This window comes from Lentzea sp. NPDC092896 (genome assembly GCF_044754905.1).
Taxonomy (GTDB): Bacteria; Actinomycetota; Actinomycetes; order Mycobacteriales; family Pseudonocardiaceae; genus Lentzea.
Genome location: NZ_JBIVPX010000001.1, coordinates 616,418 through 731,760, shown reverse-complemented (window position 1 = coordinate 731,760; position 115,343 = coordinate 616,418). Strand labels below are relative to the sequence as shown.

Here is a 115,343-nt window from a genome sequence, read left to right as displayed (position 1 = left end):
GCCCTGACCAGTTCCAGGACGGGCTCGATCCGTTCCGCGGCAGGCAGTTCACGCAGCTCGCGACGCAACTCCGCGGCGGCCGACTCGCTGTCGCGGCGCGCGGCCGCCAACTCGTCCAGCACCTCGCGGGCACCCGGCAACTCGGCCAGCACGGGCGAGGGACGCAGGCTCAGCAGCGCGCCGAGCAACTGCGGGTGATGGATGTCCGCGATCACCACGGTGGGCGCGGCCTCCGCCGCCACGCCTCGCATCGCCGCGACCGCGAGCTCCGGGTCCAAAGTGGACGCACCGACCGACTTGATCGACCGTGCGACGCGTTCGTCGCCCGCCATGCCGTCGCCGGTCCAGGCGCCCCAGGCGATCGACGTCGCGGGCAGGCCCAGCTCACGGCGGTGCGTGGCGATGGCGTCGAGAACGGCGTTGGCGGCGGCGTAGTTGGCCTGGCCGGGGTTGCCGATCGCGCCCGCGACCGACGAGAACAGGATGAACGCGTCCAGCTCCCGTTCGCGGGTCAGTTCGTCGAGCAGGAACGCCGAGGTGACCTTCGCATGGAACACGTCGGTGAACCGCTCCGGCGTGAGCCCGTCGAGCACGCCGTCGTCCAGCACACCGGCCGCGTGCACGACTGCTTTGACGTCGTCCGTCAGCACCGCGGCCAGCTCCGCGCGGTTGGCGACGTCGCACTTCACGACCTCAACGCCCAACTCGGCCACGATCTCCGTCGCGCCCGGCGCGTCCAGGCCTCGGCGGCTCAGCAGCACGACCTTCTCCGCGCCGCGTGCCACCAGGTCCCGCGCGACGTGCTTGCCGAGTGCGCCCGTGCCGCCGGTGATCACGACGGTCCCGCGCGGCTGCCACTCGCCCGATGCCCGCGGTGCCACCAGAATCCGCCGGCCGAACACACCCGACGCCCGCACCGCGACCTGGTCCTCGTCGCCGCTCAGCACCGCCGCGACCCGCTGCGCCGCCCGTTCGTCCAGTTCGGCGGGCAGGTCGATCAGGCCGCCCCAGCGGTTCGGGTGCTCCAGCGCGGCGACCCGGCCGAGCCCCCACGCACCGGCCTGCCAGGGGTCGGTGACGGCGTCCGCGCGGCTGGTCGACACCGCACCGCGCGTCACCACCCACAGCGGTGCCATGAGTCCGGCGTCGCCGAGCGCCTGGATCAGCGCGGTCGTGCTGAGGATCGGTTCGTGTGCCACCAACGCCACGACACCGGTGAACGGGACCTGCGCGAACTCGGCCAGTCGCCCGGCCATCTGCTCCCGGTCCTGCTCGGCCGCCAGCACCGTCACGTCTCCGAGCGCGCTCAGGAGGAGTTCGTCGGCTTCACCGACCACGAGCCACTTGCCCGGCTTCGTGGTGAGACCGGCGATCGGTTGCCAGCTCTCCCTGTGCAGCCAAGAGTCCACAGTGGACTGCGCCTGCCGCTTGCCCCGCCACGCCGACAACGCCGGCAGCACCCCGGCGAGCGTCTCGCCGTCGAGGTTGAGCGTGGCGGCCAGCGAGGCGACGTCCTCCTGCTCGACGGCCGTCCAGAACGCCGCGTCGGCCGGATCCGCAGCCATCGCCGCGGTCGCCGCCTCTGGCCAGAACCGCTCGTGCTGGAACGGGTACGTGGGCAGGCCGATCGCGCGCCCGCCCTCGTAGAAGCCGGACCAGTCGACGTCGGTGCCGCTGACGTGCAGCCGCGCGAGTGCCGTCACGAACGCCTTGTGCTCGCCACGGTCCTTGCGCAGCACCGGAATCGCTCCGTCGACGAGCGCGGCCAGCACCCCGTCCGGGCCGATCTCCAGGAACGCGCTCGCACCCCGTTCCCTGAGCTTGCCGACGTTCTCGGCGAAGCGGACCGTGTCGCGGACGTGGCCGACCCAGTGCTCGGGGTCACTGACGTCGCCAGTGGACGCGATCGGGATGCCCGGCTGGTGGAACGTGAGTCCCTCGATCGCCCGCCGGAACTCGTCGAGCATCGGCTCCATCAACGGCGAGTGGAACGCGTGACTGACCTTCAGCTGCTTGCTCTTACGGCCCTCGAACCTGCCGACGACCGCGCGGGCCTCGTCCTCGACTCCCGCGATGACCAGCGAGTCGGACGCGTTGATCGCCGCGATGGACACACCCGAGGTCAGATGCGGCGCCACTTCGGCCTCGGTCGCCTGCAGCGCGACCATCACGCCGCCCTGCGGCAGCGCCTGCATGAGCCGCGCGCGTGCCCGGACGAGCTTCGCCGCGTCCTCCAGGCTGAACACCCCGGCGACGTGCGCGGCCGCGATCTCGCCGATCGAGTGCCCGGCGAGCAGCCGCGGGACGACCCCGAACGACTCCACCAGCCGGTACAGCGCCACCTCGACCGCGAACAGCGCGGGCTGCGTGCTGCCTGTCTGGTTCAGCGCCTCGGCGTCGTCTCCCCACATGACGTCGCGAACGCCCTCGAGGTGCTCCAGCACCGCGTCCAGCGCCTCGGCGAACACGGGGAACGCCTCGTACAGCTCACGGCCCATGCCGAGCCGCTGCGCACCCTGCCCGGAGAACACCATGGCGAGCGTCTTCCCCGCCGCCTCACCGCCGGCCAGCACCTCGCCGTCCAGCAGCACGGCCCGATGCTCGAACAACGCGCGCGTGGCCGCCAACGAGTACCCGACGTCGACCGGCGCCGCCTCGACCGCGCGGATCCGCTCGACCTGAGCCGCCAACGCCGCCGCCGACTTCGCCGACACCGCGAGCGGCACTCCGCCAGCCAGCTGAATCGATCCCGGTTGGCTGGCCCCCAGGGGGCCGCGAGCCCCCATCTCAATCATCTCAGGCAGGTCTGACAGTTCCGGCGCGCTCGGCGCTTCCAAGATCACGTGCGCGTTCGTGCCGGAGAGACCGAACGACGACACGCCTGCGCGGGCCGGGCGGTCCACAGCGGGCCACGGGGTGTTCGTCGTGAGCAGCGAGACGGCGCCCGCGGACCAGTCGACGTGCGAGGACGGCTCGGTGACGTGCAGGGTTCGCGGCAGCAGGCCGTGCTGGAAGGCCAGCACCATCTTGATCACGCCGGCGACACCCGCGGCGGCCTGGGTGTGACCCAGGTTCGACTTGATCGCACCCAGGTGGAGCGGTGCTCCAGCGCGGTCGCGGCCGTAGGTGGCGAGCAGTGCCTGGGCTTCGATCGGGTCGCCCAGGCGCGTGCCGGTGCCGTGGGCCTCGACGGCGTCGACGTCCGAAGTGGACAGACCGGCGTTGGCGAGGGCCTGGCGGATCACGCGTTGCTGGGCGGGGCCGTTCGGTGCGGTCAAACCGTTTGAGGCGCCGTCCTGGTTGACCGCGGAGCCGCGGACCACGGACAGCACGGTGTGGCCGTGACGCAGCGCGTCCGACCGGCGTTCGACGACCAGCACGCCGACGCCTTCGGCCCAGCCGGTGCCGTCGGCGTTGTCGGAGAAGGCCCGGCAGCGCGCGTCCGCCGCGAGACCGCCCTGGGCGTTGAAACCGGCGAAGTTCATCGGCGTGGACATCACCGTCACGCCGCCGACGAGCGCCAGCGACGACTCGCCCGAGCGCAGCGACTGCGCGGCCAGGTGCAGTGCCACCAAAGAAGAAGAGCAGGCGGTGTCGATCGTGAGCGCGGGTCCCTCGAAGCCGAACGTGTAGGACAGGCGACCGGAGATCACCGCGGCGGCGAGGCCGGTCGACGCGTGGCCCTCTATGTCGCCACGCGCCCGCAGCACGAGGTTCGTGTAGTCCTGACCGTTCGTGCCGACGAACACGCCGGTCTTCGAGCCGCGCAACGTCGCCGCGTTGATGCCCGCGCGTTCGACGGCCTCCCAGGAAACCTCGAGAAGCTGACGTTGCTGCGGGTCCATCGCGAGTGCTTCGCGAGGTGAGATGCCGAAGAACGCCGGATCGAACTCCGTTGCGCCGTAGAGGAAACCGCCCTCGACGGTGCCGCCGGCGGCCAGCGCGTCCTGTTCCCAGCCGCGGTCGGCCGGGAAGCTCGCGATCGCGTCGGTGCCGTCGGCCAGCAGGCGCCACAGGTCCTCGGGAGTCGAGACGCCACCGGGAAACCGGCAGGCCATGCCGACGATCACGATCGGGTCGTCCGCGTCGGCGATCGCCTGCGCGGTGATGTCGAGGTCCACGCCCTCGCCGGTCAGTTCGGCGAGCAGGTGCTCGGCCAGCACGAGCGGCGTCGGGTAGTCGAAGATCAACGTCGCGGGCAACGTCAGGCCGGTGGCCGTGGCGAGTGCGTTGCGCAGTTCGATCGCGGTCAGCGAGTCGAACCCGAGCGCGCGGAACTCCTTCTCCGTTCCCACCGCGTCAGCGTTGGCGTAGCCGATGACCTTCGCTGCCTCCGCCCGCACGACATCGACGACGGCCCGCACGCGGTCAGGACCAGCCAGTTTCGCGAGCAGTCCGCCGGCCACGATCTCGCGCGCGGCCATGCGCCGGCCTGTTCGCACCAGGCCGCGCATGATCGCGGGAACGTCACCCTGCGCAGCACCACCGGTGGCCAGTGGCACGAGCAGGGACTCGCCGGAGGCGACGGCCGCGTCGAAGAGCGCAAGCCCCTGCTCCACCGACAGCATCGGCATCCGGCGCAGGTCGCCTTCGTCCAAAGTGGACGTCATGCCGGTGTCCCAGGCGCCCCAGGCCAGCGACAGCGCGGGGAGGCCGAGGCCGTGCCGGTGAGCGGCGAGGGCGTCGAGGAACGCGTTGGCGGCGGCGTAGTTGCCCTGGCCGGCCGCGCCCATCACGCCGGACACCGACGAGTACAGGACGAGCCGCGCGTCGCCGGCGAGTTCGTGGAGGTGCCAGGCGGCGTCGACCTTCGGCCGCAGCACAGCGGAAAGCCGTTCGGGCGTCAGCGAACCGATCACGCCGTCGTCCAGCACACCCGCCGTGTGGATGACGGCGGTGAACCGCTCGCGCAGCAGATCCGCGACGGCGGCGCGTTCCGTGACGTCGCAGGCCTTCACCTCGATCTCGGCGCCCAACGCCGTGAGTTCGTCGCGCAGGTCGGCGGCGCCGGGGGCGTCCAGACCGCGGCGGCTGACCAGCAGCAACCGGCGCTGACCACGCGACACGAGGTGGCGGGCGAGGACGGCGCCGAGCCCGCCCGTGCCGCCGGTGATGAGCACCTTGCCGCCGGAATCCCAGTCGCCCGCAACGATGTCGGTGGCGCGTGCCAGCCGGCCCGCGAACACCTCCCCCGCGCGGACGACGACCTGGGTCTCCCCCGCGTCGATCAGTCCGCCGAGGCCGGGCAACAGCGCTTCGGACTCGGGCGCGTCGTCGAGGTCCACGAGCAGAAAGCGGCCGGGGTCCTCGGTCTGCGCGGACCGCACCAGGCCCCAGATGGTCGCGGCCGCGACGTCGTCCCCGGTCACGGCTCCGCGTGTGATGAAGACCAGTTTTCCGGTGGCCTGCTGGAGTGCGTCGAGCGCGGCCGCGGCCAGGGCGTGCGCGGACTCCGGCGTCTGCTCACCGGCGAAGTGCACGACGGTGACGTCGGCGGGGGTGTAGGTGACGGGCACCCAGTCGAGGCGGAACAGCGAGTCGACGCCGGTTCGGGTGGCCAGGTCGCCCAGCGGCCCGAAGCTCACGGCGTCCGCGGACAGCACCGGGTCTCCGGCCACGTCGACGGCGGCCAGTGTCACGCCACCGTCCCCAACGGACAGCTTTACCCGAACGACCTCCGCGCCGTTCGCATGCAGCGACACACCCTGCCAGTTCGCGGGAACGCCCTCGAAACCGAGGAACGCGGCGGCGTGCGTGGCGGCGTCGAGCAGTGCGGGGTGGGCACCGAAACCCTTTGCGTCAACAGGCAAAGCGACCTCGGCGAACACCTCCTGCCCGCGCCTCCAGGCCGCACGTAGCCCCTGGAACGCCTCCCCGTAAGGGGTTTCGTCGTAGAAGCCGTCGAGATCGACGACCGTCGCACCTGTCGGCGGCCACTCGCCCTCCCCGGCCGGCGCGGGAACCCCCTGCCCCAGCAGGCCGTTCGCGTGCTCTACCCAGTCCGCGTCGGCGCGTCGCGTGTGGAATCGGAACGCGCCGTCTCGTCCGACCTGGAACTGCACCTGAACGGCGCCGCTGTCGGGCAACACGAGCGGTGCGACCTGTGTGAGCTGCTCGACGCGCTCGTGACCCGCGAGGTCGGCGGCGCGGAAAGCCAGTTCCAGCACGCCCGCGGTCGGGAACACGACGTGGTCGGCGAGCCAGCCCGTCCTGCTGAGCGTGCCGGTGAGGATCAGTTCGCCGGAGCCCGCGACGGTCATCGCGGTGCCGAGCAGCGGGTGGTCCGCCGGGGACAGGCCGAGTCCGGTGGCGTCGCCCGCGCTCACCGACACCGACGGCCAGTAGCGGTCGTGCTGGAACGCGTAGGTGGGGACGTCGACGCGTTTGCCGTTGGGGTAGAACGGTTTCCAGTCGACTGCGACGCCCGCGACGTGCAGCCGGGCGAGTGCGGTGATAAACGCGGTGCGCTCGTCGCGGTCCTTGCGCTGGGTGGGAATCGCGTCGGCGAGCGCGGACAGCACGCCGTCCGGGCCTACTTCGAGCAGCGTCCTGTCGCCCAGGCCGGTCACAGCGTCGTGGAAGCGGACGGCGTCGCGAACGTGGCGGACCCAGTACTCGGGACTGGCGACGTCACCGGTCACCGGGATCGCCGGGCTGCGGAACGTGATGCCGCCGATGGCTTCGCGGAAGGCGTTGAGCATCGGGTCCATCAACGGCGAGTGGAACGCGTGGCTGACGGCGAGCTGTTTGCTCTTGCGGCCTTCGAACCGCGCGACGATCGCCAGGACTTCGCTCTCGACGCCCGCGATGACCAGGGAATCCGGTCCGTTGATCGCCGCGATGGAGGCGCCGGGGGTGAGGGTGATCTCGTCCTCGGTGGCCTGGAGCGCGATCATGACGCCGCCGGCCGGCAGCGCCTGCATGAGGCTCGCACGCGCCCGGACGAGCTTGGCGGCGTCTTCGAGGCTGAACACGCCCGCGACGTGCGCGGCGGCGATCTCGCCGATCGAGTGGCCGGTGACATGCGCGGCGGTGACACCGAACGACTCCAGCAGCCGGTAGAGGGCGACCTCGAACGCGAACAGCGCGGGCTGCGTGTTGCCCGTCTGGTTCAGCGCCTCCTCGTCGCCCCACATGACGTCGCGCAGCCCTGGGTCGAGGTGCCGCAGCACCTCGTCGAACGCCTCGCGGAAGACCGCGAACTCGGCGTACAGCTGCTTGCCCATGCCGACGCGCTGCGCACCTTGCCCCGAGAACAGCATCGCCAGTTCGGTCCGCCGCGCCAGGCCGTGCGCGATTTCGGTTCCGTCCAGCAGCACTGCCCTGTGCTCGAACAACGCGCGCGTGGTCGCCAACGAGAACCCGACGTCCACCGGGTCGGCGGCGAGCGCACGCACCCGTTCGATCTGCGCCGCGAGCGAAGCCTCCGACTTCGCCGACACGAGCCACGGCACCGCACTCGTCGGGCTCTTCGGAATCGATTCGGACTGGCCGGCCCCCAGGGGGTCGCGAGCCCCCATCTCAATCATCTCAGGCAGGTCTGACAGTTCTGGCGAGCTCGGCGCTTCCAAGATCACGTGCGCGTTCGTGCCCGAGACGCCGAACGACGACACGGCGGCGCGAGGGGCACGACCGGTGGAAGGCCAGGCCACGGCCGAGGTGGCGAGCTCGACGGAGCCGGTGGTCCAGTCGACGTGCGTGGACGGGCGGGAGACGTGCAGCGTGGCGGGCACGACGCCGTGCCGCATCGCCTGCACCATCTTGATGATTCCCGCGACACCGGCGGCGGCCTGGGTGTGGCCGATGTTCGACTTCACCGACCCCAGCAGCAGCGGTGAAGGACGATCGGACCCGTAAGCCGCGAGCAGGCTGCGGGCCTCGATCGGGTCGCCGAGCGGCGTGCCGGTGCCGTGCGCTTCCACGACGTCCACATCGGACGGACCTAGACCGGCGCGGTCGAGCGCGGCGCGGATGACGCGTTGCTGGGCGCGGCCGTTCGGGGCGGTGAAGCCGTTGGAGGCGCCGTCGGAGTTGACGGCCGAGCCGCGCACCACGGCCAAAACCGGGTAGCCCGAAGCCTGCGCGTCCGACAGACGGGCCAGGGCCAGTACGCCAACGCCCTCGGACCAGCCCGTGCCGTCCGCGTCGTCGGAGAAGGCCTTGCATCGGCCGTTGGACGCGAGTCCGCCCTGACGCGAGAACTCCACCAACGAACCCGGCGTGCACATGACGTTGACGCCGCCCGCGAGAGCCAGTGAGCACTCCCCCGCGCGCAATGCGTGCACGGCCAGATGCAGTGCGACCAAAGAAGAGGAACACGCCGTGTCGACGGTCAAAGTCGGGCCTTCGAGGCCCAGGGCGTAGGAGATGCGACCGGACTCGGCGGACGCCGCGATACCCGTGCCGACGTCGCCGGTCGCGTCGTCGAGGCCGCGGATCAGCAGGTGCTCGTAGTCCTGGCCGTTGGTACCGACGAAAACACCGGTACGGGAGCCGCGCAAGGAAGAAGGGTCGATGCCGGAGCGTTCGAGCGCTTCCCAGGACGTCTCCAGCAACAGGCGCTGCTGGGGGTCCATCGTCACGGCCTCGCGCGGGGAGATGCCGAAGAACGCCGGGTCGAAGTCCGCGATGCCGTGCAGGAAGCCACCCTGCACCGACACGCTGTGGCCGCGTTCGTCGACACCGCCTCCGAGCAGCGCGTCGACGTCCCAGCCGCGGTCGGCCGGGAAGCCGGTGATCGCGTCACGGCCGGACGACACCAGCTCCCACAGGTCCTCCGGCGAGCTGATGCCGCCGGGAAAGCGGCAGGCCATCCCGATGATCGCGATCGGTTCGGTGGCGGCGGCGACGAGCTGCCGGTTCTGCTTGCGCAGCCGCTCCGCCTCCTTCATCGCGGCGCGGAGGGCCTCGACCACCTTCTCGCTGGAGGTACTCATTCATCAGCTCCGTCAGTCCAGCCGGACACGGTCATCCCGCCAGCAATTGGAGCAGCGGAAGCGGTAGCGAATTCCTCAGAAAAACCGGCGGCCGGTCACCCCTGGAGAAGTGACCGGCCGCCGGGAGTCCCGGATCAGTCGGTGTGGCCGTCCAGCGCGGCCTGAATGAGGTCGTCGACGCTCATCTCGTCGATGTCCTCGTCCGTCTGAGCCGTTCCCTTGCCGATGAGCTGCATCAACGGCTCCAGCACGCCGATCTCGCGCAACTGGGTGAGCGGCACCCGTGCCAGCAGGCTGCGGATCTCCGACTCCTCCGTGTCGACCGCGGCTGCGTCCGGGATCAGCTCGGTCAGCACGTGCGTCGCGAGTTCCTCCGGTGACGGGTGGTCGAACACCAGCGTGGACGCCAGGGCCAGGCCCGTGGCGGCGTTGAGCTGGTTGCGCAGCTCCACCACCGCGAGAGAGTCGAACCCGAGGTCGCGGAACGGCCGATCGGGGCGCACGGCATCGACGTCGGCCTGTCCGAGCACCTCCGCCGCACGCGTCCGCACCAGTTCCAGCACCTCGTCGAACCGCTTCGTCGCGGGCAGCGCCAGCAGCTTCTCCCGGAACGCGCCCTCCGCGACCGGGGCCTCGACGGCGGTTTCGGTGGCCAGCTCGCGCAGCAGCGGGTTCGGCCTGAACCCACCGGAGAACCTGCCCTTGTCGACCGCCGCCACGACCGCCGTGGCCAGACCCTCGCCGACGAGCTGCCGCAAAGCGACACACGCCAGTACCGGGTCCATCGAGGCGATACCGGCCCGTTTGGCGTTGGCCAGCGCGTCCTCGGTGTCGGCCATGCCGCCGCCACCCCACGCACCCCACGCGATCGACGTCGCCGCGAGTCCCTGGCCCCGCCGGCGATCCGCCAGCGCGTCGAGCATCGCGTTGGCCGCCGCGTAGTTCGACTGGCCGGGGCTGCCGACCGACGACGACGCGGAGGAGAACAGCACGAAAGCGTCGAGGTTCTCGGTGAGCTCGTCCAGCAGCAGTGCCGAGGTGACCTTGCTGCGGAACACCGCCTCGAACCGTTCCGGCGTCATCTTGTCCAGCACGCCGTCGTCGATGATGCCGGCGGTGTGCACGACGCCCGTCAACGGATGCGGGAGCGCGGAAAGCACCGCCTGCAAAGACTTCCGGTCGGCCACGTCACACGCGGCGATCGTGACGTCGACGCCCAGGCCGACGAGTTCCGAGCGCAACTCGTCCGCCCCAGGCGCGTTCACCCCGCTGCGGCTGACCAGAACCAGGTGCTCGGCGCCGTTCCGCGCGAGCATCCGGGCGACGTGGCCGCCGAGCGCACCGGTACCGCCGGTGATCAGGACCGTGCCGCGCGGCTGCCACTCCTGTGCCGGCACAGGTGCCGGTGCGGCGACCAGCCGCCGGCCGAACAACCCGTTGGCCCGCACCGCGACCTGGTCCTCTCCGTCGAGTCCGGAAAGGACGGACGTGAGCCCGTTCGCGACCCTGTCGTCGACGACGGAGGGCAGGTCGATCAGGCCGCCCCAGCGTTCGGGGTGTTCCAGCGTGACGACCCGGCCGAGGCCGTGGATCGCGGCCTGCGTCAGGTCTTCGAGAGCCGTTCCGTTGACGGCGGCTCCGTCGCGGGTCGCGCACCACAGCGGTGCGTTGATGCCCGCGTCGCCGAGTGCCTGGATCAACGCGGCGGTCAGCAGCACCCCGGCGGGCGCGCTGCCCTCACCGGCGTCCGCGCGTCCGAGCAACGACAGCACTCCGGTGAACGTCGTGCCGAGCGAGCGCAGTTCGTCCGCGATGGCCTCGCGATCCGGGGCCGTGACGTCGATTCGCACGACACTCACGCCGAGCGAGTCGATGACCGCGTCGCTCCAGTCGTCCTGGCCTGCTGTCACCGCGAGCCACGTGCCGGTCAGCTCACCGGACCTGGTGGTGTCCAACGGCTTCCAGGTGATCCGGTGCCGCCAGCTGTCGACGAGCGCGTGGTCCGTGCGCTGCTTGCGCCAGTCGAGCAACGCGGGCAGGACCTGCGACAACGCGTCGGTGTCGACGCTCAGGACGTTCTGCAGCGACCCGAAGTCCTCGCCCTCGACCGCGGCCCAAAACGCCGTGTCGTCGCTGGCGGGCGCGGCGGGCTTCGCGGAACTGGCCATGGTCGACGGCCAGAACCGCTGGTGCTGGAACGCGTAGGTCGGCAGCGTGATCTTCTCGCCGGCCCCGAAGAACCCGGCCCAGTCGACCTTCACGCCGCGGGTGTGCAGGCGGGCGAGCGCGCCGACGATCGACTGCTCCTCGCCGCGGTCCTTGCGCAGCAGCGGAATCCCCTCGACCAGACCGGCCAACGTGGCGTCCGGGCCGAGCTCGACGAACGTGGTGACGCCGCGTTCGCGAAGGGTTTGGACGTTGTCCGCGAACCGCACCGCTTCCCGCACGTGCCGCACCCAGTACTCGGGGTCGGTCACATCGCCCTCCGCCACCACGGGGATCCGCGGCTGCTGGAACGTCAGCGACTCCACAGTGGACCGGAACTCGTCCAGCATCGGGTCCATCAGCGGCGAGTGGAAGGCGTGCGAGACACGCAAACGCTTGGCCTTCCAGCGTTCCGCGATCGCGACGACGGTGTCTTCCGGTCCGGCGATCACGACCGACTCGGGGCCGTTGACCGCCGCGATCACCACGCCGTCGGTGAGGTGCGGCAGCACGACGTCCTCACTGGCCTGCACCGCGACCATCGCGCCACCCTCGGGCAGCGCCTGCATCAACGCCGACCGCACGGTCACGAGCTTCGCCGCGTCCTCGAGGCTGAGCACCCCGGCGGCGTGCGCGGCCGCGATCTCGCCGATCGAGTGGCCCGCCAGGAAGTCCGGCTTGAGACCCCACGACTCGGCGAGGCGGAACAGCGCGACCTCGATGGCGAACAACGCGGGCTGCGTGGTGCCGGTGAGGTTGAGCGCGTCCTGGTCCTCGCCCCAGACGACGTCCTTCAGACCGGGGTCGAGATGGCTCAGGACCTCGTCGAACACGGCCGCGAACACCGGGAACCTGGCGTGCAGGTCCCGGCCCATGCCGAGGCGCTGCGAACCCTGCCCGGAGAACAGGAACGCGACTTTGCCGGAGCGCGCCACCTCGTCGCGGACGACCAGGGGGTTGCGGACGTCGGACGCCAGCGCGGCCAGCGCGCCGGTCAGGTCCTCGCGGCTGCTCGCCAGCACGACCGCGCGCTGATCGAACGAGGCGCGCGTGGTGGCCGCCGAGCGGGCGATGTCGAGCAGGCCGGCGTCGACGTCGAGCAGGCGCGCGGCCTGGTCGCGCAGGGCCGACGGCGTCCGTCCGGACACCAGCACCGGCAGCACGTCGAAGTTATCCACAGATCGCCCAGCGGCCCCTTGACCAGCACTTTCATCCGGTACGCTGGAAATTGGGGGGATCCCCGACGCTCCCGGCGCTTCCAAGATCACGTGTGCGTTGGTGCCGCTCGCCCCGAAGGATGACACGGCGGCGCGCCGTGCGCGGTCAACGGTGGGCCACGCCGTGCGTTCCTGCAGCAGCCGCACCGCGCCGGCGGTCCAGTCGACGTGTGAGGACGGCGTCTCGGCGTGCAGGGTGCGAGGCAGTTCGCCCGCCCGCATCGCCATCACCATCTTGATCACGCCCGCCACACCGGACGCCGCCTGGGTGTGGCCGATGTTCGACTTGACCGCGCCCAGCAGCAGCGGCGCCTGCCGGTCCTGCCCGTAGACTCCGATCAGCGCCTGCGCCTCGATCGGGTCGCCGAGCTTCGTGCCGGTGCCGTGCGCCTCGACGGCGTCCACATCGGACGGACGCAGCCCGGACGCCGCCAGCGCCTGCCGGATGACCCGTTGCTGGGCCGGTCCGGACGGGGCGGTCAGGCCGTTCGACGCGCCGTCGGAGTTGATCGCCGAGCCGCGCACGACCGCGAGCACCTCGTGGCCGTTGCGCTGAGCGTCCGACAGCCGCTCCAGCACCAGCATGCCGACACCTTCGGCCCAGCCCGTGCCGTCGGCGTCGTCGGAGAACGCCTTGCAGCGGCCGTCCTCCGACAGCGCGCCCTGAGCGCTGAACTCGATGAACCCGACCGGCGTCGACATCACGCACACACCGCCGGCCAGCGCCATCTCGCACTCACCGGTGCGCAGCGCCTGGGCCGCGAGGTGCAGCGAGACCAGCGACGACGAGCACGCGGTGTCGACCGAGACCGTCGGTCCCTGCAGGCCGAACGTGTAGGCGAGGCGGCCGGACAGCAGCGACGCGGACTGCGCGGTCTGCCACTCCAGGCCGGTCTCCTCTGCCGACGGCCGGTACTCGCCGCTGCCACCACCGACGAACACACCGGTGACGCTGCCGCGGATCGTGGCCGGGTCGACGCCCGCCCGTTCCAGTGCCTCCCAGGCGGTCTCGAGCACGATGCGCTGCTGCGGGTCCATGACCATCGCCTCACGCGGCGAGATCGAGAAGAAGTCCGGGTCGAAGTTCGGCACGTCGTAGAGGAAACCGCCGCTGCGGGTGACGCTCAGTCCACTGTAGAGGGTGGGGAGGTCCCAGCCGCGGTCGGCGGGGAACTCCCCGATCGCGTCGCCGCCGTCGAGCAGCAGCGTCCACAGGTCTTCCGGCGACCTCACGTCACCGGGGTAGCGGCAGGCCATGCCGACGATGGCGATCGGGTCGTCGGTCACGGTCCTGGTGACGAACTCGATCTCGTCCGCGCCGCCGAGGAGTTCGGTGAGCAGGTGCTCGGCGAGCTCGTTCGGCGTCGGGTGGTCGAACACCAGCGCGGCGCTGAGCTGCAGGCCGGACTCGGTCTGGATCTGGTTGCGCAGGTCGACGGCGGTGAGCGAGTCGAAACCGAGGTCGCGGAACGGCACGTCCGGTTCGATCGCGTCGGTTCCGTTGTGGCCGAGGACCAGCGCCGCCTTCTCGCGGACGAGGGTCAGCAGCGTGCCGTGCCGTTCGTACTCGGGCAGCCGTTCGATCACCTGCTTGAGAACCGGCTCGACGACCGCCTTCTCCTGCGCGAACCCGCTGAACAGCTTGTTGGGCTGCTGGAACGTGATCCAGTCGACGTTCGCGACGACGACGTTCGTCCGTCCACTCGCGACGGCGCTGTGCAGTGCCGCGATGGCGTTCGGGGCCTCGAGGACCGGGATGCCGCTCATCCGCAGGTGCGCGGTCATGCTCTGGTCGGTCGTGCCCTCCCACGGCGAGTACGCGATGGAGGTCGCCTTGAGGCCACGGGCTTTCCGCTGTCGCGCGAAGTCCTCGACGATCGCGCTGTGGGCGGCCTGCTGGGCCTGGCCGCGGAAACCCCAGGTCCCGGCGACGGAACCGAAGACCACGAACGCTTCCAGGTCACGGTCACCCAGCTGCTCGTCGAGCTGCTTCAGTGAGTCTGCGCCGCCGAGGTGGATCACCGCGGTGACGTCGTCGGTCAGGGTGTCGGTGGTGTTGTCCAACGCCCTGAGCTGCTCGCCCATCGGACCTTCCGCGCCGACGAGCAGGATCTTGCCGGCCGGAGTCCACGGGGTGGTGGCCTCGATGCGGCGCAGTCGTGGCACGAACGCGCCTTCGGCGTGGAAGGCGGCTTCCTGCTCCTGCAACGGAATCCCCCACGTGTCGGTCTCGACGCGGATCAGGCCGCCCCAGCGTTCCGGCTGTTCCAGCGCGGCGACGCGGCCTTCGCCCCAGACAGCGGGTTCGTCGCTGACACACCACAGCGGGGCCGTGATGTTGTTCTCGGCCAGGGTGTTCAGGATCTCGAACGGGCTGGTGCCGCCCGTCGCGATCACGCCGGCGTAGTCGCCGGGCACGAGGTCCGTGACGGTGTCGCCCGCGAATCCCGTGGTGTCACCGATGGCGAGCCAGGTGCCGTCGGTCGTGGTCCTGACCTGGTGCTGCTCCCACACGACCTCGTACAGCCAGTCGTCGGTGACGGACTTCGGCGTCGTGGTGGGCCAGAAGCGTTCGCGCTGGAACGCGTAGGTGGGCAGCGGGACGCGTTTCGCGTTGGTGCCCGCGAAGTACTGCGACCAGTCGACTTCGGCGCCACGGACGTGCAGCGTGCCGAGGGCGAGTGCGAACGCGCTGAGCTCGTCGCGGTCCTTGCGTTGCGTGGCAACGGCTCCGTCGACCATCGCGGCGAGCACGCCGTCCGGGCCGATCTCGACGAACGTGTCGACTGCCTTCAGGCTCTGGACGTTGTCGTGGAAGCGGACCGTGTCGCGGACGTGGTTCACCCAGTAGTCGACGGTCGTGACGTCGCCGGTGGCGGCCATCGGGATGCGCGGCGGGGTGAACGTGATGCCTGTGATCGCCGCGCGGAAGTCGTCCAGCACCGGGTCCATCAGCGGCGAGTGGAACGCGTGACTGACGGTGAGCTGCTTGGTCTTCTCGAACTTCTTGGCGATCTTCTGGACCTGGGCCCTGTCGCCGGCGATGACGATGCTGTTCGGGCCGTTGACCGCGGCGATCGACACCTTCTTCGACTTGCCGAGTTGCTTGCGGACCTCGGCTTCGGTGGCGAGGATCGAGACCATCGCGCCGCCGGCCGGGAGCGCCTGCATGAGCGCGGCGCGGGCGGTGACGAGCTTCGCGGCGTCTTCGAGGGTCAGCACGCCGGCGATGTGCGCTGCCGCGATCTCGCCGATGGAGTGGCCGGCGACGTGGTCGGGCAGAACGCCGAGGCTCTGCACGAGCCGGGCGAGTGCGACCTCGATCGCGAACAGCGCGGGCTGCGTGGTGCCGGTCTGGTCGAGCTGCTCCTCGTCCTCGCCCCAGATGACGTTCCTGAGGTTGGGGTCGAGGTGTGCGAGCACCTCGTCGAGGGCCTGCCGGAACGTGTCGAACCGCGCGTAGAGCTCACGCCCCATGCCGAGGCGCTGCGAGCCCTGGCCGGTGAACAGGAACGCCGTCGTGCCCGCCTTGCGCGCCACACCGCTCGTGACTTCGACACCGTCGATCAGCAACGCACGGTGCGCGAACTGCGCACGCGTCGTCGCCGCCGAGAACGCCAGGTCGAGCTCATCGGCCTCGACCCCGCGGAGCAGGCCGATCTGCGCGCGCAGCGCAGCGGAGGACTTCGCCGAAACAACGACGGGGGCCCCCTTGGGGGGACGCGAAGTCCCCACTCCAATCGTCGCACGGGAGGTCGGCGACTCCGGGGCCGCAAGATCGACAACTGCCGAGTTGTCCACAGGCGCCGAGTTGTCCACAGAAGCGGGACTCGGGGTTGCGCCTTCGAGGATCACGTGCGCGTTCGTCCCGGACAGGCCGAACGCCGAGATGCCGGCGCGGCGCGGGCGGCCGGCGGCAGGCCAGGCCGTGTTCTCCGTGAGCAGCGAGACCGGGCCGGACGTCCAGTCGACGTGTGAGGTCGGCGCGTCGACGTGGAGCGTCCGGGGCAGCACGCCGTGGCGCATCGCCTCGACCATCTTGATGACGCCCGCGACGCCCGCCGCCGCCTGCGAGTGGCCGATGTTCGACTTCACCGAGCCCAGGTAGAGCGGCTCGGAGCGGTCGGCGAACGTCGCGAGGAGCGCCTGCGCCTCGATCGGGTCGCCCAGCGTCGTGCCGGTGCCGTGCGCTTCCACGGCGTCGATGTCGCTCACGGACAGACCGGCGTCCGCGAGAGCGCGACGGATGACGCGCTGCTGCGAGGGGCCGTTCGGGGCGGTGAGGCCGTTGGAGGCGCCGTCGGAGTTGACGGCCGAGCCGCGCACGATGGCCAGTACCTCGTGACCAGCGGCGATGGCGTCGGACAGGCGTTCCAGCACGAGGATGCCCGCGCCCTCGGACCACGCCGTGCCGTCGGCGCCGTCGGCGAAGGCCTTGCAGCGGCCGTCCGGGGCGAGTCCGCCCTGGGTGGTGAACTCGACGAACGAGTCGGGGCTCGACATGACGCTGACACCGCCGGCGAGCGCGAGAGAGCACTCACCGGAGCGGAGCGCGCGCATCGCCCAGTGCATGGCGACCAACGACGACGAGCAGGCCGTGTCGATGGTGACGGCCGGTCCTTCGAGTCCGAGGACGTAGGACAGGCGGCCGGACATCACCGACGCCGTGTTGCCGGTGGCGAGGTAACCCTGGATGTCCGGGTCGAGCGAGCGGCGCAGGACGTTCTCGTAGTCCTGGCCGTTGGTGCCGACGAACACGCCGGTCGCGCTGCCCTTCAACGACAGCGGGTCGATGCCGGTCCGTTCCAGCGCTTCCCAGGCGGTTTCCAGCACCAGACGTTGCTGCGGGTCCATCGCGAGCGCCTCCCGCGGCGAGATGCCGAAGAAGTGCGCGTCGAAGTCCGCGACCCCGTTCAGGAAACCGGCTTCCAGCGACGCCGACGCACCGGCTCCCAGCGCGGCCAGGTCCCAGCCGCGATCGGACGGGAACGAGCTGATGCCGTCGCCGCCGGAGGAAACCAGGTCCCAGAACGCTTCCGGGGACGTCACGCCGCCGGGGAAGCGGCAGCCGATGCCGACGATCGCGATCGGGTCGTCGTCGACCCGCCGCGTGATCACCTCGGCGGGAACGTCGCCGACCTCGCCCAGCAGGAAGTCCGCCAGGTCGTAGGGAGTTGGATAGTCGTAGAGCAGTGACGCGGGCAACGTCAGCTCGGTCGCGACCTGGAGGCGGTTGCGGAGTTCCAGCGTCGTCAGGGAATCGAAGCCGAGGTCGAGGAACGCGCGGTCCGGGTCGACGTCGGAAGCGTTGCCGTGGCCCAGAACCGCGGCGATCTGGCCGCGCACCAGGTCCAGCACGGTGCGGTTGCGTTCGGCCTTCGACAGGCCCGCCAACGCCTTGCGGAACTGCGGCTGCTCGTTCTCGACGACCTTTTCCGTGGTGTGGAAGCGTTTGACCTCGGGCAGGTCGCCGACCAGCGGTGCCGGACGCAGACCGGCGAGCGCGGGCAGGAACCGTTCCCAGTCGATCTCGGCGACCAGCACGGACGCGTCGCCGTGTTCGATGGCCTGCTGGAGTGCCTGCAACGCGAGTGCGGGCTCCATCGGCGTGAATCCGCCGCGCTTCAGACGTTCCGCGACGCCGCCCGCGACCGCCATGCCGGCTCCGCCCCACGGTCCCCACGCCACCGAGGTGGCCGGAAGTCCTTGCAGGCGGCGGTGTTCGGCGAAGGTGTCGAGGAAGGCGTTGGCCGCGGCGTAGTTGCCCTGGCCCGCGCCGCCGATGACGCCCGCGGTCGACGCGAAGAGCACGAACGCGTCGAGGTTCTCGGTGAGCTCGTGCAGGTTGCGGGTCGCGTGGACCTTGGCGCGCAACAGGTTCGTGAACGACGTGGCGTCCATCGACTCGACGAGGCCGTCCTCGACGACTCCCGCCGCGTGGAAGACCGACGTGACCGGGTGCTCGGCGAGGAGTGCCGCCAGTGCGTCGCGGTCGGCGACGTCGCAGGCCTTGACGATCACGCGCGGGTCGTCGAAGTCCGCGGTTCCGGTGCGGCTGACGAGGACGACCTGTTCGGCGTCGTGGTCGAGCAGCCACTGCGCGACCTGCTTGCCGATCGCGCCCGTACCGCCGGTGACGAGCACGCGGCCCGGCCGGTAGTCGCGGTGCAGCGCGCTCGGGGTGCTGTGGATGAGGCGGCGGCCGTAGACGCCGGACGGCCGCACGGCGACCTGGTCCTCGCCCGTGCCGGCCAGCACGCCGGGGATGCGGCGCGCGGTGTTCCAGTCGAGCTGTGCGGGCAGGTCGATCAGGCCGCCCCAGCGCGTCGGGTGCTCCAGCGCGATGACGCGGCCAAGGCCCCAGACCGTCGCGCTGTCGGGGTTCGCGATCTGCTCGCCGCCGCCGACCGACACCGCGCCGCGCGTCGCCACCCACAGCGGGGCGTCCTGTCCGGCGTCGCCGAGTGCTTGCACGACAACGGAGGTGCGGACCAGCGCGTCCTCGGCTTCGGCGTTGATCGCGAGCAGCGACAGCACGCCGGCGTAGTCGCCGCGGGCCTGTTCGGCGAGTTCTGTTCGCGTGGTGACGTTGACTGTGACGGTCTCGACGCCCAGTGCCTCGATCAGCTCGGACGCGTCGTGGTCGGTGAGGACCAGCCACGGACCGGTGAGGGTCGTGGACGTCGTGATCGGCTTCCAGGTGACCGCGTAGCGCCACGAGTCCACAGTGGACCTCTGTTTGCGCGAACGCCACTGCGCCAGCGCGGTGAAGTCCTCGCGTTCGACGGCGGCCCAGAAGTCGTCGTCGACGAAGTCTCCGTCGGTGGCTTGTGTCGCGGTGACGGGCTCCGGCCAGAAACGCTGGTGCTGGAACGGATACGTCGGCAGCTCGACCTCGGCTGTGGCGCCCGCGAAGTACGCGGACCAGTCGACGGTGGTGCCGCGCACGTGCAGGCCCGCGAGTGCGGTCAGCAGCGTGGCGACCTCGTCGCGGTCGCGGCGCAGAGCGGGAACCAGCACCGCCTCTTCGGTGAGCGACTCCTGCGCCATGCCGGTCAGCACGCCGTCCGGGCCGAGTTCCAGGAACGCCCGCACGCCCTTGGTTTCGAGCTGCGTGACGACGTCGGCGAACCGGACGGCGTCGCGGACGTGCCGGACCCAATGGTCGGATTGTTGAACAATCCCACCAGTCAACAACGGGATCGTCGGATTGTTGAACGAAAGCCCGTCGACGACGGCGCGGAACCCGTCGAGCATCGGCTCCATCAGCGGCGAGTGGAACGCGTGGCTGACCTTGAGCCGCTTGGTCTTCTCGAACCGGCCCGCGATCGCCTCGGCTTCGGCCTCGTCGCCGGCGATCACGATGCTGGTCGGCCCGTTGACGGCGGCGATCGAGACGCGCTCGGTGAGCAGCGGCGTGATGTCGCTTTCCGCCGCCTGGACGGCGATCATCGCGCCACCGGTCGGCAACGCCTGCATGAGACGGGCACGGGCGGAGATCAGCGCGCACGCGTCGTCCAGGCTGAGGACACCCGCGACGTGCGCGGCGGCGATCTCGCCGATGGAGTGGCCGGCCAGGTAGTCCGGCGTGACACCCCACGACTCGACGAGCCGGTAGAGGGCGACCTCGACCGCGAAGATCGCGGGCTGGGCGTAGCCGGTCTGGTCGAGCTCGGCCTCGTCCTCGCCCCACATGACGTCGCGCAGCGGCCGGTCGAGGTCCGCGTCGAGGTAGGCGCAGACGGCGTCGAGAGCGTCGGCGAACACCGGGTAGCGCTCGTACAGCTCACGGCCCATGCCGAGACGCTGCGAGCCCTGGCCGGTGAACAGGAACGCGGTGCGGCCGCGCGTGGCCTGCCCGCGCACGACCGCGCTGGACGGCTGGTCGTCGCGCAACGCCGTGAGGCCGCGCACCAGTTCGTCGCGGTCGCTCGCGATGACGACGGCGCGCCGTTCGAACGTGGACCGCTTGGTGGCGAGCGAGGCGGCCAGATCTCCGAGGCCCGCGCCCACGTCGATGAGGCGGCCGGCGACCTGCTTGAGCGCCTCGTCCGCGCGCGCCGACAGCAGGACGGGCACTGCTCCGTTCGGCGGAATCGATTCCGATTGGCCGGCCCCCTGGGGGGAACTACCCCCCATCCCAATCATCTCAGGCAGGTCTGACAATTCCTGCTGACCAGCCTGGGCTGGGGCTTCTTCGAGCACCACGTGGGCGTTCGTGCCGGAAAGGCCGAACGACGAGACGCCGGCGCGCTTCGGGTGGCCGGTCTGCGGCCACGACTCCTCGGTGGCGAGGAGCTTGATGGAGCCCGAGGACCAGTCGACCTTCGTCGAGGGCTGGTCGACGTGGAGGGTTCGGGGCAGCACGCCTGCCCGCAGCGCGAGCACCATCTTGATGATGGACGCGACGCCCGAGGCCATCTGGGTGTGGCCGATGTTCGACTTCATGGAGCCGAGCAGCAGTGGTTGCGCGCGGTTCTGGCCGTAGGTGGCGAGCAGGGCCTGGGCCTCGATCGGGTCGCCCAGTGCGGTGCCGGTGCCGTGGCCGTCGACGGCGTCCACTTCGGACGGTTCGAGGCGCGCGTTGGCCAGGGCCTGGCGGATGACTCGTTGCTGTGACGGGCCGTTCGGGGCGGTGAGGCCGTTGGAGGCGCCGTCCTGGTTGACCGCGGAGCCACGCACGACCGCGAGGATGCGGTGGCCGTTGCGGACCGCGTCGGACACGCGTTCCAGCAGCACCAGGCCCACGCCCTCGGCGAGGGTCATGCCGTCGGCGGCGTCGGAGTAGGCCTTGCAACGACCGTCGCGGGCGAGCGCGCGCTGCCTGGAGAAGCCGACGAACGCGCCGGGGGTCGCCATGACCGAGACTCCGCCTGCCAGCGCCAGAGACGATTCGCCGTCGCGCAGTGACTGGCAGGCCAGGTGCAGCGCGACCAGAGACGACGAGCAGGCCGTGTCGAGGGTGACGGCCGGGCCTTCGAGGCCGAACAGGTAGGAGACGCGGCCCGACAGCACGCTGGAGAGCGTGCCGGTGATCATGTGGCCCTCGTCGCCGGGCTGGTCGGAGCCGCCCGCCGAGTAGTCCTGGTAGGAGGCGCCGATGAACGCGCCGGTCAGGGTTCCCTTGAGCGACTGCGGGTCGATGCCGGCTCGTTCGATGGACTCCCAGGCGGTTTCGAGCAGGAGGCGTTGCTGCGGATCCATCGACAGGGCCTCGCGCGGGCTGATGCCGAAGAAGCCGGGGTCGAAGTTCGCGACGTCGTGCAGGAAGCCGCCCTGCACCGAGTAGGCGCCGCCGGGGGCGTCCGGGTCGGGGTTGTAGAGGGCGTCGCCGTCCCAGCCCCGGTCGGCGGGGAAGCCGGAGATCGCGTCGACGCCGTTCATCACGACGTTCCACAGGTCTTCCGGTGTGGCAACGCCTCCGGGGTAGCGGCAGGCCATGCCGATGATCGCGATCGGCTCGTCGGACGCGGCGGAGGCGATCACCGGGGCGGTCGACGGGGTGTCGGCGCCGAGGAGTTCGCCGAGCAGGAACTCGGTCAGCGCGAGAGGGCTCGGGTGGTCGAACACCATCGTCGTCGGCAGGGTCAGACCCGTTGCGGCGGCCAGCTTGTTGCGCAGGTCGACGGCGGTGATCGAGTCGAAGCCGACCTCGCGGAACGCCCGGTGCTCGGTCAGCGCGTCGGTCGAGGTCATGCCCAGCACGGACGCGGCTTCGGCACGGACGAGTTCCAGCAGCTGCTGCTCGCGTTCGGCGGGCGGCAGGGTCCTGAGCTTGGCCGCGAGGTCGCTGTCGGAGTTGGTGGCCTGCTCGGCGGCGACGGCGAGCGCACGAACCTCCGGCAGCTCCTCGAAGAGCGTGCTCGGGCGCATCGCCGTGAAGACCGGGTGGTAGCGGTCCCACGCGATGTTCGCGATGGCGATCTCGGTCTCGTCGTCCTCGATCGCGCGCTGCAGGCCGGCGAGTGCCAGGCGTGCCTTCATGAACTCCAGGCCGCTGCGGCGGATCTGGTCGGTGTCGACGCGGCCGAGGCCGATGTCGTCGGACCAGATGCCCCACGAGACCGAGGTGCAGCGCAGGCCGCGCGCACGACGGTTGGCGGCCAACGAGTTCAGGTAGGCGTTACCAGCCACATAGGACGCGTGGTTGCCCGAGCCCCACATGCCGGAGATGGACGAGAACAGCACGAACGCGTCGAGGTCCTCGGTCAGCAGCGCGTCCAGGTGGGCGGCGCCGTCGACCTTGGCGGCGAGGATCTCGCTCAGACCCTCCACAGTGGACCCATCGATCGAGTGCAGGCCGATCACCGCGGCGGTGTGGACGACCGAGCGGATCTCGCGGCCTTCCGCGCGCAGGTCGTTCAGCATGCGTTCGACGTCGTCGCGCTTCGCGATGTCGCAGGAGACGACCGTGGTGGGGGTGCCGAGTTCTTCCAGTTCCGCGACGAGTTCGCGGGCGCCGGGAGCATCGAGGCCGCGGCGGCTGGTCAGCACCAGGTGCTCGGCGCCCTTGTGCGCGAAGAACCTCGCGACGTGCGGGCCGAGCGTTCCGGTGCCGCCGGTGATGATCGTGGTGCCGCGCGGGGTCCAGTCGCTCTCGGCCGGCCTCGACGGGGCGCGGACGACGCGGCGGGCGAGCGTGCCGGACGCGCGGATCGCGAGCTGGTCCTCGTCGCCGGCGTTGACCAGTGCCGAGACGAACCGTTGCGCCGCGCGCTGGTCGAGCTGTTCCGGCAGGTCGAGGGAGCCGCCCCAGCGTTGCGGGTGCTCCAGTGCGGCGGTCCAGCCGATGCCGATCGCCTGCACCTGCGCCGGGTGGTCGACGGTGTCCGCGCGGCCGGTGGAGAGGGCGTTGCGGGAGATGTTCCAGACCGGCGCGTTGACGCCGGCGTCGCCGAGGGCGTTGATCAGGTGGACGGTCAGCAGCAGACCTGTTGGCAGGCCGAGGGTTCCGGGGCGTTCGTCGGTGGGCAGCAACGAGACGACGCGGTCCGTCTCGCTCTCGCCGAGCTTGGCCGCGATCGAGGCGCGGTCGTCGTCGGCGCCCAGGACGATGCGCTGCACGTCGCCGAGCGCGGTGACCACGTCGGTGTCGTCGATGGCGTCGGTGGTGATGACGGTCGTGGTGCCGGTGAGCTTGCCGTTGTCGAGTCCGCGCAACGGCTTCCACGTCGTGCGGTAACGCCACGAGTCCGTTGTGGACTGGTCTCGGCTGCTCTGGCGCCAGGTGTTCAGGGCGGGCAGGACGGCGGCGAGCGTGGCCTCGTCGAGGTGCAGGCTCTGGGTGAGGGTGGCGAGGTCGGACTGTTCGACGGCCTGCCAGAACGCGTTGTCCGCCGGGTCCGAGTCGGGTGCCGCGACGGGGTGCTGCGGCGGGCCGATCCAGAAGCGTTCGTGCTGGAACGGGTAGGTGGGCAGGTCGACGCGGGTGCCTTCGAGGTGCCACTTGACCGGGTAGCCGCGGACCCAGACCTCGGCCAGTGACTGCAGGACGCGGTGCAGGCCGCCGATGTCGCGGCGCAGCGTGCCGGTGACGACGCCGCGCTTGCCTTCGAGCGCGTCCTGGACGCCCGGCGTGAGGACCGGGTGCGAGCTGACCTCCACGAACACCTGGTGTCCGGTGCCGATCAGCTGCTCGACGGCCTCGTGGAGGTGCACGGTCTGGCGGAGGTTCGTGAACCAGTACTCGGCGTCGGTGTTCGCGTCGTTCCACTCGCCGGTGACCGTGGAGAGGAACTTCGTGTGCGGGGTGAGCGGGGTGATGGTGGCGAGGTCGTTGACGACGTCCTCGCGGATGTACTCGACCTGGGCCGAGTGCGAGGCGTAGTCGACCTCGATGCGGCGGACCCGCACGCCCTGCTCGACCAGCTTGCCGCACAACGCGTCCAGCGCCTCCAGGTCGCCAGAGACGGCGACGCTGTGCGGTCCGTTGGTGGCGGCGAGGCTGAGGCGGTCGCCCCATTCCTCGAGGTGGGGCTGGACTTCTGCCGCGGAAAGGCCGATGGACACGATGCTGCCGCGGCCCGACATGACGCGGCCGATGGCCTGGCTGCGCAGGGCGACGACCTTGGCGGCGTCTTCGAGGCTGAGGGCGCCGCTGACCGCCGCGGCGGCGATCTCGCCCTGGGAGTGGCCGATGACGGCGTCCGGGGTGACGCCGTGGTGCTGCCAGACCTCGGCGAGCGACACCATCATCGCCCAGCTCGCGGGCTGGACGACGTCGACGCGGTCGAGGCTGCCCGCGTTGCGGATGACGTCGAGGAGGTTCCAGTCGACGTGCGGCTGCAGCGCCGCGGCGCACTCGGCCATGCGGGCGGCGAAGATCGGCGACTCGTCGAGGAGTTGCGCGCCCATGCCGACCCACTGCGAGCCCTGGCCGGGGAAGATGAACGCGACCTTGCGCTCCAGGTCGGCGATGCCCCTGGTGTCGGCGCCGTCGATCAGGACGGCGCGGTGGTCGAAGTGGGGGCGGCGGCTGAGGCTGTAGGCGATGTCGGACGGGTCGGCTTCGATCGCGCGGATGCCTTCGAGCTGGGCGCGGAGAGCGGAGTCGGACTTGGCCGACACGAGCCACGGTGCCGCTCCGGTCAGCCGGGGCGCTGCTCCGTTTGGCGGAATCGATTCCGATTGGCCGGCCCCCTGGGGGGAACTACCCCCCATCCCAATCATCTCAGGCAGGTCTGACAATTCTGGCGCCGTCGCCACCTGCTCCAAGATCACGTGGGCGTTCGTGCCGCTGATGCCGAACGACGAGACGGCGCAACGGCGGGCGCGTCCGGTCTCAGGCCATGCCGTGGTGTCCTGCAGCAGCGAGATGGTGCCCGGGCTCCAGTCGACGTGCGAGGACGGCTCGGCGGCGTGCAGCGTGCGGGGCAGGACGCCGTGCTGCAGCGCCATGACCATCTTGATGACGGACGCGACGCCCGCCGCGGACTGGGTGTGGCCGATGTTCGACTTCACCGAGCCCAGCAGCAGCGGGCGGTCGGCGTCGCGGTCGCGGCCGTAGGTGTTGAACAGCGCCTGGGCCTCGATCGGGTCGCCCAGGGACGTGCCGGTGCCGTGCGCGTCCAGGGCGTCGATGTCGGCTGTGGTCACGCCGGAGTTGGCGAGGGCCTGCAGGATGACGCGCTGCTGCGACGGGCCGTTCGGGGCGGACAGGCCGTTCGAGGCGCCGTCCTGGTTCACGGCCGAACCGCGGATCACGGCCAGGACGCGGTGCCCGGCGGCGAGGGCGTCGGACTGGCGCATCAGCAGGAGCATGCCGATGCCCTCGGACAGGGTCATGCCGTCCGCGGTGTCGGAGAACGACTTGCAGCGGCCGTCCTTCGCCAGGGCGCGCTGGCGGGAGAACGCGATCAGCGGCTTCGGGTTCGGCATGATCGTCGCGCCACCGGCGACGGCGAACGCCGACTCGCCCGTGCGGAGTGACTGGCACGCCAGATGCATTGCCACCAAAGAGGAAGAACAGGCGGTGTCGACGGTGACGGCCGGGCCTTCGAAGCCGAACACGTAGGCGACGCGGCCCGACAGCACCGACGGCGAACTGCCGGTGACCTGGTAGCCCTCAGAGCCGCCGTCACCGCCGCCGTACTCGATGTACGAGGAGCCGATGAACGCGCCGACCTTCTTGCCGCGCAACGCCGCCGGGTCGATGCCCGCGCGTTCGACGGCCTCCCAGGTGGTCTCGAGCAGGAGACGCTGCTGCGGGTCCATGCCGGTGGCCTCGCGGGGCGAGATGCCGAAGAACGCCGGGTCGAAGTCACCCGCGTCCGGCAGGTAGCCGCCGGCGGTGGTGTAGGTGGTGCCGGGGCGGTCCGGGTCAGGGTCGTACAGCTGCGCCATGTCGAAGCCGCGGTCCGCCGGGAACTCCGTGATCGCGTCGGTGCCGGCGAGCACCATCTCCCAGAACGCCTCGGGGGTGTTCGCGTCGCCGGGGAAGCGGCAGCTCATGCCGACGATCGCGATCGGCTCGTCCGAGTCGACGTTCGCCGTGTAGGTCAGCGCCTCCTCCGCCGAGCCGAGCAGTTCGGCCAACAGGTGCTCGGCGAGCACGACCGGGGTCGGGTAGTCGAAGACGAGGGTCGCGGGCAACGGCAGACCGGTGGCGTCGGACAGCTTCTTGCGCAGCTCGACGGCGGTCAGCGAGTCGAACCCGATGTCGCGGAACGCCCGGTTCTCCCCCACCTCTTCGACCGAGCTGTGGCCGAGGGTCGCGGCGGCCTCGGCGCGCACGAGTTCGACGAGCTTGCGCTTCTGGTCCTCTTCGGACAGTGAACGGAGGTTCTTCGCGAACTCCGAGTCGTCGCGCTTGACCTCCTCCACGACCGCGAGCGCCTTGACCTCGGGCAGGTCGGAGAGCAGCGGCGCCGGGCGGACCGAGGTGAACAGCGGGAAGTAGGTGTCCCAGTTGATGTCCACGACGGTCACGCAGGTGTCGTCGTGCATGACGGCGCGGTTCAGTTCCACGACGGCCTGGTCGGGCTTGAGGAACGTGAGGCCGCGGCGCGCCAGGTTGTCGGACATGGCCTCGTGCGTGGCCATGCCGACCTCGGCCCACGGGCCCCACGCGATCGACGTCGCGCGCAGACCACGGGCGCGGCGGGCTTCGGCGAGCGCGTCGCAGTAGGCGTTCGCGGCACCGTATGCGGCTTGGCCGCCACTGCCCCACACGCCGGCGATCGAGCCGAACAGCACGAAGAAGTCGACCTCGCCGACCAGCGCGTCGATGTTCGCGGCGCCGATAACCTTGGCGGACAACACGTTCGCGAAGTCCGGCAGTTCGGTCAGTTCGAGCGGGGCGTGCTGCGCGGCGCCGGCGGTGTGCACGACACCGGACAGGTCCGCGATGTCGTTGACGACGGCGGCCAGCGCGTCGCGGTCGGCGACGTCACAGGCCACAATGGACACGCGTGGACCGAGCTCCTCCAGCGCTGCCTTGAGTTCGGCGGCGCCGGGGGCGTCCATGCCACGGCGGGACGTGAGCACGAGGTTCTGAACGCCGCGCTCCGCCAGCCACTTCGCGGTCGTGGCGCCCAGGCCACCGGTGCCGCCGGTGATCAGCACGGTGCCGTGCGCGGTGTAGTCGGACGGCAGTGCGTCGACGGGGCGATGTGCGAGCCGGCGTCCCAGGACACCGGACGAGCGGACGGCCAGCTGGTCCTCGCCGTCGAGTCCGGCGACGCAGGACACGAAGCGGCGCAACGCGTTCTCGTCGGGTGCCGCGGGCATGTCGATCAGACCGGCCCAGCGCTGCGGGAGTTCGAGGGCGGCGGCGCGGCCGAAGCCCCAGACCGCGGCCTGCGCGGCGGACCGCACCTCGTCGGAGGTCTCGGCGGCGACCGCGCCGGACGTGACCGTCCAGACCGGCGTCCCGACGGACTTGACCAGCAGGATCGACTGCTCCAGGCCGGTCGTGAGGACGTCCGACGGCGACTCGTCCAGCGCCACCAGCGACACGATCAGATCGCACTCGGGCACGTCGTCGATCGAAGTGACGACCGTGACCTCGGCGCCGTGCGCGGCGAGGACCGCGCGGTACGGCTCGGCGTCGACAGCCGGGGTCGTCAGGACGGCGATGTGACCGGACAGGACCGGTGTGCCCGTGACGCGGACCGGCGCCCACAGCACGCGGTAGCGCCACGAGTCGAGCAGCGACTTCTCCTGGTTGCCCGCGCGCCACGACGACAGCGCCGGGATCAGGGAGTCCAGCGACGCGCTCTGTTCCTCACCGAGCCGGAGCAGCGCGGCGAGTTCGCGGGCGTCACCGCGTTCGATGGCCGCCCACAGCTTCGCGTCGGCCGGATCGGCGTCCGTGTCCGTCACGGCCGGAGCGGTGGAACCCAGCGGCCAGTAGTACTCGTGCTGGAACGCGTAGGTCGGCAGCGACACCCGTTGCGCCGGGCCGAAGAAGGTCTTCCAGTCCACGGACACGCCCGACGCGTACAGGCGTCCCAGGGCCAACGCGACCGACGCCTCTTCCGAACGGTCCTTGCGCAGCACCGGGATCGCGCCGTCGACGAGCGCCGACAGCGCACCCTCGGGGCCGATCTCCACGAACGTCGTCACGCCGGCGCCGCGCGCCGCCTCGACCGCGTCGTGGAAGCGGACGGCCTCGCGGACGTGGCGCACCCAGTAGTCGGATTGTTGAACAATCTCCGTGTGGGATTGTTGAGCGATCGAGTCGTTGGATTGTTGAGCAATCCCACCAGTGAACAGGGGGATCGTCGGATTGTTGAACGAAAGGCCCTCGACGACGGCGCGGAACTCGTCGAGCATCGGCTCCATCAGCGGCGAGTGGAAGGCGTGCGAGACGTCGAGCCGCTTGGACTTGCGATCGTCGAATTGTTCAACAATCCTACGAACCTCGTCGTCCACGCCGGCGATCGTCACGGAATCCGGGCTGTTGATCGCGGCGATCGAGACGCCGGCCGTCAGCAGCGGCGTGACCTCGGCCTCCGTCGCCTGAAGGGCCACCATCGCGCCGCCGGCCGGAAGCGCCTGCATCAGGCGCGCACGGGCCGACACGAGGGCGCAGGCGTCGTCCAGCGACAGCACACCGGCGACGTGCGCGGCGGCGACCTCGCCGATCGAGTGCCCGACGACGGCGTTGACCTTGACGCCCCACGACCGCACGAGCCGGAACAGCGCGACCTCGAAGGCGAACAGGGCGAGCTGGGCGTTGCCGGTCTGACGCAGGTCCTCCTCGGAGGAACCCCACATCACGTCACGAACGGGAAGCCGGTCCAGCACCTCGTCCAGAGCGGCGGCGAACACCGGGTAGCGGGCGTGGAGCTCACGGCCCATGCCCAGGCGCTGCGACCCCTGTCCGGAGAACAGGAACGCCACCTTGCCCGGCACGACCTCGCCCTCGACCACGGCGGCGTCGGGGTGCTCCGTCGCCAGCGCACCCAACGCCCGCAGCAGCGACTCGCGATCAGAAGCCACCACGGCGGCCCGCTGCTCGAACGCCGAACGCGTCGTCGCCAGCGAGAAAGCCAAGTCGTGCAACGAAACGTCAGACGACTCGACGTAGGAACGCAGGCGCGCGGCCTGTCCTCGCACGGCACGGCGAGTGCGACCGGACAGCACCACCGGCACGACGACCGAGGACGGCTCAGACGGCTCGGCTGCAGCGGTCGGCGGCTGCTCGATGATGATGTGCGCGTTGGTCCCCGAGATGCCGAACGACGAGACACCGGCACGGCGCGGGCGTTCCACGGAGGGCCACGAACGCGACGAGGTCAGCAACTCGACGGCGCCCTCGGTCCAGTCGACGTGCGAGGAAGCCTGAGTGACGTGGAGAGTCTGCGGCAGCACGCCGTGGCGCATCGCCTGCACCATCTTGATCACGCCCGCCACACCGGCGGCCGCCTGCGTGTGGCCCATGTTCGACTTCACCGAGCCGAGCAGCAGGGGTTCCGTGCGGTTCTGGCCGTAGGTGGCCAGCAGGGCCTGCGCCTCGATCGGGTCACCCAGGGTGGTGCCGGTGCCGTGCGCCTCGACGACGTCCACATCGGACGTCGCCAGGCCGGCGTTCGCCAGTGCGGCACGGATCACGCGCTGCTGAGCGGGCCCGTTCGGGGCCATCAGGCCGTTCGAGGCGCCGTCCTGGTTCACGGCCGAGCCGCGGATCACGGCGAGCACGGGGTGTCCGTTGCGCACCGCGTCGGAAAGGCGTTCCAGCACCACGACACCGGCGCCCTCGGACCAGCCGACGCCGTCGGCCGAGTCGGAGAACGCCTTGCAGCGGCCGTCCGGCGAGAGACCGCGCTGCCGGGAGAACTCGACCAGCGCGGTCGGCGTCGACATGACCGTCACACCGCCGGCCAGCGCCAGCGAACACTCCCCCGCGCGCAGCGCCTGCATCGCCCAGTGCATCGCCACCAGCGACGACGAGCACGCGGTGTCGACGGTGACCGCAGGGCCTTCCAGACCGAGGGTGTAGGAGACACGACCGGACACAATGGACGGTGAGGTGCCGGAGCCCTGGAAGCCCTCGAAGTCACCGCCGGCCAGGCGTGCGCCGTAGTCGTTGTACATGACGCCCGCGAACACGCCGGTCTGCGTGCCGCGCAACGAGACCGGGTCGATCCCGGCGTGTTCGATCGCCTCCCACACGACCTCGAGCAGGATGCGCTGCTGCGAGTCCGTGCCGAGCGCCTCGCGGGGCGACATGCCGAAGAACCCGGCGTCGAACTCGCCCGCGTCGTGCAGGAAGCCACCGGAGCGCGAGTACGTCGTGCCGGGGTGGTCGGGGTCGGGGTGGTAGAGGTTCTCGAGGTCCCAGCCGCGGTTCGACGGCAGGCCCGACACGGCGTCGCCGCCCTCGGACACCATCCGCCACAGGTCGTCGGCCGAGCCGATGCCGTCCGGGTAGCGGCAACCCATGCCGACGATCACGATCGGGTCGTCCGAGTCGGCGGCGCGCACCTGTTCCGGCACAACGACGTCCGTGTCGCCGGCGAACAGCTCGTCCAGCAGGTGGGCGGACAGCGCGTCGGGCGTCGGGTAGTCGAACACCATCGTCGCGGGCAGGCGCAGGCCCGTCACCGCGGTCAGCTGGTTGCGCAGCTCGACGGCGGTCAGCGAGTCGAAGCCCAGGTCCTGGAACTGGCGGGACGGCTCGATCTCGTCACCGGAGGCGTGGCCGAGCACGGCCGCGACCTGCCCGCGAACGAGCTCCAGCACGGCGTCGGACCGTTCCTCCGCGCCCAGCACCGACAGGCGGCGGATCAACGTGTCCGCGGTCTCCGAACCCGAGGCCGCACGACGGTTGCGCACGCGGATCAGGCCGCGCAGCAACGGCGGCACCTCGCCGCGCTGCCGCAACGTCGCCAGGTCCAGGCGCGCCGGCACCAGCACCGGCACCGAGGAGGCGACGCCGCGGTCGAACAGGCTGAGGCCCTGTTCGACGGTCAGCGGCGGCATTCCGGTGCGCGCCATGCGTTCGGCGTCCGTGTCGGACAGCATGCCCTCGACGGCCCACGCGCCCCACGCCAGCGACACGGTGTTCGGGCGGTACTCCGCGAGCGCGTCGAGGAAGTGGTTGCCGGCGGCGTAGTTCGCCTGACCGGCCGTGCCCCAGGTGCCGGCGAGCGACGAGAACAGCACCAGCGGTACTGAAGGCAGCGCCTGCGCCAGGTTCCAGGCGGCGTCGACCTTCGGACGCAGCACCGCGTGCAGGCGTTCCGGCGTCAGCGACGAGATCACGCCGTCGTCCAGCACGCCTGCGCTGTGCACGACGGACGAAATCTCGTGCTCGGCAACGAGAGCCGCGAGCGCTTCGGCGTCCGCGACGTCGCAGGCGACCACGGAGACGTTGGCGCCCAACGCTTCCAGGTCCGACACGTCACCTGTGCCGCGGCGGCTGACCAGCAGGAGGTTCTGGACGCCGTGCTCGGCGATCAGGTGCCGCGCGATGACCTTGCCCAGGCCACCGGTGCCACCGGTGATCAGGACCTGCCGACCCCAGTCGATCGGCGTTTCCTCGATCTCGGCGCGGGCCAGGCGCGGCGCGTAGACCTCGCCGTCGCGCAACGCAAGCTGCGGCTCGTCGGATGCGGCGGCCGCGGCGAGAGCTGCCTGGGAGGCGTCCGTGCCGTCCAGCTCGATCAACGAGAAGCGGCCCGGCGACTCGGACTGCGCCGAACGCACCAAGCCCCAGACCGCGGCGGACGCGAGGTCCGAGCTGCTCGTCACGAACACGATGCGTTCGTCGCGCTCTTCCTGCAGAAGGCCGAGAACGCGCTCCGTCAGTTCGTGGACCGATGCGACGACGTCCTCGTTCCCTTGCAGGGGAACGATCAGGACGTCGGCGTCCGCATCGGCCGCGGGCACCGTCACCGGCACCCAGTCGACCTTGAACAGCGAGTCGCGATCCACAGTGGACTCCGCCGCGACCGGCCGCACTACCAGGGAGTCGACCGAGGCGACCGGCGCGCCGGCACCGTCGACGGCGGCGATGGCGTAGGCGTTGTCGCCGGAACGGGTCAGGCGGACGCGCAGCGAGGAGGCGCCGGTCGCGTGCAGCGACACGCCCTCCCACGAGAACGGCAGTCCGGCCTCGCCCTCGCCGGAGATGATCGCGGCGTGCAGGGCGGCGTCCAGCAGTGCCGGGTGCAGGCCGAACCCGGCCGGGTCGACGCCTTCCGGCAGCGCGACCTCGGCGTAGACGACGCCGTCCTCGCCGCGCCAGGCGTGTCGCAGTCCCTGGAAGACGGGCCCGTACTCGAAGCCCATCGCGGCGAAGTTCTCGTAGCAGCCCTCGGTGTCCAGCGCGGTGACACCGGCGGGCGGCCACACGGTCGTGTCGAAGGAGAGCTCTCTTGCAGGGGCTCCAAGAACACCGATCGCGTGCTGCGTCCAGGGTTCGTCGTCGGTGCCCTCGGCGCGCGAGTAGATCTTGACGGTGCGGCGGCCGTTCGCGTCGGCGTTGCCGATCCACAGTTGCACCTGGACGCCGCCGCGTTCGGGGACGAGCAGTGGGGCGGTCAGCGTCAGTTCCTCGACGCGGTCGCACCCGACCTCGTCACCGGCGCGGATCGCCAGCTCCAGGTAGGCCGTGCCGGGCAACAGGACCGCGCCGCGCACGGCGTGGTCGACCAGCCACGGGTGGGTCTGGCGGGTCAGGCGGCCGGTGAGCAGCGCGCCGTCCTGGTCGGCGAACGAGACGGTGGCGGTGAGCAGCGGGTGTTGGGCGGCACCGAGTCCGGCGGCACGCGGGTCGTGGAAGCCGCCACCGCCCTTGGGCCAGTAGCGCTTGGCCTGGAACGCGTACGTCGGCAGGTCGACGCGTTTCGCGTTCGTTCGGGCGAAGTAGGCGTTCCAGTCGACCTTGGTGCCGCGGACGTGCAGACCGGCCAGTGCCGTGGTGATGGCCTCGATCTCGTCGCGGCCCTTGCGCAGCAACGGGATGGCGCCGTCCTCGACCAGCGCGGACAGGACGCCGTCGGGGCCGATCTCCAGGAAGTGCGTGACGCCGTGGTTTTTCAGCCAGCTGATGCCGTCGGCGAACCTCACGGCTTCGCGGACGTGGGAGACCCAGTAGCCGGCCGTGGTGATCTGCTCGACGCGGGCCTGTTCGCCGGTGACGTTGGAGATCAGCGGGATGATCGGTGCCGCGAAGGTGATGGTTCGTATTGCCGCCCGGAACTCTTCGAGCATCGGCTCCATCAGCGGCGAGTGGAACGCGTGGGAGACGTTGAGCTGCTTGGTCTTGCGGTCTTCGAAGTGCTTCGCGACTGCGTGGGTTTCTGCTTCGGTGCCCGCGATGACGATGCTGGCCGGACCGTTGATCGCGGCGATGGAAACGTTCGTGGTCAGGTGCGGGGTGACCTCGTCCTCGGTGGCCTGGAGGGCGATCATCACGCCGCCGGGCGGGAGGTTCTGCATGAGCCGCGCGCGGGCCTGGACAAGCTTGGCCGCGTCTTCGAGGCTGAACACGCCGGCGATGTGGGCGGCGGCGATCTCGCCGATGGAGTGGCCGGCTACGAAGTCCGGCTTCAGGCCCCAGGACTCGGCGAGGCGGTAGAGGGCGACCTCGATGGCGAACAGCGCGGGCTGGGTGTTCTTGGTCTGGTTGAGGGCTTCCTCGTCGTCGCCCCAGATGACGGCTTTGAGGTCCGGGTCCAGGTGTTCGAGGACCGCATCGAAGGCTTGCGCGAAGACCGGGAAGCGGATGTGGAGGTCGCGGCCCATGCCGAGGCGCTGGGCGCCTTGGCCGGTGAAGAGGAAGGCCTGCTTGGAGCGCGTGGCGGTGCCCTGGATGAGGCCGGGGGCGGGGGTGCCGTCGAGGAGGGCTTCGAGGCCGGTGCGGAGGTCTCCGACGATCGCGGCGCGGTGGTCGAAGGACGCGCGGGTGGTGGCGAGGGAGTAGGCGAGGTCGAGGGCGTGCTCAGAGGCGAGTGGCTGGGCGGTGGCGGTGGCTGTGGCTGTGGCGAGCAGGCGCTCGGCCTGGGCGCGCAACGCCTCTCGGGAGCGGCCCGAGACCAGGAACGGCACGGCTACGGCGGTCGGCATGGCTCCAGCGCTCGCCACAGTTCCGGCGCTTGCCACGGCTCCAGCGTTCGGCTCCGGCTGGGCTTCGGCCTGGTCAGGCGCGGCGCCCCCGTTCGGAATCGATACGGATTCACCGGCCCCCTGGGGGAATCCACCCCCCATCCCAATCATCTCAGGGAGGTCTGACAATTCCGGGGCGGGCGCTTCCTCGATGATCGTGTGCGCATTGGTGCCGGACAGGCCGAACGACGACACGGCGGCACGGCGCGGCTGACCGGTGGCGGGCCACGGGGTGTTCGCGGTGACCAGCCGAACGGCGCCCGCCTCCCAGTCCACGTGGGTGGACGGCGCGTCGACGCCCAGGGTCTGGGGCACGACGCCCGCGCGGATGGCCATGATCATCTTGATCACGCCGGCCACGCCCGCCGCGGCCTGGGTGTGGCTGATGTTCGACTTCACCGAGCCCAGCAGCAGTGGCTGTTCAGGAGAGCGGTTGCGGCCGTAGGTGGCCAGCAGTGCCTGGGCCTCCACCGGGTCGCCCAGGACGGTGCCGGTGCCGTGCGCCTCGACCACGTCGATCTGGTCGCTGGTCAGGCGGGCGTTCACCAGCGCGGACTTGATGACTCGCTGCTGCGACGGGCCGTTCGGGGCGGTCAGGCCGTTCGAGGCGCCGTCCTGGTTGACGGCGGAACCGCGCAACACCGCCAGGACCTCGTGGCCGTTCGCGCGTGCGTCCGACAACCGCTCCAGCACGAGCATGCCGACGCCTTCGGACCAACCCGTGCCGTCAGCCGCGTCGGCGAACGAGCGGCAGCGGCCGTCCGCGGACAGGCCGCCCTGGCGCGAGAACTCCACGAACGTCGCGGGGTTCGCCATGACGGTGACGCCGCCGGCCAGGGCCAGAGTGGACTCACCGGCGCGCAGCGACTGCATCGCCAGGTGCATTGCCACCAAAGAAGAAGAGCAGGCCGTGTCCAGGGTGACGGACGGGCCGACGAAGCCGAGGGTGTAGGAGATGCGGCCCGAGATGACCGAGTTCGAGGAGCCGAGCAGGACCATGCCCTCGCCGCCCTCGCCGGGGCCGAGCTGGTAGTCCTGGTTCATGGCGCCCGCGAAGACCGCGGTGGAAGAACCCTTCAGCGCGTGCGGGTCGATGCCCGCGCGTTCCAGTGCCTCCCAGGTGACCTCCAGCAGCACGCGCTGCTGCGGGTTCATGCCGAGGGCCTCGCGGGGTGAGATGCCGAAGAAGTCGGCGTCGAAGTCGCCCGCGCCCTCGAGGAAACCGCCCTGGTCGCTCGACGAGAGGGCGAGCATCTCGGGATCCCAGCCGCGGTCGTCGGGGAACGAGCGGATGCCGTGTTCTCCGTTGACGACCATCCGCCACAGATCTTCGGGACCGCGCACCCCACCGGGGAAACGACAGCCGATGCCGACCACGGCGATCGGTTCCGCCGCGGCAGCCTCGATGTCCTGCAGGCGCCTCTTGGTGCGCTGAAGGTCCGTGCTTGCCCGGCGGAGGTAGTCCCGGAGCTTCTGTTCGTTGTCCATCCCTCAACCCATCTCGAGACGCGACCTGTCAGGAATCCTCGCGTCCGGGCGCCTGGCATACCCCTAGAAACGGACAGGGGCACCCCTACCGCGAGGGGTGCCCCTGAACAGCGAAGCTCTTACCAGGTAACGGGAAGCTCCCGCAGCGAGTAGACGATGGCGCCGTCGCGGAACCGGAGCTCCTCGGCCGGCTTGGCCAGCGCCAAAGTGGGAATGCGGGTGATCAGCGTCAGCAGAGCCACCTGGAGTTCCACGCGGGACAGGAACTTCGCGATGCAGCTGTGGATGCCGTGCCCGAACGCCAGCGGCGTCGAGTCCTGGCGCGTGATGTCGAGCTTGTCGGCATCCGAGTACACGCTCTCATCGCGGTCCGCGGACGAGAGCAGGGCGATGATCCCCTCCCCCGCCTTGATCTGCTGACCGGCGATCTCCAGGTCCACCCTGGCCACCCGGCCGACACCGCACTGCATCACGTTCTGGTGCCGCAGCAGTTCCTCGACGGCACCGACGACGAGGTCCGGGTTCTCACGCAGCTTCACGAGCTGTTCCGGGTGCTCCAGCAACGTCAGGATGCTCAGCGCGATCGACGACGCCGTGGTGTCGTAGCCTGCCGAGAGGAGCATCATGCCGATGACGACGGCCTCTTCGCGTTTCAGCTCACCCGCGGCCATCTGGTTCACGACCAGGCGGCCGAGCACGTCGTCGGTCGGCTCTTTCTCCTTCTGCGCCACCAGCTTCGTCAGGTAGCCGAACAACGCGCCCGCCGCGGCGTTGCGGTGGGCCTGTGACGACGTCGTCTCGACGAGGGTGTTGATCCAGCGGCCGAACGCGAGGCGGTCCTTGTAGGGGACGCCGAGCAGCTCGCACACGACGGTCAACGGGATCGGGCGCGCGAAGTGCGTGACCAGGTCGACCGGTTGCGGGCCCTTCAGCAGCGCGTCGATGCGCTCGTCCACCAGCTTCTGCACCGCGGGACGCACTTCCTCGGCCCGCTTCTTGGTGAACATCGACATGATCATGCGCCGGTAGCGGGTGTGGTCCGGCGGGTCGACGGTGACGAACGCGCCCGGCTGCGGGTCGACCGGGAACAGGTAGCGTGGATAGCCGGGGTTCATCACCTCGGCGGAGAACCGCTCTGTGTCAGCGAGAAGAGCACGCACGTCCGCGTACCTGGCCACGAGCCACGCCGTGTCGCCCGCCGGTGTCGTCACCTTCTGCACCGGCCGGTCTGCGCGCAACCGGGCGTACTCCGGTGGCAGGTCGAGCGGGTTCTGCGGATCACGGGCGAAGGGGAACGGGCACGCCGAGGCCGGCGCGATTACTTCTTCCGTCATAGCGGGAACCTTCACTAAGAGGAGCGGAATCGGTTGATCGCGTCGATGTTTCTGCCGCGCAGCTCGTGGTCCAGCACGCCGAGACCCTCGGACGGCGCCAGGCACAGCACGCCGACCTTGCCCTGGTGGGCGTTGCGGTGAACGTCGTGCGCGGCCTGCCCCGTCTCGTCGAGCGAGTACACCTTGGACAGTGTCGGGTGGATCTTTCCCTTGGCCACCAACCGGTTCGCCTCCCACGCCTCGCGGTAGTTCGCGAAGTGCGACGAGACGATGCTCTTCAGGTTCATCCACAGGTAGCGGTTGTCGTACTGGTGCAGGTATCCCGACGTGGAGGCGCAGGTGACGATCTTGCCGCCCTTGCGCGCCACGAACACGGAGGCACCGAACGTATCCCGGCCGGGGTGCTCGAACACGATGTCCGGGTCCTCGCCACCGGTCAGCTCACGGATGCGAGCGCCGAATCTCTTCCACTCGCGCGGGTCCTGCTCGTGCTCGTTCTTCCAGAAGCGATACCCCTCGGCGGAGCGGTCGATGATCAGCTCCGCGCCCATGGACCGGCAGATCGCCGCCTTGTCCGGCGAGGACACGACGCAGACAGGGGTCGCACCGCCGTTCAACGCGAACTGCGTGGCGTACGAACCAAGTCCGCCGGACGCACCCCAGATCAGGACCGTGTCGCCCTGCTTCATGTTGCCGCCGTTGACGGACACGAGCTGGCGGTAGGCGGTGGAGTTGACCAGGCCCGGCGAGGCGGCCTCCTCCCACGTCAGGTGCTCGGGCTTGGGCATCAGCTGGTTCGCCTTGACCAGCGCGAGATCGGCCAGGCCGCCGAAGTTCGTCTCGAAGCCCCAGATCCGCTGCTGCGGGTCCAGCATCGTGTCGTTGTGGCCGTCCGGGCGCTCCAACGGCACGTCCAGGCAGTGCGCGACCACGCGATCGCCCGGCTTCCACACGGAGACACCGGCCCCGACGCGCAGCACGACGCCGGCGAGGTCGGAGCCCACGACGTGGTACGGCAGGTGGTGCTTGCCGCCCAGGCGACGGAGGAACCCGAACGTCGACACCGGCTCGAAGATCGACGTCCAGACGGTGTTGTAGTTGATCGCGGACGCCATCACGGCGACCAACGCCTCACCGGGCGCCAGCTCCGGTGTCGCGACCTCACGGATCTTCAGCGACCGCCGCGGGTCCTTCTCCCAGGTCGGGAGGTCCGCGAACATGTCGGCGTCGCTCTCCTGCACCACCACGGCCCGATAGCTCTCCGGCACTGGCAGCGCCTCGAAGTCCCGCGCCACCGCGTCGTCAGATTCGATGGCGCTCAGGATTTCGCTCATGGACTTCAAGGTAGGAGGACCGGCCCTAGGGAATGCCCGAGAGAAACGAGCCCTGCAAGTCTAGGGATTGCCGGTGCCCGCCCTGAGGTGTGCTGGGTCGTGTGCTCGCCCGATTCCTGAACCACCACCTCCGGCCGTACCGGGGAACACTCGTGCTCCTGGTGGTGCTCCAGCTGGTCCAGACCGCCGCGACCCTGCTGCTGCCCACGCTCAACGCGCAGATCATCGACAACGGCGTGCTCCTCGGCGACGCCGGCTACATCTGGGGCACCGGCCTCACGATGCTCGGGGTCGCGGCGGTGCAGATCCTCACCGCGAGCGGCGCGATGCTGCTCAGCTCCCGCATGTCCGCGGGCCTCGGCCGGGACCTGCGCGACAAGGTGTTCCGCAAGGTCATGGCCCTGTCTGCGCGGGAGGTCGACCAGATCGGCGCGCCGTCGCTGATCACCAGGACCGTCAACGACGTCGGGCAGGTCCAGAGCATCGTGCTCACGACCGCCGACGTGGCGGTGTCGGCGATCATCATGTGCGTCGGCGGCGTCGCGCTGGCGCTGGTGCAGGACGTTCCGGTGTCGATGATCCTGATCGCGCTGGTCGTCATCGTGATCGCCGGTCTGACGTTGATGCTCAAGCGGCTGTCGCCGTTCTACAAGGCCATGCAGAGCTATCTCGACCGCATCAACCACCTGCTGCGCGAGCAGATCATCGGTGTGCGGGTGATCCGCGCGTTCGTCCGCGACCAGCACGAACGCGGCCGCTTCGACGCCACCAACGGTGACCTGTACGGAACATCGCGCCGGGTCGGGCGGATCATGGCGACGATGCCGGTGATGGTCATGACCGTGATGAACGTGCTGACGATCGGCATCATCTGGTTCTCCGGTCATCGGATCGACGACGGCACCATGCAGCTCGGTGCTCTGCTCGCGTTGCTGTCCTATGTCACGTTGATCATCGTCGCGATCATCATGGCGATGCTCGTGTTCACCGAGGCCCCGCGCGCCGCCGTGTCCGCGAACCGCGTGAACGAGGTCCTGCGGGCCGAGTCGAGCATCGCCAAGCCGAGAACACCCGTCACGGAGATGGCCGAGCGGGGGCATCTGGAACTGCGCGGCGCCACGTTCGGCTATCCCGGCGCGGAGAAACCGGTGCTGCGGGACGTCAGCCTCACCGCCCGGCCGGGCGAGACGGTCGCGATCCTCGGCAGCACCGGCAGCGGCAAGTCGACGCTGTTGTCGCTGGCACTGCGGCTCTACGACGTCACCGGCGGCCAGGTGCTGATCAACGACACCGACGTCCGCGACCTGGACCCGGTGGCGCTGCACCGGATCGTCGGGTACGTGCCGCAGAAGGCGCACCTGTTCAGCGGCACGATCGCGTCGAACCTCCGGTACGGCAAGGAGGACGCGACCGACGAGGAGCTGTGGCACGCGCTGGAGATCGCGCAGGCCGCCGAGTTCGTCCGGCCGCTCGGGCTCGACGCGCCGATCTCGCAGGGCGGGTCGACCGTCTCGGGTGGACAGAGGCAACGCCTCGCCATCGCGCGGGCACTGGTGCGGCGGCCGGAGATCTACCTGCTCGACGACTGCTTCTCCGCGCTCGACCTCGGCACCGAGGCCCGGCTGCGGGCGGCGCTGGACCGCGAGCTGCACAACGCGACGATCCTGCTGGTCACTCAGCGGATCAGCACCGTCGAGGCGGCGTCGCGCGTCATCGTGCTGGAGGACGGTCAGGTCGTCGGCTCCGGCACGCACGCCGAACTGATCGGCACCAACCAGACCTACCGGGAGATCGCCCTCTCCCAGCCAGTCGGAGGGACCGTCCGATGACCCTGCTCGCCGATCCCGAAGTCCGGTCCGAGGTCGCGGAACCGAGGAAACCCAGCACCACCGGGCGGCTGTTCGGGCTGCTGGTGCCGTACCGGGGCAAGCTCGTGATCATCGGACTGCTCGCGGTCGTGACGATCGGGCTCAACCTGCTCGGCCCGATCCTGCTCGGTCGCGCCACCGACCTCATCTTCACCGGCCTGGTCAGCCGCGGCCTGCCCGCGGGTGCCACCGAGGAGCAGGTCCTCGCCCAGCTGCGGGCCGAGGGCAAGGACACGCTCGCGAACGTCATCAGCACCGTCGACTTCGTGCCCGGCCAGGGCGTCGACTTCGACACGCTCGGCAAGTTGTTGCTGCTGATCCTCGGCCTGTACCTCATCGGATCGGTGTCGATGCTGATGCAGGGCCGGGTCGTCAACAACATCGTGCAGCACGCGGTCTTCAAGCTGCGCGAGGAGATCGACGCGAAGCTGACCCGGCTCCCGCTGGCCTACTTCGACCGCAACCCGCGCGGCGAGATCCTCTCCCGTGTCTCCAACGACGTCGACAACCTGCAACGGACCGTGCAGCTGTCGATCGGGCAGATGCTCACGTCGGTGATCTCGGTGTTCGGCGTGCTGGCGATCATGCTGGTGATCTCGGTGCAGCTCGCCGTGCTGGTGCTGATCTGCGTGCCGATCGCGCTGGTGCTGGCCGCGTGGATCTCCCGGCGCGCCATGCCGAAGTTCGCCGAGCAGTGGCAGTCGACGGGAGCGTTGAACGCGCACGTCGAGGAGATGTACAGCGGCCACGCGCTGATCACCGCGTTCGGCCGCCAGGAGCAGGCCGCGCGGGAGTTCTCCGGGCGCAACGAGACGATGTACCGATCATCGTTCAGCGCGCAGGCCATCTCCGGGTTGATCGGACCCGCGACCCGGTTCATCACCGATCTCAACTACGTGTTGGTGGCCGTTGTCGGCGCGCTGCGGGTCGCGTCGGGCTCGGTGTCGATCGGTGATGTGCAGGCGTTCATCCAGTACTCCGGCATGTTCTCGCGGCCGATCATCGACGTGGCGAACTTCTCCGGGCAGCTGCAGTCCGGCATCGCCTCGGCCGAGCGCGTGTTCGAGCTGCTGGACGAGCCGGAGCAGTCACCGGCGCCCGCCAGGCCCGCGACCGTCTCGCCGGTGCGCGGGCACGTCGAGTTCTCCCGCGTCTCCTTCCGCTACACGCCCGACAAGCCGTTGATCGACGACCTGTCACTGGTCGCGGCCCCCGGCCGGCTCGTCGCCATCGTCGGGCCGACCGGCGCCGGCAAGACCACGCTGGGCAACCTGCTGCTGCGGTTCTACGAGCTCGACGGCGGCCGGATCCTGCTGGACGGCACGGACATCACGTCGCTGACCCGCGAGGAGCTCCGCTCCGCGATCGGGCTGGTCTCGCAGGACACCTGGCTGTTCGAGGGCACGATCGCCGAGAACATCGCCTACGGACGGCCTGGCGCGACGCGCGACGAGGTCGTCGAGGCCGCGAAAGCCATGTGCGTGGACCGGTTCGTACGATCGCTGCCCGACGGGTACGACACTGTGCTCGACGAGGAGCACGGCGGGTTGTCCGCGGGCGAACGGCAGCTGATCACGCTGGCGCGCGCGTTCCTCGCCCAGCCCGCGATCCTGCTGCTGGACGAGGCCACGTCGTCCATCGACACCCGCACGGAGGTCCTGATCCAGCAGGCGATGACGTCGCTACGGGCGGGCCGGACGAGCTTCGTGATCGCGCACCGGCTGTCCACGATCCGGGGCGCCGACCTGATCGTCGTGATGGACCAGGGCGCTGTCGTGGAACGCGGCACGCACGAGGAACTGATGGCCGCCCAGGGTTTCTACGCCCGGCTGTACTCAGCCTAGGACGAACGGGATCGCCAGGTCCCCCAGCTCGGCGCGCTCCGCCTCGGTCGGGGCGCGCCGTCCCGTTCCCACCAGCAGCACGTCCTCGTCCGGCCACGAGGCCGGGAACGCGCCGGCGATCTGTTCGAGGATCTCCCGGCACCGGGCGAGCGACTCCGCGGCGGGCCTGCGGGCGTGCGGCAGGTGCGCGACCAGGTCCAGGTGGTGCAGCGTCCACTCCCAGACGTAGGCGCCCAGGTAGTCGGCCGCGCTGAGCACCATGTCCTGGGTGGAGACGCGGGCGGAGGGCGAGGCGAGCCGACTGGCGCGCAACGCCGCCTGGCCCACGTCGTCGACGTGGAACTTGAGCATCCACGGTTCGCCGTACGCGGCCGCCAGCCGGACGATCAACGCCGACAGCGGATCGTCAGCGGGCTCGTGAGCGACCTTCCAGTACGTCACGGCGTCGTGCGTGGGCGCCTCGGACGACGGCGTCACGAGGGTGATCAGCACGTCCTGCGCGTCGATCACGAAGTGGCACACCAGGTCCCGCACGAGCCAGCCCTCGCATCCGGACGGCTGCGCGAAATCGTCGTCCGCGAGCTGCTCCACCGCCTCGAGCAGCTCCCCCAGGGAACGCGAAAAAAGATCCACAGCCGCAAACTACAGCGGCTGTGGATCCGGGGAGGTGGATCTACCAGCTGGCGGCGGCCAGCAGCTCGCCGTACTGGTGCTCGGTGGCGACGTGCTTGAGGTCGGCCTCGACCATCATCTTCATCAGCGCCGAGAAGTCGACCTCGGGCTTCCAGCCGAGCTCGCCGCGCACGCGGGTGGTGTCGGCACAGAGGATCTCGACCTCGGCCGGGCGGACCAGCACCGGGTCGATGTACACGTAGTCCTCCCAGTTGAGGCCCACGTGCTCGAACGCGAGGCGCACGGCGTCGCGCACCGAGTGCATCTCACCGGTGCCGACGACGTAGTCCGTGGGCTCCTCCTGCTGCAGCATCAGGTGCATCGCGCGGACGTAGTCGCCGGCGAATCCCCAGTCGCGCAACGCGTCCAGGTTGCCCAGGGCCAGCTTGTCCTGCAGGCCCTGCCTGATCTTCGCGACGCCGAGGGAGATCTTGCGGGTCACGAACTCCGCGCCGCGGCGCGGTGACTCGTGGTTGAACAGGATGCCGCCGACCGCGTACATGCCGAACGACTCGCGGTAGTTGCGCGTGATGAAGTGCCCGTAGGCCTTCGCCACGCCGTAGGGGCTGCGGGGGTGGAAGATCGTGGTCTCGCGCTGCGGCGTCTCGGCGGCCTTGCCGTACATCTCCGACGACGACGCCTGGTAGAAGCGGATGTTCTTGGCCGAGGCGCCGTTGTGGCGGCTGCTGGACAGGCCCGAGACGATGCGGATCGCCTCCAGCACGCGCAGCACGCCCATGGCGTTGACCTCGGTGACGAGCTCGGCCTGCTGCCACGACATCGGCACGAACGAGATGGCGCCCAGGTTGTAGACCTCGTCCGGCTGCACCAGGTCCACAGCGGACACCAGCGAGGCCTGGTCCATCAGGTCACCGTCCACGAAGGACAGTTCCGACATGAGCCGCGACACCCGCATCTTGTGCGGGTTCGCCTGTCCCCTGACGAGTCCCCACACGTCGTAGCCCTGCCTGAGCAGGTGCTCCGCGAGGTACGACCCGTCCTGACCGGTGATCCCGGTGATCAGTGCCCGCTTGGCCATCCCGTTTCCTCTCATCGCCTGACAGCTTGGTCCGACACGGGACGGACCTGAATCCCTTGCAAAATTAGGGGTTCAGGCACTAGGGGATTCGCCGGAAACGAAGTCCGCGACCGCGCTTCTGTTGTCGGACAGAAAGAAATGGCCGCCGGAGAACACCTTGAGCGCGAAATGACCGGTCGTGCGCTCACGCCACTGCCCCACCTCGTCCACCGACGCCTTCGGGTCGGCGTCGCCGGTCAACGCCGTGAGCGGGCACCGGAGCGCCGGGCCCGGCCGGTAGCGGTAGGTCTCGGCGGCCCGGTAGTCGGCGCGGATCGCGGGCAGCACCATCCGGACGAGTTCCTCGTCGTCGAACACCCGTGCGTTCGTGCCGGCCAGCGTGCGGACCTCGGCGATCAGGCCGGCGTCGTCGCGCTGGTGCACGCGGTCGTCGCGGACGAGCTGCGGTGCGCGGCGGCCCGAGACGAACAGGTGGTCCGGTTCGTGCCGCAGCGCCACCTCGAACGCGATCATCGCGCCCATGCTGTGCCCGAACAGGTGCAGCGGGCGGTCGCCGGGCAGCAGCGGCGCGATCTGGTCGGCCAGCGCCCGGATGTCGTCGATCAACGGCTCTGACCTGCGGTCCTGCCGTCCCGGGTACTGGACGGCGACCAGTTCGGCGCGTCCTTCGAAGTGCCGGGCGAACGGCTGGTACCAGCTCGCCGAGCCGCCCGCGTGCGGGAAGCACACCAGGCGAGGCGCCCCGGGAGGTGCCTCGGAGAGTCGCCGGAACCAGAGATCGGTGTCGAGTGTGGAGGCCACAGCGTCGATGCAAGCACCGTTTGCACTGAGGAAACGCCTCGGAAGAGTTAGGTTGGACGGCATGGGCAAGTCCCCGGCTGTGGAGCTCGAGGTGGAGGACCGCGTCGTGCGGATCTCCAACCCCGACCGCGTCTACTTTCCCGCGCGCGGCGAGACGAAACTGGATCTCGCGAACTACTACCTGTCCGTCGGTGACGGAATCGTCCGCGCGCTGCGGGAACGACCGTGCATGCTGCACCGGTTCCCCGAGGGCGTCACGGGCGAGAAAGTGCACCAGAAAAGGCTTCCGAACGGCGCGCCACCGTGGGTGCGGACCGTGCGGGTGCATTTTCCGCGCTACAACCGGCACGCCGACGAACTGTGCGTCACGCACCTCGCGGACGTGATCTGGGCGGTGCAGATGTCCACTGTGGAGTTCCACCCGTGGAACTCGCGCGCCGCGGACACCGAGAAGCCCGACGAGTGGCGCATCGACCTCGACCCCGGTCCGACGTGCACGTTCGACCGGGTGCGGCGGGTGGCGCTGGTGGTGCAGGAGGTGCTGGCCGACCTGGGCGCGACGGGGTTCCCGAAGACGTCCGGGTCGAAGGGCCTGCACATCTACGTGCGGATCAAGCCGGACTTCGGGTTCCAGGACGTGCGCAAGGCGGCGCTGGCGTTCGCGCACGAGGTCGAACGACGCGCGCCGGACGACGTCGAGACCACGTGGTGGCGCAAGGACCGCGACCCGTCGCTGGTGTTCGTGGACTACAACCAGAACACGCGCGACCGGACGATCGCCAGCGCCTACTCGGTGCGCGGCTATCCGGAGGCGACGGTGTCGACGCCGATCCGCTGGGACGAGATCCCGGACGTCGATCCGCACGACTTCACCATCGCCACCGTGCCGAAGCGCTATGCCGAACTGGGCGACCTGCACGCCGGGATCGACGACGCGGTGTGGTCGATCGAACCGCTGCTGGAGTGGGCCGCCCGCGACGAACTCGAGGTCCCCGATGAGCAGTAGCCCGCTGAAGTTCTCGTCGCTCGACCAGCCGCTGTTCGGCGGGCTGCTCAAGGGCGACCTGGTGGAGTACCTGGACTTCGTGGCGGACAGGTTCGTACCGGTGCTGGCCGGGCGGCAGCTGTCGGTGTGGCGGATCCTGCGCGGCCAGGACCCGTTCATGCAGAAGAACGTCCCCAAGTACACGCCCTCGTACGTGAAGACGGTCGAGGTCTGGGCCGAGGCGTCGCATCGCAAGATCAAGTACGCGATCTGCGACGACGTGCAGACGCTGATGTGGTTCGCGAACCAGCGCGCGGTCGAGTACCACGTGCCGCTGTACCTCGGCGATCACTTCGGCGAGGACCACGTGCAGACCCACATGGTGCTCGACGTCGACCCGCCGGAGGGCGCCGGTTTCGACGTCGTGGTCGGGTCGGCGTTGCTGATTCGCGAGGCGCTGGTCGAGGCCGGTCTGGAAAGCATCGTGAAGACGAGCGGCGCCAAGGGCGTGCACATCTTCGTGCCGTTGGAGGAGCACTCCCCCGACGACGTGGCCGCGGCGACGCGCGCGGTGGCGGTGCGGGCGGAGAAGCTCGATCCGTCGCTCGCCACCACCGCGTACATCCGGGAGGAGCGGGGCGGGAAGGTGTTCCTGGACTCGACGCGCGCCTGGGGTGCCACGGTCGCCGCCGCCTACAGTCCCCGGCTGCGCGAAGGGCTGCCGATCTCGTTCCCCGTGCCGTGGGAGTCTCTCGGCGACGTCACGCCCGCCGACTTCACGATCAAGACCCGGTTCGAGGGCGACCCGTGGGCGGCGCTGATGCCGAAGCCGCAACGCCTGCCCGACGACCTGGTCGCCGAAGGGCACACGATCCCCGTCGCCCGCGTCGTCGCGATGCACGAGGGCAAGCGGCGCAAGGCTCAGCGGGAGCGCGAGAAGTAGGCGATAAGCGCGGCCGCCAGCGGCAACGTCACGTGGGCGACGCTGGTGAACGACGGCTCGTTGGCGGACACGTAGTCGTTGGCGCGCACCAGCAGCCCGGCCGCGATGGTGACGTAGGCGGCCAGTCTGGCCGGGCCGGTGGTCAGGGCCGCGACCAGCGGGATCACGACCAGGCCCGCCAGGCTCGCGTGGGTGACGAACAGCGGCACTTCCGCCGTCAGGGTGATGACCGCGTCCAGCAGGAGCAGGGCCGGGGCGATCGCGCTCAGCCACTGCCGGTCGCGCCATTGGCGGTAGGCCGCGAGGCAGAGGAGGGCGGCCGCTGCCGCGTACAGCGTCAGCTCCTCGCCGTCGTCGTTGATCGGCGTCAGATCGTGGCCCGCGTACGCGACCACGTAGACACCCAACGCCCCCAACGCTCCTCCTGCCGCCGCCAGCCACCACGGGGTCGTCGTGCACGCGACCGCCAGGGCCGTCGCCGCCAGCGCGAACGGGATCCAGGTGAGCGTGGTGTCGCCACCGGTGAACAGGCCTGTCGTGCCGGCCAGCAGGCCCAGCGCGGCACCCGGCGCCCACGGGTGGTCGCGGCAGGTGATCACGAACAGCGCCGCTACCAGCGCCCACGGCCAGACCGCGGCGAAGACGAAGGTGTTGGGGCCGGTGTCCAGGACTCTGAGGATGCCGCCGGGGATCTCCATCAGGCCTGCGACCAGGAGCACCAAGGCAACGCCTGCGGCGAGGCGGGGCAGGACGGTCGTGACGGTGGCGAGCGGGAGGGGCTTGGAGTCGCCGGAAGCAGCTTCCGGTTCTCGCACGGGGATCGAGTCGGAGCGAGCCGAGCCTGAGCCGGACGCGGTGACCAGGGTGCGGCTCGGCAGCTTCGACGTCGGCGCTGGTGCGGTGGGCGCTGTCGGCGCGGGTGGAGTGGGCGCCGTCGGCGCGGGTGGAGTGGGTGCGGGTGGAGTGGGTGCGGGTGGAGTGGGTGCGGTGGGCACAGGTGCGGTGGTCGGAGCGGGTGCGGTGCTCGGCTTGGGCACAGTGACCGGCTTGGGCGTGGTGATCGGCTTGGGCGTGGTGGTCGACTTGGGCGCGGGGGTCGGTGCGGGCTTCTCCCCCAGCGCCTCGCGGGCCGCCGACGCCACCATGCGGCTGTCGTCCTCCAGCAGCCCGCGCAACGCGAGCCGCGCCGCCAGCGCCCGTCCCTCGTGCGCGACCGACAGCATCCGCCGCAGCTCCGGCACCGCACCCGCCCGCACACCCGGCAGCGAGTGGTCGATCGCATCCCGCAGTTCCGAGGGCAGCGGGGCCGGCACGGTGACCGGGCGAGCGCGGCGGGCTATGCGCAGGTCGCCTCGCACGTCGAGCATCCACTTGCCCGGGGTCTGGTGCGGGGTCACTCGGCGGACTCGGTCGTAGACGTACTCGTAGAGTTCGTCCAGGCCCACGTGGCCATCCTGGTCGCGGTCGGCGTCGCCGGATTCCAGGCCCTCCACCAGTGCCGAGGTGAAGACCGAGGGTTCGCCCTCGGACGAGTCGGCCACCGCGGCGCCCTCGAAGGCGTACTCCATCGCCGATGAGGCCGTGATGACGGCTCGGCCGCTGCCGCCGAACTGTTCCTCCAGGCCGATGGCGCCGCCCGCGCGGGCGACCATGCCGCGGCCGAACGCGCCGGAGTAGCAGCAGTCCAGGAGCAGCACGATGCGGCGCGAGCGGGAGCGGTTCATGCGGCGGGCCACGAAGTCCGCGCCCACCGCGGTGCCCGCCAGGCGGGAGAGCTTGGTGCTCGAGGTGGCGAAGTGGAGTTCGCCCGCCTCGTCCTTCACGCCGTGGCCGGAGAAGTGCAGGACCAGGAGGTCGTCGGGCTCGCGGTCGGCGAAGAAGTCCTCTACGGCCTCGTTGACCTCGCTGGCCGGGGAGTTGATCAGGGTGCGCACGTGGAAGCCGCCGATGCGCGGGTCGGCCAGCACCTCGCCCAGGCGGGCAGCGTCGTGGGCGGGGGCGCGCAACGACGACAGACCGGGGTCGGCGAACTCGTGGCTCGCGATGATCAGGGCGTAGCGGTGGAGGTGGCGGCCGAGCCACGCGGAACGTTCCGCCAGCTCTGCCTTCGTCGGCGCGCCGGTGAGTTCCAGGGCCTCGCCGTCCGCCTCGACCGTCACGGAACGCTCGCGGCGCTGGCCCAGCCACGACGAGACGGCGTTGATCAGCGCGGCCAGGACGGTGGACTGGGAGATCGTGGTCAGCAGCGTGCCGAGCTCGGCCACGTCGAGGGCTTTGGCGCCCGCGGGGGCCTCGCCGGCAACATCGGAGACAGCGACGACTTCACGCAGCTCGGACCGCAGGAAGGCGGTCAGCTGCTCGATTCGTTCGTCGTCGGCCCCGTCTTCATGGATGCGCAGTGTGACGTCGGTCATAGCGGCCTCCTACCGGAAGGTCGCTCACCGAGCACAAAGCATTACGAAGGGTCGGAACCCCGGAAGGCACCCCACCACAGGCCGAGCACCCCGGCGATCACGGTGGCGGTGATCCAGCCGGTGAACCCGCTGCCGTCCAGGTAGGCCCAGAACAGGCCGACGACCGGCGCGGGCACCATGAACACCGCGTCAGCGCGCAGCTGGGCGGACAGGCCACGAGGTGCGCGCGTCTCCGGATCGGGCTGAGCGGGGTTGTCGAGGCGACGGCCGCGCGGGTGCTTGGTCACCGGGCGACCGGACGGGTAGACGGTCACGCCGTCGATGGCAGCGACCCGTCCCCCGCGCAGCTCGACGGACGACGGCGACGGCAGCGTCACGAGCACGGGGTCGTAGTAGACGGGAAGCCAGCGCTCGACCGGTCCGTCGATCTCCAGCCACGACCGCACCATGAGCCCTGATTGCAGCCGAATCCGCCGCACGGACACCGTTTCAGGCGCGGAACGCGCCGTCCGCACCGCGAGCAGCACCCGCACCGCACCGGCCAGGACCACCAGCAGCGCCACCGCGACGGAGAACGTCACGCCGCCCAGCGCCCGGTCGGTCTCCAGGAACAGGTCCGAGCCCGGGATCACGGCACGCGACGGGTCCGCCGGGTCGAACGCGACCTGCGTCTGCTTCCCGACGATCCGCGCCCCGTTCTCGTACGCGACGCGCGCGGTCCCGGACGGCCAGCGCACCTCGACCGCACCGTCCGAAAAGGACACCACGGAGCCCGTGTCGCGAGACGTCAGCGACGCCAGCACCGCGCGATCGTCCGAATAGGACAGCCACGAGAACAGCGCGACGACGAAGCACACGACCAGCACGACCGCCGTGGCGAGAAGACCATGGCGCAGCGCGCGAACCCGGGAACGCAGCAAGACCAGCTCCAAACAGAAAGAAACGGCCCGGCGGAAGGACCCGCCGGGCCGTTCGACAGCTCACTACATCATCACTCGGTGAAGCCCATGTGGATGTAGTCGTACGGACGGTTCGCGTACGCGACGGCACCGAAGTTGGCGACGTTGCTCTTCACCGCGACCGCGCCGGGCAGCTGGTAGAGCGGCAGCTGGTGGCCCAGCTCCCAGATCTTCTTGTCGGCCTCGTTCGCGATCTCCAGGCGCTTGGTGTCGTCGAGCTCACCGTTGGCCTGCTCCAGCAGCTTGTTGACCTCTTCGGAGCCGATCCGGCCGTAGTTCTGGTTGGTGCTGGCCGGGTCGAGCGTGTAGATGCCCTTGCTGTCCGAGATCGGCGTGGCCGAGGCCAGCCAGCGGAAGCCGGTCATGTCGAAGTTGCCGACGTTCACGAACTGCTTGAAGAAGTCGGTCGACGGCACGGCCTGGATGTCGACCTTGGCGCCGACCTCCTTCAGCTGCGTCTGCACGAGCTTCGCGATGCTGTCCGAGACGGGGTTCGGCGTCGGGATGACGTACCGGATGACCAGTTCCTTGCCATCCTTCTTGCGGGTCTCACCCTCGAGCTTCCAGCCCAGCTCGTCGAGCTGCTTCTTCGCGGCTTCCTTGTCGAACGCCGCGACGGCCGAGTTGTCCTTGTAGCCGGCGGAGCCGAGCAGGAAGAAGTGGTTACCCGTGACCTGCGCGTCACCCTTCAGCATCTGACCGAGCAGAGCCGTGGTGATGACCTTGGTGTCGATGCCCTTCATCAGGGCGACGCGGAGCTTCGCGTCCTTCAGGATCGACGAGTCGGCGCCGTTGAAGGTGATGTGCGAGTAGTCCGGCGTGATCGCCTGACGGATGGTGACGCCCTGGATCGTCTTCGCCTTGGCGAAGTTGTCGATGCTGGAGCCGATGTCGAAGAAGTCGATCTGGCCGTTGGAGAGCGCGTCCGCGAGCGCGGGGCGGTCGACCTGACGGAAGGTGATCTTCTCGAGCTTGGGCTTGTCGCCCCACCAGTTGCTGTCGCGCACGACCGTGACGGTCTTGGCGGTGCGGTCGATCGTGCCGATCTTGAACGGACCGGCGGTGATCTTCGGCTCGTCGGCCCAGCCCTTGTTGAACGCCTCGGCGGAGGACGACATGGACTTCGGGTAGAGCGGCGAGAACAGGCCGCCCTTCCACTCGGCGAACTTCTTCTTGAACGTCACCTTGACGTCGAGGTCGGTCGCGCCCTTCTCGACCTTCTCGACGTCCTCGTAGCCGGTGGTGCCGGCGACCTCGAAGGCCTTGTCCGTCCCGTTGAGGGACTTCCACTGCGCCTCGAAGTCCTGCCAGGACAGCGCGGTGCCGTCCGACCACTTGGCCTTCGAGCTGATCTTGAACTCGAGGACCTGCGGGTCGGAGGAGGCGAGCTTCGCGTCGTCGAGGTAGTCCTTGTTGACCTCGATCGTCGAGTCGGCCTTCTGCTTGAACAGGTTCGGCATGACCGTGTCGATCATGCGACGACCGTCGGCGTTGGTGCCGTCGAGCTGGTTGTAGTTCCAGTTGTCCGGCAACTGGTCGACGGGCCAGCGGAACTCGCCGCCGTCCTTGACCTTGGACGCGTCCTGCGGGTTGATGTCCGCTTGGCCGATCGCGTTGTCCGCGCCCTTGAGCCCGGAGTCGGTCTTGCTGGGCCCCCCACACGCGGTAAGCGTGAGGGCGACGACGGCCAGCGCGGTCACACCCACCTTGGTACGTCGACTCACTGTCGTGAACCTCCCTCGTGCCCGGACACCAGTTGCCGGGGACACTGTTCCTTCGTGCTCGCAGGGCTTCTGAGGCGACGGATGCATCAGAGCACCTGACGGACTTGGGCGAAGTGGCAGGCGGCCTCGTGGTCGGGGGCCTGGACTTCGCGCGGCGGTTCGACCTCGATGCACTTGCGCTGCTGCTCGGGCGGCAGCGACGCGTGCAGGAAGCACCGCGTGCGGAAACGGCAGCCGGACGGCGGGTTCGCCGGGCTCGGCAGGTCGCCGGTGAGGATGATCCTCTCCCGCTGGCGTTCCTTGACGGGGTCGGGAATCGGGATCGCGGACAGCAGTGCCTGCGTGTACGGGTGGCGCGGCGCGTCGAACACCGAGTCCACCTCGCCGATCTCGATGATCTTCCCGAGGTACATCACGGCCACCCGGTCCGCGATGTGGCGCACCACCGACAGGTCGTGGGCCACGAACAGGTAGGCCAAGCCCAGCTTGGACTTGAGCTCCTCCAGCAGGTTGATGACACCCGCCTGGATGGAGACGTCCAGCGCCGACACCGGCTCGTCGAGCACGACGAGCTTCGGTTCGAGCGCGAGCGCCCGCGCGATGCCGATGCGCTGCCGCTGACCGCCGGAGAACTCACCGGGGTAGCGCGACAGCTGCTCGGGACGCAGGCCGACGAGCCGCATGAGCTCCGGCACGCGCCGGTTGATCTCGTCCTTGCTGTAGCCGTGCACCTGCATCGGCTCGGCGATGCAGTCGTGGATCGTGATGCGCGGGTCGAGCGACGCCATCGGGTCCTGGAAGACCACCGACATGTCGCGGCGGATCGCGAAGCGGCGCTTGGCGTCCACTTCGGACGACTTCGTGCCGAGCACGGAGATCTCGCCGCCCATGGGCTTCTGGAGGTTGAGGATCTCCATCAGCGTCGTGGTCTTGCCGCAGCCCGACTCGCCGACGAGGCCCAGGGTCTCGCCCTCGCGGACGTCGAACGTGATGCCCGCGACCGCGTGCACGGTGCCGACCTGGCGCTTGAACACCACGCCCTTGTTGACCGGGTACTCCTTGACGAGGTTGTCGAGCCCCAGCACGACGTCGCGCTGCTCGCGCGGGATCTTCGCGACCTCGGGCTCGGGGGCCACCTCGGCACCGAAGATCTCGACAGCGGCCTCGGCGCCCTCGGCGTCGGCCGCGGCGATCTCGTTGGTGCGGATGCACGCGGCGCTGTGCTCGGCCGAACCGTCGACGTCCACCAGCGGCGGTTCGACGGTGTGGCAGGCGTCGACGACCATCGGGCAGCGCGGCGCGAACGGGCAGCCGTCCGGCAGGTCCGTGAGCGACGGCGGCTGGCCCTTGATCGGCACGAGCGCCTGCTTCTCGCTGACGTCGAGACGCGGGATCGAGCCGAGCAGGCCGAGCGTGTACGGCATGCGCGGCCGCTGGTAGATCTCGTCGACGTGGCCCTTTTCGACAGCGCGGCCCGCGTACATGACCATCAGCCGGTCCGCGAACCCGGCGACGACGCCGAGGTCGTGGGTGATGATCACGATGCCCGCGCCGGTGACCTCCTGCGCGGTCTCCATCAGCTGCAGCACCTGTGCCTGCACCGTCACGTCGAGCGCGGTGGTCGGCTCGTCGGCGATGATCAGGTCGGGGTCGTTGGCGATCGCCATCGCGATCACCGCGCGCTGCCGCATGCCGCCGGAGAACTCGTGCGGGAACGCCTTGGCGCGCTCGACGGCGTTCGGGATGCCGACGAGGTCGAGCAGCTCGACCGCGCGCTTGGCCGCGACGGACTTGGACACCTTGCGGTGCACCAGGATCGCCTCGGCGATCTGGTCGCCGACGGTGTAGACCGGCGTCAGCGCGGACAGCGGGTCCTGGAACACCATCGAGATGCGGCGGCCGCGGATCTTCGACAGCTCGCCGTCGTTCTGGCCGATGAGCTCGCGGCCCTGGAACTTGATGGAGCCGGAGATGCGCGCCGAGGACGGCAGCAGGCCCATGACGGCGAGCGACGACACGGACTTGCCCGAGCCGGACTCGCCGACGATGCCGAGGACCTCACCGGGCGAGACGTGGTAGCTCAGGCCGCGCACGGCGTGGACGCGTCCGGACTCGCTGGGGAAGGACACGTGAAGGTCCTCGACCTGCAGAACCGGGCCGGTGGCGACCGGGTCGGCCGGAGTGTCGAACTGAAGCTCCGAGGTGGTCATCAGGCGGCCTTCTCCTTGGTGTCCTTCTTCTCCTTGCGGCGCACGCGCGTGGAGGTGGGGTCGAGCGCGTCGCGAAGCCCGTCGCCGACCCAGTTCACCGCCAGCACGAACACGACGAGGAAGCCCGCCGGGAACAGGAACAGCCAGGGGAAGGTCGTCGCGGACTCGGCGTTGAGTCCGATCAGGGTGCCGAGCGAGACGTCGGGCGACTGGACGCCGAACCCGAAGTAGCTCAGGCCCGTCTCGGCGAGCACGGCGGAACCGACGTTGATCGTCGCGTCGATGATGAGCAACGACGCCATGTTCGGCACGATGTGCTTCGCGATGATCTTGCGTGCGGGCTGGCCCATGAACTTGGCCGCCTTCACGAACTCGCGTTCCTTCAGCGTCAGCGTCATGCCGCGCACGATGCGGGCGGTGATCATCCACTGGAACGCCGCGAGCATCAGCACCAGCAGGAACCACGACTTGCCGCGGAACCACGGGCTCAGGATCGCGATGATCAGGAACGACGGCAGCACCAGCAGCAGGTCGACGACCCACATGAGCGCCTTGTCGGCGGCACCGAGGAAGTAGCCGGCGGCGGCACCGACGATCGCGGCGACGGTCGTCGAGATCAGCGCCACGAGCAGGCCGATGATCAACGACTTCTGCAGTCCGCGCATCGTCAGCGCGAAGATGTCGGTACCGATCTTGTCGGTGCCGAAGATGTGCTCGGAGTAAGGGGGCTCCAGGAACGCGGTGTAGTCCTGGGTGTCGTAGGACCACTTCGTCAGGAACGGGCCCACGAACGCCATCAGGTACATGCCGACGATGAGCACCAGGCCGACCAGAGCCAGCTTGTTGCGCATGAATCGGATGAGCACGAGCCTGCCGCGCGTCATCGCCTTGCCCGGTTCGGGCGCCGCGTCGACGGGGCCACCGGAGGCGGCACCGGTGGTTCCGGCGGCGTCGCCCTCGTTGAGGATCACGGTCACGTCGTCGTCACCTTGCCTAGTTCACGCGGATTCGGGGGTCGAGCGCGGCGTACAGCACGTCGGCGAGCCAGCCGGAGAACAGCACGCACACCGCGACGAAGAGCGTCACCGTGGCGGTGATGTTCGTGTCCTGCGCCGAGATGCCGGTGACGAGCCAGTCACCCATGCCGAACCAGCCGAAGATCCGCTCGGTGAACGTGCCACCGACGACGAGCAGGCCGAAACCGAACGCGAACAGGGTCGCCATCGGGATCAGCGCGGTGCGCAGGCCGTGCTTGAACAGCGCCTTGCGGCGGGTCAGCCCCTTGGCCTGGGCGGTGCGCAGGAAGTCGCTGCCGAGCACGTCGAGCATCGACGAACGCTGGTAGCGGCTGTAGTAGGCGATCTGGCCGAGCGCGATCGCGAGCGTCGGCACGATCAGGTGCTGCAGCCGGTCGCCGAGGTGCTCGAACCAGTTGCCCTGGAATCCGGGTGTCGTCTCACCGACGAAGATCAGCACGTTCGTGCCGATGGAGTCGTTGATCCCCTGAGCGCCCATCTTGAGCAGCGTGCCCAGCACGAACACCGGCGTGGACAGCAGTATGAAGCTGAACAGGGTCGCGAAGTAGTCGCTGAACTTGTACTGCCGGATCGCGCTCACCACACCGAGCAGCACGCCGAACAGGATGCCGATGGTGATGCCCAGCAGGAACAACCTCAAGCTCACGCCGATGCGCCTGCCGAGCTCGTCGGTGATCGGGCGATCGGTGATCGTGCGGCCGAAGTCGCCCTGCACCACCCCGCCCATCCACGTGACGAACCGCTGCGGGATCGGCTGGTCGAGGTGCAGGTCTCGTTTCTTCGCCTCGATCGACGCCGCCGGTGGCGGTGGGTTGCGTTGTTGCAGCACCCCGATCGGGTCAAAGGTGGCGGAGGCCAACGTGAACGCGAGGAACGTCGCCACAAGGGCTAGCACCACGTAGTTGACCAACCGCCGCAACAGAAATCCGGCCACCCGTGTTCAGTCCTCTCCCCGGTGGTTGCGACATCGGCACACTGGATTGCAGTGGACGAGTTGCAAGAGATTAACCGCCGATCTGGCGGACCGCTGCCCACCCCCACCATTACGCGGGGGCCCACTGACCGGGCCATAGTCACCCATGCGTGGAGGAAAGGTCGGCCGAACTGCCACATCAACAGTTGACTCTCGCCAATTGTGTGCCGAAGCGTGACCATTGTGCGGCCGGATCGCCGTATTCACCGTGAAGTTCTGTCTCACCACGGATGGATGTGACGCATCTGGGTGAATGCATTGACCAGAAGACGTGGGACAAGCAGCGCAATGTGATCAGAAACCGGGCATCACGCTGTGGAGCCCCTTGTGACTGCAGGGTTACTGCATCGATCAGGAGCAGATCAGGCCTCCGTCCAGCGGACCGGGAGCTGGACCACCCCGCCCACCAGCTGTTCCGTCCTCCTGCTCAGTGCGGCGAGGTCTCCGGCTAGGCCGAACGTCGTGAAGCGCGTCACAAGGGCTTCGAGGGTCTCGGTCAGTTCGACCCTGGCGAGCGGCGCGCCGACGCAGAACCGGAAGCCGTGCCCGAACGACAGGTGCGGGTTGGGGACGCGCGGGAGGAAGGCGGCGGGGTCGGGGAAGCGGCGCTCGTCCCGGTTGGCCTGGTCGATGCCGAGCAGCACCAGATCGCCGGCCGGGATGGTCGTTCCCTCGACCTCGATGTCGGCCATCGCGTACCGGGGCATGCCGGAGTCGTCGGAGCGCCTCTCCAGCGGAGCGCGGTGGCGCAGGACCTCCTCGACGACGGGAGGGATCGCGTCCGGGTTCCGCAGCGTCCGCCACTGGCCGGGGTGAAGGCTGAGCAGCATCACCGCGCGGTCGATGGCGGCGACGGTGGTCTCGTGCCCCGCGAACAGCAGACCGGCGCTGAGCTGCGCGACCTCCTCCTCACGGGCGTCCGGGTGCTGCCCGATCAGCCGGCTGATGACGTCGTCGGCCGGTTCCTCCTTCTTCCGCGCGACCAGTTCGCCCATGTACCCCCACAGTTTCGCGAAACCCTCCATGGACTTCTGCTCGTCGTTGAGCGTGCTCATGGCCTCTGACCAGCCCCGAAACTCCTCTCGGTCCGCCGCCGGGACACCGAGGAGTTCACAGATCACCAACACGGGCAACGGAAATGACACCGCTTCGTGAAAGTCGGCCGGCTGGTCTTGTTCGACCAGGTCGTCCAGCAGGTTGTTCAGCAGCTGACGCACGCGTGGACGCATCGCTTCCATGTTCTTCGCGGAGAACTCCGGGGCGAGCATCCTGCGCATCAAGGCGTGCTTCTCGTTTTCCTCCTCCGCGGTGGCCTTGTGCGGTTTGCCGAGAACGACCGAGTTGGTGAACCTCGGCGCGTTGTCCGGGTCCGGGTGGCCGCGGCCGAGCCTGCGGTCGGCCAGCAGGGCCTTGACCTGGTCGTAGCCGGTGACCAGCCAGGCCTCGTCCCCTGCCATCGTCGGTACGCGCTTGATCGCCATCGGTCCCCCAATAATCCGTCGTATACGACGCGTCGTATGCAACGTACCTCGCGCCCTAGACTTCGCGCCATGGTCGAGGCCTTCCAGGACGCGGAGTTCGTGATGGCGCACTTGCGCGCGTTGCGGCAGGACCTGCTGACGACGTCGATCGAGCCGCTCGGCGACGAACGGCGCAGCGGACTGACCGGGCCGCAGGTCAGCCTGATCCGGTCGCTGGTCGTCGAGGGGGCCGCGACCGTCACGGAACTGGCGCGGCGGCTGAGCCTGTCGCACTCCACGACGTCCGGGATCGTGGATCGGCTGCAGGCACGGGGGCTGGTCAAGCGGGAGACCGATCCGAAGGACCGCCGGTACACGCGGATCGAGGTGACCGCGCCGGTGCAGGGATACACGCGGGAGATCTCGGAAGGCCCTTACGGACGGCTCACGCGGGTGCTGGCGGAGGCCTCACCGGAAGAGCGCAAGGCTGTGCTGGACGGGCTGGAGACGTTGCGGGCCCTGCTTTCTAGGTGAGGCGCCACAGCCGGCCGCCGGCGATCACGAACACCTGGTCGCCGACCTTCTCCGCCGCCACGACCTCGCCGGACGGGCCCTTCGCCGGGCGTTCGTCCTTTTCGGACACCAGCTTCACGCCGCCGCGATCCACGAGCAGCGTCGGCGTGCCGTTGACGTCGACCGGGGCCGCCAGGGTGTCGTCGTCGCCGACCGGGACGTCCGGCGTGGCCAGCTTCTTCCAGTCCGGGCCCGACCACCAGGCGAGCTTGCCCTTGCTCCGGCCCACGACGTGACAGGTGCCGTCCCAGCAGCGGGCGGCCAGCGCGGCGTCGCCGTCCGGGAGGGTCGCGGTGGTCCAGGTGGTGCCGTCGAACCGCCAGACCGCGGCGCTCACCACGCCCTTCGCGATCTGCCAGCCGACGACCAGGGCGCCGTCGCCGTCCGGGGTGACGGCCAGCGGGAACCGGAGGAGTTCCTGCGAGCTCTCCAGCACGGTGCCGGCGGACGGCTGACGGGTCCAGGTGTCGTCGGCGAAGGTCCAGGCCGCGAGGTCGAGGCCGGCCTTGTCGCTCTGCCAGGTGCCGATGATCAACGGACCTCTGGCGGTGCGCACCGGGCCGATCAGCTCGCCCGCGCCGTAGCCGCCGAACGTGCTGAAGGCCTGCGGTTTCTCGTTGATGGCACGGGTGTCGCCGGTCCAGGCGCTCCAGCGGACGTTGCCGTGCGCGCCGCCGCGTTCGCCCCCGACGCCGGTGATCGTGGTGCCGTCGGAGGTGATGCCGTACCAGTGCGCTTCCTTGCCGTACGGGGTCGCAGGGGTCAGCCTGGAGTTGCTCAGCGCGCCGTCTTTGGTCCGCGTGACGAGTTCCGGGTGGTCGGACGGGCGGGTGCCGATGACCAGCATGTCGCCGTGCGTCGCCAACGCTTCGGGCGTGGCCGTGAGCTCGACCGCCGTGAAGCCGACCGTGTTGTCCGCACCGCCTGACGAGCAGCCGGCGAGGAGCAGCAAAACCGCGAGCGTCAACCTCCGCATGCGGGTCAGTATCGACCACATGCGCCCCGAACCAGGTCAGGTCCTGCACTTCTCCGAAGATCCGTCGATCACCCGGTTCGTCCCGCACCTGGCGGCGACCGCGCGGCAGCCCGGTGAGTACGTGTGGGCCGTGGACGCGCGGCGCTCCCCCGGCTACTGGTTTCCCCGGCGGTGCCCGCGGGTGATGACGTGGACCGCCACGACCAGGGTGCACGCGATCGAGTACGGGTGGCTGGAACGGATGCGGACCGTCGAGCTGTACGCGTACCGGTTCGACGCGCGCGCGTTCACGCCGTTCGGCGAGGACGGCCCCGGCGGCGGGCACGCCCACGTCGCGACCGAACCGGTGGTGCCGCTGGGTCCGGCCGAACGCGTCGGCGACCTGTTCGCGCTGCACGAGGAGGCGGGGATCGAACTGCGCCTGCTGGCGAACCTCTGGCCGTTCTGCGACGAGGTCACCGGCAGCGGGCAGGAGTTCAGCGGAATCCGGCTGCGCAACGCCCTGCCTCGTTCAATGGAATGATCAGCGCCCATGCGGGTGCTGCTGGTGGAGGACGACGAGCCGATCGCGGAATCGCTCACGCGAGGGCTGTCCCGCTACGGGTTCGAGGTCCGGTGGGTGCGCACGGGTGCGGAAGCGCTGACGGCCGGAGACTTCGCCCTGGTGCTCGTGGATCTGGGGCTGCCCGACATGGACGGCCTCGACGTCTGCCGTGAGCTGCGGGCCCGCGGGGACGTGCCGATCATCGTGATCAGCGCACGGTCCGACGAGGTCGACCGGGTGGTCGGGCTGGAGATCGGCGCCGACGACTACGTCACCAAACCGTTCGGGGTGCGCGAGGTCGTCGCACGGATGCGTGCGGTTCTCCGGCGCGTGCAGCCTGCTCAGCGCGAACCGGAGGTGCACGGACGGGTGCTCATCGACCGGCGCGGACGGCGGGTGCACCTCGACGGCGGCGAGGTCGAGCTGACGCCGAAGGAGTTCGACCTGCTGGCGTTCCTGGCCGAGGAACCGGGCGCGGTGTTCACCCGCGAGCAGATCATGGAGGCGGTGTGGGACGAGAACTGGTTCGGCCCCACCAAGACGCTCGACGTGCACGTCGGCGTGCTGCGCCGCAAGCTCGGTGACGCGGCCTCGCTGGAAACCGTGCGGGGCGTGGGATTCCGGCTGGTGCTCTCGTGATCCGCCAGCTCGCCTGGAGCTACGTGCTGCTGGTGGCGGTGGCGATCGCCGCGTTCACGGTGCCGGTGGCGTTCACGTTGAACAGCCAGATCTACGGCGACGCCGTGAACACCGCACGCCGCGAGGCCGACACCGCCGCGTTGCTGCTCGCCTCGGGCGACACCAGGTCGTTGAACGCCCTGGTGGACGCCTACGAACGCCAGACGCCCGGCCAGATCGACGTGCTGGAACCCCAGGCGGAGTCGACGGTCTGGGACGACGAGGGACTGAAGCTCACGGTTCCGGCGAAGACAGCCGACGGCACGGTCGTCGGCGCGATCCGGCTGTCCTATCCGGACGGTCCGATCACGCAACGGCTGTGGCAGATCTGGGGTTTCCGGGCCGCACTCGCCGTGGGCGTGCTGATCCTGGCGGCGTTCCTGGGACTGTGGCTGGCGCGCAGGGTCACCCGGCCGTTGCGCGAGCTGAACGCGATGGCGGGCCGGCTGCGCGACGGCGACCTGTCCGCGCGGGCCGAGGAGACCGGACCGCCGGAGACCCGCACCCTGGCCAGGACGCTGAACACCGCCACCGAGACGATCGGCACGCTGGTCGGCTCGCAACGGGCGTTCATCGGCGACGCCTCCCACCAGCTCCGCACCCCGCTGACCGCGCTGCGGCTCTCGCTCGACAACGTGGCCGACGGCGTCGACGACCCGGTGGTCCGCGAGGACGTCGAGATGGCGACGGCCGAGGTCGTGCGGATGTCCCGGCTGGTCAACGGGTTGCTGGCGCTGGCACGGGCAGAGGCGGACGTCCCCCACCCCGAACCGGTGCAGGTGCTCGACGTCGTCGCGGAACGGTTCACCGCGTGGCGCGCCGCCGCCGACGAACGCTCGATCTCCCTGGTCAGCGAGGGTTTCGACATCCGCGTCCTCGCGACCCCCGGCCACCTCGAGCAGGTGCTGGACAACGTGCTGTCCAACGCACTCGAGGTGTCCCCGGACAACGCCGCGATCGTCGTCCGCACCACCCGGCCTGGCCTGGTGGAGATCCTCGACGCCGGCCCCGGCCTGCCAGAGGCCGACCGGGCGCGGGCGTTCGACCGGTTCTGGCGCGGCCAGGGCCTCACCGGCAAGGGCGGATCCGGGCTCGGCCTCGCAATCGTCAAGCAGCTCGTCACCGACGACGGCGGCGCGGTGTCGCTGGAGGCCTCGTCCAGCGGCGGGTTGTGCGTGCGGATCAGACTTGCTCCGGCATCGCCGACGAGTGGTGGTTCACGATGAGCCACTTCCCGCCGATCTTCTCGTAGACGAACGTGTAGCGGGCGTCCACGGTCGACGCCTTGCCGTCCTTGGAGAGCGCGAACCGGTAGGTGCCCGCGTCGATCGCGTCGTCGGCGTCCAGGACGGCGACGTGCGAGTCGAGGATCTCCCCGCTCGGCTTGTTCAGCAGGAAGTGCTCGAAGTAGTCGACGATCTCGGCCCGCGTGGACCGCACCTGGTTCGACACCGTGGGCAGCAGGACCGCGTTCGGAGCGTAGCGATCGGCCACCTTCTGGGCGTCCCCCGTGGCGAGGGCGTTGTTCCAGTCGGCGAACAACGCCTTGACCTGCTCGGGCGTCGGCGCCACGTCCGTTCCGGTGGCGGTTTGTGCTGGGGCGCTGGAACATCCGACGAGCAGGGCGGTGACCCCGGTCAGTCCGGCGGCGCCGATGAGGTGCTTGCGCATCGTGTCGTTCTCCCCGATCGAGTGGCTGTTGAGATCCACTTTCGAGGTAGGACGGGAAGCGCTCGGACAGCAGAGGCCCAGCACCGGGACAAGGTTTCGGAAAGCCTGGTAAACGTGGACGTATGGGACTTCTCAGCGGAATGATGGGGAACGCGTCGAAGCTCGACCCGCGGGACGCCGCGAAGGAGTTCGGGCGGCTGCTGGCGCAGGGGGAGCAGATCCACGCGGCGTACCAGCTGGTGCGGGACTCGTTCCTGTTCACCGACCGGAGGCTGATCCTGGTCGACAAGCAGGGCATGACGGGCAAGAAGGTCGAGTACCACTCCGTGCCGTACAAGGCGATCACGCAGTTCTCGGTCGAGACCGCCGGCCACTTCGACATGGACGCGGAGCTGAAGATCTGGATCTCCAGCGCCGACGCCCCGATCTCCAAGCAGTTCGGCAAGGGCGTCGACGTCTACGAGGTGCAGGCGCTGCTGGCCACGTTCACGGCCCGGTAGCCGTCAGCGGGCCTGCAGCATCGGGCGGAACTTGTCGCGGTAGGCCCACGCCAGGCCGATCTCGGCGGCGACCACGAACAGGGCCATGCCGATGCCCGACGGCTCCAGGAAGACGTGGAACAGGAAGATGTTCACGACCATCGGAGCCAGCAACGCGAGCGCCAGCGGGACGAACCGGCCGGCGACCAGCAGGACACCGGCGACGACCTGGACGCCGGACGCCAGCTGCAGCATGTAGCCGGTCGCGTAGAGCGCCGCGCTGAACGCCACCCCGGCGGGTGCCATCGTGCTCGGATCCGGTGCGGGCATGAAGTTCAGGAACCCGTTCAGGCCGGTGACGGTGAACAGGAGACCGGTCAGCACGCGGGTCACGAGCGTCGCGTGCCGGGCGGCGGCGGACCTGCGGACAACAACGGCGGGGGTGGTGATCGTGGCGGTCATGTCGAGTTCCTCCTGGGGTGTCGTGTCCTTCCACTGATGCGTCGAACGGGCACCAGTCCGGATCGACACGACAACCCAGAAATTCTTCGAGAATCTTGTCCGCGCTGGTCAGGCCTCTGCCTTGGCGGCGCGCACGTGCTCGGCGACCGGGCTGAGCTTGAGCCAGTCCGGCAGGCCGCGCACCACCCAGCGCGTCCCGGTCAGCTCGATCGTGCCCGCGCGCACCGCGTCGAGCAGGCCGACCTCGCCCTCCCACATCCGGTAGAGCGTCGCGATGTCGGACGCCAGCACGGCGTCGACCTCCAGGCCGGGGTCGGTGTAGCAGATCGAGGCGTCGCCGGGTTCGACGACGAGCCAGAACGTGCGGCGCCGGTCGTTGACGCGGACCTCGATGTTCGCGCGTTTGGTCAGCGTGCCGGTGTCGACGCGGCCGTGCATCCACCACATCAGCACCTCGGGGTCGAGCTCGTCGGCTCGCGGATCGCCGAACGCGTACCGGGCGCCCCAGTCGGCGAGACCGAACACCAAGGGGCGCAACGCCAATCCCGGTGGCGTCAGCGTGTAGCCGTCACCGTTGCGTTGCACCAGACCGGCGTTCGCGAGCTGCCGCAGCCGCCGGGACAGCAGGGCCCGCGAGAGCCCCGGCAGGCCGCGGGACAGCTCGTTGAAGCGCGAGGCACCGATGAGCATGTCCCGCACGATCAGCAACGTCCACCGGTCGCCCAGCACCTCGACGGCGCGGACGATCGGGCAGTACTGCGCATACGTCCTCACAGGGAAAGTCTCCGTCGCCGGCGGCGATTCGTTACCGCCGTCCGGTTCACTTTCAGAACTACCTGCGGGGCTTGCGCGTTCTTACGTTTGTCGCATGACAACACTTGAGACACCGCGGGTGACCAGCACGTTCCCCACCGTGACCAGAGACGACGACGCGAAGTTCACGGACATGGCCGCGCGCATCGGCGCGATCGCGGCGGCCCACGCGTCCGACCACGACCGCGACGCCACGTTCGTGAGCGAGGCGTACGAGGCCATGCGCGAGGAGGGCTACCTGGCGTTGGCCGTACCCGAGGAACTGGGCGGGCTCGGCGCCACGATGCGCCAGGTCTGCTACGCGCAGGCCGAACTGGCCCGGCACGACGGCGCCACCGCGCTGGCCGTCACCATGCACCTGTATCTGACGCTGATGCAGGGATATCGCCGGCGCAAGGGCGCTCCGGACGCGGAAGGCGTGCTGCGGCGCGTGGCCGCGGAAGGCCTGGTCATCGCGACCAGCGGCGGCTCGGACTGGCTGTGGCCCACGACGACGGCGACGCCGGTGGACGGCGGTTTCCTGGTGAACGGCCGCAAGGCGTTCTGCAGCCAGTCACCGCGCGCGAACGTCGTGGCCACGTCCGCCGTTCTCGGTGACGAGGTGCTGCACTTCAGCGCGCCGCTGAACGCCGACGGCGTGCGCGTCGAGGAAACGTGGGACACGCTCGGCATGCGCGGCACGGCCAGCCACGACGTGGTGCTGGAGGACGTGTTCGTCCCGGCCGAGAAGATCGCCGCCCGCCGGCCGTACGGCGAGTTCGGCGCGCCCCTGTTCGCCGCGGTCGTCCACTTCGCACCGGTGTGCGGGGCGACGTACTTCGGCATCGCGTCGGGTGCGCGGGACGTGGCCGTGCGGACGACGTCCAAGAACGCCACCCGGCAGATCGGGTTGATGGACTACAAGCTGCGCACCGCGTGGTGGTCGCTGATGGGCTCGATCGAGGAGCTCGGCGACGACTACACGGCCAACGCGGAGTCGACCATCACCGTGATGCTGGCCAAGCGGCAGGCCGTCGTGGAGGCGATCGAGGTCGTCGACCTCGCGATGGAGGTCCTGGGTGGACGGTCGTTCTTCAAGCGGTCGCCGCTGGAACGGGCCTACCGCGACGTGCGCGCCGGAACGTTCCACCCGCTCACGCCCGAGGCCACACTCATGTACGCGGGCAAGGTCGCACAGGGTGACTCCGGTGTTACTGAATAACTTCAAGTTGTAGGTGTACCAAGGGTTTGCGAGGATGCGGGTCCGTCTCATCTGAAGGAGCGATTCCGGTGGCCACTCGCCTCAACCCGTACATCAGCTTCGACGGTCAAGCCCGCCAGGCGATGGAGTTCTACCACTCGGTCTTCGGCGGCGAACTGAAGATCAACACCTTCGGCGAGTTCGGCATGCAGGACACGCCGCAGGCCGACCAGATCATGCATGCGCAGCTGGAGACCGACCTCGGCTACACGATCATGGCCGCCGACACGCCTCCCGGCATGGAGTACAGGTCCGGCTCCAGCATCACGGTGTCGCTGTCGGGCGACGAAGAGGTGCTGCGGGACTACTTCAACGCCCTCGCCGAGGGCGGCAAGGTCGGGACGCCGCTGGAGAAGCAGATGTGGGGCGACGAGTACGGCGACCTCGTCGACAAGTTCGGCGTCAGCTGGATGGTCAACCTGGGCGGCCTGGGCTGACCACCGCGGCACGCGATCACTTCGGGCCGGGGCTGCGGAAGTAGCCCCGCCCGCCGTGCTGACGCATCATGTGGACCATGAGCGAGCGTCTGCGGGGTGTGGTCGGCCAACTCGCGATCCGGCCGGGTGACCGGGTGCTGGAGATCGGCTGCGGTCAGGGCGTGGCCGCCACCCTGGTGTGCGAACTGCTGTCCACCGGCACGCTCACCGCGATCGACCGCTCCACCAAGATGATCGAGGCCGCGACCCGCCGCAACGCCCCGTACGTGGCGTCGGGCAAGGCCGAGTTCCTCATCGCGTCGCTGGAGGACATGAACCTCGGCGACCGGCGGTTCGACCTGGTGTTCGCGGTGCGGGTCGGGCTGTTCCACCGCGATCCCGGCCGCGCGCACGCGCTGCTGGAACCGTGGCTGGCGCCCGGTGCGCGGGTGCTCTCGTTCTTCGACGTTCCCGTCTAGATCCGGCCGAACAGGTCGGTGATCAGCTTCTTCGACGGCTCGACGCCCGCCGGGGACATCACTTCGATCTGGGTCTTGCCCTTGCGCGCGGCGACCGTGTGCTGCGCGGTCTCGGCACCGCCGGCCGTGGCCTCGTAGGCCTCGTCGAACAGGCCCTCGAGCGCCTTGGCCTTCTCCGGCTTGCCCTTGGCGAACGTCGTGGCGGTCGCGTTGGCCGTGAACCGCACCTCGACCGGCATGCCCGCGCCCACGTAACGGCAGGTCGTGACCGCCTTGTCGACGGTCTCCTGCTGGCCCTGCAACCGCAGCCCGAGCGCCTTGCCCACGACGGAGGAGTTGGCGTTCGCGCAGTTCGGGCCGTTGCCGGCGGGCTGCTCGACGGTCGTCGGGGCCTGCGGCACCTGCGACGGCGCGGCCTCCGGGGTGGAGGTGCAGGCGGCGAGCAGGAACGCGGCGGCGGCGAGAAGGGTGATGCGCACATCCCTTCATCGGGCCTGCCGCCGCCGCGTTACCCCGTTCAGGCGCGGCCGGCGAGCCTCACCCCGCCGTCGTACCCCGGTCAGGGGCGTCCAGGGTCTGCCGGAGGATCTCGTCGACACGGGCGTTCCAGTCGACTTCCGCGACAACGCCGTCGAGGACCGCCACTGCCGCGAGCGTCACCGTTCCCTCGACGTCGGCGGTCAGCACCGGGACCTGCGCCGTGGTGGTGAACGCCGTGCCCTGCGGCGCGGTCCGCGACTCCTCGCCGGTCCAGCCCCGCACGCCGACCAGCGGTGACGGCAGGTCCGTGGCCCAGCCGGTGAGTTCGGCCCTCGTGCCGGGCGGTGCGCCGATCACGCGGTGGACGCGCAGTTCCTGGTCGTCCCAGACGGCCGTGACGCTCTCGATCCGCAGGCCCGGCACCATGGGCTGGTTCGCGTCGAACACCGGGCGGTGCCAGGACGCGGCCCAGTTGTCCGCCGCACCCAGCGGGTGGATCCGCCTGCGCACGCTGCGGTCGCCCCGGACGACCAGACTGAGGTGGTTGTCGGCGAGGTTGTGCTTCGCGGTCGGGCCGCTGGCCGTCGAGTAGGCGAAGCGGCTGTAGAGCGGGTCGTCCTCGGTCGCGTGCTCGCCCTCGAACGGCCGGACGTGGTCGCTGCCGTGGTTGTGCAGCCGCGTCACGCCGTTGTGCCGTTGGATCAGGAAACCCGGTCCGGGCAACGCAAGCGTTTGGTCCTCGTCCGGACTCTCCTGCGGTGCCGTCCACAGTGGATGATCGGGACCGGCCAGCAGGCAGACGAACGCCTTCGACGCCCAGTACGGCGAGGCCGGTCCGGAGTAGGGCTGGAGACTCGCCTCGTGCGGGCCGTGCCAGCCGAGGCTGAGCAGGCCGTCGGACAGCGAGCCCCGGTCGAGGAAGTACTGAAGAGTTCGGCCGATGAGGTGGCGGGAGTGGCCGGGGCTCAGCGGTGTCTCGCCGGTGACCGCGCCCAGCGCCACGGCCGACGCGGCGGCGAAGCGGTAGGTGAGCGACCGTCCGAAGTAGAGCGGGGCGCCGTCCGCGCCGAACAGCAGGGGGAAGCTCTTCAGGTGCTCGCGCAGGTGGGTGGTGATCGGCCGGCCGTTCAGGTGCGCGTCCAGTGCCGGGTAGAGGTGCAGCGCCCAGCCGTTGTAGTGGTCGAACGCGCGGCCGTCGCCGTCGGAGTACCAGCCGTCGCCGACGTACCAGCCTTCCAGCAGCTCCATCGCACGGTCCTGAGCCTGGCGGGTCTCGTCGTCACCGCGGCCGGCCGACTCCAGGAACGACGCCACGGTGTACGGGAAGAAGTACCAGTTGTTGGCGGCGGGAACGTGCCGCAACGCCTCCCGCAGCCAGGCCTCCACCCGGTCCTGCACCGCCTCGGGCAGCTTGTCCCACAGCCACGGTTTGGTGAGGCGCAGGCCCAGCGCGACCGAGGCCGACTCGACCATGGGCTGGCCGACGTCGACGATCGCGGGCCACTCCCCCGCCGTACCCGCGGTCAGGCCCGCGGCGTAGCGCTCCAGCAGGTTGTGCGGGTCGTCGCCGTGCGCGGTGCGGAAGGCGGCGGCGAGGAACGTGCGCGCGTAGCCCTCCAGGCCGTCCGACCGGACACCGCTGCGGGAGGGGCGGCCCGGGAGGTCGAGGAAGGCCTGGTCGGGGGACGCGTACCGCCAGGCAGCGGCGAGCAGGTCGTCGGCGGCCGCCACCCAGTGGTCGCGGGTGAGGTCGGGGGTGTGGAGTTTCACGCGGTGGGTTCCCTTCGCTCGGCCTGGAGTCTCATGCGATCCACTCTCTTCGTTCCGGCGGCACCGGTGTCTCGAACCCCTCCCCCGCCACCCATCGGCGGACCTCGGCCAGCGCGTGCAGGCCGAGGCGGTCCCACTCGTTGCCCTGCGACCCGGCCAGGTGAGGGGTGATGAGCACGTTGTCGTTGCGCCACAACGGGTGGTCCGCCGGCAGCACCTCGGGATCGGTCACGTCCAGCACCGCCCGGATCCGGCCTGCCTGCACCGCCAGCGCGTCCTGGTCGACGACGGCGCCGCGGGCGGTGTTGATCAGCACCGCGTCGTCGCGCAGCAGGCCGAGCAGCTCACCGCTCACCAGTCCCCTGGTCTGCGGCAGCAACGGCGTGTGCACGCTGACCACGTCGCTGCGTTCGAACAGCTCGGCGAGGCTCACGGACTCGGCACCGTCCACTTCGGTCACGAACGGATCGTGCACCAGCACCTGGAAATCGTAGGGCGCCAGCAGCTCGATCACCCGGCGGCCGATCATCGACGCGGACAGGATGCCGACCGTGGCGCCGAAGTTGCCGACGGACGGCGAGACCCCGTACACCGACATCCGCTTGGTCTCGCGGTACTCGCGGGCGCGTTCGAGCACCCGCTTGCCGGTCAGCAGGATCATCGCGACGGTGTACTCGGCCACCGGCAGCGCGTTGGCCTGGGCGGCCGACGACACCGCGATGCCGCGGTCCCAGCAGGCGTCGGTGACGAAGCCCTTGACCGACCCGGCGGTGTGCACGATCGCCTTCAGGCTCGGCAGCCGGTCGAGCACCTCGGCGGTGATCGGCGGGCAGCCCCAGCCCGTGACGAGCAGGTCGACGTCGGGCACCCCGGCGAAGTCCTCGCTGACGCCCTCGAAGTCGCACAACGCCTTCAGGTCGTGGAGCACGGGCGCGAGGACGGCGGCGGCGGCCTCCTCCGACATCACGCCCGCGGCCCTCACTTGACGGCTCCCGCGGTCATGCCGGCCTTCCAGAACCGTTGCAGCAACATGAACGCGAGAATCAGCGGCAGCACCGCGAAGAGAGATCCCATGATCACCACCGGGTAGTACTCGGGAGACACCGTGGCCGAACTGTTCCACTGGTAGAGGCCAAGGCTGACGGGGTAGAGCTTCTGATCGGACAGCATCACCATGGGCAGGAAGAAGTTGTTCCAGATCGTGGTGAGCTGGAACAGGAACAGCGTCACCATGCCCGGTCCGAGCATCCGCAGCGCGACCTTGAAGTACGTGGCGAGATCGCCCGCGCCGTCGATGCGGGCGGCCTCCAGCACCTCGTCGGGCACGTAGCCCTGCGCGAAGATCCGGCCGAGGTAGACGCCGAACGGGTTGAACAGCGCCGGGATGAACACCGCCCAGAACGTGTTCACCAGGCCCGCCCCGGACGCCATCAGGTACAGCGGCAGCGCGAGCACGGTCTGCGGCACCATGACCGCCGCGAGCACGAGCCCGAAGAGCTTCTCCTTGTGGCGGAAGGAGTACTTGTCGAACGCGTACCCCGAGGCGATCGAGATGAACGCGCTGACCGCGGCACCGATCACCGCGTAAAGGAGGCTGTTGAGGTACCAGCGCCCGTACAGGCCCTTGTCCATCGCGAACAGGTTCTTGACGTTCTCCACCAGCGAGAACCCGCCGAACAGGTCGCTGTTGAACAGGGCGTCGACGTTCTTCGTGGCGGCGAGCACGAGCCACATCACCGGCAGCAGGGTGTAGAGCACCGAGACGCCGATGACCACGTTCACCGTGGTCCGGCCGAGGAGGGTCATCAGGCGGCCTTCCTGTTCGTCCAGCGGGTGACGCCGAAGGACAGCGCGACCGTGAAGGCCAGCAGGATCACGGACGCGGCCGCGGCGAGGCCGTAGTTGTTGCGGGTGAAGGCCGCGTCGTAGATGTACATGCTCGGCGAGAACCGGGCGCTGATCATCGGGGTGGACTGGCTGAGCAGCACGGGTTCGGTGAACAGCTGCAATGCCCAGATGAGCGTGAAGATGCCGACCGTGACGATCGCGCCGCGCACCAGCGGTGCCTTGATCCGCAGCGCCTGCTTGACCGGGCCCGCTCCGTCCACGACGGACGCTTCCAGGACTTCGCGCGGCACGGCCTGCAGCGCCGCGTAGAAGATCACCATGTTGTAGCCGAGGTTGCTCCACAGGGCGATGTTCACGATCGACGGCAGCACGGTGTTGATGCCGAGGAAGTTGATCTGGATGTCGGCCTTGGCGAACAGGTCGATGATCGGGCTCAGGCCCGGTGTGTAGAGGTAGAGCCAGATCAGGGCGGCGATGATGCCCGGCACGGCGTGCGGCAGGTAGAGGCCCATCTGCATCCAGCTGCGCAGTTTCGCCACACCGGAGTCCAGCAGCAGCGCGAGGGTGAGCGCGCCGACGACCATCAGCGGGATGTAGAGCAGGCAGTACAGGACCACGGTCAGCAGGCCGTTGAGGAACGTCGGGTCGCTCAGCACGGCGACGTAACTGCGCAGGCCGACGAACACCGTGCTCTCCGGGCCGAAGCCCAGTCCCGGCTGGTCGGCGGCGAAGAAGCTGAGCCAGATCGCCGTTCCGGTCGGGATGAGGAACACCGTGACCAGCAACAGGAAGAAGGGCGCCATCAGGACGGCGCAGGCGAGTTTGCCCTTCACCGCGCACCCTCCTCAGTGGACAGACCGAGGGCTTTCAGATCGGGCATCGTGCCGCTCTGGGCCGTCCGCACCGCGTCGATCAGCGTGCCCTCGCCGGCGCCCGCCTTGGCGAACCCGTCCTGCATCACCTTCAGGGTGGCGGTCATCCGCGGTCCCCACACCCAGCCGTCGCGGACCTTGTTCGCCTCCTGCTCGAAGAGCCGGTAGATGTCCTGGCCGCCGTAGTACTCGCCGGGGAACGCCTTGGCGCCCGCCTCGACCAGGCCGGGCGCGACCGGGTACTGGCTGCTGGTGCCGCTCTTCAACCGAGCCGTCAGCGCGTCCGGGTGGGTGCACTGCCACTCGATGAACTCCATCGCGGCCTCGGGTTCCCGGGAGTCCTTGGTGATCGCGAACGTCGACCCGCCGTGCGTGCCGACGACCTGCTCGTCCCAGATCGGCATGGCGGCGATGCGCCACTTGCCCTTCTGCGCCGGCCGCGCCCGCATCTGCGCGCCCGCGTCCCAGGCGCCACTGAGCCTCGTGATCACGCGGTCCTGGCCGATCTGGGCGTCGTGCTGCTTGCTGTCGCCGGCGTTGCGGAACACCAGGTCCTCGTCGATGAGCTTCTGCCAGTAGGCCGCGACCTTCCGGGTGGGCTCGTCGGCGAGGGAGACGCGCCACTTGCCGCCGCTGGTGTCGAACCACTGCGCGCCGGCCTGCCAGGCGTGGCAGGCGAACTGCGTGCCGCCGTCCGTCGGGAAGATCGTGAGCCTCTTGTCCGGGAACCTGCTCCGCACGGTGCGAGCGAGATCGGCGAACTCGTCCCACGTCGTCGGGATCTCGAAACCGTTGGCCTGGAACAGGTCCGCGCGGTAGTGCAGGACCATCGGCTCGATGTCGAGCGGGACGCTGAACACGCGGTTGTCGAAGGTCGTGAGCTTGAGCGCCTGCGGCAGGAGCTTCTGCTTCACGCGGTCGGTCACGAGGTCGGTGATGTCCCTGGCGACGCCGTCGATCGCGTACCCCGGCACCTGCGGGTACTCGATCGTGGCGACGTCCGGTGCGTTGCCCGCACGAGCCGCGTTGCTGAGCTTGGCGTAGCCGCCCTGCCCACCGGAGGGGATCTGCTGGAAGACCACCCTGATGCGGTTCTGCGAGGAGTTGAACGCGTCGACGACCTGCTGACTACCTCGCAGGGCCGACCAGAACGTGATCTCTACCGGACCTCCGGCACCGCGGCGTTGCGGAGTGGAGCAGGCCGCCAATGGTGCCGTGAGACCCGCCGCGAGAAGTGTGCGACGACTCAGGCGCATGAAGCGCATCCTGATCGCCTGATCGGTTTGTCGTCAAGAAACGGTCAAACGCTCAGTCGATGAGCGGATCTTCAACGCGGGCAGCAGCTCGATCCGTTCGGGGGCTGTGACCTCGCCTTTCAGCTTCCTGAGCAACAGCTCCGCGGCGACCCGGCCGACCTCGGTCTTCGGCGGCGCGACGGCCGTGAGCGGGATGCTGCCGAGCGACGCGACCACGTCGTCGTACGACACGACCGAGCACATCCGCGGCACCTCCATCCCGGCGTGCATCATCTGCTGGACCAGCATCAACGCGTCCTCGTCGCCGTGCAGGACCGCCGCCGTCGCCCGATGCCTCCGCAGCACGTTCACCAGCCCGGTGTCCGGCGAGCTCCGCACCGTGACGGCGTCCTCCAGGTTCGCCGAGATCTCCTGGAACGCCCTGCGCAGCACCCGTGCCGTGGGGCTGTCGTCGCGTGCGGCCAGCACGATCCGACGGTGCCCGAGGTCGGTCAGGTGCTTCACGGCCAGATGCATGCCGTACCAGTGGTCCGAGCACACGGAGTTCATCGCCCGCAGACCGCCGCTCGGGCGGCGCTCCATGAGGACGGTCGGCACGCCGGTGTTCGCGAGCCAGTCGTCCTGCGCCTCCTCCTCGAACGTGCGCCAGCGCGGCGCCATCAGCATCCCCTGCACCTGCTCGGTCAGCGCCTTCTCGACGATTGGCCGTTCCGCGCCCCTGACCTGCGGCGCGATGTGCAGGACGACCCGCATGCCGGCCTCTTCGAGCGTCTTTCGGGCGCCGTTCATCGTCTCGTACAGGTACGTGTGGCGCTCCGGCACGACCAGCGCGATCGCTCCGTTCGTGGCCTGCTTCGGCGCCGGCTGCTCGACCGGCGTCAACGAGCGCGCGACGCCGTGCCCGCGGCGCAGCCTGCCGAGCCGGGCGAGCTCCTCGACGTCCCGTCTGATCGTGACGATCGAAACGTCCAGCTCCTCGGCCAGATCGCTCACCTTGACCGTGCCCCGCGACGCTGTGACGGCCAGGATCCGCTGCCGCCGCGCTTCGCTGGACTCCCGCATGACCGACCGCCTGTTCGTTTGAGCGTTTTGCCGGAGCATAGCTGAAACACCTCTCAGCGACCGGCGGCTAGCGTCGGCACCGAGGGGGACGACCAGACATGAAGATCGTGATTCCAGGCGGTACCGGGCAGGTCGGCGGCATTCTGACCCGCGCGTTCAGGGCGGCGGGCCACGACGTGGTGATCATCGGCCGCAACGCCGGCGTGCGGTGGGACGGCCACACGCTGGGCAGGTGGGCCGAGGAGATCGACGGGGCCGACGTCGTCGTCAACCTGGCCGGGCGGAGCGTGAGCTGCCGCTACACGGCGGAGAACCTCCAGCAGATGATGCGGTCGCGGATCGACTCGGCGCGGGTCGTCGGCGAGGCGATCGCGAAGGCGGACAACCCACCTTCGGTCTGGCTGCAGATGAGCACCGCGACGATCTACGCGCACCGGTTCGACGCGGCCAACGACGAGGAGACCGGGGTGCTCGGCGGACGCGAGCCGGACGTGCCGGGCTACTGGACGTACAGCGTCGAGATCGCCAAGCGCTGGGAGGCCGAGCTGGACGAGGCCGACACGCCGGGCACCCGCAAAGTCGCGTTGCGGTCCGCGATGGTGATGAGCCCCGACCGCGGTGGCGTGTTCGACTACCTGTCGTGGCTGGCCCGGCTCGGGCTGGGCGGCCCGGTGGCAGGCGGGCGCCAGTACGTCTCGTGGATCCACGACGACGACTTCGTGCGGGCGGTCGCGTTGCTGATCAGGGAGCCGATCGCGGGGCCGGTCAACCTGGCTGCGCCGCACCCGGTGCCGCAGCGGGAGTTCATGCGCGACCTCCGCCAGGCCTGGAACGTGCCCGTGGGGCTGCCCGCGACCCGCTGGATGGCCGGGCTCGGCGCGTTCGCCCTGCGCACCGACACCGAGCTGCTGCTCAAGAGCCGCCGGGTCGTGCCGGGCAGGCTCGGGCAGGCCGGATTCGAGTTCCACTTCCCGAACTGGCGGGAGGCGGCGCAGAATCTGGCTGAGCGCAGGAGGTGACATGCCGAGGATCAACGACGTCGGCGGGCAGGACGGGTTCGGGCCCGTGATCGAGGAGCTCGACGAGCCGCCCTTCCACGCGGACTGGGAAGCGCACGTGATGGCCATGAACCGCGCGCTGATCGGGCAGGGCGTCTACAACCTGGACGAGTTCAGGGACGCCGTCGAGCGGACCATGTCGCACGAGTCGTCCTACTACGAGAACTGGTTCCGCGCGATCGGGACCCTGCTGAAGGAGCGCGGCGTTGTCTGAGCGCTACCGGACCGGCGACCGCGTCCGGACGTCCACAGTGGACCCTGATCACCACACCCGGCTGCCGCACTACGCGCGCGGCCGCCTCGGCACGGTCATCGGCGGCGACGGCGTCCACCCGCTGGCGGACCTGAGCGCGCGGGGAGTCCAGCAGCCACAACAGGTGTACCTGGTGCGGTTCTCCGCACGCGAACTGTTCGGCCACGGCGACCACAACGTGACGCTGTCCCTCTGGGAGGACTACCTCAGCGATGAGTGACGACCACGACGACTCCCCGATCGCCGCGCGCGTGCGGGAACTGGAAGCGATCCTCGAGGAGAAGGGGCTGCTGGACCCCCGGGAGCTGGACCAGGTGCTGGAGGCGTTCGCGCACAGGGCCTCACCCGCCAACGGGTTCCGGGTCGTGGCACGGGCCTGGACCGACGAAGGCTTCCGGGCGCGGCTGCTGGAGAACGCGAACGAGGCGCTGCCCGAGCTCGGCCTGTCGATGGGCGGCGGTCTGCAGGTGCAACGGCTGCACGTCGTCGAGAACACCGAGGACGTGCACAACGTCATCGTCTGCACGCTCTGCAGCTGCTACCCGCTCTCGCTGCTCGGACCGTCCCCCACCTGGTACAAGAGCACGGCCTACCGCTCGAAGGTGGTCAGCCACCCGCGCGAGGTGCTGGAGCAGTTCGGGCTGACGCTGCCCGAGACCACCAGGATCGAGGTCTGGGACGCGAACGCCGAGTCGCGGTACATGGTGCTGCCGCGCCGGCCCTCGGGCACGGAGGACCTCTCCGAAGCCGAGCTGGCGGAACGGGTGACGCGCAACGGGCTGATCGGCACCGCGGCCGTGTGACCGCGGTGCCGCACCAGACCTACAGGTTCTTCATGATGGTGTCGATCGCCTTGCCGAGCTGCGCGTACTTCTGCGTGTACAGCACGGGGTACACGCCGGGCGGGTCGGCCGGGCGGTCCGCGTCCACGTAGTCGGTGCCCAGGTTGCAGAACACGACCACGATGTAGTTGCGGTTGTCCTTGCCGCGCAACGACTTCACGATGCCCGCGTCGGAACCGGTCGTGTCGACCCAGCCCGTCTTGTGCGCGAACGTCACCTCGGCGGCGTCGTTGCACGGGCGGACGTCACGGTCGTAGACCGCGTCGCCGACGGTCACGGTGCCGTCCGGCTTGATCCAGCGCGCCGGCACCTGCTGCGGGATGCCCTGCACCGGGTAGTCGCGGCCGCACCAGTTCGGCGTGGACAGCATCTCGTTGTGGCCCTGGCCCGCCAGCGTCTCCTGGAAGAACTTGCGCGACGAGGACGAGAGTTCGTTGCGGGTGACGGGCTTGCCGCTGTCGGTCGTCCACAGCACGCCCGCGCCGCCGTTGACCAGCAGCAGGAGCTTCGCGGTGTCGAGGCCGCTCATGTTGGAGCCGATCCACTGGCCGCCGTTGCCGGGCAACGTGCCGGTGACCCGCAGGGTCGGCATGCCCAGGTCGACGAACGACTGGTTGACCGCGTCCCACGCGTTGTGGTCGTGGATCAGCTTGATCAGCGAGCAGGTGGACTCGTTCTGCGACTTCGTGATCATCTCGTCGAAGTGCTGCCGGATCTTCTTCACCGACGGCCCGCCGCACGCCGGGCGCACCGGGCTCGGGTCGTAGACGTAGTCGGCGTCGAGATCGATCTTGCCCTGGTCGGCCAGGCGCAGGACGCCGAAGCCCACCATCAGCTTCAGCACCGACGCCGGGTACGGCGAGGAGAAGTCGATCGCCGCGTTCTCCCGGCCGGGCAGCACGTCGACGGTGCCCTTGCCGCCGTTGACGTCCCACTCGGTGTCGTCCCACCAGCGGTAGCGCACCTGGTCGGTGGACAGCCCCTTGTGCTTGACCGGCACGACCACGCCGTTCGGGTACTGCGGGCTGAGCAGCACGTTCGCCACGGACTTCGGGCGGCCCAGGACGTCGAGCTCGATGATCGCCGCGTCCATGTTCGGCGTCTGGTGCAACGGCTTGCCCGCCGCCGCTGCCGTCAACGACCGGGCCTTGTCCATCAGTTCGGCGGGTGAGGCGTCGTACTTCTCCCGCTTGCCCGCCGACCGGGCACCGGGCTCCGGCGGGGTCAGGTCGATGACGTCCTTGAAGTTCTGCGCGACGATCGCCTCGCGCAGCCGGTCGGCCAGCGGGCGGTGGTACTCGTCGGCCGACGCAGCCGGCGCGAAGGTCGCGGCGGTGAGTGCGAGAACCGTGCCCAGCACGGCGAAACGCTTGATTTTCATTCAGTTCCCCAGTGTGAAGTGGATCCAGCGCGGTCGAACTGTATCGGCTGCTGATGATCACCGCGCATCCGTTCACGAAGACGCGGTGGACACCTGTCACGTTGCACGGATCAGCGAACGGGTTCCGGCACGGTCTCCAGCGACCGCACGGACCGGGACGCGAGCATCCCGGCGGTCGCGAGCAGGTAGATCGCCGCGCACCCGAGCAGGGCCGCCGACGTCCCGAACGCGTGCGACACCGGCCCGATCGCGAGCTGGGCCAGCGGAATCGCCACGAACGACCCGAGCATGTCGTAGGAGTACACGCGGGCGAGCCGGTCAGCGGGCACGTGGTGTTGCAGCGCCACCTCCCACGCCACCCCGAACTGCTCCAGGCCCAAGCCGCACGCGAACGAGGTCAGGAGCAGCAGCCACGGCGCCGGGTGCACGACCATGACCACCGGCAGCAGCGCGAACCCCGCCACGCACGCCACCCCGAGCAGCAGCGGGCGCCGCACCTTGACGCGCATCACGACGAACGCGCCGGCGACCATGCCCGCGGTCTGCGAGGCCAGGACCAGGCCCCACATCTCCCGCCCGAACGTGGTGTCCGCCAGCACCGGCCCGAGCACCATCACGCCGCCGACGAGGGCCGCGTTGACGAACGTGAAGGCCACGACCACGACCCAGACCCATTGCCGTGACACGAACTCCGTCCAGCCGACCTTCAGCTCGGCCAGCACCGACGGCTTGTGCTCCGCGGCGACCTGGGCGGCGGGCACCCGCACGAACGCGAAGAACACCCCGGCCAGCGCGAACGAGAGCGCGTCCACGGCGAGGCCCCAGCCGGGGCCGGTGAAGGCGATCAGCAGTCCGCCCAGCGCCGCGCCGCCGATGCGCGCGGAGTTCAACCCCAGCCGCAGCAACGCGTTCGCCTGCAGACGCAGGTCGGCGGGCACGGTCTGCGGCACCAGCGCGGCGGAGGCCGGCAGCGAGAACGCGCTCGACATCCCGTTGACCGCCGACAGCACGACGAACCAGGTCACCGACGCCGTCCCGGTCAGCACGAGCACGGCGATCAGGGCCTGGCTGGCGAAGCTGACCGCGCACGACCCGGCGAGCACGAGGTGGCGCGGCAGCCGGTCCGCGACCACACCGCCCCACAGCAGGAACGCCACGTTGGTCAGCGATCGCGCGGCGACGACGACGCCCAGCGACGTGATCGACGAGGTGAGGTCGAGCACGGCGAACGCCAGCGCGATCGGCGCCATGGCGTTGCCGGCGATGGTGGTGAAACGACCTGCGAGAAGCCAGCGAAAAGCCGGATGCGCCAGCGGCGCCAGTGATGCCCCCATCAGGAAAACCTATAACGACGGGAGCCGCCCGACCCCGAGGATCGAGCGGCTCCCGGTCATCGCACCCTCGGGTGCGATGAGGCGATGACCACCGCGGCGGCGACGGTCACCAGGTTCTTCAGGATGTACTGGGCTTCGAACGACGCCTGCAGCGGACCGGCCCACATCTCGCCGGGGAACAACACCAGCGGTGTCGACACCAGCACGACGTGGCCGACGAGCAGGACCGCGCAGAACCGCGGTGCGCGGAAGCTCAGCAGAACCAGTGCGATCCCGATCTCGGTGATCGCGGCACTCACTCGGGCGAAATCCCCGTGGATGATCCCGAACGTCAGCGCGGACACCGTGCGTTCGACGAGATCCTGGGCAGGGCTGCCACCGGGAAAGAGCTTCAGCACGCCGAACCAGAGGTACACGACCCCCAGTCCAATGCGCAGCAGAGGAATTCCGGACTCTCGCGCAAAACGAGTCAGGCGTTCTTCCGTGCTTTCACGGCGTGTGGTTTCCGGACGAGACATGATCTCCCTCTCCTGTCTGACTGCCACCACCCAGCCAGACAGGAAGTACGAGGAAAGATCAGCTGACGGGATCTCCGAGCGGGTTCAGCAGGTCGGCCTTGCCCTCGAACGCGAACAGCAGCAGGTCGACCATCCGGAACGTGCTGGAGTCCGGGCCGAGCGTGGGCCGCCAGTACGGCGAGCGCACGATCGAGATCCGGCTGCCCTCCATCGCGCGGTGGAAGACCTCCGCGGTGATCCGGCCGCCGACCGGGCCCATCCGCCCGTCGCCGACCTCGGCCTCGCGCAGGACGTAGAACCACAGCGGGGTGGCCTCGACCAGCCGCGCCTTCTGCTCGTCCGACAGGCCGTCGAGCACCGCGCCGCCGTTGCCGGTGAGGATCTGCTCGGCGGTGAGCGGCTCGACCTCGAACAGCTCGGCGATCTGCTGACCGGTGGCGAGCTCCATCATCGAGGCCCTGGTCAGGTTCCGGAACGCGAGGTTGCGCTCGATCTCCCGGAACTGCGTGCCGCGGCCGCCGAACGTGCCGGCCGGCAGCTGCGTCAGCGGGTCGACCAGCAGCGTGTCGATCCGCTTGGTGACGTTGCCGCCGTCGAACTCCGCCGGCGCGACCAGGTCGTCGCGGTCGGCCTCGGTGAAGTCGTAGAGCCTGCGGAAGTCCGCGATCCAGTTGCTGGGCAACGTGAAGAAGTCGCCCCTGGTCACGTCGTCGAGGTCGGCCGGAAGCGCCGACGACGGGTCGAAGTTGCCGCTCACCCCGGTGAAGGTGAACAACTGGAACAACGATGCCGGCGCGCCCACCGGGCCGCCGCTGCGGAACACGCGGTTCCACTGGTACGCGCCGCGGACCTGGCTGTGCCCGAAGCGGTACGAGGCGACCGAGAACTCGATCGGCATGGTCGGCGAGTCGTGCCGGCTGCGGCCCGGCACCTCGAAGAACCGGCGGCCGTTGGTGAAGACGTCCTCCACGATCGCCGGGTCGACGATCCGCGGCAGGTGGTCGGTCTTCAGCATCCACTGGTAGTGCCGCACGACGAGTTCCTTGGCGGCGCGGAACAGCCGCTCGCCGGTGAGGCCGGTGAGCGCGAGCTCGTCGACCACGCGGTTGTGGAAGCGCAGGAACGCGAGGTGCGTCTGCGCCACCACGAGGTTCTCGTCGTTGCGGGCGTCCGGGATCAGCGGCAGCCGCCGGTCCGCCGCCGTGCCGCCCGTCCCACCGCGGCGTGGCAGGTCGAAACCCTCGAACGGGACGTTGGTGCCCTCGTCGGGGAACGGCACCGGCGTCGTGGTGCCGACCTTGAACTTCACGCCGTCCTGGGCGTAGAAGACCTGGTCGTCCTTGTCGCGCGGGCCGCGGCCGTAGACCGAGTCGAGGTCCAGGGCCGGCGAGCGGCCCTGCATCAGCTCGTCCAGGTTGACGTCCTGCCCGAGCTGCGACTCGGTGCGGTCCATGGTCAGGTCGTGGTCGACGAACTGGCCGAGGTAGGTGAACCCCGCCGGCACGGCCGGATCGGCCGAATCGGGCTGCGGAACGTTCGCGGTGATCGCGGTCGCGAGGGCAACCCGCGTCTCCTCGTCCGTTCGCGGCCCTTTCGGCCCCAGTCGCGAGAACCGGAACCTGCGCAACTCCTCCGCCGTGGAGGGCTGACGCGTGGTGGCCTCACCTTTGCCGTCGAATTCCAGCACACCTTCGCCCACGACGAAGAAACTGTCGCGCACGTGCCTCTTCATATTTCCCCCTGTTTTCCCTGTGTCAGGCGACCTGTTCTCCCCAACAAGCACCTGCCCCACCACCAGTCTCCAGACGGTCTAAATTACCGTCGAAGCTTTTGGCCAAAACCAAAATGTGGTCACACAGCGGATACGAGGTGGTCCGGAATATTCGTGAATTCCTCGAGATCGGCGATCTTGGCGGCCAGGTTCTCCGCGGCGTCGTGATAAGTCCTCGTGTTCAGCACGTGCTGGATCCGTTCGGCCAGGACGGTGGCGGTCAGCCCTTTCACGTCCACGCACACGCCCGCGTTCAGATCTTGAATTCGTCCCGCGTTGCGCGGCTGGTCGGCGAACAACGGCACGGCGACCATCGGAACGCCCGCGGTCAGCGCCTCCCGCACCTCGCTGTGGCCCGCGTCCGTCACGACCACCTTCGCGGTGGCGGGGAGCCTGCCGAGCGCCTCCGCCACGACGTGCGGCAACCGCGAGCCGGGCGGCAGGTGGGCGCCGAACGACACGACGGCCCCGCGGGCCTGGTCGACCGGCACGCGGAAGTGGTGCTGGGCCGGATGCCAGAGCGCCGGGGTCAGGCCCGCGGTGAAGGCCGGTTCGGTCGCCCCGACCCCGAACCTCGCGCGAACCTTGTCCATGAGCTCGTCGAGCAGCGGGATCTCCAGCGGTGCGAACGGGGCGGTGTCGAGCAGCGCGTGCGGGATGCCCAGCACCTCGGCGGCGATCTGGCCGCCGTACTCGTTCGTCTCGCGCAGGATGACGTCAGGGCGCCAGGTGCGGGCGAGGTCGAGGACGTTCGCGGCCGTCGCGACCACCAGCTCCGCCGACCAGAACGGCGACTTCAGCACACCGTCGCGTTCCGGGAGCCACGACGGCGAAGGACTCAGGTCGTACGGCGCCGTCACGACCACAGCGTCGTGCCCCCGCTCCCGGAACGCTTTCGCGAGCGGCACCACCGGTTCCAGACGAGAGCGACTGGGCGACGACGTCAGCAGAACACGCATGCGAACCAGTTTCGCGACCGCCACCACCGGGTACAGCTGCGAAATGCTCGAAGTCACGGTGACCGAGTCGTCGCCTGCCTCCACCCTGGTCGCGGTCTCCGGTGAACTCGCCGGTCCTGGCTCGAAGAGACTGCTCGCGAAGCTCGACCGCCTCCTCGACCAGGGCCACCGCTACGTGGTGCTGGACCTGACAGCCGTCACGTTCTGCGACTCCAGCGGCGTCAGCGCTTTGGTGCGCGGGCACGCGCGCGCGTCGGCCGCGGCGGGCGGGCTGAAGCTCTCCGCCGCGTCCGACCAGGTGACACGCGTGCTCGAGGTGACGGGCCTGGCCAGGATGCTCGGTCTTCCGTCCACAGTAGACAGCTAGGAGCAGGCGGGGCGCATCGCTTCGGCCAGCGCGTTCTCGTGCAACCGGTCGAGGCGGTGCAGCACCACCGCGGACCGTTCGGCGATGGTCGCGTGGATCTCGCACTTCAGCGTCGGGCGGCGGAGCTGTTCGGTGTCCTTGAGCTCGGCCAGGATCTCGGTCGTCAGCCGGTCGAGGATCGGGCGGACCTCGGTGGCCAGATCAGGCTTGTGGTGCGGGACCTCTTCCGGGTGCTCGGTCCAGCGGGCGTGCAGGCCGCGCTGCACGAGCTTGTTCGCCTCGATCTGGGCGCGGAAGAACCTGGCCGCATTCTCCGGGTCGAGCCGCAGGTCCACGGCCTTGGTACGCACGCCGTCGAGCACCTGCTGTTCGCGCACGGGATCGTCGATCGGCTGCGTCGTGCCGAACTTGGCCGCGGCCACCAGGTCCGCGACCTGGACGCGCTGCACGGCGAGACCGGTGAGCTCACCGAGCGGGCCGACGGGGGTGAGTGACGCGGCGAGGGTCAGTGCGACCGCCAGAAGCCTCATGATCTCCGAGAGTGCCATGATGGCGGGGTGGAGTCCACGCGCATCGACCGCTGGCTGTGGGCGGTCCGGCTGACGAAGACCCGCCCGGACGCCGCCCAGGCGTGCAAGGGCGGCCACGTGCGCATCAACGACAAGCCCGCGAAGGCCTCGGCCACCGTCGTTCCAGGAGACAGGGTCCGCGCCCGCGTCAACGACAAGACCTGGACCGTCGAGGTCGTGCGGGTGATCCAGAAACGGGTCGGCGCGGCGGACGCGGCCACGTGCTTCCTCGACCGCACTCCCCCGCCACCGGTGGAGGCCCCGATCGCGCGGCGCGACCGGGGTGCCGGGCGTCCGACGAAGCGGGAGCGGCGCGTGCTGGACCAGTTCAGGTCACAGCACTAGGTCGGCGAGCCTCCCGGCCTCGAGATGCGCGATGTCACCGTCCGCGTCCATGGCTGCGTCCAGCAGGTGAGCGAGCGAGGTGCCGAGCAACGGCACCTCCGCCGGGTCGTCGCCGTCGCGCAACACCGCCCACTGCGGTTCGACGGCGTTCCACACGTGGACCTCGCCGACGTACCGCCCGTCCGCGAGCGCGAACCAGCAGCAGATCGAGTGCGGGCCGAGGTCCAGGTGGACCATGTCCGCGTAGGGGAGCAATCGCCAGGAGCCGCCGAACAACGACGCCGACGCGATCCGGTTGTGCAGGGCGAGCATCTCGGCACCGCCGGACAGACCGCGATGAGCCGTCTCGGGCGGCGTCGTCTCGTGTTCCGCGATCAGCCGGTCGATCACCGTCTCGATGTCCGGGGGCGCGTCGAGGAGCGCCCAGCCCGCGACCGGCCGGAGCGCGCCGTCCGGATCCTGCGCGACGCCGGTCAGACCCGCGTCGAGCGCCACGACGCGGTTGGTGCCGAGGTCTTTGACGTTGATGGTCGCGCGGCACAGCGTGGCGGGCACGGTGTCCGTGCGGATGCCTGGGCCTCGTTCGCCGCGCGGTTCGCCGAGGCGCAGGTCAAGCATGGGGTTCGGCGCACCATTCGTGCCTTCCAGCGCGAGATACGGGTAGAACCGCGAGATCCACCCGGTGACCACCTCGCCGCCGTACGCGTCGGCCGGGTTGTAGATGCGCTTCCAGAACTCCGAGCGCGCATCCCCCGACGCGGCCCGCACGAACTCGTCCATGATCGGCGCGAGCGACCGCACCCACTGGCCGAGCCCGAGCACGCCCAGATCGTCGACGCGGGCGCGGATCTTGCGCCAGTCGTCGGCCGTGCCGGCGAGCGTGATCGACGGGATTCCGCAGACGCACACCGCCCAGTAGGCGTAGTACGGCGAGTACGCGTCCATCATCGCGACGCGGCCCGCCACTCGTTCGATCTCCGTGCTGGTGCTGAAGTCGCACTCGAACGTCGCGTCGCCGATCTGCTTGCTGAACAGTTCCACGACGTGCGACCACGACTCGGCGTCCGCGGGCATCGGACCGTCGATCAGCACTGTCAGGCGCTTCTTGCCCTCGTGGTTGACCAGCAGCGGCCGCAGTTCCTCCGCGTGCAGCTTGATGTGCTGGGCGATTCCGCGTGCGATCGTCAGCCACACCGCGTCCGGGGTGAGGACGAGCGGCCGGTGCTCCGCGAAGGCCTTCGCCACCGCGCCCAGCAGCGGGTGCACACCGTCCGGTTCGAGCACCGGCTGGTCGCCGCCGACGACCAGCGCGTCCGGGAACCGCGCGGCAAACGGACGGGTGGGCAGCGCATCGGTCACCGGCGTGACGTCATCGACCGGGAAGGTCACCATTTCCGGACTCTAGAACGACATCGGCCAGCTCCGTGAGCGATTTTCCGAGTGGCAGGTCGATCCGCAGCGAGGCGTGGGGATCGCCGCGCGTCTCGCCCCGGTTGATGATCACGACGGGGATGCCGGAGGTCGCGGCGCGGCGCACGAACCGCAGGCCGGACATGACCGTCAGCGAAGAGCCGAGGACGAGCAACGACCGTGCGTTGTCCACGAGTTCGTAGCACTGCTCGACGCGCGGGCGCGGCACGTTCTCGCCGAAGAACACGACGTCCGGTTTGAGCACGCCGCCGCACTCCGCGCACGGCACGACCTCGAAGCCGCGGACCTGCTCCTCCGGCAGGAAGACGTCGCCGTCCGGGTTGATCTCGTCCGTCGTCGCGCGGAAGTCCGGGTTCGCCTCGCGCAGGCGGCGGTCGAGGTCGATGCGCGGCGAGAGCAGCTTGCAGCCGAGGCAGATCACGCGGTCGAGGCCGCCGTGCAGTTCCACGACGTCCGGTGAACCCGCGGCCTGGTGCAGGCCGTCGACGTTCTGGGTGATGACGCCGGAGAGTTTGCTGGAGAGCCTGGTGACGGCGTGGTGGCCCGCGTTCGGGTGCGCGCGGGCGATGGTGCGCCAGCCGACGTGGCTGCGCGCCCAGTAGCGCTGCCGGCCGGCCTGGCTGGTGGTGAACTCGTCGTAGGTCATCGGGGTGTGCTTGCGCAGCGACCCGCCCTCGCCGCGGTAGTCCGGGATGCCGGACTCCGTGGAGAGGCCCGCACCGCTGAGCACCAGCACCCCACCCTCCGCGACGATCGGCACGACGTCGGTGAGGGTGGAGGCGCGCGGCAGTGACGGGCCCGGGTTCGACCAGCTCAGAGTGGGCCTAGTTCGCACTTCACCAGCTTACGTACCACTGTCGAATCTCGGCCTCGGCCGCCGCGACGTTGCCGCCGGACGGGGCCGTGACCAGCGCGAACTGCCGTCCCTGGCCTCCTTGGAGGAGCAGCTTGTCGCCGTTGACGGACGACGGCACCGAGCTGATCACCAACGGCGAGCGCAGCGACTCCGGCAGGTGCAGTTCGGTCGGCGCGGAGCCTCCGTTCGAGTCCCAGACGAGCACGGCGAACGGGGCCGAGCCGACGAGGTTGCGGACGTTGGTCAGCGGGATCTGCTGCCAGGTCTGGTAGGCGCGGTCCTCGTAGGTGAACGCGAGCGTGGTGCCCGCGACGGCCTGCGGGTAGACGCGGTCGACGATCGCCCGGTCGACGTTGAGCACGGCGTTGCCGTTCGCGTCGAGCTTGACCGCCGAGAAGTGCTCGTCGTTCATCGCGTCGCCGTCGGTCTTGACCTTGCCCGGGTTGTCGTTCATCAGCTCGTGGTGGCGGCCGTAGTTGGTGTCCCAGTGCCATTGGCTGCCCGAGATCACGCTCCCGCGCGGCGCCGACCACCAGCGCGCGCCCGGCGCCGTCGAGTCGAGGCCCTGGTAGATCGCCTTGAGCACGGACGGCGTCTTGTCGGAGGTGAAGCCCGAGACGGGGTGGCCGAACTCGGAGACGATCGCGGTGGTGCCGAGTGCCCTGGCGCGCTCGCGGATCGTGCCGAACGCCTGGGTGTACTGGCCGTCCGCGGCCTTGCCCGGCATCAGGACTCCGGACTGCGCCTTGCCGTCGTAGAAGTGCGCGTTGAACACGAACCGTTCGCCGAGGGCCGGCACGAGCGTGAGGCCGCCGGGTTCGGCGAAGAAGTCGACGTTCTGGTTCCAGAACACCAGCGGTTCCACGAACGCGGGCTTGGTCGTCCAGCCCGCCTCGTCCATCTCGGCGCGGAAGCGCTGGTAGAACGGCATCAGGAGGTCGCGCTCCCACTGCTGGGAGGTCTGGCCCGTGTCGTACTTGCCGGCGTAGGGCTCGTTGAGCGGGTCGACGCCGACGACGAGCTTGAACTCGTTGGCGGGCAAGGCTTGTTTGACGTGCTTGAGCGCCTCGCCGGCCGCGTTCACGAACGAGTCCTGCACACCGTCGCGGTTGTGCCAGAAGTCGTAGGTGGCCGCGGTGACGGCGTTGTTGTTCTTCATGTTCTGGCCCCAGTGCACGCAGATCCCGCACGACTCCTTGGGATACCCGCTCGCCGCCCACGCCGGTGCGCCGTCGCCGGTGTACCAGCTGTCCTTGTTGAACAGGTGGCGCGAGTACAGGTCCTGGTGGAAGTCGAGGTAGACGCGGATGCCGAGGTCGGTGAAGGCCCTCAGCTGTTCGGTCACGCCGTTGAGGTAGGTGTGGTCGATCTGGCCGCGCTGCGGTTCGATCCACGCCCACGTGAGCAGGAACCGCACGGCGTTCGCGCCGGTCAGCTGCTTCATGGCCTGCGCGGACTTGCGCGCGTCCGCGGTGTTCACGAACGGAAGCCCGCGATTCTCCGCGAGTTTCGCCGTGCCGGAGACGTTGAAGCCGCGCAACACCACCTCACGGCCGTGTTCGTCGCGGAAGACCCCGCCGGACACCCGCAGTTCGGAGCCGTCGTACGACTCCGCGCGCACAGGTGTGACCACCAGGGAGAAGAGGAACAGAACCACCAGCAGAACCGCTCGCCGCATCGCCGCCGCCTTTGGGAACGTGAACGAGATTCGCATTGAACCGTAGCCGGTCGTTCCGCGTTCGACTAGCGTTCAACAGTGAAAGGGGACGCATGGCCGACTTGATCAGCCGCGCCGACGTTGCGGTGCTGGAGCACACGGTCGCCGACGAACTCACCGCGATGAGCGAGGCGTGGGACTGGTTCGAGAACCTCGTGGGCCTCAAGGGACGCAGGATGTTCGCCCGTGTGGACGAGACGACCGGCACCTACACCGTGTGCACGCCGTTGAAGCCCGCGGACTCGTTCTCACTCACGGTCGGCGTACTGCCGGGCGGGCGGTACCGGCGCACGGTGCTGGAGGGTGAGCCGCCCGCGTTGTACGGGCGGATCGGACCGGCCATGGAGGAGCTCAAAGCGCTGGGGCCCTGGGACTCCTCCAGGCCGCTCGTCGAGTTCTACCGGCGGCACACCGTGGTCGAACTCTGGGTGCCGGTCAGCTGAACTGCGCCGCCACCAGTTCGGCGGTCTTGGCCAGCAGCGGTTCGTCGGCCCCGCCCTTCGGGGTGTCCTTCTTCGTCGACAGCACGGCGATCACGATCGGCGCGCGGCCGGGCGGGAACGCGATGCCGGCGTCGTTGGTGGTGCTGTAGTCGCCGGTACCGGTCTTGTCGCCCCAGCCCCACGCGGTTGGAAGGCCCGCGCGGACGCGGTTGCCGCCGGTCGTGTTGGCCAGCAACCACTTCGTGAGCTGGTCGGAGTCGTTCGAGTTGAGGGCGTGGCCCAGCGTCAGACGCGCGTAGCTCTGGCCGATGGCGCGCGGCGACGTCGTGTCCGTGACGCGGCCGGGTTCCGCCGAGTTCAGCTCCGGCTCGAAGCGGTCCAGGCGCGTGACCGGGTCGCCGATCGAGCGGCTGAAGCGGCTGATGGCCGTGGGGCCGCCGAGTTCCTTGAGCAGCAGGTTCGCCGCGCAGTTGTCGCTGTAGGTGATGGTCGCCTCGCACAGGGCCGAGACCTTCATGCCGTTCGCGAGGTTCTCCGGCTTGCCGGTGATCGGCCCATAGCCGGACTTGTCCACATCGGACTTCGTGTAGGTGATCACCTTGTTCAGCAACGATCCGTCGCGGTCCTTGCGCAGGATCGCCGCCGCCGCGATGGTCTTGAAGGTCGAACACATCGGAAAGAGCTCGTCCGCCCGGTGCAGCACCGTGCGACCGGAGCCGGTGTCCGTCGCGAACACGCCGAGGCGCGCGTTGTGCTGCTTCTCGAGCTCACGCAGCTTGCCGGTGACCGTCGAGGCCTGTGCGGTGGCGGGCACGGCCACGGCCAGCGCCGCTCCGGCGCCCAGTGCCAGCACGGCACGTCGGTTAACGCTCAACGTCCTGTCCCCTTCTTCGGAAACCTCTCCACAGGACAGGACGCGCGAGAGATCAACTGGTTGTCACGCGATTCGGCGCCAGCACGCGAGGTAGGTCAGCGCGGCGATCAGCGACCCGGCCGAGGCGAACGAGCCCGCGCCGAGGTATATGACCCACTCGTCGGCGTTCAGACCCTCCTGGGCCAGCGGAAACACCCACAGGATCCCGCCCAGCGCGAGGGTGGCGACCGCGATGGCGGACCAGAACACCACCAGCACGACTCGGCCGACACGCCGCGGTCCGGCGTAGGGCTCCAGGGATCCCTTGCGCTGCAACCACCACGCCGCCAGCGCCGCGATGGCGAGCGCGATGCCGTCGGCCGCGAGCGTGTCACTGAGACGGTGCCACTTCGCGGTCAGCGTGTACTGACCGATCGCGGTCGCCCACGGCAGCACGAAGAAAAGCATGACACCGCGCCACTTCCACGGCACCACGATGATCGCCGCGAACAGCACGGTCATCGCGATCGTCGTGTGTCCACTGGGGAGGCTGTTGTGCGCGTAGTCGCCGGTGACCTCGACCAGCGCCGGACGAGGCAGGACGAACCGCTTGAGCGCCTGCACGACGACCTGACCCGCGACGATCACGCCCACGGCCGCGATCGTGAGGTCCCAGCGCTTTCTGAGCACACCGACGAGGGCCACCGCCACGACCGCCGCGGCCAGCGAGTAGATCGTGATCTGCCCGAGCGCGGTCCAGGCGGCGTCCGATTCGGACACGTTGTCCTGGTCGGCGCCGCGCAGAGCCGCGTTCTCGATGGTCTGACCGGCCTTCGTCAGCACCGCGAGCACGTACACGAGCGCCGCGAAGACGAACCCCGCCGCCGCGACCACGGGCCACCGTCGATAGTTCACGCCCGGGAGTCTGCCGCCGTTCGGGTCACTCCGCTCCTTGAAGATCAATGCGGTGCAGCACAGCGGTGATCGCGAGATCCACCGTGTACTCGAACTCGGCCTGGCGGTCGTACTTCGCGAGATGCGGCGCTGTCACGACCACCGCGGTCAGCCCGGCGGCCTCCAGCACCTCGCGACGTGCCCCGTCGTCACCGCCGAACGCCGGTGCCGCCGACACCTCACGCAGCAACGTGCCGATCAACGTGGCGAGCAGCATCCGCAGCAGGTGCACGGATTCCTGCGCTGAGGCTCCCGCGGCCAGCAGGACGGTGAGCACCGCGTCCACGGGCGCGAGGCCTTCCAGCGACGACAGCTGCCGGGTCAGCACGAGCGGCGCGGCGCCGGGGTGGGCCAGGGCGCGGGCGCGGAACGCGTCGGCGATCGCGTGCAGGTCGCGGCGCGCGTCTCCGGTGGGCCGCGGCAGGACCAGGCCACCCAGCAGGTGTTCGGCGACGGCGTCGAGCAGGCCGTCCTTGCCGTCGACGTGGTTGTAGAGGCTCTTCGCGTCGACCCCGAGCGCCCGCGCGACAGAGCGCATGCCCACGGCGGCGACGCCGTCCACGTCGATGACCTGCAGCGTCGCCGCGACGATCGACTCGCGGGACAGCAGTGGCGTGCGCGGACGCCCTCGGCGCGGTTCAGTCACCCGGCCATTGTGCCTTGCGGATATCCACGCCGTGGGTTTAACCTCCCAATTAACCCACAGTGTGGGTATTGGAGGGGATGATGAACTTCACCAGGATCGACACGCTCGAGGGAATGGACGTCGATGGCGGGCCGGGCGCGCGGCTGCGGGTCGTGCGCGAGCGCGGCGAGGCGTTCCGGCGCGAGTTCGCCACCACCGGCACGCCGGGCAGCATCGTCACGCGCGACCTGGTGACGCTGCCGTACCCGACGCGGTTCGGGCTGTTCAGGGCGTCGCGGGCGATCGCGCCGTTCCTGTCGATCACGAACCGCATGCTGGTGATCCGCTGGCACGAGGGCGACCGCGAGCGGATCCTGCTGTTCGAGCCGAGCGACCACGAGTACGGCCGGTACACGCCGTACTTCGAGGACCTCTCGGGCCGGACGCCGGACGTCATCGAACGGCGCATGGTCAAGGTCCACGGCACCGTGCCCGGCCATCTCGAACGGCTCGGCATCGCACCAGAGGACGTCGACTACCTGATGTTCGACCACCTGCACACCCAGGACCTGCGGCGCTGGATCGGCGCCACGCCGTACTTCCCGAACGCCAAGGTGATCGTGCAACGCGACGAGCTGGCGGCCCTGACCGAGCTGCACCCGTTGCAGAAGCCCTGGTACCAGCCGGACACCTACCGCGACCTGCCGCCGGAGGTGTTCCTGCCGATCGACGGCTCGGTCGTGCTGGGGCCGGGCGTCGCGGTGATCAAGACCCCCGGCCACGTGTTCGGCAACCAGAGCCTCGTCGTCAACACCTCGACCGGCATCTGGGTGAGCAGCGAGAACGTGATCGCCGCTGAAGCCTTGACGCCCGAGCACTCGAAGCTGCCCGGCCTCGCGTCGTGGACGCACCGGTGGCAGCAGGAGGTCGTGCTCAACGCGAACACCGTCGAGACGACCGCCGACCAGTACAACTCGATCATCCTGGAGAAGACGCTCGCCGACCGCAGTCAGGCCGACCCGCGGTTCGTGCAGTTCTTCCCCTCCAGCGAACTCACCGGCGCCTGGACGAACCCCGGCACCAAGCCGACGTTCAGCCACCGCCAGATCGTCCACTGAGGAGCTTTGATGTCCGACCGCTTCACCCTGCCGTCCAAGGAAGTCCTGCAGGCCAGGGAAAAGCTCGTGCTGGACCACTTCCGCGACGAGGTCGCCCACGACTGGGACGCCACGCTCTCGACGTTCCCGCACCCGCACTACGAGGTCATCGCGCAGATGGTCGTGCACGACGGCGACGAGGCGGTGCGGCAGTACTACACCGACACGCGCGTCGCGTTCCCCGACCAGCACCACGAGCTGATCTCGTTCCGGCACAGCGTGGACGCCGTGATCGTGGAGTTCTGGCTGCTGGGCACGCACCTCGGGCCGTTGGGCAAGATCCCGGCGACCGGCGGCAAGCACCGCACGCGCATGAACGCGTACTTCATCTTCGACGCCGACGAGAACCTCGTCACCGAGCGGATCTACTTCGACCAGCTGTCCGTGCTGAAGCAGGTGATCGGCGGGATCGACCGCAAGAAGCCGAGCGGGCTGCGCAAGCTGCTGCAGGTGTTGCGGGGCGTGCTCGCGATGTCGGGCAGCCGGCCGGACGCGCGCCTGACCAACACCACGCCGCCAGACCTCACTGCTCCGAACGAGTAGTACTTCGAAGCCCCCGAAACGCCCCGGCGCGCGCGATCGACGAACGTCCTGATCGCGCCGCGCACGAGGAAGGGGCATGTGGGTCGATGATCCGCTTCGAGGACAACGACGGCACCGAGTGGCGTCTCGACGAGAACGCCCCGATCGGGGACCGGGGCGGAATGGGCCAGGTGTTCGCAGGTCTCGCGGCCGACGGCACGTCCGTCGCCGTCAAGAAGATCTCCCTGCCCCACCCCACCGAGGGCAGGAAACGGCAACGCGAGCGTGAGATCGAGATCGTCGAACGCCTGTTGCGCGCGAACCGGTCCGGCCACGACACGAGCCACCTGGTCCTGCCCCACGGCTACCGCTTCCTGGACGACGACCTGCTGATCGTCATGCCCCGCGCGGAGAAGTCGCTGAAGGCCGCCCTGGAGGACGAACCGTTCGCCACGGCCGCCGGCGTCGACGTGGTGCGCCAGGTCGCCCTGGGCCTCCAGCAGCTCTCACGGCAGAGCATCGTGCACCGCGACCTCAAGCCCGCCAACGTCCTGAAGTTCGGCCCGGTCTGGAAGATCGCCGACTTCGGCCTGTCCAGGGACCTCTCGGAGGCGACCGGGACCTACACCCTCGCGGAATGGGGAACGGCGCCCTACACGGCCCCCGAACTGTGGCTCAACCACCCGGCGGACGCCATGTCGGACCTGTACGCGCTGGGCGTGCTGGCCTTCGAGGTCCTCACCGGCGCGCTGCCGTTCCCCGGCCCGGAGGACCACTACCGGCGCCAGCACCTGCAGGACGCCCCGCCCTCCCTCGACGGCCTCTCCCCCAAGATCGCCCGCCAGGTCCTGCGCCTGCTGCACAAGCTGCCGGCCGAACGCCCCCAGGACGCCCGCGCGGTGTACGACGCCCTCGCCCCCTACGCCCTGACACCGCGGCAGGACTCGCTCGTCAGCGCGGCCCTGGGCGTCGAGCAACGCCTCATGGCCCGGCAGACCTCGGCCTCGGCCGCCGAGGCGGACACCGAGCGGCAGTACGGTCTGCGCCGCCGGGCACTGGCGGACCTGGACGAGATCCTCGCCGACGCCCACGACGACCTCCGCGAGGCATTGCCGGACGTGCGGATCGACGCCGTGGCGCGGACGGTCTCGCTGGGCGATCTCGTGGTCGTGTTCGAGACGTTCGAACCACTCCGTCTGTCCACTCACGACACCGCGGGCAAGGCCGTGCTCCTGGGCGTCGTCCGCGAGCGCACCCGCGACGAACGACCGCAGAACGGCGCGGTGCACGCACACCTCAAGTACGGGCCGGACGCGGAGCAGCGGCTGCGCTGGACCTTCACCGGTCCCACGCCGGCGGACGTGCACCAGCGGCGACTCGACGCGAGCGCCGTGCTCGACCTGCTGCGCACCGCGATGGAGTCGCACGCGGGACGCTAGAGCCGGATCAGCTTGCGTTCCACCGCGGTCGTCACGGCCGCCGTCCTGGTCTCGACGCCGAGCTTCGCGAAGATCCGCACCAGGTGGGTCTTCACGGTGGCCTGACTGATGAACAGCTCCTTCGCGATCTCCCGGTTCGCGAGGCCCTTGGCCAGGCTCTCGAGGATCTGGATCTCGCGTTTGCTGAGCTTGGGCGCGGGGTCGCGGACCTGGCCCAGCAGCCGTTGCGCGATGTCCGGGGAGAGCACGGTCTGGCCCGTGGCGGCGGTGCGCACGGCTCTGGCGAGTTCTTCGGGGGCGCAGTCCTTGAGCAGGTAGCCGATCGCGCCCGCCTCGACCGCGCGCACGATGTCGGCGTCCGAGTCGTACGTCGTCAGGATCACGACCTGCGGCCCGTTCTCCAGCGCGCGGATCTTCCTGGTGGCCTCCACGCCGTCGATTCCGCTGCCCAGCTGGAGATCCATCAGCACGACGTCCACAGTGGACGCGAGTTGCACGGACTCCTCGCCGGTCGCGGCCTCGATCACCTCGAAGTCGCGCGACAGCAGGCCGGCGAGTCCGAACCGGACCACCGGGTGGTCGTCGACCACCAGCACCCTCATGGCGTCGGCACCGTCACGGCCACAGCGGTTCCCTCCCCCGGCGCGCTCTCCACGGACACGGTGCCGCCCAGTTCGGCGATGCGCCCGCGGATGGAGGCCAGGCCGTAGCCGCGGCCTTCCGCTGTCCGGACGGCCGACGGGTCGAAGCCGCGGCCGTCGTCCACCACGTCCATCGTCACCGCGTCTCCCAGGTAGGACAACGTGATCGCCACCCGGCCGGCCTCCGCGTGCTCGGCCACGTTGGCCACCGCGCCCTGCGCGACCCGCAGCAACGCCACCTCGGTCTGCACGCTCAGGGCGTACGGGTCGCCGTCCACCTCCACGTGCGGGACCAGCCGGTGCAGCGCGTCGATCAGCGTGCCCTGGATCGGCGACAGGTCGCGGACGAACCGGCGTGCCTCGCCCAGGTTCTCGCGCGCGACCTCGGCGGCCCGCTCGGACTCCCCGAGCGACAGCAGCAGGTTGATGCTGGAGAAGCCCTGGGCGAGGGTGTCGTGGATCTCGCGGGCGAGGCGCTGGCGTTCCTCCAGCACGCCTGCCTCGTGCAGGAGCCGGGCGCGGTCGAAGAACACCGCCGCCGTCAGCACCGCGACACCGACCGGGCCGAGCACCAGCGACCAGTCGAACGTCGCCGCCAGCCTGATCTGGGCCAGCACCACGGCCGCCGTGAGCACGGCCGCGATCGGCAGCGCCACCCTCGGCCTGAGCTGGCGCAGGCACTGGAAGAACAACGGGATCGCGCACCAGCCGAAGCTCGGCGCCAGCCACACCAGCACCAGCCACACGGCGAGCACGACCGGCAGCGCCCGCGTCCACCGCACGCTCGCGGGATAGACCGCGGCGAGAGCGAACGCGAGACCGAGCACCACGAGATCGGCGCCGTGGTACGCGACGTACCGCGCCGCCGACGCCGTCAGCAGCACGTAGAAGCCCGCGTGCATCGCTCTGTGCAGCCACACACCGGCGACCTTAGGCGAGCGGCACACGCCAGCGGGTCAACCGATGGGTTGAACCGAGGTTCAACCGTCACCACCAGGGAAAACCGCGCTGGTCAGCGCATCGTTGGTGCCATGGACCTCAAGAAGATCGCAGTCGCCACCCTCGTCGTGCTGAGCATCGGCGGCGGCTACGCGGCGGCCGACCAGCGCACCACCACCCGCACCGAGAAGGTGCTGACCATCGACGCGGCCGTCAGGGCGGCTCAGGCCACCCTCGACGCGGCCGAGAAGGAGAACCAGCGCGTCACCGTGGCCGTCGTCGACCGCAGCGGCGACCTGGTGGTGCTGCTGGCCGGGGACGGCGCGGGCCCGCAGACCGAGGAGTCGGCGCGGCGCAAGGCGTTCACCGCGGTGTCGTTCAACGCGCCGACCTCGGAGCTCGCCGGCCGCGTCACGGGCCAGGGCGCGACGCTGCGGGACATCCCGGGCACGTTGTTCCTGGCCGGCGGCGTGCCGGTGGCGGTCGACGGGACGTCGGTCGCGGGCATCGGTGTCGGCGGCGCGCCCAGCGGTGACCTGGACGAGAAGTTCGCGAAGGCCGGTCTCGCGACCCTGCGGTGAGTCAGCGGCGCCGTTCGGTCGCGCCCCAGCCGGGATTGATCCGGTCGGTCGCCTCGGGGTCGACGGCGTGCCTGGCGACGTGCTTGCCGGGCTTCGGCTTCTTGCTCATCAGCATGAGCGCGACGGCCACGATCAGCCCGATCGTGGCCAGGCCGGTGGCGACGGCGCGGGCGGCCGGGTGTTCGAGGACCAGCGTGCTGATCGTCAGGGCCAGCACGAGCGCGGCGATCGGGCCGATGACGGCGATGTCCGAGCGTTCCTCGGGCTCCTGGGCGGGCTCCGGCGGGGGCGTGACCTGCACGACCGGCGCGTACACCTCGATCGTCTCGAAGTTCCCGCGCGGCTGCTCGTAGGGCGGGGGCCGTAAGCCGGGAGGGACCGTCACCTCCGTCATGCTGCCCGAGGAAGGCGCGCCGCCGCAAACCTCGCCTTTCACATGATGTACGTGTTCCCATGTAACGCCTGGTTATAGGGAGGTTCGTCATGTGCCGGTGGCTCGCGTACTCCGGTTCTCCGGTGCTGCTGGAGGAACTGCTCTACGCGCCGGAGAACTCGCTCGTCATGCAGTCCAAGCACGCAAAGCTGGGCGCGACGGCGGTGAACGGTGACGGGTTCGGCATCGGCTGGTACGGCAGCACGAGCACTCCCGGCCTCTTCCTGAGCACCGAACCGGCGTGGAACGACCGCAACCTGCGGGAACTGTCCGCGCAGATCACCGTCGACCGGGTGTTCGCGCACGTGCGGGCCTCCACGGGCGGCGCGGTGCAGCGGTCGAACTGCCACCCGTTCCGGCACGACAACTGGTTGTGGATGCACAACGGGCTGATCGCCAAGTTCCCGCTGGTGCGGCGCGAGCTGATGCTGGCGATCGACCCGGTGCTGTTCCCGCTGATCGAGGGGTCGACGGACTCGGAGGTCATGTTCTACCTGGCCATCAGCTTCGGCATGGAGCAGGACCCGCCGGCCGGGATGGCCCGCATGGTCGAGTTCGTCGAGGACGTCGGCAGGCGCGCGGGCGTCGAGTACCCGGTCCAGATGACGGTCGCGGTCACCGACGGCTCGACGACCTGGGCGTTCCGCTACTCGAGCCGCGGCAAGTCGCGGAGCCTCTTCCACAGCACCGACGTGTCGACGTTGCGCCGCCAGTACCCGGACAACCCGGCGCTGCACCACCTCACCGACGACTCGCGGCTCGTCGTGTCCGAACCGCTGGCCGACCTGGTGGGGGCGTGGCAGGAGGTGCCGGAGTCGACGTGCGTGGTGGTCAGGACCGGCGTCGAAGAGGAACTCGTGCCGTTCAAGCCGTGAATCGTCAGGTGACCGTCAGTTGACGAACCGCGATTCGTCATAGCGTCTGGTGCTGCCGCCGCCACGGACCCCTCGGAGAGGTTCCTCATGCTCACCACGGCAGCGGCAGCACTCATCGCCCTATCCGCCCTCGCACCCGCCGAAGAAGCCCCGGCACCCGTCCTGGAGGTTGTGACCGTCAACGGTTCGGGGTGCCCGGCGGGCGACGCCGACGTCCAGACCGACGGCCGGACGTTCACGATCGGCTACCACACCTTCCTGGCACGGGCGGGCAACGACTCGTCCCCGCTCGACCAGCGCAAGAACTGCCAGATCAACCTGCGGGTGAACGTGCCGGAGGGCTTCACCCACGGCCTGGCGAGAACCACCTACGAGGGCTACGCGCACCTCCAGGACGGCGCGACCGGACTGAGCCGGGTCAGCACCTACCTGCAGGGCACCTCGCCCACCGCCACGGTGAGCCGGCCGTTCACCGGGCCGTTCAGCGACAGCTGGCAGACCCACTACCGGCCGGGCTCGGCCGAGATCCAGTGGGCGCCGTGCGGTGAACGGCGCAACATCAACATCAACGCCGAGGTCCGCGTCGCGCTCGGGTCGGCGGACCCCGACCGGCTCAACTTCGCGATCGTGGAATCCAGTCGCGGCGCGGTCCGGGTGAAGCGCTGCTGAGCTCCCGCCTGGTGGCGGTGATCGCCGCCGCCACCAGGCCGATGATCGCGACCCACGTGTACGCGTCGCCGTAGACGTGCTCCTGCCACGACCACAGCATCTCCTTGTCGCCGGTGCTCGGCAGCCACGTGAAGGGCTGCACCAGGAAGATCACCAGCAACGCGCCGAGCGTCGGCCACGCCCAGCTCCTGCGGGCGAAACCCAGCGCCAGGAACGCCGGAACGCACCAGACCCAGTGGTGCGACCACGACACCGGTGAGACGAGCAGGCCCGCCGTCGCGATCGCGGTCAGCGCGGCGACCTCGGTGCGGGCCCCGTGCGCGGCCACGACCGCGAGCGTCACGACGATCAGCGACAACCCGAGCCACAGCAACGACTCCGCGTGCTCGCCGGGGTTGATCCGGTGCAGCACACCGCGCAACGACTGGTTCGCCATGTACGCGAGACCACCGGCCCGGCTCGGGTCGAGCAGCGCGTGGAACCAGAACTCGGCGGAGTCCTTGGCGGCGAACAGGAATCCCAGCGCCGCCATACCGGCGAACGCGACCGCCGACATCGCGGCCGCCCGCCACTCCCTGCGCACCAGGAAGTACAGCAGGAAGATCAGCGGGGTCAGCTTGATCGCGGCGGCCACGCCGACCAGCAGGCCGCGGAACCTCGGGTCGCGCACGGCCAGGCAGTCCACCACGACGAGGGCCATCAGCAGCAGGTTGATCTGTCCGAAGAGGAGCGTCGAGATCACCGGTTCCAGTGCCACCGCGAGGATCGCGACGGCGGGCCCGACGGTCCACACGACGTTCGAGCGCTGGGTCAGGCGTGCGGTGACGAGAACGCTCACCGCCGACAGGCACAGGAAGTTCACCACGACGACGAGCGAGTTCGCCGCCCACACCGGCAGGAACGTCAGGCCGCTGAAGAGCACCGCCGCGATCGGAGGGTAGGTGAACGGCAGCCGCGGGCCGTCCAACGCGCCGGGGAAGTCGACGTAGAGCGCCTGTCCCTGCAGCCAGGCCACCCCGCCGGTGCGGTACACCTGCAGGTCGAGGAAGTAGAAACCCATGCCGATCAACGAGATCGGCAGCGCGGCCAGTGCCACGAACCACAGCACGCGCACGACCCCGCGTGCGGCCACCCAGCGGTGCCGGGTCAGCAGTCGTCTCCTGCCGGACTCGAACGCGCCGGCGGACATCGGCGGGACCTCGTCGGCGAGCCCTCTGATCAACAGCATCTCGTTCACGACTACTTCTTGGCCGGATCGCGGATCAGCGTTTCAATGAAGGGAATGTGACAGTCCTCATGGGAACGCTCCGGGGGTCATCGACCACGAGGGGACATGACCCACGAGCAGTTCCTTGCGCTGAAGCGCTTTCCCGCGCTGGACGGCGTGCGCGCCATCGCCGCGTTGATGGTCGTGTTCTTCCACTACGGCGGGCCGGGCTTCCTGCAGGGCTGGCTCGGGGTCCAGATCTTCTTCGTGCTGTCCGGGTTCCTGATCACCACGTTGCTGCTGCGCGAACAGGCCCGCGACGGCCGGATCGACCTGAAGGAGTTCTACCGTCGCAGGGCGTTCCGGATCCTGCCGGTCTACTTCGTGGTCCTGCTCGTGACGGCGGCGGGCCTGCTGGTCGCCGGGCAGTTCTGGCAGAACCCGCTCGGCCGCGACTTCCCGCTGTACCTGGTGTTCCTCAACGAGTTCGGGCACGGCGGCGCGTACGGGCAGTCGTGGTCCCTTGGCGTGGAACAGAAGTTCTACCTCGTGTGGCCGTTGCTGGCGTTCGCGCTGCTGCCGCGGTGGCGTCCGGCGGTGACCGTCGGGCTGATGGCGCTCGCGTTGGCCGTGGTGCCGTTCACCGTGTCATCCGACCCCAAGGGCTGGTCGGTGCACTACTTCACGGTGCTGGTCGGGTGTGCGCTGGCGATGCTCATGAACAGCAAACGGGGGTTCGCGGTGGTCAGGCCGTTCATGACGCCGTGGGTGATCTTGCTGTTCCTCGGCGTGCACCTGTCGGTGCCGTACATCTCCGGCGCGCTGGACGGCGCGATCCCCGGTTTCGTGTCGGTGGTGCCGATCTACGCGGTCGCCGTGGGGCTGATGCTGCCCGCGCTGCTGGCGCCGGGATGGGTGCAACGGCTGCTGTCGGCTCGCCCGATGGTGTGGCTCGGCGAGCGGTCGTACTCGATCTACCTGGTGCAGTCGATCGCCCACTCGATCGTGCTGCTCGCGGGCGCGTCAGGCCTGGTCATGGCAGTGTCGACGTCGGTGGTGGCGATCGGGATCGCCGATCTGACCTACCGGTTCGTCGAGCTGCCGATGATCAGGCGAGGCAGGTCACACCGTCCGGCCGGGAACGCGTTGGCACCGATCGGCCAATAGTTTCCGTGAGCACCGAGACCGCGCCACCGGCGCGAACAGGAGGGCCGGGGGTGACGAAGCCTCTGGACAGGGACGCCTGGGTCGAGTTGTACGACCGGCACGCCCGCGACCTGCACCGCTATCTGGCGCTGCGGGTGGACGCCGCGATCGCGGACGACCTGGTGTCCGAGGCGTTCCTCATCGCCTGGGAACGCCGTGAGAGCTTCGACCCGGCCCGCGCGAGCGTCAAGGCGTGGCTGTTCGGGATCGGGACGAACCTGCTGCGCCAGCACGTGCGCTCCGAGGGCAGACGCCTGCGGGCCTGGGCGCGCGACCACGGCAGGCGCGCGGTGGCCGACCACGTCGACGAGCGCACGGCGTCGGTGGTGGACGCCAAGTCGCTGCTGAGCGACCTCGGCGAGACGCTCGCGGACCTGCGGCCGGAGGAACGGGACGTGCTGCTGATGGTGGCGTGGGCCGATCTGAGCGCGGCCGAGGTCGCCGAGGTGACCGAGACGCCGGTGGCGACGGTGCGGACCCGGTTGTTCCGGGCGCGGGCCAAGCTGCGGGCGAAGATCAACGGACAGGAGGGTGACGACGATGCGTGACGTGACTCGTCAGGTCGAGGACGAGACGGTCAAGTGGGCGATGTCGGACGTCGCCCCGATGAGCGACGAGGCGTTCGACCGCGGCCGTGCCGCCCTGCTCGCGCGCATCGACGCCGAGAAGTCCGGCGAGGTCGTCGCACTGGCACCTCGTCGAAGGCGCCGGATCCCGGTGGTGGCCGCGGCCGCCGCGATGGTCGTGATCGCGGGCGCGGCGCTGATCGCCCCGTCGATGATGTCGCGCGACAAGGGCCCGAGCGTGGGCAGCGCCGCCGCGGCCGAGCTGCTCAACCAGGCCGCGAACCTCACCGGAGACGCGCAGCTCCAGCCCGGCCAGTACCTCTACGTGTCGCAGAACGCACGGTGGTCGATGACCGAGTACGACCACAGGTGGATGTACCTGCAGGACTTCGAACTGCAGACGTGGATCCCCGCGGACCGCAGGGGCACCTGGCTCTACCGGCACCACTCGGTGGGCGACCGGCAGTACCTGATCGGCTCGGTGGCGGACCTCTCGCCCGCCGACCTGACGTCGCACCTGGACGGCAGCGAGGAGTACCGGTCCGAGGGCGGTCCGGCGCTGCACGACAAGATCAAGGCCGGCTTTCGCGACCCGTCACCGGAGTACCTCGCCTCGCTGCCGGCCGACCCGAAGGAGCTGTACCGCAAGCTCCGCGCCGAGGTGTCGGGCGACGAGGGCCTGGGCTTCCTGCAGATGGTCAACGACGGCCTGGACACCGGCGTGTACCCGGCGGCCGTGCGATCGGCGGTCTACCAGGCGCTGAGCTTCCTGCCGAAGCTGGAGATCGTCGAGAAGGCGGCCGTGATCGGCGACCGCTCGGGCACCGCGCTCGGCGTCACCGAGAACGAGACGACCGAGCAGATCGTCATCGACCAGGCGACCGGCGAGTACCTCGGGTCCCGCACGGTGCTGGCGAAGGACGCGTGGGGCCTGAAGCAGGGTCAGGTCATCGGCACCACGTCGGTGACGACGAAGGTGGTGGCGGGGCTGGGACTCGCTTCCTGACGTCGTTGCGCCCTGGTAGGAACGTGCGTGTGGAAGATCGGTTCGCGACGGTGATGCGGCGGTTCCGGCTGCGGGCGGGACTCACCCAGGACGAGCTGGCGCGGCGGTCCGGCGTCTCGGTCAGCACGATCCGCGGCATGGAGACCGGCAAACGCCGCAACCCGCAACTCACGTCGGTGCGGCAGCTCTCGGCCGCGCTCGGGCTGGCCGACGGCGAGCAGGACGAGCTGCTGGCGGCCGCCGCCGGGCGTCCGGTGGTGGCGACGCCGGTGCCGCGCCAGCTGCCCGCGCCGCCGTCGCCGTTCGCGGGACGGCAGGACGTGCTCGACCGGCTCGGCACCTCGGGCATCTCCGTCATCTCGGGTGCGGGCGGGATCGGCAAGTCCTGGCTCGCGTCGCACTGGGCGCACCGCAACGCCGCGCGGTTCCCCGACGGTCAGCTCTTCGTCGACCTGCGCGGGTTCAGCCCTGGCAGCGCACCGATGGATCCCGCGGCCGCCATCCGGGGGTTCCTCGACGCGCTGGGCGTCGAACCGAGCCGCCTCCCGGCCGACCCGCACGCGCAGGCGGCGATGTTCCGCGGCCTGGTCGCGGACCGCCGCGTGCTGCTGGTGCTGGACAACGCCGCCGACACCGCCCAGGTCGTGCCGCTGCTGCCGGGCGCCGGCACGTGCGCGGTCGTCGTCACCAGCCGCAGCACGCTCACCGGGCTGATCACCGGACACGGCGCGCACCACATGTCCGTCGGCACGCTCACCGCGGACGAGGCCGCCAGCGTGCTGACGGCCCGGCTCGGTTCCGCGCGGGTCGAGGCGGAGCCGGACGCCGCCGCCGAGTTGATCGGTCTGTGCGGCGGCTTCCCGCTGGCGCTGAGCATCGTCGCGGGCCGGGCGTGCGTGCAGCCGCACCTGGCGCTGGCGGCGCTCGCCCTCGAACTGCGCGAGAGCACCCTGGACGCGCTCGACGACATCGACCCGGCCGCGAGCCTGCCCGCGGTGCTCTCGTCCTCGTACCGCGCCCTGACGGCCGAGCAGGCCGAGGTGTTCTCGTTGCTCGCGATCGCGCCGGGCCCGGACATCAGCCTGCCCGCGGCGGTGAGCCTGACCGGTCTCGGCGAGCACCGCACCCGGACCGTGCTGCGCGCCCTGACGCAGGCCTCGCTCGTCGTCCAGGACGCGGACGGCCGCTACCGCATGCACGACCTGATCCGCCGCTACGCCACCGACCTGGCCGGCGACACCTCCGTTGCGCTGCAACGACTGCTGGACTTCTACGCACACACCGCCGCTGCCGCCGACGCCGTCGTGGAGACCCACCGCCACCTCATCGAGCTGGTCCCCTCGGACACCACTCCGCTGCCGATGCCCGACATCGGCACGGCCATGGCGTGGTTCACCGCCGAGCACGCCACCCTGCTGGCCGCGCAACGCGTCGCGGCCGAACGCTCCTGCCACGCGAGGGCGTGGGAGATCGCCTGGGCGCTCAACAACTTCCACTACCGCCAGGGACACCGGCACGACCAGCTGTCCGTCTGGCGAACCGGCGCCGCCGCCGCGGCCCACCTGAACGACCCGATCTCCCTGGCGCTCGCCCTGCGCCTGCTGGGCCGCGCACTGGTCGTGCTCGGCCACAACGAGGAGGCGATCACGCACATGCGACGCGCCCTCGAACTGGCGGAGCAACAGGGCGACGCGGCACACCAGGGCCACGCCCACTACACCCTCGCCTCGGCCTGGGAACGCGAAGGCGAGGACCGCACAGCACTGGACCACGCCCGTAAGGCGCTCACGCTCTACCGCACTGTCGACCAACCGGCCTGGGAAGGCAACGCGCTCAACGCCGTCGGCTGGTACCACGCCCGCCTCGGCGAACACGACGCCGCGCTGGAACACTGCCACACCGCCCTCGCGTTGTACCAGCGAATCGAGGACCTGGGCGGCCAGGCGCAGACGCTGGACAGCCTGGGGTTCACCGAACACCAGCGCGGCACGTACGCCGAGGCCATCGGCCGCTACCGGGAATCCATTGCGCTGTACCGGGTTCTCGGCAACCTCGTCGAGACGGCCGACACCCTCGAACGGCTCGGCGACTCGCACTTCGCCTCGGGAGAACGTGCTGAGGCGCGTTCGGTGTGGGAGGAAGCGGTGGAGTTGTACCGGCAGCAGGGACGCACCGACGAAGCGTCGTTGCTGGAGAAGCGGCTGTCCTGAACGGTGAGGAGGACGGCGCGTGGGGTCCCGCGCCGTCCTCCTCCGTTCAGCGGTCAGGGGTTTAGAACATCGCCCACCCCTTGCCGTTGCCCTGGTGGATCAGGCCGTCGGAGGTCTCGTACTTGCCGCCCGGGCCCATGTCGGCGGCGCTGTTCACCGGCTTGCCGTTCTTGTCGTAGTAGTTGTTCTTGCCCTTGTTCTTCATCTTGGGCTTGCCGGTGCCGAGCCCGGTGCCGGCGTACTTCGGGTCGGGCTTGTGCTGCGCGCCCTTGGCCAGGTTGAACAAGGTGAACACCGGCCCGAGGAGTTCGCCGCCCGTGCGGAAACCCTCGTGCATCCAGTGGAGGACGTCCGGCGCGTAGCGAACGAGCTTCATGGCGTCCCTGGCGGCCGGCGGCGTGGCGAGGGCCAGAGCCGCGAGCACGATCTTCTCCGGATCGCCGTCCTCGATGGCGATGGCCAGGTCGACCCCGGCGATCACCATCGAGACTCCGAACAGGATCCCCCTCGCCTGGTTCGGCAGCTGCGGAATCAGCGACGCGACCCCGGCACCGGCACCCACCAGGCTGATGGCGACGTGGTTCTCCTTGATCCAGTCCCAGGTGTCGAGGGACGCCATGCTCAGCTCGAACAGCCGCTGCGGGTCCCCCAGCACCAGGTCGTCGATCCAGTCCCACAGACCGGTCGAGTCCGACTTGGTGATCGGGCTGTTGCCCGCGTAGGTGTAGCCGTTCATCTGCTGGGAGTCGTTCGGTGCCAGGACCGGGTCCACTGAGAGGAACCGTCCCAGCGCCGCGTCGTAGGCCCTGGCACCGAGCTGGGTCAGCCCGGTCGACGTGTCCACCGTCCCGCCGACGAACCCCTTGCCGCCGGGGAACGAGACGGACTCACCCCGCGCCCCGCCGAACGGCAGCTGCCGTCGCCGCGACACCGACAGGTCACCGCTGCGCACGGCGATCTGCGCCGTGCCCTGGTGATCGTTGCCGAGCCACACGACGCCGCCGCGATCACGCATCGCGACCGTGGTGCCGCCGTGCTGGTAGTACCGGGTCCCCTCCAGTTTGCCGGTGGACCTGACCAGCCGCAGTTCCTGACCGGGCAGGTACAGCGTGATCGCCGCACCGTCCCGCTTGATCAGTTGTTCGCCGCTCACGCCGTGGACGAACTCGGTCGTCCTGGTGCCCTCGGTGACCTTGACGAGGTTGCCTTCGGCGTCCCAGTCGAGAGTCTGCCCGGGACGCCCGGTCGTGTTGCCGGCTGCGTCGTAGGCGTACGCCTCGTTCCTGGTGCCGGAAGGCGACTTCGTCTCGACCGACTTCACCTGGTGCGCGCCGCCCGGAGCCGGGAACGTGCCGGTGCGGACGGTGTCTCCGCCCGAGGCGTGCTGGGTCTCGGTGAGTCGGTTGCCGGTCTTGTCGTAGGTGTAGGAGTGCCAGTAGGGAGCCGGTCCGGACAACGCCGCGGTGCTCGGGTTCGTGGCGCACCCGTTGCCGGGCGTCCACGCCTCCGTGATGCGCTGCAACGCGTCCATGCGGAAGCACTGCACCTCGTCCCGGTCCGCGACGGACACCAGGTTGCCGGAGTCGTCGTAGGAGAACCTGGCATCGGACTGCATCGGGTTCGGGACCTCGGCGTCCACAATGGATCGCTCCAGCCTGCGGGTGTTCGTGTCGTAGTAACGCGACAACCACACGCGCTTGCCCGCGTCACCGAGCTGGGTGCGGGCGAGTTCGCCGTACCGGGTGTAGTTCGTCTCGGTGACGACGTCCCACTGCTGGTCTCCGATCTGCGAGGACGTCGTGCTGCTCTGGCCGAGATCGTCGTAGGAGTAAGTCACCGTCTCCGCGGACAGGTCACCGATCGCGGCGAAGGTCGTGCCCGACAGGCTCCCGTCCTGGTTGTACTTCTGGTAGGAGGTGTAGCTGCCGGCGAGCGTCTGCTCCGACTTCGGGATGGTGACGGTCGTGCCCAGCGACAGGCCCGTCGCGTTGTAGCCGATGACCTCCGACTTGTACGCGTTGCCACCGGCGAAGTGCGTTTCGGTCGCGGGCAGGCCGACGCCACGCGCAACGGTGTCGTAGGTCCTCTCCGACAGGACGGTCTCACCCTGGCGGGTCTTCGTGCGGCGTCCCACGGCGTCGTTCTCGTGCGTCACCGCGACGCCACGCGCGTCGATGGTGCCGATCAGCCTTCCCTCGTCGTCGTAGGACATCTGTGTGGTGCCGCGGTCCGGGGACTCCTCCTTCACCTTGCGGCCGCGCAGGTCGTAGGTCCACCGCCACACGCTGCCCGCCGGGTCGGTGACGGTCGCCAGGTCGCCGGACGGCGTGTAGGTGTACTTGGTGGTGTCGTTGGCCTGCTTGCTTTCCACGACCTCGTCGCGGGCGTTGGTGACGGTTTCGCGCACCGTGCCACCCGCCGGTGGGGTGACCACCGTGCGGTTGCCGAAGTAGGCCGTGCGGGTGCTCCACCTGTCGGCGGCGCCGGCCTTGGTCGTGACCTCGGTCGGACGGCCCGCGCCGTCGTACTTCGTCACCTCCTGCGAGGGGATGTCCACGTCGCTCGCCACCCACAGCTTGTCGTCGACCGCGCTGTCGGTGAAGTACGGCCTGGTGGTCCTGGCCTTGCGGCCCTGCGAGTCGTAGCGGGTGTCGGTGATCAGGCGGCCGCCGCCGTGCGCGGGTGACTGCACCTGACGCGGGCGCAGGAGGCCGTCGTAGATCTCGTTGGTGTCGATCGGGGTGCCGTTGGCGCCGATCCTGGACGTGGACACGACGGTGGGCGCGTCCTTGCGGTGCTGGTAGCCGAACTTGACGGTGCCGCGGGTGCCGGACGAGCGGTCGCGGTTGGGGAGCCACACCTCGGTGCGGCGGCCCAGTGCGTCGTAGGTCGTCTCGGTCCTGCGGTCGTTGGCGTCGACGCTCGCGGTCTCCTGGCCGAAGAACGGTTCCGTCGTCACGGTCGTCTTGTGTCCCAGCGGATTGGTGACGACCGTGTCCTTGGCTACGCCGGCGGACGGCGAGAACGCCGTTGTGGTGATCTTGCCCAGTGCGTCGCCCGACGACGTGACACGTCCGTACGTGTCGTAGCCGGCGGTGGAGGACAGCGCCCACACCGGGCCGGCGGCCGGGCGTTCCCGTGCGACCTCGACCCTGGTGACGTCACCGGCCGTCGGTGCCTCCCCGAAAGCCCTGCCGTCGAACGCGTTGCGCGTGTCGCTGATCGCGTCGGCGGGGAACTGCGCGGTGACGGTGCACGCCGCCGAGACCACCTCGACGCGCGACACCGGGGTGAGCAACCACTTGTCGGTGTTGCGGGCGTAGGTGTTCCGCGTGCACTTGTCGTCGTCCGCCGTCGACGTGTCGCCGAGGTCGTTCACCGACAGCAGTTGTGCACGGTCGTCGTAGGCGCGTTCCGTGCGCGTGACCCGCCGGGGAGCTCCCGTGATGGTCGTGAACACGGATTCGTTGCCCTGCTGCACGATGTAGGCCTTGCGCGCACCACGGGCGGCGGTCGGGCCCTGCACCGCGAACGTCCTGGTCGCCTTCTCGACGAGCGCCTCGGTGTCGCCGAGCCGCGTCTGCGACTCGTACTCCTGGCCGCGCAGCCACTCGTCGTCGGTGCGGATCATGCTCTCCGAGTCGGTGAACCTGCCGCCCATGCCGCGGTGGAAGCGCTTTTCGGTCAGCGTGACCGGGCCGTACGGGTCGTCGGCCTTGCCGTGCCGGATCTGGACCCTGCCGAAGCCGCGGAACTGGTTCCAGGTCCGCCACTCCTCCTTGATCACCTCCGAGTCGTCGAGCGCCCACGCGGCGCCGTCGAGGTAGCTGTAGCGGCTCACCATCTCGGTGTTGGCCGAGATGCGGTCGGACCTCGTGACCTCCTCGACGACGTACTTGTGGAAGTAGTCGGTCCGCTCGGCGACCGTCCTGCTCTGCCACCTGGCCGGGAAGCAGCGCAGGGCGTTCGCCTCGGGCCTGGTCGGATCCGCCTTGCAGTCCGGCTCGGCGTACTTGATCGTCGTGACGCCACCGCTGTCGGACACGATGCCGGTGAGGCGGTAGCGCAGCAGCGGTCCGACGCCGTCGACCTTCATGACGCGGTTGGGCATCCGGGTGCCCTCGAACGTCACCTGCGGCAGCGGAACGGGCGTGCCGGCGAGGCCGGTGTGCGTGATGCCCCTGAGCCACAACGCGGCCTTCTCGCCGGCACCGACGCCGGTGCCGGGGTACAGCTGCTCGAGCTGCCAGCGGTCGGCGTCACTCCAGCCGGTGCCGTTCCACACCTTCGTGGTGATCTTGTCGAGCCGCTTGGTCGACCAGAACGTCGGCGCGTGCTTGTCCTTGCACGTCCCCGTGTCGCACTTGTCGTCCCACGGCACGTCCGGCCAGTTGTCCTTCTTGTCGGGCGTGCAGTTGCTGCCCGGGACGCACCGGTCGGCCGTGGCGAACTCGACGCGGCCGGTCGCCTGCTGACCGTCGCGATTGCCGTACTCGACCGACTTCAGGGTGCCGCCGCGCACGTAGGGGACGGCGGTGTCCTTGTTGTTGGCGCCGTACGAGTTCGTCTCCGGCGCGTAGGTGTAAGTGATCACGTTGCCGTGCCGGTCGATCACCCTGTCCAGGTTCCACCGCCAGACCTGGGTGCAGGACGACGCCGCGAAACTGGCGCCGTGGCACGGTTCCCGGTCGTCGTCGCCGTACACCGGCACGGTCCAGGCCGAGTCCTTGCGCGCGCCGAACAGGTACTGCGTCCCGTCCGGCGTGGTGATGCGCCAGTTCTCGCCGTCGTCGTCCCCGTTGTCGGCGTCGGTGAGGCGGTCGACGCGGGAGCCGTTGTCCTCACGCAGCCGGAAGCCGCCCGAGGTGTCGTCCCGGATCAGCTCACCGAACGACGACATCGCGTTGTCGGTCCGCCAGCACAGGTCGCCGGACTCCTTCGGCGGCGTGGTACCACCGGTCTTGTCGTCGGCGCACGCGCCGTAGGCCCGCTCGACGAAGCCCGCGGACAGGTCCCAGCCGTCACCCACCCAGGACGCCTGGTTGTTCGTCGCACTCGTTCGTCCGTCCACACTGGACGAGGAGTACCTCAGCGCGAGCTCCGGCTGGAACCCGCCCGGTGCCGGCGGCACGCGCAACGGGTAGCTCCAGCCGAACTCACCGGTGTTCGGTGTGACGTCCCAGGAACCCGACGGCGCCAACGGCGTCGCGGTGGGCGTGCCACCCCCTTCCGGCGCGGCACCCCCGGCCTGGTCGCCGTTCAACGCGTCGCGACTGGCCTGGTCCTGCGCTCGCCCGTCCATCTTCTGCTCGGTGACCGGCGCGGACGCCGTCCCCGGCAGCGGCACGGACGGACCGGCGGCCAGTGCCACCCCGGTGACCGTGGTGGTGAACACCGTCGCTGCCACGAGGACAGCCGATGTTCTGGTGAACAACCGCTTTCTCACTCTTCCCCCGTTCATTCGAACACCGCCGTCACGGCCGGGACCTCGGTCGGCACGAAGCCGATCGTCTGGGACGGGAACCCGTCGCAGTCGTCGGAGTTGGACACCATGGAGTCGCCGTCACCGCCGGGCAGCAGGCAGCGCCGCAGCTCGCGGTTCGCCACCCCCTGCGGTGCCGCGGTCCAGATCGAGCCGAGCGCGCCGAGCACCGTCTTGCCCTCGCAGGCGGAGTCGGTGGAGACGAACTGGTCGTAGGCACCGTTGCGGCAGCTGAACAACGGCCGCGTGCCCGGCTGCTCGGTGATCGCGAGCAGGCCGTGCGAGCCCTCGTAGCGGTAGCCCGGTGCCGCACCATCGGTGAGGCTCGCGTGCTCGTAGTACTCCAGCAGGTATCGGCCGAAGTCGGTGTAGGCCACCGAATAGCCGAGCAGCCCGTCCACCGTGGCACCGCCGCAGGTCGCGTCCCGGGAGTCGAACCGGTCGGCACCCTGACGGCACCGGTACAGCGCCGCGGTCGGCACGTTCTTCGGCTGGACCGTGTAGATCAGGCCGACGTCCCCGAGTTTCTCCACGCCCTCGCAGGAGTCCGCGGTGAACGCGTCGGCTCCGGAACGGCAGGCGTACACCGTCTTCGTGTTGTCACCGGGTGCGGCGGGCAGGCCCAGCGCCCGTTCCAGGTGATAGCCCTCCACCACCGCATCGGTGCGGCCGGTGAACCGGTCCCCCGCGGCGTTGACGAACCGGCCGAGCTGACCGCGTTCCGGCTTGGCGAACGTCGCCCGCTCGGCGATGCTCGGCTCGGTCGCCACGCCCTGGCCGTACCGGACCTCGTCGACCGCGCCGGGGAAGAACCCCGACGGCTGCCCGTTGGTCCTGTCCCTGCCCAGCACGATCTTGCCGGTCGGCTGCCACAGCACCACGTTGGTCTTGGTACCGGCCAGCTTTCCGTCGACGTACAGGCGCAGCTGCCTGCCCGCGTAGTCGTAGACGCCGTTGACGTGCGTCCACTCCCCCACCACCGGCGGGACGAGCGAGGCGGCGTAGGTCAGCGGGGCGCTGTCGGTGTCCGACGCCGCCGCACCGAAGATCCACCGCTTGAGGTCCGGCCGGTACTGCAGCACGAACCCGCTCATCCGGTCGCCGTCCTGGCTGACGATCGTCGCGACCCTGTCGTCACGGCTGAGCTTCGCCCACCCGGCGACCGAGAAGCTGTCCCTCATGGACAGTCCGTACGGCGTGACCGCGTGGCCGTTGACGCCGTCGAGCTGCAACGCCTTTCCACTGGGACCGGCACCGAAGCTCGTGCCGCCGTTGAGCGTCGCCTGGGCCTTGCGCCACGTGATGTCCTTGGCCGTGCCCTCGTCGAACCGGTAGAAGGCGAGGTCGCGGTCGGGGATGTCGTCGTGGATCCGGCGCGCCTCCCCGTCGCTGACGGCCTTCGAGAACACCCGAAGGTCGTCCACGCTGCCCTGGAAGAACGCGCCCTGCTTCGTCCTGGCCACCGTGAGCGGGCCGGACGACGGCAGCACCGTCACCCCGGTCTGCGCGCCGGACAGCAGGCCGTTGACGTACAGCCGCAGCTGCTTGAGGTTCGCGTCGTAGGACAGCGTCAGGTGCGTCCACTCGGCCACCAGCGCCGGCTCACCGGACGTGAGCACCTGCGCCGACGCGGTGTCCGTGTCGGCGGTCGGCGCGAACACCGCCCACTTCTTCGACGCGCCCTGGTAGCCGAGCGCGAACGCGCTGCGCCGGGTCGCGTCCTGAGCGACGACAGTCCGGTCGGACGTTCCCGCGTCGGTCAGGAAGGCCCACGCCGACACCGAGAAGCTCTGGCCGGTGTCGACCACCCGGGCAGCCGTCCCGCCAAAGCCCGAGGTGCCGTCGAACGCCGCCGCCTCACTGGCCGGGCCACCGCCCCAGCTCGCTCCGCCGGAGAACGTGACGCCCTGGCCGCGACCGCTGCTGTCGTCGCCGTTGCCGTTGAACCTCCAGTGCCCGGAGTCGGCCACCGGCAACGTGGTCGCGCCCTGCTCGGCCGGGTAGGCGCGGTGCAGCGCGGTGATGCGTTCCTTGTCGAGCTGCCCGGTGAAGAGCCGGACGTCGTCGACGTCGCCGCGCCAGAACTCCGCCGGGGCACCGGCGACCTTGCCACGGCCGATGACGAGCCCGCCGTTGGCGTGCCACGCGTTGCGCAGCGTGCCGTCACCGACGCGCACTCCGTCCACGTACAGCCACATCTTCTTCGCCGCCGGGTTGTAGACGCCGACGAGGAAGGTCCACTTGCCGACCTCGGACGGCAGCACCGACACCGCGGCCTTGGTGATCTCCGGCTGGGCGACGTCGGACTCCGGCATCTCGAACGTCCACGCGCCGAGCTGGTTGTTGTCGTCGTCGATCACGTGGCCGAGCCGGAACTTGCTGGTCTGCTTCTCGCCGTCGATGGTGACCGCGTCGGTGCGGCACACCCGCAGCGACGGCTTGCACTCCTTGGCGGGCAGGCGAACCCACGCCGAGACCGTGAACGCCTGGTCCGTGCGCACGTCCGTGCCCGTCGTCACGGCGGCACCGTTCGTGCCGTCGAACGCCGCGCCGTTGCCGACCCGGCCGGGAGCGAACGCCGCCCCGCCCGAGAGCGTCGCGCCGCGGGAACCCACGGCGTCGGCGGCGTTCCTGCCGCTCGACTCGTCCAGCGCGTAGTGGTGCACGAGCGTCAGGTCACGCCCGGCCATGGCCTGCACGTCGCCCGCGAACAGGGCCCGCGAGTAGACGCTGACGTCGTCGATCGACCCCTTGAAGTACTCGACCGGCGTCCGCCACAGCGCACGGCCGATCTGCAGGCCGCCGCCCGCGTTCCAGGACTGCGTGTGCGCGACCGAACCGGCCAGCACACCGTTGACGTAAAGCAGGATCTGCTTCGCACCGGCGTCGTGAACGCCGGCCAGATGCGTCCACTGTCCAACCTGGACAGAGCCGCCGACCGCCTCCGCCACCGACGCGGTGTCGGGGTTGTCGGCGCTGACCAGTGCCATGCTCCACTTGCCGTCCTTGGCGCGCAGCTTGAACGCGCTCGCCTTGGCGCCGTCCTGCGACACCACCGTGGCGAGGCCCGTCGTCTGGTCGGCCCGTGCCCACGCCGTGACCGAGAAGCTCCGGTCGGTGTCGATCGCGTGACCGGCGCCGACCGAGGCCGCGCCGTCGAGCCGCAACGCCAGGTCGGCGGGGTCCGGCATGCTGGACTGACCGCCCGCGTAGGCGATCGAGCCTGCCGCCGTGCCGTGCGAGCCACGGGGCGAGGAGTCCTGGGTGTTGCCGTCGAACTTCCAGTTGCCCGCGGTCACGTTGTCCCTGCCGACGATGCCGCGGACCTCCTCCTGCGCCACCGCCCGGCTGAACACGCGGACCTCGTCGACGCCGCCGCGCCACTCGTGACCGACGTTGCCGTGCCACTTGCCGCGGCCGACGAGCAGCGGACCGGTGGCGTTGAAGCCCTTCTCGCGCGGAGCGCTCGCCTCCAGCTCACCGTTGACGTACAGGCGGATCTGCCTGGCCTGCGCGTCGTAGACCCCGGTCAGGTGCGTCCACGTGCCGATCTGCGCACGGGAGGTGCTCCAGGTGCCGTCGGCCGGCTTGTCCTTCGCGTCCTCGCTGGGAAGCACGAACTCCCAGTTGCCGCCGCCGTCCATGCGCTGGCGGTAGCCGAGGTAGAAGCCGCTCATCACGGCGCCGTCCTGGGAGACGGCCGCATCGGGATGGCCGGGCTCCAGTTCCCTGTCCTGCCTGACCCACGCCGACACGGTGAAGCTCTGGTCGGTGCGCACGGCCGGTGCGCCGGTCGACACGAAGTCGCCGAGGTCGTCCAGCTGGAGGTACCCGTTGACCGCGCCGTTCTGCACGAACCGCCCGTTGCCCTGCAGGACACCGGAACTGCCGCCCGGCACCGAGTTCGCCGCGGTCCTGCCGTCGGCCTCGTCGAACTTCCAGTAGCCCACCTGGACGTTGTCGCGGCTGACCGCGGACCTGATCTCCGGCTCGGCCAGGATCCGGTCGTAGACCTTGACCTCGTCGACGGCGCCACCGAAGTAGTCCAGACCGGGGTGGTTGTCCCACATCGTGCGGCCGACACGCACCTGCCCCGTGGAGTCGACCGCCGGTGACGTCTTCGTCTTGGTGCCGGACAGCACACCGTTGACGTAGAGCCGCAACTGGTTCGTGGGCGCGTCGAACACCGCCGTCAGGTGCGTCCAGACCCCGATCTGCGCCGGGGACGACGACCACGCGGCGTCCGCCCAGATCTCCGTCGCGGCCTTGTTCTGGGCGGCGAACACCCAGCGGCCACCGTCGTCCGGCCGGTACCAGAGGGTGAAGCCGGCGAACTTGTCGCCGTCCTGGCTCACGATCGCCCGCGCGCCGGTCGCCTGGTCCACCTTCGCCCAGGCGGACACGGTGAAGCTCGCGTCCGTGCGAATGGTGTTGGGAGCGCTGGCATAGCCCGTGCTGCCGTCCAGCGCGAGGGACGAACCGACCGCACCGGGGACGTAGCTCGCGTTGCCGCTCAGCGTGCCGTGGCGGTCGCCGAGGAACGCGCTGTCCTGCGCGTTGCCGTCGAAGGACCACTGCGCCAGCGGACCGTTGCCCGCCCGGACGTTGATGTGCAGCTTCTTGGCAGGACTGCGATGTCCCGCCCGGTCGACGCTCTGCACGTAAAGGTCGCGCGGGCCGTCACCGGGCGGTGCGATGTCCAGCACGGCCTTACCGCCGAGCCTGTCCGCGTCGATCTGGGTCGACGGCGGGTCCGACCAGCCGTAGAGGTAGTGGTCCACATCGGACACTCCGGCGGCGTCGAACGTGAACCTGCCGGGCACGCCGACTCCGCCGTGCCAGCGGTTGTCGTCCCGGTAGAGAACGCTGGACACGTCCGGCGCCTTGTCGATGCCGACGCGGTCGACGATGAAACCGGGGCCGTTGCGCCAGTCGCCGCCGTCCGGGCCGTCGTCGCCCCACAGCGTCCAGCTCACCCGCTGGCCGTCGCGCGCTCGCAGGTCGAGCGTGTGGCTGAAGACGTTGCCGGAGTGCAGGGTCGGTCCCCGCCGGTTGTAGGCCGCGCCACCGTAGACGTCCCAGACCGCTTCCAGCTGCTCGTTCTCCGCGTCGGTCAGCTTGCCCTGCAACCGGATGGAGTCGTCGCCCGCGTACGGGACGCCGTCACACCACTTGCAGGCCCGCAGCGGCGGGTCCGTGGTGAGGCCGGTGGGCGCGTCCGGCCGGGTGTTGTACACGGCGTCGATCCGCACCGTGGCCAGGTCGTACTTGCGCCACGCCCGGTTGTCGCCCTCGTTGGCCGCCCGCAGCGAGTACACCGACCAGCCGTTGGGGTTGATGGACTGACCGATCGCGAACCCGGCCGGGGCGGGCCCCTTGCAGGCGGTCCCCACGGCGCCGGTGGAGACGTAGTCGGCGCCCGGCTGGTTGTTCCACGTCAGCTCGGACCCGATGGTGGCGTTCGCGATCCAGAGCTGGTGATCACGCGTGTTGTCGCAGTCGGGGCTGTAGACGGCGGACGCGTTCAGGGTGGCCTCGATGATCCGCTTGCCGCGCAGGAAGTCCGTGTTGAACTGGAAGTACGTCCTCGTCGAGCCGATGTCGCCGCTGCCGGTGCAGTTCGAGAGCCCGGAACAGGTGCCGACCTTGACCCAGCCGTCGTCCTCTCCGCCGTACCAGGCCCTGGTGTTCGGCTTGTTCCTGAAGACCTTCGCCCAGTCCTTGCTGTAGTTGTGCCACCAGTCGGGGTCGACGGTGACCGGGAACCTCGCCGCCGGATCGGTCAGCAGCTTCGTGTCCGGCTTCAGCGTCAGCGACGTGGCGTCGGCCTCGACACCGACCGGCGCACGCCGTTCCTCGCTCGCGTCCCACATCTCGGCGGGCGGCGTGGCGAAGGCGACCTCGCCCTTGTCGTCCACCGCCTCGATCCGGTCGCCCTCGGCGACGCGGACCGTCAGCCCCTCCGCGCTGAGCCCGAACTTCACCGACGCCAACGGCTGCGGCTTGTGCACCAGCAGGCGTTGTGTGACGCCACCGCCGCTCTGCGCCGTCAGCACGAGGTCGACGTCGGGCAGGACGCCGCGATAGGTGGCCGTGGCGCCGTCGAGCACCGGTGCCGGCAGCTCCGCGGGCCAGGTCATCGTCACCGACCGGCCGGGCGTGCCGAACCGCAGCAACGGCGTCTTGCCGCCACCGGAGAACACCAGGCCGGTGTCCACCGCCTTCGGCACGACGGTGCCGTCCGGTGCTGTTTCCAGCGTCGCGTCGAGCCCGGTCCACCTGCCGTTCTTCCGCGTCCGGACCGGAGCGGCGTTGAGCTGCGCCTTGAGGCTGCCGTCCGGCAACGCGGAGACGAGCCGGGTCGGCGTCGTCTGGTCGGTCACGACGACCGGCTGCCGCTGCCGCCGGGCGGCCTGCAGCGCGGTCTCGGTGTTCTCCGCCTCGGTGACGTTCGCCACCGGCGGTGGTTCCCCGTCCCACTTCGGCAACGACACGACGGTGATCGCCGTTGCCCCCAGTACGGCCACGAGCACGGCGGACAGCCGTCTCAGACCGGTTCTCCCTCGATCCACTTCGTCCGAACCCCCTCAGTTCAGCGCCGCCCGTCACCAGGGCGGACCGCGAAACATCGTCGGCGGGAAGCGATCACCGCGAACAGTTCACGAACCGGTCATCTGTGACCTGTCGGCGACGTTTCGACTCACCCCGAAACCCGCGCGCAAGATCGTGATCACCTGGTACGAAATGTCCGTGACTGATGAGTTCGCCGGAGCCGTCCGGCGTTTCCGGCTCCGTGCGGGCCTCACCCAGGAGGCCCTCGCGGAACGGTCGGGGATCTCGGTCAGCACCATCCGCGGCATGGAGACCGGCAAGCGCCGCAACCCGCAGCTCGCCTCCGTGCGACAACTCGCCTCCGCGCTGGCACTGCGGCCTCAGGAGCAGGAGGACCTGCTCTCCGCCGCCGGCGCCGAACCCACGCCGGCGCCGCGCCAGCTGCCGCCCGAACTCGCGGGCTT

At 69.8% G+C, this 115,343-nt stretch carries 73 protein-coding genes (2 of these 73 running past the window's edge); 30 read left to right on the top strand and 43 right to left on the bottom strand.

Annotated features, from left to right (window positions below; genetic code table 11):
• From ACIQF0_RS03415 to ccrA, 4 genes are all read right to left on the bottom strand, one after another.
• A protein-coding gene (locus tag ACIQF0_RS03415; protein WP_401027672.1) for a type I polyketide synthase crosses the window boundary here: on the bottom strand, window positions 1-8,915 show its beginning. The gene continues 10,870 nt to the left of window position 1, outside the view; the window shows 8,915 of its 19,785 coding nt (coding positions 1-8,915); the start codon lies at window positions 8,913-8,915; its stop codon lies beyond the left edge, outside the window.
• A gap of 155 nt (window positions 8,916-9,070) precedes the next feature.
• The gene (locus ACIQF0_RS03410; protein WP_401023957.1) at window positions 9,071-35,902 is read right to left on the bottom strand and encodes a type I polyketide synthase; all 26,832 of its coding nucleotides are present in this window, start codon (window positions 35,900-35,902) and stop codon (window positions 9,071-9,073) included.
• A 119-nt stretch (window positions 35,903-36,021) separates the two neighbouring features.
• A complete protein-coding gene (locus tag ACIQF0_RS03405) occupies window positions 36,022-37,236 on the bottom strand; it encodes a cytochrome P450 (RefSeq protein ID WP_360030676.1) in 1,215 nt (404 codons plus the stop codon).
• 14 nt (window positions 37,237-37,250) lie between these two features.
• On the bottom strand, window positions 37,251-38,570 hold the full coding sequence (ccrA, locus tag ACIQF0_RS03400) for a crotonyl-CoA carboxylase/reductase (RefSeq protein WP_401023954.1): 1,320 nt from the start codon (window positions 38,568-38,570) through the stop codon (window positions 37,251-37,253).
• A gap of 101 nt (window positions 38,571-38,671) precedes the next feature.
• Here ccrA and ACIQF0_RS03395 point away from each other — a divergent pair, with 101 nt between their 5' ends.
• Together ACIQF0_RS03395 and ACIQF0_RS03390 are read left to right on the top strand one after the other, a co-directional pair.
• Window positions 38,672-40,399 (top strand): ABC transporter ATP-binding protein, encoded by a 1,728-nt coding sequence (locus ACIQF0_RS03395; RefSeq protein ID WP_401023951.1) that lies wholly within the window; start codon window positions 38,672-38,674, stop codon window positions 40,397-40,399.
• The gene (locus ACIQF0_RS03390; RefSeq protein ID WP_401023949.1) at window positions 40,396-42,282 is read left to right on the top strand and encodes an ABC transporter ATP-binding protein; all 1,887 of its coding nucleotides are present in this window, start codon (window positions 40,396-40,398) and stop codon (window positions 42,280-42,282) included. The genes ACIQF0_RS03395 and ACIQF0_RS03390 overlap by 4 nt, the downstream gene beginning before the upstream one ends.
• Here the strand turns inward: ACIQF0_RS03390 and ACIQF0_RS03385 are convergent.
• The 3 genes from ACIQF0_RS03385 to ACIQF0_RS03375 all read right to left on the bottom strand — a co-directional run bounded on the left by ACIQF0_RS03385 (window position 42,274) and on the right by ACIQF0_RS03375 (window position 44,794).
• Window positions 42,274-42,915, bottom strand: a complete 642-nt coding sequence (locus tag ACIQF0_RS03385) for a maleylpyruvate isomerase N-terminal domain-containing protein (RefSeq protein ID WP_401023946.1) — start codon at window positions 42,913-42,915, stop codon at window positions 42,274-42,276. The genes ACIQF0_RS03390 and ACIQF0_RS03385 overlap by 9 nt on opposite strands.
• A gap of 40 nt (window positions 42,916-42,955) precedes the next feature.
• Complete coding sequence (locus tag ACIQF0_RS03380) at window positions 42,956-43,993, bottom strand: GDP-mannose 4,6-dehydratase (RefSeq protein ID WP_401023944.1); 1,038 nt, start codon at window positions 43,991-43,993, stop codon at window positions 42,956-42,958.
• A gap of 72 nt (window positions 43,994-44,065) precedes the next feature.
• Entirely contained in the window at window positions 44,066-44,794 is a 729-nt protein-coding gene (locus ACIQF0_RS03375) for a thioesterase II family protein (RefSeq protein WP_401023941.1), read from the bottom strand.
• Window positions 44,795-44,855: 61 nt separating this feature from the next.
• On the opposite strand from ACIQF0_RS03375, the gene ligD reads away from it, so the two are divergent.
• Together ligD and ACIQF0_RS03365 are read left to right on the top strand one after the other, a co-directional pair.
• A complete protein-coding gene (gene ligD / locus ACIQF0_RS03370) occupies window positions 44,856-45,800 on the top strand; it encodes a non-homologous end-joining DNA ligase (protein WP_401023939.1) in 945 nt (314 codons plus the stop codon).
• Complete coding sequence (locus tag ACIQF0_RS03365; RefSeq protein ID WP_401023936.1) at window positions 45,790-46,722, top strand: DNA polymerase domain-containing protein; 933 nt, start codon at window positions 45,790-45,792, stop codon at window positions 46,720-46,722. Before ligD ends, ACIQF0_RS03365 begins: the two co-directional genes overlap by 11 nt.
• On the opposite strand, the gene ACIQF0_RS03360 is transcribed toward ACIQF0_RS03365, so the two are convergent.
• The 7 genes from ACIQF0_RS03360 to ACIQF0_RS03330 form a co-directional block, all read right to left on the bottom strand.
• Window positions 46,701-49,136, bottom strand: coding sequence for a caspase domain-containing protein (locus tag ACIQF0_RS03360; protein ID WP_401023934.1), 2,436 nt, complete (start codon window positions 49,134-49,136; stop codon window positions 46,701-46,703). The genes ACIQF0_RS03365 and ACIQF0_RS03360 overlap by 22 nt on opposite strands.
• Before the next feature lie 41 nt (window positions 49,137-49,177).
• Complete coding sequence (locus tag ACIQF0_RS03355) at window positions 49,178-50,056, bottom strand: hypothetical protein (RefSeq protein WP_401023931.1); 879 nt, start codon at window positions 50,054-50,056, stop codon at window positions 49,178-49,180.
• A 71-nt stretch (window positions 50,057-50,127) separates the two neighbouring features.
• The gene (locus tag ACIQF0_RS03350) at window positions 50,128-51,819 is read right to left on the bottom strand and encodes an ABC transporter family substrate-binding protein (RefSeq protein WP_401023928.1); all 1,692 of its coding nucleotides are present in this window, start codon (window positions 51,817-51,819) and stop codon (window positions 50,128-50,130) included.
• A gap of 86 nt (window positions 51,820-51,905) precedes the next feature.
• Window positions 51,906-54,029: a dipeptide ABC transporter ATP-binding protein gene (locus ACIQF0_RS03345; protein WP_401023925.1), complete on the bottom strand. Its 2,124-nt coding sequence runs from the start codon at window positions 54,027-54,029 to the stop codon at window positions 51,906-51,908.
• Window positions 54,029-55,006 (bottom strand): ABC transporter permease, encoded by a 978-nt coding sequence (locus tag ACIQF0_RS03340; protein ID WP_360030700.1) that lies wholly within the window; start codon window positions 55,004-55,006, stop codon window positions 54,029-54,031. Before ACIQF0_RS03340 ends, ACIQF0_RS03345 begins: the two co-directional genes overlap by 1 nt.
• Window positions 55,007-55,022: 16 nt before the next feature.
• Window positions 55,023-56,000, bottom strand: coding sequence for an ABC transporter permease (locus ACIQF0_RS03335; RefSeq protein WP_090068720.1), 978 nt, complete (start codon window positions 55,998-56,000; stop codon window positions 55,023-55,025).
• Window positions 56,001-56,401: 401 nt separating this feature from the next.
• Complete coding sequence (locus tag ACIQF0_RS03330; protein WP_401023922.1) at window positions 56,402-57,520, bottom strand: cytochrome P450; 1,119 nt, start codon at window positions 57,518-57,520, stop codon at window positions 56,402-56,404.
• Window positions 57,521-57,589: 69 nt separating this feature from the next.
• Here ACIQF0_RS03330 and ACIQF0_RS03325 point away from each other — a divergent pair, with 69 nt between their 5' ends.
• Window positions 57,590-58,033, top strand: a complete 444-nt coding sequence (locus ACIQF0_RS03325; RefSeq protein WP_401023919.1) for a MarR family winged helix-turn-helix transcriptional regulator — start codon at window positions 57,590-57,592, stop codon at window positions 58,031-58,033.
• Here ACIQF0_RS03325 and ACIQF0_RS03320 read toward each other — a convergent pair.
• Window positions 58,026-59,048: a hypothetical protein gene (locus ACIQF0_RS03320; RefSeq protein ID WP_401023916.1), complete on the bottom strand. Its 1,023-nt coding sequence runs from the start codon at window positions 59,046-59,048 to the stop codon at window positions 58,026-58,028. The genes ACIQF0_RS03325 and ACIQF0_RS03320 overlap by 8 nt on opposite strands.
• Before the next feature lie 19 nt (window positions 59,049-59,067).
• Here ACIQF0_RS03320 and ACIQF0_RS03315 point away from each other — a divergent pair, with 19 nt between their 5' ends.
• Genes ACIQF0_RS03315 through ACIQF0_RS03305 form a run of 3 tightly spaced genes read left to right on the top strand, consistent with a single transcriptional unit; the run spans window position 59,068 to window position 61,496 of the window.
• Entirely contained in the window at window positions 59,068-59,571 is a 504-nt protein-coding gene (locus tag ACIQF0_RS03315) for a DUF6886 family protein (protein WP_401023913.1), read from the top strand.
• A gap of 9 nt (window positions 59,572-59,580) precedes the next feature.
• A complete protein-coding gene (locus tag ACIQF0_RS03310; protein WP_401023911.1) occupies window positions 59,581-60,231 on the top strand; it encodes a response regulator transcription factor in 651 nt (216 codons plus the stop codon).
• A complete protein-coding gene (locus ACIQF0_RS03305) occupies window positions 60,228-61,496 on the top strand; it encodes an ATP-binding protein (RefSeq protein WP_401023908.1) in 1,269 nt (422 codons plus the stop codon). Before ACIQF0_RS03310 ends, ACIQF0_RS03305 begins: the two co-directional genes overlap by 4 nt.
• Here the strand turns inward: ACIQF0_RS03305 and ACIQF0_RS03300 are convergent.
• Window positions 61,453-61,941 (bottom strand): SgcJ/EcaC family oxidoreductase, encoded by a 489-nt coding sequence (locus ACIQF0_RS03300; protein ID WP_401023906.1) that lies wholly within the window; start codon window positions 61,939-61,941, stop codon window positions 61,453-61,455. The two genes, ACIQF0_RS03305 and ACIQF0_RS03300, sit on opposite strands and share 44 nt — an antisense overlap.
• A gap of 122 nt (window positions 61,942-62,063) precedes the next feature.
• On the opposite strand from ACIQF0_RS03300, the gene ACIQF0_RS03295 reads away from it, so the two are divergent.
• Window positions 62,064-62,441 carry a PH domain-containing protein gene (locus tag ACIQF0_RS03295; RefSeq protein ID WP_360030716.1) on the top strand — a complete coding sequence of 126 codons (378 nt, stop codon included), beginning with the start codon at window positions 62,064-62,066 and terminating at the stop codon, window positions 62,439-62,441.
• A gap of 3 nt (window positions 62,442-62,444) precedes the next feature.
• Here ACIQF0_RS03295 and ACIQF0_RS03290 read toward each other — a convergent pair whose 3' ends face one another.
• Window positions 62,445-62,882, bottom strand: coding sequence for a DoxX family membrane protein (locus tag ACIQF0_RS03290; RefSeq protein WP_360030718.1), 438 nt, complete (start codon window positions 62,880-62,882; stop codon window positions 62,445-62,447).
• Window positions 62,883-62,990: 108 nt separating this feature from the next.
• Window positions 62,991-63,656 carry a winged helix-turn-helix transcriptional regulator gene (locus ACIQF0_RS03285; protein ID WP_401023904.1) on the bottom strand — a complete coding sequence of 222 codons (666 nt, stop codon included), beginning with the start codon at window positions 63,654-63,656 and terminating at the stop codon, window positions 62,991-62,993.
• 94 nt (window positions 63,657-63,750) lie between these two features.
• On the opposite strand from ACIQF0_RS03285, the gene ACIQF0_RS03280 reads away from it, so the two are divergent.
• The 3 genes from ACIQF0_RS03280 to ACIQF0_RS03270 all read left to right on the top strand — a co-directional run bounded on the left by ACIQF0_RS03280 (window position 63,751) and on the right by ACIQF0_RS03270 (window position 65,830).
• A complete protein-coding gene (locus ACIQF0_RS03280) occupies window positions 63,751-64,896 on the top strand; it encodes an acyl-CoA dehydrogenase family protein (RefSeq protein ID WP_401023902.1) in 1,146 nt (381 codons plus the stop codon).
• Between the two features lie 68 nt (window positions 64,897-64,964).
• The gene (locus ACIQF0_RS03275) at window positions 64,965-65,372 is read left to right on the top strand and encodes a VOC family protein (protein WP_360030724.1); all 408 of its coding nucleotides are present in this window, start codon (window positions 64,965-64,967) and stop codon (window positions 65,370-65,372) included.
• Between the two features lie 77 nt (window positions 65,373-65,449).
• On the top strand, window positions 65,450-65,830 hold the full coding sequence (locus ACIQF0_RS03270; RefSeq protein WP_401023899.1) for a class I SAM-dependent methyltransferase: 381 nt from the start codon (window positions 65,450-65,452) through the stop codon (window positions 65,828-65,830).
• Here the strand turns inward: ACIQF0_RS03270 and ACIQF0_RS03265 are convergent.
• From ACIQF0_RS03265 to ACIQF0_RS03235, 7 genes are read right to left on the bottom strand one after another with little or no spacing between them, the layout of a single operon-like run.
• Window positions 65,827-66,309 (bottom strand): hypothetical protein, encoded by a 483-nt coding sequence (locus tag ACIQF0_RS03265; RefSeq protein WP_401023897.1) that lies wholly within the window; start codon window positions 66,307-66,309, stop codon window positions 65,827-65,829. The two genes, ACIQF0_RS03270 and ACIQF0_RS03265, sit on opposite strands and share 4 nt — an antisense overlap.
• 58 nt (window positions 66,310-66,367) lie before the next feature.
• Window positions 66,368-68,080 carry a DUF2264 domain-containing protein gene (locus tag ACIQF0_RS03260; RefSeq protein WP_401023895.1) on the bottom strand — a complete coding sequence of 571 codons (1,713 nt, stop codon included), beginning with the start codon at window positions 68,078-68,080 and terminating at the stop codon, window positions 66,368-66,370.
• Window positions 68,081-68,111: 31 nt separating this feature from the next.
• Window positions 68,112-69,062, bottom strand: a complete 951-nt coding sequence (locus ACIQF0_RS03255) for a hydroxyacid dehydrogenase (protein ID WP_401023893.1) — start codon at window positions 69,060-69,062, stop codon at window positions 68,112-68,114.
• Complete coding sequence (locus tag ACIQF0_RS03250; protein ID WP_360030732.1) at window positions 69,059-69,886, bottom strand: carbohydrate ABC transporter permease; 828 nt, start codon at window positions 69,884-69,886, stop codon at window positions 69,059-69,061. The genes ACIQF0_RS03255 and ACIQF0_RS03250 overlap by 4 nt, the downstream gene beginning before the upstream one ends.
• Complete coding sequence (locus ACIQF0_RS03245; protein ID WP_401023890.1) at window positions 69,886-70,761, bottom strand: carbohydrate ABC transporter permease; 876 nt, start codon at window positions 70,759-70,761, stop codon at window positions 69,886-69,888. Before ACIQF0_RS03245 ends, ACIQF0_RS03250 begins: the two co-directional genes overlap by 1 nt.
• The gene (locus ACIQF0_RS03240) at window positions 70,758-72,056 is read right to left on the bottom strand and encodes an ABC transporter substrate-binding protein (RefSeq protein WP_401023888.1); all 1,299 of its coding nucleotides are present in this window, start codon (window positions 72,054-72,056) and stop codon (window positions 70,758-70,760) included. Before ACIQF0_RS03240 ends, ACIQF0_RS03245 begins: the two co-directional genes overlap by 4 nt.
• Window positions 72,057-72,089: 33 nt before the next feature.
• Window positions 72,090-73,118 carry a substrate-binding domain-containing protein gene (locus tag ACIQF0_RS03235; protein ID WP_401023887.1) on the bottom strand — a complete coding sequence of 343 codons (1,029 nt, stop codon included), beginning with the start codon at window positions 73,116-73,118 and terminating at the stop codon, window positions 72,090-72,092.
• Window positions 73,119-73,216: 98 nt separating this feature from the next.
• Here ACIQF0_RS03235 and ACIQF0_RS03230 point away from each other — a divergent pair, with 98 nt between their 5' ends.
• Genes ACIQF0_RS03230 through ACIQF0_RS03215 form a run of 4 tightly spaced genes read left to right on the top strand, consistent with a single transcriptional unit; the run spans window position 73,217 to window position 75,232 of the window.
• Window positions 73,217-74,137, top strand: a complete 921-nt coding sequence (locus ACIQF0_RS03230) for a TIGR01777 family oxidoreductase (RefSeq protein WP_401023886.1) — start codon at window positions 73,217-73,219, stop codon at window positions 74,135-74,137.
• Between the two features lies 1 nt (window position 74,138).
• The gene (locus tag ACIQF0_RS03225) at window positions 74,139-74,390 is read left to right on the top strand and encodes a hypothetical protein (RefSeq protein WP_401023884.1); all 252 of its coding nucleotides are present in this window, start codon (window positions 74,139-74,141) and stop codon (window positions 74,388-74,390) included.
• Complete coding sequence (locus tag ACIQF0_RS03220; RefSeq protein ID WP_401023883.1) at window positions 74,383-74,649, top strand: SH3-like domain-containing protein; 267 nt, start codon at window positions 74,383-74,385, stop codon at window positions 74,647-74,649. Before ACIQF0_RS03225 ends, ACIQF0_RS03220 begins: the two co-directional genes overlap by 8 nt.
• A complete protein-coding gene (locus ACIQF0_RS03215) occupies window positions 74,642-75,232 on the top strand; it encodes a nitrile hydratase subunit alpha (protein WP_401023881.1) in 591 nt (196 codons plus the stop codon). Before ACIQF0_RS03220 ends, ACIQF0_RS03215 begins: the two co-directional genes overlap by 8 nt.
• Window positions 75,233-75,251: 19 nt before the next feature.
• Here the strand turns inward: ACIQF0_RS03215 and ACIQF0_RS03210 are convergent, their stop codons facing one another.
• The 5 genes from ACIQF0_RS03210 to ACIQF0_RS03190 form a co-directional block, all read right to left on the bottom strand.
• Window positions 75,252-76,652 (bottom strand): serine hydrolase, encoded by a 1,401-nt coding sequence (locus tag ACIQF0_RS03210; protein ID WP_401023879.1) that lies wholly within the window; start codon window positions 76,650-76,652, stop codon window positions 75,252-75,254.
• 110 nt (window positions 76,653-76,762) lie between these two features.
• A complete protein-coding gene (locus ACIQF0_RS03205) occupies window positions 76,763-77,986 on the bottom strand; it encodes an MFS transporter (protein WP_401023878.1) in 1,224 nt (407 codons plus the stop codon).
• 56 nt (window positions 77,987-78,042) lie between these two features.
• Window positions 78,043-78,504 (bottom strand): DoxX family protein, encoded by a 462-nt coding sequence (locus ACIQF0_RS03200; RefSeq protein WP_360030752.1) that lies wholly within the window; start codon window positions 78,502-78,504, stop codon window positions 78,043-78,045.
• Window positions 78,505-78,562: 58 nt separating this feature from the next.
• Window positions 78,563-80,224 carry a heme peroxidase family protein gene (locus ACIQF0_RS03195; RefSeq protein WP_401023876.1) on the bottom strand — a complete coding sequence of 554 codons (1,662 nt, stop codon included), beginning with the start codon at window positions 80,222-80,224 and terminating at the stop codon, window positions 78,563-78,565.
• A 131-nt stretch (window positions 80,225-80,355) separates the two neighbouring features.
• Window positions 80,356-81,234: a glycosyltransferase gene (locus ACIQF0_RS03190; protein ID WP_401023874.1), complete on the bottom strand. Its 879-nt coding sequence runs from the start codon at window positions 81,232-81,234 to the stop codon at window positions 80,356-80,358.
• On the opposite strand from ACIQF0_RS03190, the gene ACIQF0_RS03185 reads away from it, so the two are divergent.
• Window positions 81,233-81,601: an STAS domain-containing protein gene (locus ACIQF0_RS03185; protein WP_401023873.1), complete on the top strand. Its 369-nt coding sequence runs from the start codon at window positions 81,233-81,235 to the stop codon at window positions 81,599-81,601. The genes ACIQF0_RS03190 and ACIQF0_RS03185 overlap by 2 nt on opposite strands.
• Here the strand turns inward: ACIQF0_RS03185 and aroQ are convergent.
• Window positions 81,598-82,131, bottom strand: coding sequence for a gamma subclass chorismate mutase AroQ (gene aroQ, locus ACIQF0_RS03180; RefSeq protein WP_401023871.1), 534 nt, complete (start codon window positions 82,129-82,131; stop codon window positions 81,598-81,600). The two genes, ACIQF0_RS03185 and aroQ, sit on opposite strands and share 4 nt — an antisense overlap.
• Before the next feature lie 27 nt (window positions 82,132-82,158).
• Between aroQ and ACIQF0_RS03175 the strand changes: the two genes are divergently transcribed.
• On the top strand, window positions 82,159-82,515 hold the full coding sequence (locus ACIQF0_RS03175; RefSeq protein WP_401023869.1) for an RNA-binding S4 domain-containing protein: 357 nt from the start codon (window positions 82,159-82,161) through the stop codon (window positions 82,513-82,515).
• Here ACIQF0_RS03175 and ACIQF0_RS03170 read toward each other — a convergent pair.
• The 3 genes from ACIQF0_RS03170 to ACIQF0_RS03160 are packed head-to-tail and all read right to left on the bottom strand — an operon-like array spanning window position 82,504 to window position 86,480.
• Window positions 82,504-83,907 (bottom strand): DUF4419 domain-containing protein, encoded by a 1,404-nt coding sequence (locus ACIQF0_RS03170; RefSeq protein WP_401023867.1) that lies wholly within the window; start codon window positions 83,905-83,907, stop codon window positions 82,504-82,506. The two genes, ACIQF0_RS03175 and ACIQF0_RS03170, sit on opposite strands and share 12 nt — an antisense overlap.
• Window positions 83,885-84,781, bottom strand: a complete 897-nt coding sequence (locus ACIQF0_RS03165) for an NAD-dependent protein deacetylase (protein ID WP_401023865.1) — start codon at window positions 84,779-84,781, stop codon at window positions 83,885-83,887. The genes ACIQF0_RS03170 and ACIQF0_RS03165 overlap by 23 nt, the downstream gene beginning before the upstream one ends.
• Before the next feature lies 1 nt (window position 84,782).
• On the bottom strand, window positions 84,783-86,480 hold the full coding sequence (locus tag ACIQF0_RS03160) for a cellulase family glycosylhydrolase (protein WP_401023864.1): 1,698 nt from the start codon (window positions 86,478-86,480) through the stop codon (window positions 84,783-84,785).
• Between the two features lie 92 nt (window positions 86,481-86,572).
• On the opposite strand from ACIQF0_RS03160, the gene ACIQF0_RS03155 reads away from it, so the two are divergent.
• Entirely contained in the window at window positions 86,573-86,962 is a 390-nt protein-coding gene (locus tag ACIQF0_RS03155; protein WP_401023862.1) for a GyrI-like domain-containing protein, read from the top strand.
• Here the strand turns inward: ACIQF0_RS03155 and bla are convergent.
• The 3 genes from bla to ACIQF0_RS03140 form a co-directional block, all read right to left on the bottom strand.
• Window positions 86,955-87,836: a class A beta-lactamase gene (gene bla / locus ACIQF0_RS03150; RefSeq protein ID WP_401023860.1), complete on the bottom strand. Its 882-nt coding sequence runs from the start codon at window positions 87,834-87,836 to the stop codon at window positions 86,955-86,957. The genes ACIQF0_RS03155 and bla overlap by 8 nt on opposite strands.
• A gap of 63 nt (window positions 87,837-87,899) precedes the next feature.
• Window positions 87,900-88,730 (bottom strand): phosphatase PAP2 family protein, encoded by an 831-nt coding sequence (locus ACIQF0_RS03145; RefSeq protein WP_401023859.1) that lies wholly within the window; start codon window positions 88,728-88,730, stop codon window positions 87,900-87,902.
• A gap of 25 nt (window positions 88,731-88,755) precedes the next feature.
• A complete protein-coding gene (locus tag ACIQF0_RS03140; RefSeq protein ID WP_401023857.1) occupies window positions 88,756-89,415 on the bottom strand; it encodes a TetR/AcrR family transcriptional regulator in 660 nt (219 codons plus the stop codon).
• 80 nt (window positions 89,416-89,495) lie between these two features.
• Between ACIQF0_RS03140 and ACIQF0_RS03135 the strand changes: the two genes are divergently transcribed.
• The 3 genes from ACIQF0_RS03135 to ACIQF0_RS03125 all read left to right on the top strand — a co-directional run bounded on the left by ACIQF0_RS03135 (window position 89,496) and on the right by ACIQF0_RS03125 (window position 92,512).
• Window positions 89,496-90,512, top strand: a complete 1,017-nt coding sequence (locus tag ACIQF0_RS03135; protein ID WP_401023855.1) for a hypothetical protein — start codon at window positions 89,496-89,498, stop codon at window positions 90,510-90,512.
• 9 nt (window positions 90,513-90,521) lie between these two features.
• Window positions 90,522-91,094 carry an ester cyclase gene (locus ACIQF0_RS03130; RefSeq protein WP_401023853.1) on the top strand — a complete coding sequence of 191 codons (573 nt, stop codon included), beginning with the start codon at window positions 90,522-90,524 and terminating at the stop codon, window positions 91,092-91,094.
• Between the two features lie 86 nt (window positions 91,095-91,180).
• Window positions 91,181-92,512: a serine/threonine-protein kinase gene (locus ACIQF0_RS03125; RefSeq protein WP_401023851.1), complete on the top strand. Its 1,332-nt coding sequence runs from the start codon at window positions 91,181-91,183 to the stop codon at window positions 92,510-92,512.
• Here the strand turns inward: ACIQF0_RS03125 and ACIQF0_RS03120 are convergent.
• Both ACIQF0_RS03120 and ACIQF0_RS03115 read right to left on the bottom strand, forming a co-directional pair.
• Complete coding sequence (locus ACIQF0_RS03120) at window positions 92,509-93,114, bottom strand: response regulator (protein ID WP_401023849.1); 606 nt, start codon at window positions 93,112-93,114, stop codon at window positions 92,509-92,511. The two genes, ACIQF0_RS03125 and ACIQF0_RS03120, sit on opposite strands and share 4 nt — an antisense overlap.
• A complete protein-coding gene (locus tag ACIQF0_RS03115) occupies window positions 93,111-94,073 on the bottom strand; it encodes a sensor histidine kinase (RefSeq protein WP_401023848.1) in 963 nt (320 codons plus the stop codon). The genes ACIQF0_RS03120 and ACIQF0_RS03115 overlap by 4 nt, the downstream gene beginning before the upstream one ends.
• A 111-nt stretch (window positions 94,074-94,184) precedes the next feature.
• Here ACIQF0_RS03115 and ACIQF0_RS03110 point away from each other — a divergent pair, with 111 nt between their 5' ends.
• Window positions 94,185-94,673 carry a heme-binding protein gene (locus ACIQF0_RS03110; protein WP_401023846.1) on the top strand — a complete coding sequence of 163 codons (489 nt, stop codon included), beginning with the start codon at window positions 94,185-94,187 and terminating at the stop codon, window positions 94,671-94,673.
• 1 nt (window position 94,674) lies between these two features.
• Here the strand turns inward: ACIQF0_RS03110 and ACIQF0_RS03105 are convergent, their stop codons facing one another.
• Window positions 94,675-95,058, bottom strand: coding sequence for a hypothetical protein (locus ACIQF0_RS03105; protein WP_401023844.1), 384 nt, complete (start codon window positions 95,056-95,058; stop codon window positions 94,675-94,677).
• Window positions 95,059-95,156: 98 nt separating this feature from the next.
• On the opposite strand from ACIQF0_RS03105, the gene ACIQF0_RS03100 reads away from it, so the two are divergent.
• Entirely contained in the window at window positions 95,157-95,981 is an 825-nt protein-coding gene (locus tag ACIQF0_RS03100) for a class II glutamine amidotransferase (protein WP_401023843.1), read from the top strand.
• A gap of 87 nt (window positions 95,982-96,068) precedes the next feature.
• The gene (locus tag ACIQF0_RS03095; RefSeq protein WP_401023842.1) at window positions 96,069-96,650 is read left to right on the top strand and encodes a DUF4360 domain-containing protein; all 582 of its coding nucleotides are present in this window, start codon (window positions 96,069-96,071) and stop codon (window positions 96,648-96,650) included.
• On the opposite strand, the gene ACIQF0_RS03090 is transcribed toward ACIQF0_RS03095, so the two are convergent.
• The gene (locus ACIQF0_RS03090; protein ID WP_401027669.1) at window positions 96,595-97,878 is read right to left on the bottom strand and encodes a glycosyltransferase 87 family protein; all 1,284 of its coding nucleotides are present in this window, start codon (window positions 97,876-97,878) and stop codon (window positions 96,595-96,597) included. The two genes, ACIQF0_RS03095 and ACIQF0_RS03090, sit on opposite strands and share 56 nt — an antisense overlap.
• 105 nt (window positions 97,879-97,983) lie before the next feature.
• Between ACIQF0_RS03090 and ACIQF0_RS03085 the strand changes: the two genes are divergently transcribed.
• The 4 genes from ACIQF0_RS03085 to ACIQF0_RS03070 are packed head-to-tail and all read left to right on the top strand — an operon-like array spanning window position 97,984 to window position 102,845.
• On the top strand, window positions 97,984-99,024 hold the full coding sequence (locus ACIQF0_RS03085; protein ID WP_401023840.1) for an acyltransferase family protein: 1,041 nt from the start codon (window positions 97,984-97,986) through the stop codon (window positions 99,022-99,024).
• Window positions 99,025-99,074: 50 nt separating this feature from the next.
• Complete coding sequence (locus ACIQF0_RS03080) at window positions 99,075-99,611, top strand: RNA polymerase sigma factor (protein WP_360030796.1); 537 nt, start codon at window positions 99,075-99,077, stop codon at window positions 99,609-99,611.
• Window positions 99,604-100,635 (top strand): CU044_5270 family protein, encoded by a 1,032-nt coding sequence (locus tag ACIQF0_RS03075; RefSeq protein ID WP_401023838.1) that lies wholly within the window; start codon window positions 99,604-99,606, stop codon window positions 100,633-100,635. Before ACIQF0_RS03080 ends, ACIQF0_RS03075 begins: the two co-directional genes overlap by 8 nt.
• A 23-nt stretch (window positions 100,636-100,658) precedes the next feature.
• Complete coding sequence (locus ACIQF0_RS03070; RefSeq protein ID WP_401023837.1) at window positions 100,659-102,845, top strand: ATP-binding protein; 2,187 nt, start codon at window positions 100,659-100,661, stop codon at window positions 102,843-102,845.
• A gap of 61 nt (window positions 102,846-102,906) precedes the next feature.
• On the opposite strand, the gene ACIQF0_RS03065 is transcribed toward ACIQF0_RS03070, so the two are convergent.
• Window positions 102,907-108,252, bottom strand: a complete 5,346-nt coding sequence (locus tag ACIQF0_RS03065; RefSeq protein WP_401023835.1) for an RHS repeat-associated core domain-containing protein — start codon at window positions 108,250-108,252, stop codon at window positions 102,907-102,909.
• Between the two features lie 50 nt (window positions 108,253-108,302).
• Window positions 108,303-114,899, bottom strand: a complete 6,597-nt coding sequence (locus ACIQF0_RS03060; protein ID WP_401023833.1) for a LamG-like jellyroll fold domain-containing protein — start codon at window positions 114,897-114,899, stop codon at window positions 108,303-108,305.
• A 178-nt stretch (window positions 114,900-115,077) separates the two neighbouring features.
• Between ACIQF0_RS03060 and ACIQF0_RS03055 the strand changes: the two genes are divergently transcribed.
• A protein-coding gene (locus tag ACIQF0_RS03055) for an ATP-binding protein (protein WP_401023832.1) crosses the window boundary here: on the top strand, window positions 115,078-115,343 show its beginning. Its footprint extends 1,894 nt past the window's final position; the window shows 266 of its 2,160 coding nt (coding positions 1-266); it begins with the start codon at window positions 115,078-115,080; its stop codon lies beyond the right edge, outside the window.

Coding starts and splice junctions, on each gene's coding strand:
- ACIQF0_RS03270 (WP_401023899.1), top strand. CDS start 65,450: ATGAGCGAGCGTCTGCGGGGTGTGGTCGGCCAACTCGCGATCCGGCCG.
- ACIQF0_RS03160 (WP_401023864.1), bottom strand. CDS start 86,480: ATGCGGCGAGCGGTTCTGCTGGTGGTTCTGTTCCTCTTCTCCCTGGTG.
- ACIQF0_RS03095 (WP_401023842.1), top strand. CDS start 96,069: ATGCTCACCACGGCAGCGGCAGCACTCATCGCCCTATCCGCCCTCGCA.
- aroQ (WP_401023871.1), bottom strand. CDS start 82,131: ATGAGGCTTCTGGCGGTCGCACTGACCCTCGCCGCGTCACTCACCCCC.
- ACIQF0_RS03320 (WP_401023916.1), bottom strand. CDS start 59,048: ATGCGGAGGTTGACGCTCGCGGTTTTGCTGCTCCTCGCCGGCTGCTCG.
- ACIQF0_RS03125 (WP_401023851.1), top strand. CDS start 91,181: ATGATCCGCTTCGAGGACAACGACGGCACCGAGTGGCGTCTCGACGAG.
- ACIQF0_RS03380 (WP_401023944.1), bottom strand. CDS start 43,993: ATGGCCAAGCGGGCACTGATCACCGGGATCACCGGTCAGGACGGGTCG.
- ACIQF0_RS03230 (WP_401023886.1), top strand. CDS start 73,217: ATGAAGATCGTGATTCCAGGCGGTACCGGGCAGGTCGGCGGCATTCTG.
- ACIQF0_RS03365 (WP_401023936.1), top strand. CDS start 45,790: ATGAGCAGTAGCCCGCTGAAGTTCTCGTCGCTCGACCAGCCGCTGTTC.
- ACIQF0_RS03130 (WP_401023853.1), top strand. CDS start 90,522: ATGTCCGACCGCTTCACCCTGCCGTCCAAGGAAGTCCTGCAGGCCAGG.
- ACIQF0_RS03120 (WP_401023849.1), bottom strand. CDS start 93,114: ATGAGGGTGCTGGTGGTCGACGACCACCCGGTGGTCCGGTTCGGACTC.
- ACIQF0_RS03280 (WP_401023902.1), top strand. CDS start 63,751: ATGACAACACTTGAGACACCGCGGGTGACCAGCACGTTCCCCACCGTG.
- ACIQF0_RS03250 (WP_360030732.1), bottom strand. CDS start 69,886: ATGACCCTCCTCGGCCGGACCACGGTGAACGTGGTCATCGGCGTCTCG.
- ligD (WP_401023939.1), top strand. CDS start 44,856: ATGGGCAAGTCCCCGGCTGTGGAGCTCGAGGTGGAGGACCGCGTCGTG.
- ACIQF0_RS03315 (WP_401023913.1), top strand. CDS start 59,068: ATGCGCCCCGAACCAGGTCAGGTCCTGCACTTCTCCGAAGATCCGTCG.
- ACIQF0_RS03235 (WP_401023887.1), bottom strand. CDS start 73,118: ATGCGGGAGTCCAGCGAAGCGCGGCGGCAGCGGATCCTGGCCGTCACA.
- ACIQF0_RS03155 (WP_401023862.1), top strand. CDS start 86,573: ATGGCCGACTTGATCAGCCGCGCCGACGTTGCGGTGCTGGAGCACACG.
- ACIQF0_RS03075 (WP_401023838.1), top strand. CDS start 99,604: ATGCGTGACGTGACTCGTCAGGTCGAGGACGAGACGGTCAAGTGGGCG.
- ACIQF0_RS03410 (WP_401023957.1), bottom strand. CDS start 35,902: ATGGACAACGAACAGAAGCTCCGGGACTACCTCCGCCGGGCAAGCACG.
- ACIQF0_RS03185 (WP_401023873.1), top strand. CDS start 81,233: ATGCGAACCAGTTTCGCGACCGCCACCACCGGGTACAGCTGCGAAATG.
- ACIQF0_RS03345 (WP_401023925.1), bottom strand. CDS start 54,029: ATGACCACCTCGGAGCTTCAGTTCGACACTCCGGCCGACCCGGTCGCC.
- ACIQF0_RS03210 (WP_401023879.1), bottom strand. CDS start 76,652: ATGAAAATCAAGCGTTTCGCCGTGCTGGGCACGGTTCTCGCACTCACC.
- ACIQF0_RS03360 (WP_401023934.1), bottom strand. CDS start 49,136: ATGACCGACGTCACACTGCGCATCCATGAAGACGGGGCCGACGACGAA.
- ACIQF0_RS03295 (WP_360030716.1), top strand. CDS start 62,064: ATGGGACTTCTCAGCGGAATGATGGGGAACGCGTCGAAGCTCGACCCG.
- ACIQF0_RS03135 (WP_401023855.1), top strand. CDS start 89,496: ATGAACTTCACCAGGATCGACACGCTCGAGGGAATGGACGTCGATGGC.
- ACIQF0_RS03170 (WP_401023867.1), bottom strand. CDS start 83,907: ATGGTGACCTTCCCGGTCGATGACGTCACGCCGGTGACCGATGCGCTG.
- ACIQF0_RS03205 (WP_401023878.1), bottom strand. CDS start 77,986: ATGGGGGCATCACTGGCGCCGCTGGCGCATCCGGCTTTTCGCTGGCTT.
- ACIQF0_RS03330 (WP_401023922.1), bottom strand. CDS start 57,520: ATGGCGATCAAGCGCGTACCGACGATGGCAGGGGACGAGGCCTGGCTG.
- ACIQF0_RS03390 (WP_401023949.1), top strand. CDS start 40,396: ATGACCCTGCTCGCCGATCCCGAAGTCCGGTCCGAGGTCGCGGAACCG.
- ACIQF0_RS03100 (WP_401023843.1), top strand. CDS start 95,157: ATGTGCCGGTGGCTCGCGTACTCCGGTTCTCCGGTGCTGCTGGAGGAA.
- ACIQF0_RS03310 (WP_401023911.1), top strand. CDS start 59,581: ATGCGGGTGCTGCTGGTGGAGGACGACGAGCCGATCGCGGAATCGCTC.
- ACIQF0_RS03325 (WP_401023919.1), top strand. CDS start 57,590: ATGGTCGAGGCCTTCCAGGACGCGGAGTTCGTGATGGCGCACTTGCGC.
- ACIQF0_RS03190 (WP_401023874.1), bottom strand. CDS start 81,234: ATGCGTGTTCTGCTGACGTCGTCGCCCAGTCGCTCTCGTCTGGAACCG.
- ACIQF0_RS03200 (WP_360030752.1), bottom strand. CDS start 78,504: ATGTCTCGTCCGGAAACCACACGCCGTGAAAGCACGGAAGAACGCCTG.
- ccrA (WP_401023954.1), bottom strand. CDS start 38,570: ATGAGCGAAATCCTGAGCGCCATCGAATCTGACGACGCGGTGGCGCGG.
- ACIQF0_RS03225 (WP_401023884.1), top strand. CDS start 74,139: ATGCCGAGGATCAACGACGTCGGCGGGCAGGACGGGTTCGGGCCCGTG.
- ACIQF0_RS03405 (WP_360030676.1), bottom strand. CDS start 37,236: ATGACGGAAGAAGTAATCGCGCCGGCCTCGGCGTGCCCGTTCCCCTTC.
- ACIQF0_RS03085 (WP_401023840.1), top strand. CDS start 97,984: ATGACCCACGAGCAGTTCCTTGCGCTGAAGCGCTTTCCCGCGCTGGAC.
- ACIQF0_RS03290 (WP_360030718.1), bottom strand. CDS start 62,882: ATGACCGCCACGATCACCACCCCCGCCGTTGTTGTCCGCAGGTCCGCC.
- ACIQF0_RS03215 (WP_401023881.1), top strand. CDS start 74,642: ATGAGTGACGACCACGACGACTCCCCGATCGCCGCGCGCGTGCGGGAA.
- ACIQF0_RS03110 (WP_401023846.1), top strand. CDS start 94,185: ATGGACCTCAAGAAGATCGCAGTCGCCACCCTCGTCGTGCTGAGCATC.
- ACIQF0_RS03300 (WP_401023906.1), bottom strand. CDS start 61,941: ATGCGCAAGCACCTCATCGGCGCCGCCGGACTGACCGGGGTCACCGCC.
- ACIQF0_RS03090 (WP_401027669.1), bottom strand. CDS start 97,878: ATGCTGTTGATCAGAGGGCTCGCCGACGAGGTCCCGCCGATGTCCGCC.
- ACIQF0_RS03240 (WP_401023888.1), bottom strand. CDS start 72,056: ATGCGCCTGAGTCGTCGCACACTTCTCGCGGCGGGTCTCACGGCACCA.